The sequence below is a fragment of the Rhodoferax sp. RT4P68 genome, from assembly GCF_056521305.1.
Genome location: NZ_JBWMBB010000007.1, coordinates 115344 through 230686, shown reverse-complemented (window position 1 = coordinate 230686; position 115343 = coordinate 115344). Strand labels below are relative to the sequence as shown.

At 67.6% G+C, this 115343-nt stretch carries 85 protein-coding genes (2 of these 85 cut by a window edge); 40 read left to right on the top strand and 45 right to left on the bottom strand.

Annotation, left to right across the window (positions count from 1 at the left end; genetic code table 11):
* The 4 genes from AC099J_RS16990 to mnmC all read left to right on the top strand — a co-directional run.
* Window positions 1-48, top strand: the 3' portion of a protein-coding gene (locus AC099J_RS16990) for a DMT family transporter (protein WP_479616460.1). The gene continues 846 nt to the left of window position 1, outside the view; 48 of the gene's 894 nt are visible here — the last part of the coding sequence; its start codon lies beyond the left edge, outside the window; the stop codon is at window positions 46-48.
* A 187-nt stretch (window positions 49-235) separates the two neighbouring features.
* A complete protein-coding gene (locus AC099J_RS16985; RefSeq protein WP_479616459.1) occupies window positions 236-724 on the top strand; it encodes an EVE domain-containing protein in 489 nt (162 codons plus the stop codon).
* Between the two features lie 67 nt (window positions 725-791).
* Complete coding sequence (locus tag AC099J_RS16980) at window positions 792-1061, top strand: oxidative damage protection protein (protein ID WP_479616458.1); 270 nt, start codon at window positions 792-794, stop codon at window positions 1059-1061.
* Window positions 1062-1064: 3 nt separating this feature from the next.
* Window positions 1065-2897 carry a bifunctional tRNA (5-methylaminomethyl-2-thiouridine)(34)-methyltransferase MnmC2/FAD-dependent 5-carboxymethylaminomethyl-2-thiouridine(34) oxidoreductase MnmC1 gene (gene mnmC / locus AC099J_RS16975; RefSeq protein ID WP_479616457.1) on the top strand — a complete coding sequence of 611 codons (1833 nt, stop codon included), beginning with the start codon at window positions 1065-1067 and terminating at the stop codon, window positions 2895-2897.
* Window positions 2898-2945: 48 nt separating this feature from the next.
* Here mnmC and AC099J_RS16970 read toward each other — a convergent pair whose 3' ends face one another.
* The 4 genes from AC099J_RS16970 to AC099J_RS16955 form a co-directional block, all read right to left on the bottom strand.
* A complete protein-coding gene (locus tag AC099J_RS16970; protein ID WP_479616456.1) occupies window positions 2946-4154 on the bottom strand; it encodes a branched-chain amino acid ABC transporter substrate-binding protein in 1209 nt (402 codons plus the stop codon).
* A gap of 124 nt (window positions 4155-4278) precedes the next feature.
* The gene (locus AC099J_RS16965) at window positions 4279-4662 is read right to left on the bottom strand and encodes a hypothetical protein (RefSeq protein WP_479616455.1); all 384 of its coding nucleotides are present in this window, start codon (window positions 4660-4662) and stop codon (window positions 4279-4281) included.
* A gap of 5 nt (window positions 4663-4667) precedes the next feature.
* Complete coding sequence (locus AC099J_RS16960; RefSeq protein ID WP_479616454.1) at window positions 4668-5096, bottom strand: DNA polymerase III subunit chi; 429 nt, start codon at window positions 5094-5096, stop codon at window positions 4668-4670.
* A 22-nt stretch (window positions 5097-5118) separates the two neighbouring features.
* Window positions 5119-6690 carry a leucyl aminopeptidase gene (locus tag AC099J_RS16955; protein WP_479616453.1) on the bottom strand — a complete coding sequence of 524 codons (1572 nt, stop codon included), beginning with the start codon at window positions 6688-6690 and terminating at the stop codon, window positions 5119-5121.
* A 24-nt stretch (window positions 6691-6714) separates the two neighbouring features.
* On the opposite strand from AC099J_RS16955, the gene lptF reads away from it, so the two are divergent.
* The 5 genes from lptF to AC099J_RS16930 all read left to right on the top strand — a co-directional run bounded on the left by lptF (window position 6715) and on the right by AC099J_RS16930 (window position 11512).
* Window positions 6715-7836 (top strand): LPS export ABC transporter permease LptF, encoded by a 1122-nt coding sequence (gene lptF, locus AC099J_RS16950; RefSeq protein ID WP_479616452.1) that lies wholly within the window; start codon window positions 6715-6717, stop codon window positions 7834-7836.
* A complete protein-coding gene (lptG, locus tag AC099J_RS16945; protein WP_479616451.1) occupies window positions 7833-8933 on the top strand; it encodes an LPS export ABC transporter permease LptG in 1101 nt (366 codons plus the stop codon). The genes lptF and lptG overlap by 4 nt, the downstream gene beginning before the upstream one ends.
* 7 nt (window positions 8934-8940) lie before the next feature.
* Window positions 8941-9300, top strand: coding sequence for a sirohydrochlorin chelatase (locus AC099J_RS16940; protein ID WP_479616450.1), 360 nt, complete (start codon window positions 8941-8943; stop codon window positions 9298-9300).
* A gap of 63 nt (window positions 9301-9363) precedes the next feature.
* Complete coding sequence (locus AC099J_RS16935; RefSeq protein WP_479616449.1) at window positions 9364-10305, top strand: CysB family HTH-type transcriptional regulator; 942 nt, start codon at window positions 9364-9366, stop codon at window positions 10303-10305.
* Window positions 10306-10348: 43 nt separating this feature from the next.
* A complete protein-coding gene (locus AC099J_RS16930; RefSeq protein WP_479616448.1) occupies window positions 10349-11512 on the top strand; it encodes a pyridoxal phosphate-dependent aminotransferase in 1164 nt (387 codons plus the stop codon).
* Between the two features lies 1 nt (window position 11513).
* Here the strand turns inward: AC099J_RS16930 and AC099J_RS16925 are convergent, their stop codons facing one another.
* On the bottom strand, window positions 11514-12485 hold the full coding sequence (locus AC099J_RS16925; protein WP_479616447.1) for a Bug family tripartite tricarboxylate transporter substrate binding protein: 972 nt from the start codon (window positions 12483-12485) through the stop codon (window positions 11514-11516).
* Between the two features lie 165 nt (window positions 12486-12650).
* Between AC099J_RS16925 and AC099J_RS16920 the strand changes: the two genes are divergently transcribed.
* From AC099J_RS16920 to AC099J_RS16900, 5 genes are all read left to right on the top strand, one after another.
* The gene (locus AC099J_RS16920; RefSeq protein WP_479616446.1) at window positions 12651-12809 is read left to right on the top strand and encodes a DUF3309 family protein; all 159 of its coding nucleotides are present in this window, start codon (window positions 12651-12653) and stop codon (window positions 12807-12809) included.
* Between the two features lie 314 nt (window positions 12810-13123).
* Window positions 13124-13423 carry a hypothetical protein gene (locus tag AC099J_RS16915; RefSeq protein ID WP_479616445.1) on the top strand — a complete coding sequence of 100 codons (300 nt, stop codon included), beginning with the start codon at window positions 13124-13126 and terminating at the stop codon, window positions 13421-13423.
* Window positions 13420-13689: a translation initiation factor IF-1 gene (infA, locus tag AC099J_RS16910; protein WP_479616444.1), complete on the top strand. Its 270-nt coding sequence runs from the start codon at window positions 13420-13422 to the stop codon at window positions 13687-13689. Before AC099J_RS16915 ends, infA begins: the two co-directional genes overlap by 4 nt.
* 18 nt (window positions 13690-13707) lie before the next feature.
* Entirely contained in the window at window positions 13708-14031 is a 324-nt protein-coding gene (locus AC099J_RS16905; protein WP_479616443.1) for an RNA recognition motif domain-containing protein, read from the top strand.
* A 153-nt stretch (window positions 14032-14184) separates the two neighbouring features.
* Window positions 14185-14931, top strand: coding sequence for a tRNA-uridine aminocarboxypropyltransferase (locus AC099J_RS16900; protein ID WP_479616442.1), 747 nt, complete (start codon window positions 14185-14187; stop codon window positions 14929-14931).
* Window positions 14932-15013: 82 nt separating this feature from the next.
* Here AC099J_RS16900 and AC099J_RS16895 read toward each other — a convergent pair whose 3' ends face one another.
* Both AC099J_RS16895 and AC099J_RS16890 read right to left on the bottom strand, forming a co-directional pair.
* Complete coding sequence (locus AC099J_RS16895; RefSeq protein ID WP_479616441.1) at window positions 15014-15439, bottom strand: SDR family oxidoreductase; 426 nt, start codon at window positions 15437-15439, stop codon at window positions 15014-15016.
* Window positions 15436-16521, bottom strand: coding sequence for a phosphotransferase family protein (locus tag AC099J_RS16890; protein ID WP_479616440.1), 1086 nt, complete (start codon window positions 16519-16521; stop codon window positions 15436-15438). Before AC099J_RS16890 ends, AC099J_RS16895 begins: the two co-directional genes overlap by 4 nt.
* Between AC099J_RS16890 and AC099J_RS16885 the strand changes: the two genes are divergently transcribed.
* The 3 genes from AC099J_RS16885 to AC099J_RS16875 are packed head-to-tail and all read left to right on the top strand — an operon-like array spanning window position 16520 to window position 20171.
* Window positions 16520-17746: an NADPH:quinone reductase gene (locus AC099J_RS16885; RefSeq protein WP_479616439.1), complete on the top strand. Its 1227-nt coding sequence runs from the start codon at window positions 16520-16522 to the stop codon at window positions 17744-17746. The genes AC099J_RS16890 and AC099J_RS16885 overlap by 2 nt on opposite strands.
* 17 nt (window positions 17747-17763) lie before the next feature.
* A complete protein-coding gene (locus tag AC099J_RS16880) occupies window positions 17764-18972 on the top strand; it encodes a CaiB/BaiF CoA transferase family protein (RefSeq protein WP_479616438.1) in 1209 nt (402 codons plus the stop codon).
* Between the two features lie 26 nt (window positions 18973-18998).
* Window positions 18999-20171, top strand: a complete 1173-nt coding sequence (locus tag AC099J_RS16875) for an iron-containing alcohol dehydrogenase (RefSeq protein ID WP_479616437.1) — start codon at window positions 18999-19001, stop codon at window positions 20169-20171.
* 195 nt (window positions 20172-20366) lie between these two features.
* On the opposite strand, the gene AC099J_RS16870 is transcribed toward AC099J_RS16875, so the two are convergent.
* The 4 genes from AC099J_RS16870 to AC099J_RS16855 form a co-directional block, all read right to left on the bottom strand.
* Window positions 20367-21611, bottom strand: coding sequence for an acyl-CoA dehydrogenase family protein (locus tag AC099J_RS16870; RefSeq protein WP_479616436.1), 1245 nt, complete (start codon window positions 21609-21611; stop codon window positions 20367-20369).
* A gap of 108 nt (window positions 21612-21719) precedes the next feature.
* Window positions 21720-23090 carry a hypothetical protein gene (locus AC099J_RS16865; protein ID WP_479616435.1) on the bottom strand — a complete coding sequence of 457 codons (1371 nt, stop codon included), beginning with the start codon at window positions 23088-23090 and terminating at the stop codon, window positions 21720-21722.
* 38 nt (window positions 23091-23128) lie between these two features.
* Window positions 23129-24193: a Bug family tripartite tricarboxylate transporter substrate binding protein gene (locus AC099J_RS16860; RefSeq protein WP_479616434.1), complete on the bottom strand. Its 1065-nt coding sequence runs from the start codon at window positions 24191-24193 to the stop codon at window positions 23129-23131.
* Window positions 24168-24953, bottom strand: a complete 786-nt coding sequence (locus AC099J_RS16855) for an enoyl-CoA hydratase-related protein (protein WP_479616433.1) — start codon at window positions 24951-24953, stop codon at window positions 24168-24170. The genes AC099J_RS16860 and AC099J_RS16855 overlap by 26 nt, the downstream gene beginning before the upstream one ends.
* 178 nt (window positions 24954-25131) lie before the next feature.
* Here AC099J_RS16855 and AC099J_RS16850 point away from each other — a divergent pair, with 178 nt between their 5' ends.
* A complete protein-coding gene (locus AC099J_RS16850) occupies window positions 25132-25944 on the top strand; it encodes an IclR family transcriptional regulator (RefSeq protein WP_479616432.1) in 813 nt (270 codons plus the stop codon).
* 44 nt (window positions 25945-25988) lie between these two features.
* On the opposite strand, the gene AC099J_RS16845 is transcribed toward AC099J_RS16850, so the two are convergent.
* The 4 genes from AC099J_RS16845 to AC099J_RS16830 all read right to left on the bottom strand — a co-directional run bounded on the left by AC099J_RS16845 (window position 25989) and on the right by AC099J_RS16830 (window position 29873).
* A complete protein-coding gene (locus AC099J_RS16845; RefSeq protein WP_479616431.1) occupies window positions 25989-26819 on the bottom strand; it encodes an alpha/beta fold hydrolase in 831 nt (276 codons plus the stop codon).
* Entirely contained in the window at window positions 26803-28383 is a 1581-nt protein-coding gene (locus AC099J_RS16840; RefSeq protein ID WP_479616430.1) for a PHA/PHB synthase family protein, read from the bottom strand. The genes AC099J_RS16845 and AC099J_RS16840 overlap by 17 nt, the downstream gene beginning before the upstream one ends.
* The gene (locus AC099J_RS16835) at window positions 28380-28868 is read right to left on the bottom strand and encodes a MaoC family dehydratase (RefSeq protein WP_479616429.1); all 489 of its coding nucleotides are present in this window, start codon (window positions 28866-28868) and stop codon (window positions 28380-28382) included. The genes AC099J_RS16840 and AC099J_RS16835 overlap by 4 nt, the downstream gene beginning before the upstream one ends.
* Before the next feature lie 228 nt (window positions 28869-29096).
* On the bottom strand, window positions 29097-29873 hold the full coding sequence (locus tag AC099J_RS16830; RefSeq protein WP_479616428.1) for a hypothetical protein: 777 nt from the start codon (window positions 29871-29873) through the stop codon (window positions 29097-29099).
* 198 nt (window positions 29874-30071) lie between these two features.
* On the opposite strand from AC099J_RS16830, the gene AC099J_RS16825 reads away from it, so the two are divergent.
* From AC099J_RS16825 to AC099J_RS16785, 9 genes are all read left to right on the top strand, one after another.
* Window positions 30072-37676: a SpvB/TcaC N-terminal domain-containing protein gene (locus tag AC099J_RS16825; RefSeq protein ID WP_479616427.1), complete on the top strand. Its 7605-nt coding sequence runs from the start codon at window positions 30072-30074 to the stop codon at window positions 37674-37676.
* Between the two features lie 75 nt (window positions 37677-37751).
* On the top strand, window positions 37752-47084 hold the full coding sequence (locus AC099J_RS16820; protein ID WP_479616426.1) for a Tc toxin subunit A-related protein: 9333 nt from the start codon (window positions 37752-37754) through the stop codon (window positions 47082-47084).
* A gap of 310 nt (window positions 47085-47394) precedes the next feature.
* Window positions 47395-47535 carry a hypothetical protein gene (locus AC099J_RS16815; protein ID WP_479616425.1) on the top strand — a complete coding sequence of 47 codons (141 nt, stop codon included), beginning with the start codon at window positions 47395-47397 and terminating at the stop codon, window positions 47533-47535.
* A gap of 106 nt (window positions 47536-47641) precedes the next feature.
* The gene (locus AC099J_RS16810) at window positions 47642-54190 is read left to right on the top strand and encodes an NACHT domain-containing protein (RefSeq protein WP_479616424.1); all 6549 of its coding nucleotides are present in this window, start codon (window positions 47642-47644) and stop codon (window positions 54188-54190) included.
* A 1301-nt stretch (window positions 54191-55491) separates the two neighbouring features.
* Window positions 55492-56241, top strand: coding sequence for a peptide-methionine (S)-S-oxide reductase MsrA (gene msrA / locus AC099J_RS16805; protein ID WP_479616423.1), 750 nt, complete (start codon window positions 55492-55494; stop codon window positions 56239-56241).
* Window positions 56242-56258: 17 nt separating this feature from the next.
* Window positions 56259-56759 (top strand): peptide-methionine (R)-S-oxide reductase MsrB, encoded by a 501-nt coding sequence (gene msrB, locus AC099J_RS16800; protein ID WP_479616422.1) that lies wholly within the window; start codon window positions 56259-56261, stop codon window positions 56757-56759.
* 66 nt (window positions 56760-56825) lie between these two features.
* On the top strand, window positions 56826-59633 hold the full coding sequence (locus AC099J_RS16795) for a toll/interleukin-1 receptor domain-containing protein (RefSeq protein WP_479616421.1): 2808 nt from the start codon (window positions 56826-56828) through the stop codon (window positions 59631-59633).
* 183 nt (window positions 59634-59816) lie between these two features.
* The gene (locus AC099J_RS16790; RefSeq protein ID WP_479616420.1) at window positions 59817-60170 is read left to right on the top strand and encodes a DUF1428 domain-containing protein; all 354 of its coding nucleotides are present in this window, start codon (window positions 59817-59819) and stop codon (window positions 60168-60170) included.
* Between the two features lie 256 nt (window positions 60171-60426).
* Entirely contained in the window at window positions 60427-61644 is a 1218-nt protein-coding gene (locus AC099J_RS16785; protein ID WP_479616419.1) for an acyl-CoA dehydrogenase family protein, read from the top strand.
* Window positions 61645-61665: 21 nt separating this feature from the next.
* Here AC099J_RS16785 and AC099J_RS16780 read toward each other — a convergent pair whose 3' ends face one another.
* Entirely contained in the window at window positions 61666-61848 is a 183-nt protein-coding gene (locus AC099J_RS16780; RefSeq protein WP_479616418.1) for an antitoxin Xre-like helix-turn-helix domain-containing protein, read from the bottom strand.
* A gap of 360 nt (window positions 61849-62208) precedes the next feature.
* Here AC099J_RS16780 and AC099J_RS16775 point away from each other — a divergent pair, with 360 nt between their 5' ends.
* On the top strand, window positions 62209-63309 hold the full coding sequence (locus tag AC099J_RS16775; RefSeq protein ID WP_479616417.1) for an extracellular catalytic domain type 1 short-chain-length polyhydroxyalkanoate depolymerase: 1101 nt from the start codon (window positions 62209-62211) through the stop codon (window positions 63307-63309).
* A gap of 181 nt (window positions 63310-63490) precedes the next feature.
* Here AC099J_RS16775 and hrpA read toward each other — a convergent pair whose 3' ends face one another.
* Window positions 63491-67375, bottom strand: a complete 3885-nt coding sequence (hrpA, locus tag AC099J_RS16770) for an ATP-dependent RNA helicase HrpA (RefSeq protein ID WP_479616416.1) — start codon at window positions 67373-67375, stop codon at window positions 63491-63493.
* Between the two features lie 102 nt (window positions 67376-67477).
* Between hrpA and argA the strand changes: the two genes are divergently transcribed.
* Complete coding sequence (gene argA / locus AC099J_RS16765) at window positions 67478-68827, top strand: amino-acid N-acetyltransferase (RefSeq protein WP_479616415.1); 1350 nt, start codon at window positions 67478-67480, stop codon at window positions 68825-68827.
* 102 nt (window positions 68828-68929) lie between these two features.
* Here argA and AC099J_RS16760 read toward each other — a convergent pair whose 3' ends face one another.
* A complete protein-coding gene (locus AC099J_RS16760) occupies window positions 68930-70606 on the bottom strand; it encodes an HD domain-containing phosphohydrolase (RefSeq protein ID WP_479616414.1) in 1677 nt (558 codons plus the stop codon).
* 227 nt (window positions 70607-70833) lie between these two features.
* On the opposite strand from AC099J_RS16760, the gene aat reads away from it, so the two are divergent.
* From aat to AC099J_RS16745, 3 genes are read left to right on the top strand one after another with little or no spacing between them, the layout of a single operon-like run.
* Complete coding sequence (aat, locus tag AC099J_RS16755) at window positions 70834-71598, top strand: leucyl/phenylalanyl-tRNA--protein transferase (protein ID WP_479616413.1); 765 nt, start codon at window positions 70834-70836, stop codon at window positions 71596-71598.
* Complete coding sequence (locus tag AC099J_RS16750) at window positions 71595-72356, top strand: arginyltransferase (protein ID WP_479616412.1); 762 nt, start codon at window positions 71595-71597, stop codon at window positions 72354-72356. The genes aat and AC099J_RS16750 overlap by 4 nt, the downstream gene beginning before the upstream one ends.
* The gene (locus AC099J_RS16745; protein ID WP_479616411.1) at window positions 72353-73144 is read left to right on the top strand and encodes an IclR family transcriptional regulator; all 792 of its coding nucleotides are present in this window, start codon (window positions 72353-72355) and stop codon (window positions 73142-73144) included. Before AC099J_RS16750 ends, AC099J_RS16745 begins: the two co-directional genes overlap by 4 nt.
* Window positions 73145-73194: 50 nt before the next feature.
* Here AC099J_RS16745 and AC099J_RS16740 read toward each other — a convergent pair whose 3' ends face one another.
* The 8 genes from AC099J_RS16740 to AC099J_RS16705 form a co-directional block, all read right to left on the bottom strand.
* Window positions 73195-74325, bottom strand: a complete 1131-nt coding sequence (locus tag AC099J_RS16740; protein ID WP_479616410.1) for a serine hydrolase — start codon at window positions 74323-74325, stop codon at window positions 73195-73197.
* Window positions 74326-74506: 181 nt separating this feature from the next.
* On the bottom strand, window positions 74507-76843 hold the full coding sequence (gene clpA, locus AC099J_RS16735; RefSeq protein WP_479616409.1) for an ATP-dependent Clp protease ATP-binding subunit ClpA: 2337 nt from the start codon (window positions 76841-76843) through the stop codon (window positions 74507-74509).
* A 72-nt stretch (window positions 76844-76915) separates the two neighbouring features.
* The gene (gene clpS, locus AC099J_RS16730) at window positions 76916-77275 is read right to left on the bottom strand and encodes an ATP-dependent Clp protease adapter ClpS (RefSeq protein WP_479616408.1); all 360 of its coding nucleotides are present in this window, start codon (window positions 77273-77275) and stop codon (window positions 76916-76918) included.
* A 147-nt stretch (window positions 77276-77422) separates the two neighbouring features.
* A complete protein-coding gene (locus AC099J_RS16725; RefSeq protein ID WP_479616407.1) occupies window positions 77423-77884 on the bottom strand; it encodes a SixA phosphatase family protein in 462 nt (153 codons plus the stop codon).
* 25 nt (window positions 77885-77909) lie between these two features.
* Window positions 77910-79994, bottom strand: a complete 2085-nt coding sequence (gene ppk1 / locus AC099J_RS16720; RefSeq protein WP_479616406.1) for a polyphosphate kinase 1 — start codon at window positions 79992-79994, stop codon at window positions 77910-77912.
* A 137-nt stretch (window positions 79995-80131) separates the two neighbouring features.
* A complete protein-coding gene (gene dnaE / locus AC099J_RS16715) occupies window positions 80132-83689 on the bottom strand; it encodes a DNA polymerase III subunit alpha (protein ID WP_479616405.1) in 3558 nt (1185 codons plus the stop codon).
* Between the two features lie 38 nt (window positions 83690-83727).
* On the bottom strand, window positions 83728-83871 hold the full coding sequence (locus AC099J_RS16710; protein ID WP_479616404.1) for a hypothetical protein: 144 nt from the start codon (window positions 83869-83871) through the stop codon (window positions 83728-83730).
* A gap of 61 nt (window positions 83872-83932) precedes the next feature.
* Window positions 83933-84622 (bottom strand): DUF599 domain-containing protein, encoded by a 690-nt coding sequence (locus AC099J_RS16705; protein WP_479616403.1) that lies wholly within the window; start codon window positions 84620-84622, stop codon window positions 83933-83935.
* 24 nt (window positions 84623-84646) lie between these two features.
* Between AC099J_RS16705 and AC099J_RS16700 the strand changes: the two genes are divergently transcribed.
* Window positions 84647-85402: a sulfurtransferase gene (locus tag AC099J_RS16700; protein WP_479616402.1), complete on the top strand. Its 756-nt coding sequence runs from the start codon at window positions 84647-84649 to the stop codon at window positions 85400-85402.
* Window positions 85403-85423: 21 nt separating this feature from the next.
* On the opposite strand, the gene AC099J_RS16695 is transcribed toward AC099J_RS16700, so the two are convergent.
* From AC099J_RS16695 to AC099J_RS16685, 3 genes are all read right to left on the bottom strand, one after another.
* Window positions 85424-86302, bottom strand: coding sequence for a pirin family protein (locus tag AC099J_RS16695; RefSeq protein WP_479616401.1), 879 nt, complete (start codon window positions 86300-86302; stop codon window positions 85424-85426).
* 51 nt (window positions 86303-86353) lie between these two features.
* Window positions 86354-86776, bottom strand: coding sequence for a DoxX family protein (locus AC099J_RS16690; protein ID WP_479616400.1), 423 nt, complete (start codon window positions 86774-86776; stop codon window positions 86354-86356).
* 65 nt (window positions 86777-86841) lie between these two features.
* On the bottom strand, window positions 86842-87543 hold the full coding sequence (locus AC099J_RS16685) for a pirin family protein (protein WP_479616399.1): 702 nt from the start codon (window positions 87541-87543) through the stop codon (window positions 86842-86844).
* A gap of 116 nt (window positions 87544-87659) precedes the next feature.
* On the opposite strand from AC099J_RS16685, the gene AC099J_RS16680 reads away from it, so the two are divergent.
* From AC099J_RS16680 to AC099J_RS16660, 5 genes are all read left to right on the top strand, one after another.
* On the top strand, window positions 87660-88616 hold the full coding sequence (locus tag AC099J_RS16680) for a LysR family transcriptional regulator (RefSeq protein ID WP_479616398.1): 957 nt from the start codon (window positions 87660-87662) through the stop codon (window positions 88614-88616).
* Between the two features lie 50 nt (window positions 88617-88666).
* Complete coding sequence (locus tag AC099J_RS16675) at window positions 88667-89761, top strand: NAD(P)/FAD-dependent oxidoreductase (RefSeq protein WP_479616397.1); 1095 nt, start codon at window positions 88667-88669, stop codon at window positions 89759-89761.
* Between the two features lie 10 nt (window positions 89762-89771).
* The gene (gene gluQRS / locus AC099J_RS16670; RefSeq protein WP_479616396.1) at window positions 89772-90671 is read left to right on the top strand and encodes a tRNA glutamyl-Q(34) synthetase GluQRS; all 900 of its coding nucleotides are present in this window, start codon (window positions 89772-89774) and stop codon (window positions 90669-90671) included.
* An 86-nt stretch (window positions 90672-90757) separates the two neighbouring features.
* The gene (locus AC099J_RS16665; protein WP_479616395.1) at window positions 90758-91318 is read left to right on the top strand and encodes a nucleoside 2-deoxyribosyltransferase; all 561 of its coding nucleotides are present in this window, start codon (window positions 90758-90760) and stop codon (window positions 91316-91318) included.
* Window positions 91319-91525: 207 nt separating this feature from the next.
* On the top strand, window positions 91526-93958 hold the full coding sequence (locus tag AC099J_RS16660; RefSeq protein ID WP_479616394.1) for a catalase: 2433 nt from the start codon (window positions 91526-91528) through the stop codon (window positions 93956-93958).
* Window positions 93959-94173: 215 nt separating this feature from the next.
* On the opposite strand, the gene AC099J_RS16655 is transcribed toward AC099J_RS16660, so the two are convergent.
* From AC099J_RS16655 to AC099J_RS16590, 14 genes are all read right to left on the bottom strand, one after another.
* A complete protein-coding gene (locus AC099J_RS16655) occupies window positions 94174-94995 on the bottom strand; it encodes an amidohydrolase family protein (protein ID WP_479616393.1) in 822 nt (273 codons plus the stop codon).
* Window positions 94992-96017, bottom strand: a complete 1026-nt coding sequence (locus tag AC099J_RS16650) for a hydroxyacid dehydrogenase (protein ID WP_479616392.1) — start codon at window positions 96015-96017, stop codon at window positions 94992-94994. The genes AC099J_RS16655 and AC099J_RS16650 overlap by 4 nt, the downstream gene beginning before the upstream one ends.
* On the bottom strand, window positions 96014-97072 hold the full coding sequence (locus AC099J_RS16645) for a LacI family DNA-binding transcriptional regulator (protein ID WP_479616391.1): 1059 nt from the start codon (window positions 97070-97072) through the stop codon (window positions 96014-96016). Before AC099J_RS16645 ends, AC099J_RS16650 begins: the two co-directional genes overlap by 4 nt.
* A gap of 7 nt (window positions 97073-97079) precedes the next feature.
* A complete protein-coding gene (locus AC099J_RS16640) occupies window positions 97080-98369 on the bottom strand; it encodes a TRAP transporter large permease (RefSeq protein WP_479616390.1) in 1290 nt (429 codons plus the stop codon).
* Window positions 98366-98833: a TRAP transporter small permease gene (locus tag AC099J_RS16635; protein ID WP_479616389.1), complete on the bottom strand. Its 468-nt coding sequence runs from the start codon at window positions 98831-98833 to the stop codon at window positions 98366-98368. The genes AC099J_RS16640 and AC099J_RS16635 overlap by 4 nt, the downstream gene beginning before the upstream one ends.
* Window positions 98833-99819 (bottom strand): TRAP transporter substrate-binding protein, encoded by a 987-nt coding sequence (locus tag AC099J_RS16630; protein WP_479616388.1) that lies wholly within the window; start codon window positions 99817-99819, stop codon window positions 98833-98835. The genes AC099J_RS16635 and AC099J_RS16630 overlap by 1 nt, the downstream gene beginning before the upstream one ends.
* A 168-nt stretch (window positions 99820-99987) precedes the next feature.
* Window positions 99988-101139: a UDP-galactopyranose mutase gene (gene glf / locus AC099J_RS16625; protein WP_479616387.1), complete on the bottom strand. Its 1152-nt coding sequence runs from the start codon at window positions 101137-101139 to the stop codon at window positions 99988-99990.
* 32 nt (window positions 101140-101171) lie between these two features.
* Window positions 101172-103544, bottom strand: a complete 2373-nt coding sequence (locus tag AC099J_RS16620; protein ID WP_479616386.1) for a glycosyltransferase — start codon at window positions 103542-103544, stop codon at window positions 101172-101174.
* 408 nt (window positions 103545-103952) lie between these two features.
* Complete coding sequence (locus AC099J_RS16615) at window positions 103953-105572, bottom strand: ATP-binding response regulator (protein ID WP_479616385.1); 1620 nt, start codon at window positions 105570-105572, stop codon at window positions 103953-103955.
* Between the two features lie 9 nt (window positions 105573-105581).
* A complete protein-coding gene (locus AC099J_RS16610) occupies window positions 105582-106454 on the bottom strand; it encodes a sensor histidine kinase (protein ID WP_479616384.1) in 873 nt (290 codons plus the stop codon).
* Window positions 106444-107463, bottom strand: coding sequence for an ATP-binding protein (locus AC099J_RS16605; RefSeq protein ID WP_479616383.1), 1020 nt, complete (start codon window positions 107461-107463; stop codon window positions 106444-106446). The genes AC099J_RS16610 and AC099J_RS16605 overlap by 11 nt, the downstream gene beginning before the upstream one ends.
* Complete coding sequence (locus tag AC099J_RS16600; RefSeq protein ID WP_479616382.1) at window positions 107454-107861, bottom strand: anti-sigma regulatory factor; 408 nt, start codon at window positions 107859-107861, stop codon at window positions 107454-107456. The genes AC099J_RS16605 and AC099J_RS16600 overlap by 10 nt, the downstream gene beginning before the upstream one ends.
* On the bottom strand, window positions 107848-108225 hold the full coding sequence (locus AC099J_RS16595) for an STAS domain-containing protein (protein ID WP_479616381.1): 378 nt from the start codon (window positions 108223-108225) through the stop codon (window positions 107848-107850). The genes AC099J_RS16600 and AC099J_RS16595 overlap by 14 nt, the downstream gene beginning before the upstream one ends.
* 10 nt (window positions 108226-108235) lie before the next feature.
* A complete protein-coding gene (locus tag AC099J_RS16590; RefSeq protein ID WP_479616380.1) occupies window positions 108236-109072 on the bottom strand; it encodes an STAS domain-containing protein in 837 nt (278 codons plus the stop codon).
* Window positions 109073-109410: 338 nt separating this feature from the next.
* On the opposite strand from AC099J_RS16590, the gene AC099J_RS16585 reads away from it, so the two are divergent.
* Window positions 109411-110463 carry an endonuclease/exonuclease/phosphatase family protein gene (locus AC099J_RS16585; protein ID WP_479616379.1) on the top strand — a complete coding sequence of 351 codons (1053 nt, stop codon included), beginning with the start codon at window positions 109411-109413 and terminating at the stop codon, window positions 110461-110463.
* Window positions 110464-110527: 64 nt separating this feature from the next.
* On the opposite strand, the gene AC099J_RS16580 is transcribed toward AC099J_RS16585, so the two are convergent.
* Together AC099J_RS16580 and AC099J_RS16575 are read right to left on the bottom strand one after the other, a co-directional pair.
* Entirely contained in the window at window positions 110528-111502 is a 975-nt protein-coding gene (locus AC099J_RS16580; protein ID WP_479616378.1) for a hybrid sensor histidine kinase/response regulator, read from the bottom strand.
* Window positions 111503-111506: 4 nt separating this feature from the next.
* Complete coding sequence (locus AC099J_RS16575; protein ID WP_479616377.1) at window positions 111507-114932, bottom strand: chemotaxis protein CheB; 3426 nt, start codon at window positions 114930-114932, stop codon at window positions 111507-111509.
* 289 nt (window positions 114933-115221) lie between these two features.
* On the opposite strand from AC099J_RS16575, the gene AC099J_RS16570 reads away from it, so the two are divergent.
* A protein-coding gene (locus tag AC099J_RS16570) for a Bug family tripartite tricarboxylate transporter substrate binding protein (protein ID WP_479616376.1) crosses the window boundary here: on the top strand, window positions 115222-115343 show its start. It continues 856 nt past the right edge of the window; the window shows 122 of its 978 coding nt (coding positions 1-122); its start codon is at window positions 115222-115224; the stop codon falls past the right edge of the window.

Sequence of the window (115343 nt, the reverse complement as noted above, 5' to 3'; positions counted from 1 at the left end):
GAGCGCTGGCAGGGCCGCGTGGCGCGCGCTGCGGCGCAGCCACACTGACAGCAGCGCCCGCCAACACGCCCACGCGTGCAACCACCCGCCATGCGCTTGCCCGGACGGTCTGCTACAGAACGCGTGGGCCACCACGTAGCCGAAGTCTCAAGGCACATCGGGTACAGCGGCTGGCCTGCTGGCTGCTCGATCAACGGCTGTGGCATCCTGCAACCCCACGCATCAGCCCAACGACATGCCCCGCCCCACCCCCCACTACTGGCTGATGAAATCCGAGCCCGACGAGTGCTCGATCGACGATGCGCTGGCCGCACCCGGGCAGACCGTGCCGTGGGTCGGCGTGCGCAACTACCAGGCCCGCAATTTCATGCGCGATGCCATGGCCGTGGGCGATGGGGTCCTGTTCTACCACTCCAGTTGCCCGCAGCCGGGCATCTCCGGCATCGCGCGCGTGGCATCCGAGGTCAAGCCCGACCCGACGCAGTTCGATGCGTCATCGCCCTACCACGATGCCGCCGCCAAGGCCGATGCACCGCGATGGCTGCTGCGCGACGTACAGGCGCTGCGCAAGACGCGGCTGTTGGGACTGGCCGAACTGCGTGCGACCCCGGCACTGGCCGACATGGTGGTGTTGCGGCGCGGCAGCCGGCTGTCAATCACGCCGGTCAGCGCGGAACACTGGGAGCTGATCACCCACGAAATGCTGGGCGCCGACAACGGATAATCCCGCCCTCATTTGCGGGCCGCCGTCGGCCCGACTGCACGCAAGCAAGAACGCAAGGAACAACGACATGGCACGCATGGTGAACTGCATCAAACTCGGCCACGAAGCCGAAGGCCTGGACCTGCCGCCCTACCCCGGCCCGCTCGGCAAGCGCATCTGGGACAGCGTCAGCAAGGAAGCCTGGGCCGCCTGGCTGCGCCAGCAGACGATGCTGATCAACGAGAACAAGCTCAACATGGCCGACCAGCGTGCCCGCCAGTACCTGGCGCGGCAGATGGAGGCCCACTTCTTCGGCGGCGGCGCCGACACCGTGCAGGGCTACGTGCCCCCGACCTGATGCATGTCAGAAGTCGTGCAGTGGTTGGCCGACGGCACGCCCACCAGCCCACGCTTCGCTGACCGCTACCACTCCGAGGCCGGCCAGGGCGTGGCACAGGCCGAGGGCGTGTTCCTCCAAGGCTGCGGTCTGCCGGCCGCCTGGGGCCACCAGCCGTGCTGGACGGTGCTGGAGACCGGCTTCGGCCTGAGCCTCAATTTTCTGGTGACCTGGGCCGCCTGGCGTGCGGACCCGGCACGCTGCGCGCAACTGCATTTCGTCTCGGTCGAGGCCTGGCCGGTCACGGCCGACGACCTGCTGCGCAGCGCCGCCGCCCACCCCGCCCTGCTGCCCTTGGCGCAGGAACTGGTGGCGCAGTACTGGGGCCTGCGCCCCGGCGTGCACCGGTTGCGACTGGACAAAGGGCGCGTGCACCTGACCCTGGCCATCGGCGACGCCCGCACCATGCTGCGTGAGCTGGCGTGCTCGGCCGACGCCGTGTACCTGGACGGCTTCAGCCCGGCGCGCAACCCCGACATGTGGGACCTGACCACGCTCAAGGCCTTGCTGCGCTGCTGCCGCCGCGGCACACGGCTGGCAACGTGGACCATCGCCCGCGCCGTGCGCGACGCGCTGACCCAATGCGGCTTCCAGCTGCAGCGGGTGCCCGGGGTGCCGCCCAAGCGCGATCGGCTTGAGGCCGTCTACGACCCGCCGTGGACGCCGAAGCGGCGCGACGCGGCGCTGCAGGATGCAGGCCCGGCGCCCACGCCCAGCCACTGCGTCGTCGTCGGCGGCGGCCTGGCGGGCGCCAGCGTGGCCTGGCAGATGGCCCGGCGCGGCTGGCAGGTGCAGGTGCTGGATGCTGCTGCGCAGCCGGCGGCGGGCGCGTCTGGCCTGCCGGCGGGCCTGTTCGCGCCGCACGATTCGGTCGACGACACCGTGCTCTCGCAAATCCTGCGCAGCGGCGTGCGCTGCACATTGGCAGTGCTGCACGAACTGCTGGTGCCGGGCCAGGACTACGAAGCCTGCGGCGTGCTGGAGCGCCAGCTCGACCCACAGCGCGCGTACGCCGTTTCCGCCGGCGACATCTGGAGCAGCCCCGCCGACGCGGCGCGCCTGCAGGCGGCTGGCCTGCCCGCTGGCAGCCCGGCCCGCTGGCACGCCACCGGTGGCTGGGTAAGACCGGCACGGCTGGTCGCTGCGCTGCTGCACCACCCCCACATCACATGGTGCGGCCAGGCCGAAGTCGCCGAGCTGGTCGGCGTTGGCGAAGGCTGGGAACTGCGCGACGCGCAGGGCAAAGCGGTGGCCCACGCGCCCGTGGTGGTGGTGGCCGCCGGCATTCACAGCCAGCGCCTGCTGGGCGTAGACATGCGCCTGCAGGCGATCCGCGGCCAGTTGAGCTACGGCGCCCAGACCGATGCCACGCCCCGGCCACCCTGGCCCGTCAATGGCCACGGCCACTTCATCCCCAGGGCGCAGAGCGACGACGGCCCGATCTGGCTGGCCGGTGCCAGCTTCCACCGCGACGACACGGACGCCACGCTGCGGGCCGAAGAGCAGCGCTACAACCTCGCACGCCTGGCTGAGCTGCTGCCAGGTGCGGCGCACCGGCTGACTGATGCAGCCGTGCACGACTGGGCCGGCGTGCGCTGCGCCGCACGCGACCGGCTACCACTGGCCGGCCCCATCGACCCGGTGGCGCGCCCTGGGCTGTGGTTGCACACGGCGATGGGCGCGCGCGGCCTGAGTCTGGCGCTGCTGTCGGCCGAGCTGCTGGTGGCGCGCATGCACCACGAGCCGCTGGCCCTGCCCTGGCGACTGGTGGCCGCGCTCGACCCGCGCCGTACATGAAAAAAGGCCCCGAAGGGCCTTTTCGAAATGTGGCGCAAGGCCAGTGCCTCAGCGCACCACAGCCAGTTGCTCGCGCACACCGCCCTTGTACGTGTACAGGGTCAGCGCACCGTTCTTGATGTCGCCCTTTTCGTCGAAGGCGATGTTGCCGGTGATGCCCTTGTATTCGATCTTGGCCAGCTCAGGCAGGTACTTGGCGGGGTCTTCAGAGCCAGCCTTCTGCATGGCCGTGGCGACCAGCTTCACGGCGTCGTACACGTAGGGCGCGTACAGCTTCACGTCGACGTTGTTCTTGGTCTGAAAATCAGCCTTGAACTTGTCCAGACCGGGCTTCAGATCGCCGTCGACACCGCCAGCTTCAGCGCAGACGACCTGGTCGTCGCCCAACGCATCGCCGGCCAACTTGGCCAGCTCGTTGGTGCAGATGCCGTCGCCACCCATGAACTTGACGGTGATGCCCAGTTGCTTGGCCTGGCGCAGCATCGGGCCGGCCACAGCGTCCATGCCGCCGTAGAACAGCACGTCGGGCTTGGCGGCCTTGAGCTTGGTCAGGATGGCGTTGAAGTCGGTGGACTTGTCGGTCGTGAACTCGTGGCCGCCGATGGCGCCGCCTGCGGCCTTGACGGCCTTCTCGAATTCTTCGGCCACGCCCTGGCCATAGGCCGTGCGGTCGTCGATCACCACCACGGACTTGCCCTTGAGGTCGTTGATGGCGTACTTGCCCAGCGTGCTGCCCAGGTGCACGTCATCGGCCACCACGCGGAACGCGGTCTTGAAGCCCTGGCGGGTGTACTTGGGGTTGGTGGCGGAGGGCGAGATCTGCGGAATGCCGGCGTCGCTGTAGATCTTGGACGCGGGAATGGTGGTGCCCGAATTCAGGTGGCCGATGACGGCGTGGACTTTGCTGTCGACCAGCTTCTGGGCAACCGAGGTGCCCTGCTTCGGATCGGCGGCATCGTCTTCAGCCAGCAGTTCGAACTTGGCGGTCTTCTCGCCGATCTTGAAGCCGGCGGCATTGAGCTCATCGATGGCCATGCGGGCGCCGAGTTCGTTGTCCTTGCCCAGGTGGGCGATGGCGCCGCTGGTCGGGCCGACGTGACCGATGCGCACGGTGACCGTCTCGCCTGCAGGCGCCGCTGCCGGCGCGGCGGCAGCAGGCGCTGCTGCCGGCGCGGCTGCGGGGGCTGGCTCTTCCTTCTTGCCGCAAGCGGCGACCATCATGGCGGCCAGGGCGATCGCTGTCCATTTCAACTGCATAAATTCTCCAAACAGGAAAAAAAGGGTACCGGTTTATACCTTGTCACATGAGCAATTAGCGGGCCAAGTTGGGCGCCAGCGCGAAAAACTAGGGCGATCGACAGCATCGAAAACCCGCAGAGATTCAACCCGACTGGCGCGCCGCGAGCTCGGCCGCCACGGCTTGCGACACCGCCTGGCGCACCACGAACTCGATCTCCTCGCGCAGGCGCGGCACCAGGCTCTGCGTGTGCTGCAACACCATGGTGGCCACGGCATCGTGCAGCTGCTGCTCCAGCGACACGTCGACGCGCTGCATCACACGGTGGATCAACTGGTCTTCCAGACCTTCCAGCCTTTCATGCGGCACGGCCGCTGAGGCCGCTGGGGCCGCTGGGGCCGAAGGAGCAGCAGCTGCCCAGCCCGGCAGGCCACCCGTCTGCACCGCCGCCGGCGCCTCGTCCGCCGGCACGACCTCGGTCAGCACCGGCACGAAGCGCGGTGGAATGCGTGGCGAAAGCGGATCCATCGCGGCTACTCCTTGAGCTGCAGGTCGTGCCGAACGATGGCGTAGCCGCGCGAGGCGTAGTGGCGCCAGCGCAGGCGGGCCTGTGCGCGGTCGTCCGGATCATTGCTGACGACTTCGATCAGCCGCTCGAACCGCTCGAAGCCCTCGGGCACCCCGTCGCCCAGGTTCACCAGCACCTGATGGTGCGGCGCCTGCTGCGGGTCTGCCGCCAGCACCACAGGCGTGGCCTGCAAGACGGCGGCGGGGCTGGCGACCATGCAGTGGGGCACGAAGTCCAGCGCCGAGAAAGTCCACAGCTGCTGGTCCAGCGCGCGCAGCGTGTCTGGCGCTGCCGTCACCACCAGGCGGCGCCCGCCCTTCACGGCCTTGCGCGACAGCCGGCAGGCGTAGGCCGACTTGTCGGGCGCGTTGAAGTGAAAGGCGATCTCGGTCACGGCGTGCGCGTCGGTCGGCCGCTCACACCGCGCCTGCCTGGCGGCGCCTGCGGGTCGGCGCAGGCACCGGTACGGCAATCTTGGCCGACACTTTCGGTGCCACCTTGGCGGGGGCACGCCTGGCGCGCGGCGCCGGTGCAGCCTGGGCCGGCGCAGCGCCGGTGCCCTGCTGACCCAGCAGGTAGGCCAGCAGCAGGCCGACCGGGCGGCCCGTAGAGCCCTTCGCACCACCGCCCTTCCAGGCTGTGCCGGCGATGTCCAGATGCGCCCAGGGGTACTTGCCGGCGAAGCGCTGCAGAAACTTGGCGGCGGTGACGGCACCGCCGGCGCGGCCGGCCACGTTGGCCACGTCCGCGAAGTTGGTCTTCAGGCCCTCGGCGTATTCGTCGTCCAGCGGCAAGCGCCAGCACGGGTCCAGCGCAGCCTCGCCCGCCGCCAGCAGCGCAGTGGCCAGTGCGTCGTTGGTCGAAAACAGCCCGCTGCGCACGCCGCCCAGTGCCACCACGCAGGCGCCCGTCAGCGTGGCGATGTCGATCACGGCACTGGCCTTGAAACGCTCGGCATAGGTCAGCGCGTCGCACAGGATCAGCCGGCCCTCAGCGTCGGTGTTCAGGATCTCGATGGTCTGCCCGCTCATGCTCGTGACCACGTCACCGGGCTTGATGGCGCGGCTGCCCGGCATGTTCTCGCAGCTCGGGATCAGGCCCACGACGTTGATCTTGGGCTGGATCTCGGCCAGCGCACGAAACACGCCCAGCACGCTGGCGGCGCCGCACATGTCGAATTTCATTTCGTCCATCTCGCCGGCTGGCTTGATGGAGATGCCGCCAGTGTCGAACGTGATGCCCTTGCCCACCAGCACCGTCGGCGCCACGCTGCGGGCCGCACCTTCATAGCGAAGCACGATGAAGCGCAGCGGCTCTTGCGAGCCCTGGGCCACAGCAGCAAACGAGCCCATGCCCAGCTTGTCGACCTCCTTGGGGCCCAGCACTTCGCAGCGGATGCCCGTGTGCCGCGCCAAGGATCTGGCTGCACCGGCCAGCATGGTCGGCGTGGCATGGTTGCCGGGGCGGTTGCCCCATTCCTTGGCCATCTCGACGCCTGCCACCAGACCCACGGTCTGGTCGAACGCGGTGCGTGCGGCGCGCACATCGGCCACGGCCACAGTGACCTGGTCCAGCTTGCGGCCCTCGGGCTTGGACTTGGTGGCCGTATAGACGTAGGTCCCGTCGGCCACCGTCGCGATGGCGGCGCGCATGGCGGCCTCGGTCCACGGGCCAGCGCTGCACAGCAGCAGCCGCTTGGCGGTGCGCAGCGCGCCGATGCCGGCGCTGACGGCCTGGCGCACGTGGCGTGCCGAGCCATCGCCCACGCTGGCCAGCACCACGCGTGTGGCGCCCAGACCGGCGGGCCTGTAGCTGGTCAGGGTCTTGCCTGGCTTGGCGTCGAGGTCGCCGGCCTTGCGCGCCTGGGCGATCCAGGCCGACAGCACATCGCTGCCGGGCTTGAAGTCCTCGGGCACCAGCACCAGCAATGCGTCGACCTTGTAGGCGGCACATCCCGCAGCGTCCAGGGACTTGAGTTCAAAGTTCATAATTCGGCCTTTTTTGCGGCGGCGATGTTATTCCATTCCTCTATACGCAAGGAGTTGGCCAGGGGCTTCGGCGCCACCTTCGTCGCCTTGATCACCATCGTGCTGACGATGCTGCTGATCCAGACGCTGCGCCTGGCCTCGCGCGGCCGTGTCAATCCTTCGGACGTCATGCAGGTGCTGGGTTACACCATTTTGGGGCACCTGCCGACCATCCTGACGCTGAGTCTGTTCGTGGCTGCCGTCGCCACCCTGTCACGCATGTACCGCGAAAGCGAGATGGTGATCTGGTTCTCGGCCGGTCATGGCTTGATGCGGCTGATCTCGCCGCTGCTGCGCTTTTCCTGGCCAGTGCTGCTGGTGGTGGCCAGCATGGCGCTGCTGGTGTGGCCTTGGGCGAACCAGCAGATCCAGGAGCTGCGCACGCGCTTCGAGCAGCGCAGCGACATCGAACGCGTGACGCCCGGGCAGTTCCAGGAATCGGCCAACGGCAGCCGCGTGTTCTTCGTCGACAAGGATTCGCCGGACGACCAGATCGGCAGCAACGTGTTCGTCTCGGCCACGGACAAGGACCGCGAGTCCGTGACATCGGCCCGCACGGCGCGTGTCGAGATCCGCGGCGACGACCGCTTCCTGCTGCTCGGCAAGGGCCAGCGGCTGGAGCAATCGACCAATCGGCCGGGGCTGCGCATCAGCGAGTTCGAGGAATACGGCACCCGCATCGGCGACAGCCCGGCCGGTGCCGTCGACCGTGTGAACCCGCGCACCTTGTCCACCATGGCGTTGCTGGCCGCCCCCACGCCAGAGAACCAGGGCGAGCTGTCCTGGCGCATCGGCTTTGCCATCGCTGCGGTGAACTTCCTGCTGGTCGCGCTGGTACTGGCCGCCGGCAACGCGCGCTCGGCGCGTAGCACCAACCTGGTCATGGCCTTGTTCGCCTTCGTCATCTATTACAACTTGATCAACCTGGGCCAAAACTGGATTGCCAACGGCCGCGTCGGCTTGGGCGCCTATCTCGTGATGCTGCACGGCGGCGTGCTGGCGCTCACGCTGCTGGCGCTGCTGGCCAAGCACCACCGCTTCAGCCTGATCGGCTGGTGGCGGCGCAGCCGCCGTGCAAACGCCGCCCAACGGGAGCAAGCCGCATGAAAACCATCCGCCGCCTGATCTACAAGGAGCAGCTGAGTGCCGTGGGCTTCGTCACGTTGGGCTTTTTGGCGCTGTTCTTCTTCTTCGATTTCGTGGACGAGCTGTCGGACGTGGGGCGCTACGGTGCGGCCGGCTACCAGCTGACGCATGCGCTGCTGTACGTGACGCTGCTGATCCCCAACCACCTGTACGAGCTGCTGCCGATCACGCTCTTGATCGGCACCATCTTCGTGATGGCGCGCCTGGCGCAAAGCTCCGAATACACCATTTTGCGCACCAGCGGCCTGGGGCCGTGGCGGGCCCTGGGCACACTGCTGTCGCTGGGCGCGGTGTTCGTGGTGTTGACCTTTGCCGTCGGCGACTACGTGGCGCCGCTGACGGACCGCGCGGCCCAGCTGCTCAAGGCGCGCTACCAGGGCCGCATCACCATCGGCCAGACCGGCGCCTGGCTCAAGGAACGCCAGCAGGACCATTCCTACGCCGCCAACGTCGGCGCTCTTTCGCCCAACGGCGACATGCAGAAGGTCCGCATCTTCGAGTTCGATGCGCACAACGTGTTGCTGTCGACCATCCGCGCCGAAAACGCCCGGTTCGGCGCTGACGGCTGGGAGCTGGAGAACGTGCAGCGCACCCGTTACCTGCAAAGCGACACGCAGGCCAGCATCGACCGCCAGCAGCTGCCCACCCTGCGCTGGCCGACCGGCATCACCTACGAGATGGTGACCACCGCGCTGCTCAAACCCGACCGCATGCGCACCATCGACCTGTTCCAGTACATCCAGCACCTGAACGCCAACCAGCAGTCGGCGCAGCGCTTCGAGATCGAGTTCTGGCGCAAGGTGTTCTACCCGCTGAGTTGCGTGGTCATGGTGGTGCTGGCGCTGCCCTTCGCCTATCTGCATTTCCGGCAGACTGGCATCGCCGGCTATGTGTTCGGCGGTGTCATGGCGGGCATCAGCTTCTTCCTGCTGAACAACGTGTTCGGCTACATCGGCAACCTGCAGAACTGGCAGCCCTGGCTGACGGCGGCGGCGCCGGGCCTCATTTATTCCATGGCATCGCTGGCCGCGTTCGGCTGGCTGGTGCTGAGGAGGTAAGGCAAGCATGCAAGCGATCATCCTGTTCGGCCACGGCTCGCGCGATCCGCTCTGGCGCGCGCCGATCGAAGCCGTGGCCGCGCGCACCGCGCAGCGGTCGCCGCAGTGCCAGGTGCGCTGCGCCTACCTCGAACTGTGCGAACCCGATCTGCCCGCCACGGTGGACGCGCTGGTGGCCGAAGGTGCCACGCGCATCCGCGTCGTCCCCATGTTCCTGGGCGTGGGCCGCCATGCGCGCGAAGACCTACCCCTGCTGCTTGCGGAGCTGCGGGCGCGACACCCCGCCATCACGCTGGAATCTCAAGGGGCCATCGGCGAACATCCGCGCATGCTGGAACTGATGGCGGAGCTGGCCGGCGCGCCCTGAACCGGCGCCGCTTCTATAGATCGCCCAGTTCATAATGAAGTTCATCGTTAGTCGATATTCACTATGAACTTGCACCAGTTTCGTTTTGTCCAGGAAGCCGCGCGGCGCAACTTGAACCTGACGGAGGCCGCCAAGGCGCTGCACACTTCGCAGCCCGGTGTGTCCAAGGCCATCATCGAGTTGGAAGAAGAGCTGGGCATCGAGATCTTCGCCCGCCACGGCAAGCGCTTGAAGCGCATCACCGAGCCCGGCCAGCACGTGCTGCGCAGCATCGAGCTGATCATGCGCGAGGTCGGCAACTTGAAGCGCATCGGTGAGCAGTTCAGCGCCGAAGACAGCGGCACCCTGTCGATCGCCACCACCCATACACAGGCGCGCTACGTGTTGCCGGTACCGGTGGCCAAGCTGCGCGAGGCCTACCCCAAGGTCAACGTCAGCCTGCACCAGGGCGCGCCCGACCAGGTGGCGCGCATGCTGATCGACGAGGTGGCCGAGATCGGCATCGCCACCGAATCGCTGTCCAACTACACCGAGCTGCTGACGCTGCCCTGCTACGAATGGCAGCATGTGGTGGTGCTGCCGCAGGACCACAGGCTGGCGCAGAAAGAGCGGCTGACGCTCGAAGACATTGCGGCCGAGCCCATCATCACCTACCACCCGTCCTTCACCGGCCGCACGCGCATCGACCAGGCCTTCGCGCAGCGCCACCTCACGCCGCGCATCGCGCTGGAGGCGATCGACTCGGACGTCATCAAAACTTATGTGCGGCTGGGCCTGGGCATCGGCATCGTGGCCGAGATGGCGGTGCGCGACGACACCAACACCGACCTGGTGGTGCGGCCGGGCGGGCAATTGTTCGGCGTCAACATCGCGCGCGTGGCCTTCAAGCGCGGCGCCTACCTGCGCAACTTCGTCTACCGCTTCGCCGAGCTGCTGAGCGACCGGCTGGACCGCCACCTGGTGGCCAAGGCCATGGCTGGACACGGCAACGACTATGAGCTGTAAGCGCACCCACGCTGGCCCTTGAACCCGATTCCCGCTGAACACCATGACCATCGAACCGCGCACCCCCACCATCCAGAGCAAGCTGCCCAAGGTCGGCACCACCATCTTCACCGTGATGTCGGCGCTGGCGACCGAGAAAGGCGCCGTCAACCTCGGCCAGGGTTTCCCGGATTTTCCGTGCGACCCGCAACTGGTGGAGGCGGTGCACGTTGCCATGCAGCAGGGACTGAACCAATACCCGCCGATGGCCGGTGTGCTGTCGCTGCGCGAAGCGGTGGCTGGCAAGATCGATGCGCTGCACGGCAAGCGCTACAGCGCGCAGGACGAGATCACCATCACTGCCGGTGCGACGCAGGCGATCCTCACGGCCATCCTGGCGATCGTGCGGCCGGGTGACGAGGTCATCGTGCTGGAGCCCTGTTACGACAGCTACGTGCCCAACATCGAACTGGCCGGCGGCACCGTGGTGCGCGTGCCGCTGACGCCCGGCACGTTCCGCCCCGACTTCGACAAGATCGCCGCCGCGATGACGCCACGCACGCGCGCCATCCTGGTCAACTCGCCGCACAACCCCAGCGCCACCATCTGGTCGCAGGCGGACATGCTCAGGCTGCAGGACCTACTGGCGCCGACCGACATCTTCCTGATCAGCGACGAGGTCTACGAGCACATGGTGTTCGACGGCCGCCAGCACGAAAGCGCGGCGCGCTTTCCCGGCCTGGCCGCGCGCGCCTTCGTCATCTCCAGCTTCGGCAAGACCTACCACGTCACGGGCTGGAAGGTCGGCGTGGTGGCGGCCCCCGCTGCGCTCACGGCCGAGTTCCGCAAGGTGCACCAGTTCAACGTGTTCACCGTCAACACGCCGGTGCAGCACGGCTTGGCCCACTACATGGCCGAGCCGCAACGCTACCTGGAGCTGCCGGCCTTCTACCAGCGCAAGCGCGACCTGTTCCGCGAAGGGTTGGCGAAGACGCGCTTCAAGCTCATGCCCAGCGAAGGCAGCTTCTTCCAGTGCGTGGACATCTCGCAGGTCAGCGACTTGAGCGAAGCCGACTTCTGCCTGTGGCTGACGTCGGAGATCGGGGTGGCGGCGATCCCGCTGTCGGTGTTCTACGACAGCGGCTTCGACCAGCGCGTGGTGCGGTTCTGCTATGCTAAGCAGGATGCGACGCTGACCACCGCGCTGGAGCGGTTGTCCAAGCTGTAGTTCAGCTTTTCATCGCCATTCCCAGGCGCTCGATCGTCGATTTCTCCGCCGCGTAGCTGTCGCGCGCGAACCGCGTGTAGTCCTCGGTGTTCTTGTAGATGATCGTCTGGTCGAACTTGTCGAAGGTGGCCAACACGGCCGGGTCTTCCAAGGTCTTGCGGAAGGTGTCGTGCAGCGTACGCACGATGGCCGGGTCCATGCCCTTGGGCCCGCAGACACCGAAGGGCGAGTCCGACACCGTCTGGTAGCCGAGCTCATCCAGGGTCGGCACGTTCGGCCAGCGCTTGGTGCGCTTGCTGCCGTAGGTGGCCAGCAGACGCAGCTTGCCGGACTCCACATGCGGCCCCCAGCCGGTGGCGTCGCTGGCCGACATCACGTGGCCGCCCAGCACGGCTTGCATGTTGTCGGCGTTGCCCTTGAAGGGCACGTTCAGCAGCTTGATGCCGGCGCGCTGCGCGAACTCTTCCATCGCCAGGTGCGGGCTGGTGCCGGCACCGGTATGGCCGTAGCTCAACTTCTCGGGGTTGGCGCGGGCGTAGTCGACGTAGTCCTTGACGCTCTTGATCGGCGAACTCTCCGGCACCACCAGGCCGAACGTGTAGCCCGTGAGGCAGGCGATCCACGTGAAGTCCTTCTGCACGTCGAACGACACCTTCTGCATGTGCGGGATGCGGAACACACCGTGCGGCAGTTGGGACACGACATAGCCGTCGGGCCTGGCGTTGGCCAGTTCCACGGCGCCGAACGTGCCGCCGGCACCCGGCTTGTTCTCCACCACGAACGTGGCGCCGAGGATGCGGCCGGCGCTCTCTGCAAGGGAGCGGATCACAGCATCGGTCGACCCGCCTGCCGGCCACGGGCAGATGTAGCGGATGGGTCGGCTCGGATAGGCCTGGGCACGCAGCACAGCCGGCATGGCAGCGGCGACCAAAACGCCGGAGGAACGGACCAAGAATGATCGACGGTTACGCATGGGCAGTCTTCCTTCGCCAAGAGTGTGGGAGGCCGCAGCTTAGGGACAAAGACGGGGCGAACCCCGTAGGAAAACCCTCACCATGCGACGGGCACGAGGCCGGCTGACGGCCCGCCCACACACCCCCACCATCGGCCCATCACAACTACATCTCCGAGGCCCATCATGTCGCTATCCCTCATCTTGCTGATCGTGCTCGTCCTGCTGCTGATCGGCGCGTTGCCCTCCTGGAACCACAGCAGGTCCTGGGGCTATGTACCTAGTGGGGGCCTGGGTTTGGTACTGGTCGTCGTGATCATCCTGATGCTGATGGGACGCATCTGACCCGGAGCCCGCCGCACACCGCTTGGCAAATGTTCAGTAGCCAAAGATGGCGGGCGGGCTCCGACCGCTCCTTTGACCTTGTTTGTGCGCGGCAAAAGCAAGTGCCTGGGATTTAGTGCACGCAGTGCGCGTACAATCGCGCTTCTGCCAAGACGTGCTCTCCAACGCGGCAGCAGTCGTTCGACATGCCCAAGCCCCCATTGCGGGCCCATGCCAAGCCTCAATGACCGGCCCCGCCCGGCTCCTCCAGGCTGTCGACCTCCTCTCCAAGGCGAGCTTACCTTGTCGGCCTAATTGCCGACACCCTCCCCCCAATGCGCGCCAACTCGAGCAGAGTGCGCGGCTTCATGATTCATTCCAACAGTACCGTTTCGCTCGGCAAGTTTCTGATTTCTCCCCTCGTCCGCGTGACCGATGACGGCGCCTATGCCGCCTCCGTGTCCATTCGCAGCGGTCGTGGCAGCGGCACCCATGACAGGGTCGTGCGCTTGACTGGCAGATTCCCCTCGCACGAGAGCGCCCGTTGCCATGCGCTTGCGCAGGGCTACGACTTCATCCGGCCGCGCCTTGCTGCGTCGGCCATCCCTCCATCCCCGTTCCAGGCAGCTGAATGAGCAAAGAAGAACTGATCGAGATGCGCGGCAAGGTGGCCGAAGTGCTGCCGGACTCGCGCTTTCGCGTGACGCTGGACAACGGCCATTCGCTGGTCGCCTACACCGGCGGCAAGATGCGCAAGCACCGCATCCGCATTCTGGCGGGCGACAACGTTTCTCTGGAACTGTCGCCCTACGACCTCACCAAGGGACGGATCACCTTCCGGCACCTTGAAACCCGCTCCGCTTCGCCGGCGCGACCCTCCCGCCCTCCCTATCAACGTTAAACCCCCCAAAGGACACACATGAGCACCCGTATCTACGTAGGCAATCTGGCTTACAGCATCACCAACGACTCCCTGCGCGAGCAGTTCTCCGCTTTCGGCGACGTCGCTTCCGCACAAGTCATGATGGACCGCGACAGCGGCCGCTCCAAGGGCTTCGGCTTTGTGGAAATGGGCTCGGCCCAAGAAGCCGAAGCCGCCATCCGCGGTTTGAACGGCATGTCCGTCGACGGCCGCGCGCTGACCGTCAACGAAGCACGCCCCCGTGAAGAAGGCGGCCGTTCCGGCGGCGGTGGCGGCGGTGGTGGCGGTTCGCGCAACTACGGCGGTGGCCGCGGCTACTGATCCATCCCGACACGCCCTCGTCACCGAGGGCCTGCCGCGACCGAGCCCGCCTTGTGCGGGCTTTTTCATGCGCGCTGCGCACCTGTATGACCTTCGCACTGGGTCAAAGCGGCGCCCTACAAAAGACGCGAAGCGCACGACCACAATCACGACATGCCCCATGCCGTCTCACTGCTGCGTGCTGCGCGGCTCACGCGCAGCGCCAAGCCTTTCATGGCGCGCGGCGGTTTCAAGCACGAGCGCTGCGCGGGCTGCCGGCTGCTGCCCAGCCACTGCCTGTGCGCGCTGCGCCCCGCAGTCGCCACGCGTGCCGGCATGTGCCTGCTGATGGCCGACATCGAGCCGCTCAAGCCCAGCAACACGGGCTGGCTGGTGGCCGACGTGGTGGCCCACACGTTTGCCTTCGCCTGGGCGCGCACCGAATTCGACCCTGCCCTGCTGGCCCTGCTGCGCGATCCGCAATGGCAACCGTACGTCGTGTTCCCCGGCGAATACGCAGGGCCCGATCGCATCGTGCACACGGCCTTGCCACCGCCCCAGATTGCAGGGGCAGCCGGTGCGCGTCCGCTGTTCGTCCTGTTGGACGGCACCTGGGCCGAGGCCCGCAAGATGTTCAGCCGCAGCCCTTATCTGGCGAGCCTGCCGGTGCTGAGCCTGGAACCGGAGCGCGCCTCCGCCTACCAACTGCGCCGCTCGCGCCGGAACGACCACTTCTGCACCAGCGAAGTGGCCGCGCTGTGCCTGTCCCTGGCCGGCGAGCCCGAGGCTGCCAACACGCTGGAGGCCTGGCTGGACGTGTTCACACACCACTATCTGCAGGCCAAGAACCAGCGACCCGCCGACTTGGACAGCGCAGCCCATCGGCGGCTGCGTGAGCTTGTCGTGGGCAACCATTTCTGACACGCCGATGGTGGCGTAGTGAGTGCCCCGGTCAGAGTGCTCGGGCATTGGCCGAAGTGACCAGCCGTCTTCAAAGCCTGCGTCAGACGCTCAGTCCATCGTCCACCGCGAATGCAACGCCGTTGATGAAACGCGATGCCGGGCTGCACAGCAGGACAAGAGCGCCTGACAGATCGTCGACCTGCCCCAGGCGCTGCCGCGGCAAGCGCTGAACGAGCCTTTTGCCGCCGTCCCAGTGAGCGTCGTTGATGCCGGTGTGCACGTAGCCTGGAGACAAGGCGTTGGCGTTCAGGCCATGCCGCCCCCATTCGAGCGCCATCGATTTCGTCAGGTGGATCAGCGCGGCCTTGCTGGCTGCGTAAGGCCCGATCTGTGCCCATGGCCGCAGCCCGGCCGACGAGGCCACGTTGACGATCGCACCCCATGGCACTCGAGTCGCAGAACCTGCGCCGAGACCGCTGGGAGCACCGGTGACGAGTACGCGGATACCGGACAAATCGTGGTTCACACAGCGTTCCTTTCGAGCGTGGTGGCAGCACGCCGCGTCAGCGCGTCGATCCAGACTTCGATGGTCCGCAGGCGCGGATCGCTGTGGCTCCCGCTGTCGCCCTCTCGGCATCTGGCCTGCAGCTGCTGAAGCACCACGACGAGACGCACCAAGCCGAAAGCGACGTACCAAGGCAGGTACGGTGTTGTCGCGCCGATTGCCGCGCCGTAGCGCTTAGCCCACTCGACGCGTGTCGGAGCACCCGGAAGGTGACTCGGGCCGAGGCTGTGCGCGACCAGCGCCGGCTCGTCGTTCGCCTGTGTCCAGTAAGCCAGCGCGCTCCCCACATCGAGCCAGGAATCACCGATCGTGGCCATCTCCCAGTCGATGACCGCAAGCACCCGGTCGTCCTGCACCGAATCGAAGATGACGTTGTCGAGCCGGTAGTCGTTGTGGGTGACAGACAGCCTGGTCGTCTGGGGAAAATCGCGCAGCAGCGCGGCGAACACTTCGTCGAGCAGCGGTACCGGTCTGGATTGCGCGGCGCCGAAGCGCTGTATCGCTCCTACAAGCTGCCGGTGCGCGTAAAGGGGCTCGGACGCACGATCAGGCAAGCCTGCGGCACTGCGGTTAAGACCATGCAGTTCGACCAGCGTGTCGACGAAGGCTCCTGCCACACGGGGCAGAGCGGCGCGCTCGACGGTCACGCCCGCGCCGAACGTCCGCCCCTTCACGAAGGGCATCGCGACGAAGGAGCTGCCGAGCACCGATGCGTCCTCACACAGCGCGAGCGGACGCGGCACGCGCGGCCACTGTTCGGCCAGCGCGCGCATCACGCGGTACTCGCGCGCCACGTCGTAAGCCCCCTTCACTTGCACGCCAGGCGGGGCCTGCCGCACCACGAGCGGCATCGTCGTGCCGTCGACGCGCCAGGTGATGTTGGAGTAGCCGGCGGTCAGGCGCGTGACCTGCAGCGTGTCGGTGGCCGCCTTTGGATCAAGGAGTCCTTGGGCGGTCAGGAAGGCCGCGAGCGCGGTGCGCTGGTCTTGCGACATCGGTGTCGACACCGCTGCGCTGCTGGGTGTTGGGTTGTGCTGGTCCATGCCTGGAATCTTCTACGCCTCGACGCGCCAGCGGTCGCGGCGGCAAGGGTGGCGATTCCGTTGGCCGGAAATCGGCCGCAGACAGGCCCTGTTCGCGCAGACGCCCTTATTCCGCTCGGTGGAAATGCGTCACTGTCAACGGCTGGCGAGCCTGTGCATCGGCGGATACCTTCAGTACATCGTCAACACAAACGGTGACCGCCATGACCCACACTTCTCCCGACCACACGCATGGAGCCTCACGATGAGGGCCGCTTGGTACGAACGCAACGGACCGGCCGCCGAAGTGCTGGTCGTCGGCGAGATGCCCGAGCCACATGCTGCCCCGGGCGAGGTGCGCGTGCGCCTTGTCACCTCCGCCGTCAACCCTTCGGATGTCAAGACCCGCTCAGGCACTGCGCGCAAGCTCGAGTACCCGCGCCAGGTGCCGCACAGTGATGGCGCAGGCGTGATCGACGAGGTCGGCGACGGCGTCGATGCAAGTCGCCTCGGCCAGCGTGTCTGGACCTGGAACGCGGCTTTCGAGCGCGCTGGCGGCACGGCCGCGCGATGGTCCGTCGTGCCAGCGGCGCAGGCCGTGGCCCTGCCGCCCGAGGCGGACTACACCGTCGGCGCGTGCCTCGGCATCCCGGCCATTACCGCGCATCGCGCGGTGTTTGCGGACGGGCCGCCGACCGGGCAGACCGTGCTCGTCGCCGGCGGCGCCGGTGCCGTGGGCAACTTCGCAGTGCAACTCGCCAAGTGGGCAGGTGCACGCGTCTTCACGACCGTCGACTCGCCGGAGAAGGCCGAACGAGCGCGCGAGGCCGGCGCCGACGCGGTGTTCAACTACAAGCAAGAGGATGTGGCCGAACGCGTGCTCGCACTGACCGACGGGGCCGGGGTCGATCGCATCGTGGAGGTCGAGTTTGCGCACAACCTCGCACTGAACCTGCGCATCGCCAAGATGGGTGCAGTGATCGCCACCTACGCCACCGTGGTGCGCGAGCCGCAGATCCCATTCTTCGACCTGCTCAAGCGCAATCTCGTGCTGAGGCTCGTCCACATGTACGGACTGCCGCAGGCCGCCAAGGATGCCGCCACGTCCGACATCGGAGCGTGGATGTCCAGCGGCCGGGCGCGCTTCAGCATCGCGGCGCGATTTCCCCTCGAACGCATCGTCGACGCACACCTTGCCGTCGAATCCGGCAACAAGATCGGCCAGGTGCTGATCGACATCGAATGACTTCAGGAGTTCGCACCATGGAAAACGCTAGCGCCGCCCGCCTGCCCCTTGATGGCATCGTCGTGCTCGACCTCGGTCAGATCTACCAGGGCCCTTACTGCTCGCTGCTGCTGGCGATGGCCGGTGCCACCGTGGTGAAGATCGAGCCGCTGCGCGGCGAGCCCGCGCGCTTGCGGGCCGATGTGGACGTTGCCTCGCTGCCGCTGGCGATGCTCAACTCCAACAAGCTCGGCATCACGTTGAACCTCAAGGATCCGCAGGGCCGTGCGCTGTTTCTGCAGCTCGTCGACAAGGCGGATATCGTCCAGGAGAATTTTGCGCCCGGCGTCATGGACCGCCTGGGCCTGGGCGCCAAAGCACTGCGTGCACGCAACCCGCGGCTGATCTACGCGTCTGCATCAGGCTACGGTACCGAGGGCCCTTACCGCGACTTTCTGGCGATGGACCTGACGATCCAGGCGATGAGCGGCATCATGGAAGCGACCGGCTTCCCCGAGGGCCCACCGGTGAAGGCCGGGCCCGCGATCTCTGACTTCCTGGGTGGCATTCACCTGTATGGAGCCATCCTCACCGCCCTGTACGAACGCGAGCGCAGCGGCGTCGGCCGCACGGTCGAAGTGGCCATGCTCGATGCGGTGTACCCGGCACTGTGCTCCAACCTGGGCATGCACCACGCCACCGGCGGCGTGGGCCTGGCGCGCACCGGCAACCGGCACGGCGGCCTGTCGATGGCGCCATACAACGTCTATGCCACACGCGATGGCTACGCCGCGATCATTTGCGTGACCGACGAACACTGGCGCAGCCTGGCGCGTGCCATGGGGCGTGAAGACCTGGCCACGGACCCGCGATTCGCAACCCATGCGGACCGCGTCAAGATCATGGCCGAGGTCGACACTTTGGTCGGCGAGTGGACCGCCACGCTGAGCAAGGACGAAGTCTTCGCTGCCGCGCGCCGTGCACACCTGCCCGCGGCACCCGTGCGCGGGCTCCACGAGGTGGTGAACGATCCGCACCTGCACGAGCGCGGCATGCTGCAGCGCGTGGACCACCCCGATCTCGGCTCGGTGGTGCTGCCCACGACGCCGCTGCGCCTGGACGGCGCGCCACCGCCGAGGCTCCAGCCCAGTCCCCGCCTGGGCCAGCACAACGCCGACATCTACGGCGGATGGCTCGGGCTCGACGCTGCCGAGATCGAGGCGCTGCGCACAGCCAAGGTCATCTGAACCGGTCACACCACCAGGAGATTTGCATGTATTTCGGCATCTACAGCTTGCCGCGCATCGAGCGCATCGTGTTCGGCCGCCCCGCCGCAGAGGTGGTGGCGCAAGAGGCACAGCGCCTGGGCGCTGAGCGCGTGTTCGTGATGGCCCCGGCGATCGTGATCGAGAAGACCGACATCGTCGGCGCCATCGTGCGCGCACTGGGTACCCGGTACGCCGGCACCTGGGACCGGGTCGCGCCGCACACGCCGCGCGAGGACGTGATCAGCGCCGCCGCAGCGGCACGCGCAGCGCGCGCCGACCTGATCGTCACCGTCGGCGGTGGCTCGATCACCGACGCGGCCAAGCTGGTGCAGACCTGCCTGGCCAACGACTTGACCGACGTCGCGCAACTGGACGCATTTCGTCTGAAGCCGGGCGAGAAGATGACCACAGAACGCGCCGACATCCGCCCGCCGAGCGTGCGCATGATTGCGGTGCCCACCACGCTGGCCGGCGCCGAGTTCACGCCCTATGCCGGCATCACCAACACGCAACGCGGCGTGAAAGAGGTCTTCACGCATCCGCTGCAGGTGCCCCGCGTGATCGTGCTCGACCCACGCGTCGTGCTGTCAACGCCCGAGGCGCTGTGGCTCTCGACCGGCATCCGGGCCTTCGATCACGCGGTCGAGGACATCTGTTCGATCGACGCACAGCCGTATTCCGAAGGCACGGCGCTGCAGGCGATCAGGCTGCTCGCTCAGGCCTTGCCACGGACGAAGCGCGATCCTGAGGACCTCCAGGCACGGCTCGACGCCCAGATGGCGATGTGGCTGTCCACCGTGGGCTCTCAGGCCGGCGTCAACAAGGGCGCCAGCCACGCCATCGGCCACGCCCTCGGCGGCACCGGCGGGGTGCCGCACGGCTACACCTCCTGCGTGCTGATGCCACACGTCCTGCGCTTCAACCACAGCGCAGTTGCAGAACGGCACGCGTTGATCAGCCAGGCGATGGGGCAGCCGGATACCGACGCTGCGACGCTCGTCGCCCAACTCATCGAACGCCTGGGCTTGCCGAACACGCTGCGCCAGGTGGGCATCACCACCGATGCGCAGATCGACGCGGTGGCCGAAGCCGCGATGCACGACCCATGGATTCACACCAACCCGAGGCATATCGCAGGCCCGCACGTGGTGCGTGAGATCCTCGAATGCGCCCGCTGAGGTCCTGTGGCCGTCGTCGGGCCACCGAGACCAGGGCCCCGACAGCGCAAGCCGGCAGCCCGGCCGGTGGACATACGGACTGACGCAGATGGACTGACGGACTGACGGACTGTCGATCAGACTGTGGCCTTGCTGGCAGGCCCGCCCCCGGCGGCAACGCCCTGCCACCTCGCACCGCAGCCCTGCGCTGCGGCGCTATCGATAGCGGCCAAGCTCCAGCTTTGCGATCGCGTTGCGGTGCACCTCGTCGGGCCCGTCGGCGAAGCGCAGACTGCGCGCGCCCGCATAGGCGTACGCAAGCGGAAAGTCCTCGCTCATGCCGGCGCCGCCGTGCACCTGCATCGCCCAGTCGATGACCCTGCATGCCATGCTCGGCGCCACGACCTTGACCATCGCGATCTCTGCCTGCGCGCTCTTGTTGCCGGCCACGTCCATCATCCAGGCAGCCTTCAACGTCAGCAGTCTGGCCTGTTCGATCAGGCAGCGCGCCTCGGCGATGCGTTCACGTGTGACGCCTTGCTCGGCCAGCGGACGGCCGAACGCAGTGCGGCTGGTCGCACGCCGGCACATCAACTCGAGCGAGCGCTCCGCCAATCCGATCAGCCGCATGCAGTGGTGGATGCGGCCGGGCCCGAGCCGCCCCTGCGCGATCTCGAATCCACGGCCTTCGCCCAGCAGGATGTTGGCCGCGGGCACGCGCACATCGACGAAGTCGACCTCCATGTGGCCATGCGGCGCGTCGTCATAGCCGAACACGCTCAGTGGGCGCAGCACCGTGATGCCCTTTGTGCCCGCAGGCACCAGCACCATCGACTGTTGCGAGTGGCGCGGAGCATCGATGTCCGTCTTGCCCATCAGGATGTAGACCGCACAGCGCGGGTCGCCTGCTCCCGAGGTCCACCACTTGCGCGCGTTGATCAGGTATTCATCGTCACGGCGCTCGATCCGGGCCTCGATGTTGGTTGCGTCGGATGAAGCGACCGACGGCTCGGTCATGGCGAACGCACTGCGGATCTGGCCGTCGAGCAGCGGCTCCAGCCACTGCCGCTTCTGATCGGCCGACCCATAGCGCTCGATCGTCTCCATGTTCCCGGTATCGGGCGCGGAGCAGTTGAAGACCTCGGACGCCCACGGCACACAGCCCATGACTTCGGCGAGGGGCGCGTAGTCGAGATTGGAAAGTCCACCTTCGCGCGCTGGCGCCGTGGCTTCGCCGTGGCCCTGGGCACTCGGGGGCAAGAACAGGTTCCACAGGCCCTGCGCTCGCGCCTTGGGCTTGAGCTCCTCGATCAGCGAGAGCGGCGTCCATCGTCTGCCGGCACTGGTATTGGCGGCAATCTCCGCGCTATAGCGAGCTTCGTTTGGGTAGACATGCTCCTGCATGAAGCTCGACAGCCGGGCCTGCAGCTCCTGCGTTTTCGGCGAGTAGGCGAAATCCATGGTGGTCTCCTTCTGAATGGCGAGTCGATCGACCGGCATGACGCACCGGCCGTCCAGCGGTCTCTGCGCAGGCGGTCGGCTCATCCTGCAGCTAGCTGAAGTAGGCGGTTAGGGGGCCGCGGTGCGCGGTGGCCACACCACCCCGCCCATCAATCCGCCGAGCATCCCCGTCGCCGGCTTCACATCGGTGACGCGGTAGACGCCCAACTTCGCGTACGGGGACGCTTCGATCAACACTTTGGCCGCGTCGGCGTCCGCAGCGCGCACGAAGTACAACCGCTGCGCCGGTTGGCCGCCGGGCGCGTCGAGCACCTGCACACCCAATGCAATGCGATCGATCTGCTGCTCCAGATAGGTGGTGTACGCCAGTGCCGATTCGCGCCGCGCCATGTCGGTGCCGGGCACCGTCTGGGTCGTGACGAGAAAGAACTCGATGCGCGCCACCTGCCGCACTGCAGCGCCGTCCGTGATCGACTGGTAGCGCGGATAGCCCGGGACGCCGACGTCCAGGCGGACCAGCCGCACGGGGTGGTTCTGCTGCTCGTGCTGGATGCGTCCGTTGCCCACCACGTACAAGGACCGCTCGTCGCCGGGCCGCGTACCGAACACCGCCGCCGTGGCGCCGACGACACCTTGCGGGCCGGTCGCGATCGTCGAGCGCGAACCATCGGCACGCACGCGCACGACGGTGCTGAGCGGGTGCGTCGTGCCGTAGAGATTGCCGTCGACATCGAAGGCGAAGTCGTCGATGACGAGGTCGCGCGCCCAGATCGACGGTTCGCCCGCGCTCCCGTCGCTGCGCAGCGGCACCCGCACGATCAAGCCGCGGTCGGTGCTCGAGACATAGACCGCGTCCTTGAAGCGCTTGATACCGTTGGCGCCGGGGATGAAGGTGTTGGTCGGAAAGTCGTGCGTCGGGTCGCGGTGTCCGAACCACTCGTGCACCAGCCAGCGGCTCACGCTGCGCGTTGCAAGGTCCACCTTCCAGAGCGTCTTCGCGCCCGAGTCGGCCACCAGCAGCGTGTGGGGCGAAATGCGCGCGAGGCCGTTGAGGAACTTCGCCTGCGCAAGCTCGACGAGGACCTCCACCTTGCCTGCCGCGTCGATGCGGTAGACCGTCTCGGGCTTGCCCTTCTCCCGGCCGGTCACGTACAGGCCCCCGTCGTCTGCCAGTTCGACACCGGTCACGCCCTGCGGCAGCGCCGCGAAGGCGCTGCGCGTGCCGTCGGGCGCAAGACGCTCGATGCGCGCGCCCTCCTTGTTGACGATCCACAGCGTACCGTCGTGCGAGGCGGCGATGCTTTCGAGGAACGTCTGCTCAGGCCAGGTGGCCAGCGCCGTCGCCCGCACTGGTTGCGAGGCGCCAGGGTCATGTCGGGGCAGCATGGGCTGCTGCGCCGTGGCGGGCATCACGAGGCACGCGCCGAAAGCGAGGCAGGCGAGCGCGCCAGCGCCAAGCGACGAGGTGGGTTGATCCATGGTGGGTCTCCGAGGGCGATGCGGCTGGTCCCCATCCATCAATCGAACTTGCTGCCGCTCTTCTTCACGACGTCTTTCCACAGTTCCACCTCGGCTGCCATGCGGCGCGCAAACTGATCGGACGGCATCGCGAGCGCGTCGGTGGCGGAAGCCGCGAACTGCTGCTTCACCTCCGCGGACGCCAGCACCGCGCTCACTTCGGCGTTGAGCTTGGCCAGCACGTCTGCCGGAAGATGTGCGGGGGCCAGCAGGCCGTAGAACCCGATCACTTCTACCTTTGCGCCGGCCTCCGCGGTGGTCGGCACGTCGGGCAGCTGCGGCGAACGCTCCGGTGCAGTGGTGGCAAGCGCTCGCAGCTTCCCGGACTTGACGTGCGGCGTTGCCGATGCGGTGTCGGCAAAGATGAATTGCAGCTGACCTCCGATCAAGTCGACGATCGCCGCGGCCGTGCCCTTGTAGGGCACGTGCTGTGCAGTGAAGCCGGCCTGCTGCTTCAGCAGTTCGCCCAGCAGGTGGGTGATGCCGCCATTGCCAGCCGAGCCGAAGTTCAATGTGTCCGGCTTCGCCTTGCCCACGCGCACAACGTCGGCCAGCGACTTGAATTCCGAGGCGGAGTTGACGAGCAGCAGGTAAGGCGAAGTGCCCAGCGTCGTCACCGGTGTGAAGTCGCGCACCGGGTCGTAGCTGGTCTTGCTGATCGCCGGGTTGGTGACGAAGGTATTGGACACGATCATCAACGTGTGGCCATCGGCTGGCGCCCGGCGCACTGCGTCGGCGGCCACGCTGCCGCCGGCACCTGGCTTGTTGTCCACGACCACGGGCTGCCCCAGCCGCTGCTGCAGCTGCGTCGCGACCAATCGCGCGATCGTGTCGGCGCCGCCGCCGGCCACGAACGGCACCACCAGCGTCACTGGCTTGTTCGGGAACCGCTGCTGGGCTTGCGCTGGCAGCGGCACGGTGACTGCGGCGGTGACGCAGGTAGCGATGGTGAGGGCAACGCAGCGGCGACGGGTGTACATGGTGGAGTGTCCCTGTGGGAGTTGAGCGAGATGGTTGGAACTGGAAGCCGATGCCGGCTCAGGCCGGGCGGCGTTCGACCGCACGTTCGACCAGGCGGCGGTGGTCGTCGGTGAAGTGCGCGAGCGCCTGGAATGCCGCCGACATCTCGAGGAGCGTCGGAAGCGAGACGTGCCCTGCCTCGCGCATCAGGCGCTTGGTCATGCGCAAGGCCTCGCCGGGACTGCGTGCAATCCGCGCCGCGAGCGTGCGCGCCTCGTCCAGCAGGCCAGAGCGCGGCACCACACGCGAGACGAGGCCGATGCGCAGGGCGGCGGTAGCGTCAATGGTGTCCCCGGTGAACGCAAGTTCGGCCGCGGCGGCGTAGCCCACCACGCGCTGGAGCAGCCAGGCGCCCCCGTCGCCCGGAATCAGCCCGAGCTTGACGAAGCTCGATGCGAGCTGTGCGTCGTCGGCCGCGATGCGGATGTCGCACAAGCAGGCAAGGTCGAGGCCGACGCCGACCGCCGCCCCGTTGATGGCCGCAATCGTCGGCACTTCGAGCGCATGCATGGCGAGCGGCAGGCGCTGGATGCCTTCCCGGTAGCGGTGGCGTTCGTCGATGGGCTGGATGCTCGCGTCACGAGAGCGCTCGAGCATGCGGCGGATGTTGCCGCCGGCGCTGAACGCGCTGCCCTCTCCGGTGACGATCAGGGCGCGCGTGGCATGACGGGCGCCCACCTCGTCGAGCGCGGCGACGAACTCGTGCACCTCGGCTTCGGTCGTGAAGGCGTTGCGGTTGTCGGGTGACGTGAGCGTCAGCGTCGAAAAGCCGCGCTCGTCGTGATCAAGTCCTACGAAGGCCATACAAAGTCTCCTGAGCAGTGGTCCGGCTGCGAGACGCAGCGGTCGGATGAAAGAATGATCGTTGGCGCAGCACAGGGCGACAACGATGCGCAGGCCCAGCGTTTCCACTGAGCGGAATAGGCTGCGAGCGAGGGAACATGCCACCCTCGGCAGGACGAGCAACGACCAGGAGACCGCCATGCGCTTGCGCCATGCACCCGACCCCGAAGACGTCTCGTTCAACCGCACGATGAAGCGCGGCCTCGCGATCCTGCGTGCTTTCAGACCCGGCCTGAGCCGGCTGACGAATGGCGACCTGGCTGAGATCTGCGAGCTGCCGCGCAGCACCGTGAGCAGGTTCACCGGCGCGCTGGTCGAGTCGGGCTTGCTGCGCCAGATTCCCAATGCGGGCGGCTACTCGCCAACGGCCGCCTGCATCTCGCTGGGCTTTGCAGCGTTGCAGTCGTTGACCGAGGTGCGTCAACGTGTCCTGCCACGCATGCAGGAAGCGGCCGACGAGCAAGACGTCAGCGTCAGCCTGGCCATCCCGGACTTCGACGAGATGGTGTACGTCGATACCTTCCGCATGGCACGGCGCGAAAAGCTGCTGCACATCGAGCCAGGCGCGCGGCTGCCGATGGCGCTGACCGCGATGGGCCGCAGCGCGCTGGCCGTGATGTCGCCCGACGAACGCGAAGCGCGCATCGCGCAACTGCTGGCCCGGCAGGGGAGCGGCGCTGCGCGCCTGGACAGCGAAATCCGCCAGGCCCTGGCGCACTACGAAGCACACGGCTGGTGCCAGGCCTCCTGGGTGACCGGCACGGTGGGCGTGGGGCGCGCCATCGCGTTGCCGGGCTGGCCCGTGCTGGGCTTCAACTGCGCCGGATCGACCTCTCAGATGAGCCCTGGCAAGATCGAGCACAAGCTGATTCCGCTGCTGTTCGAGCTGACAGATCTCGTGGCGGGCAACCCCGCTGGAGCCAAAGCGGGCTCCGCGCCCGCGAAGCTTTGACCGGTCGACCGACGCAGCGTTCGAGCGTGGAGCGGGGGGTGGGCTTACGACGGATCGTCGAGGAAGGCCGCAATGCGCGGGCCGAGCTCAGCGGCACAGGTGTCCAGCAGCAGGTGGCCGTCCTCGACGAGCTGAAGCGATGAGCGTCGCATGAGCGCGTGCATCAAGCGGGCGTTCGCAGGCGGCACAAGTGGGTCGTCGCGGCCGGCGAGCAGCAGCGTGCGCTGCGGCAGGCAGGCGAGCCAGGGCAGGCTGGTCCATCCGCTCAACGCGAGCAGCTGGCAGCGATAACCTTCGGCGTGGGGCGCGACCAAGCGAGCGAGGTAGCGCCGCATGGCCGAGGAGTCGCGCCGCATGCGTCCGCCATAGGCCCGCGCCAATCCCTGAGCGCCCGGCCCGTCGGCCTGGGCGCGGCGCGCGTTGGCCAGATGCAGCAGCGCAGCAGGCCGGCCTGGAACGCTGAACATGCCGGTGGAGGTGGCCGCGAGCACGAGGCGCCGGCAGCGGGTGCCGGCCTGCAGCGCGAGCTGCTGCGCGAGCGCCCCGCCCCAGGAGACACCGAGCACGTCGACTTCGCGCACGCCCAGATCCGAGATCAACGACTGCACCTGCGTCGCCAGGGTCGACATCGTGTACGGGCGGGGCGGCGGCGACGAAGCGCCGACGCCCGGCACGTCGAACGCAATCAGCGGCCGATCGTCCAACTGCTCGATCAGCGGCCCGAAGGCCTGCCAGTTGACGCCGATGCCGTTGCACAGCAGCAGCGGCGGCCGGCGGTCGCTGGCGGGCAGTCGTGTCGCGATGCGCCAGCGTGTGCCGGCCACCATGGCATCTGCGGCCACCAGCCCCGCAACCACCTCAACGCCCGAAGACATAGGTGCCCGGCGCGGGCCCGAGGGAGGGTGGGTGCGCCGCGCGGCGCCGCGCCGCAGACGACTTTGTCCGGCCGGAGTGGATGGCTCCACGCGCGCCGGATCGCTGCGACAGCCAGTCACTCCAATGCGGCCACCACGACCCCTCGTGCAGGGTCGCGCCTTGCAGCCATTGCTGCGCATCGGCAGGCGGCTGGCCGTCGCGCAGCCAATAGCCGGCCTTGCGCGTGCCGGGCGGCGCGATGATGCTCTGGATATGGCCGCCGTTGCCCAACACGAAGGTGGCCTCGCCCCGCATGGCGTGCGCCGCCGCGTAGCAACTCGCCCAGGGCGCAATGTGGTCCGACTGGCCGCCGATGACGTAGGTCGGCACATCGATCGCGCGCAGGTCCAGCGGCTCGCCCTGCAGCAGTCGCGTGCCGGGCCGGGAGAGAAAGTTCTGCGTGCCCAGGTCCAGCAGGTCGGCATGCATGCGCGCCGGCAGGCGGGTCGTGTCCTTGTTCCAGGCCAGCATGTCGAACGAAGGCGGCTTCTCGCCCATCAGCACGTTGCGCACGTACTGGCTCCACACCATCTCGTTCGGGCGCAGCCAGGCGAACACCCCGGCCATCTCGCGCCCATCGACGAAGCCGCGGGCGGCAACAAGCTGCTTGGTCAGCGCCACCGACTCCGGCGTCGCGTTCAGGTTGAACGCGGTCGGTGCCGAGGTGTCGATCATCGTCACCATCAGCGTCAGCGAGTTCACACGGGTCGAGCCTCGAGCGCGCAGCACCGCGGCCGCGCAGGTGGCGGTGATGCCCCCAGTGCACGAGCCGGCCAGGTTGAGCGACTCGCTGCCGCTGAGCTGGCACACCACGTCGATGGCCTCGTGCACCGCGCTCACGTAGGCGTCCAGCCCCCAGTCTCGATGTTCGGGCCCCGGGTTGCGCCAGCTCATCACGAAGGGCCGAAAGCCCTGCTGCACAGCGTATTCCATGAAGCTGCGCCCCGGCGCCAGGTCGATCATGTAGAACCGGTTGATCTGCGGCGGCACGTACAGGAACGGCTGCTCGTGCACCGCATCGCCCGCTGTGTCGTAGCGGATCAGCTCGAACATCTCGTGGCGGTGCACCACCTGCCCCGGCGTGGCCGCAAGGTTGCGGCCGACTTCGAAGCCAGTCGCGTCCACCATCGAAGGCATGCCCTGGTTCTCGAGCAGATCCTGCACCGCATGCACCACGCCGGCTGCCAGGCTCGCGCCCCCGGTGTCGAAAGCCCGGCGCAATGCGGCGGGGTTGCCGGCCAGCGTGTTGGTCGGTGCAAGGGCGTCGATCAGCAGCCCGGCGGCGGCATGCCACTGCTCGGGCTGGCGGCCCTGCAGGGGCATCGCGTCGATCATCGCGTGCCATTGCTGCGCCCAGGCGAGATAGCCTTCGCCGAGAGCGCGGTACCCGGGATGCCCTTGCCAGGCCGGATCGTCGAAGCGCCGATCGGCCGAGAGTGACTCCGAGCGCGGCCGCTCGTAGAGCGACTCGACCAGCGCCGCGATCGAAGTCAGTGCCGCGTTCAGCGGTGGGTTCGGGTTCATGCGGCCTCCGCACGCGGCTCGGCCGCGAAGACGAGGTTCAAGGCGCTGGCCACCAGCGCCGGCTTGTCCGATCCCTCGATCTCGATCGTGTGCTGAACGTCGATCAACACCTGCCCCGGTGCCTTGCGTTGCACCGAACGAAGGAGAAGCACGTCGCGCACCCGGCTGCCGGCGGGCACCGGCGCGATAAAGCGGACCTTGTCGAAACCGTAGTTCAGCGCATGGCTGGCATCGGATGGCAGCAGGCCGGCTTCGTAGCTGAAGCGCGGCAGCAATGACAAGGTCAGCAGGCCGTGCGCGATCGTCGTGTGCTGCGGCGCATCGCGTCGCGCCCGCTCGATGTCGACGTGGATCCACTGCCGGTCATCCGTGCACTCGGCGAAGGCGTGAATACGTGGCTGGTCGATCGCGACCCAATCGGTCGTGCCGACGGTGGCGCCGACAAAGTGTTCGAGGGTCGAAAAGGCGTAGGTGGGGCGGTCCATGGGTGTCTCTGTGGTGGGGAGACCCACTGTGGAGCCGATGGGCCATCAACGCGCCATCGCCGGCCCACGTCGATTCCGCGACATGGAATTCACAACGGACGGACCAAGCGTCGGGGGTCACTCGAACGGACGCTGCCGCCGAGGCCCCCTACACAGGCGACGCCGTACGGCTGTTGGAGGCGGCAGTGCCAGGCGGAACCAGGCACTGACCCCTGGCGGCCGATGCCGTCAGGCTTGGTGCCGAAGCGGGAGCAGCGCCTTGGCTGCCTCGATGCGCAGGCGGAGCGGCACAGCGTCGTCGTGCATGACCTGTCGCAAAAACTTCTCGGCCTCCTGACCTGCGGCGGCGAGCGCAGGCTGCGCTGGTGCGGCAGGCGCGCCGACGCCAGCCGCAGTCGTCACAGCCTGCTGCAGCGGTGGCGCCCCGCGCACCAGCTCGGCCATCGCGTCCTCGAACGCGGCCACCGGCATCACATCGATGCCGCGCAGCAGGTTGGCTTGCCCCTCGTCGCCGGGTTCGATGTCCAGCCAGGGGGTCTCGTCGAACACAGGCGCCAAGTCCGGCGCCACGAAGGCCGACCAGTTGCCGGTGCTCGCCTGCAACGCCGGTACCAGCCGGGCATGGCGCTGCGCGTGCAGTGCCGGCGCCGCAGCGGTCGGCATCAGGCGCACACGGCGTGAATCGACGTCCGCGAGAAAGCGCCGCTGCAACGCCTGCAGAAACGCACGCGCCTGTGCCACCGCAATGGGCTCGGCAATCGAGAACCACAACTGCAAACCGTCCGTGCCGGAAACCGCGATCGCAGGCGCCGGCAGCTCCAGCTCGGCCTGGACCCCGCGCCAGACGCTGGACAGCTGCTCCCAGCCCGACGGGCGCGTCACCTCCAGCACCATGGCGCGCACCGTGTCGGCAGGGCTGATCAACGATGGCTCCACGTTGGAATCGCCGTGCGTCTGCGGTCGCGCAAAGTACAGGCGATTCAGTTCTGACTGCAGGCGGTTCATGGCGATGCGGTGGGTAGGTGGGCGGCAGGGCGCAAGGGCGCGACTCTACCCGCTGCGGCCAGGCAGACCATCGGCCGCCAGCGCTTGATATGCACGCTGTATCAACACGTAACTTGCATCCAACTCACATGAATCGGGTAGGCGCGTGCCTGACGCATCGCCGTACGATTTTCCTGCCCACCGCCCCTGCGACATGCCATGGCCCCCACCCCGACGCCCCAGCCCGCCACACGGCCGGCCGCTGCGCGCGAAGACGGCCCCGCGTTCACGGTCGCCGCGCCCAAGCTCGAGCTGCCCAAAGGCGGCGGCGCACTGCGCGGTATCGGCGAGAAATTCGCGGCCAACCCGGTCACCGGCACCGGCGGCCTGACGGTGCCGATCGCAGCCAGCCCGGGCCGGGGCGGCTTCGGCCCGCAGCTGGCGCTGGCCTACGACTCCGGCGCAGGCAACGGCCTGTTCGGCTTCGGCTGGTCAATGGCCCTGCCCCACATCACGCGCCGCACCGACAAGGGCCTGCCGCTCTACGACGACGCCGCCGGGTCCGACGTGTTCCTGCTCTCCGGAGTTGAAGACCTGGTGCCCGTGCTGCAGGCCGACGGCAGCCGCTTCGAAGACCGCAGCAGTGCGCCGCAATACGTGGTCCACCGCTACCGCCCGCGCTTGGAAGGCCTGTTCGCGCGCATCGAGCGCTGGACGCGCAATGTCGACGGCGACGTGCACTGGCGCTCGGTGTCGCGTGACAACGTGCTCAGCGTCTATGGCCTGGACGCCGCATCGCGCATTGCCGACCCGCAAGACCCTCGTCGCATCTTCAGTTGGTTGCTCTGCGAAACGCGTGACGACAAGGGCAACGCCATCGTCTACGGCTACCAGAGCGAAGACGGCGCAGGCGTGGACCTGACGCAGCCGCCCGAGCGCAACCGCGGCCCGCGCGACGGCCCGCAACGCCGGGTGCAGCGCCACATCAAGCGCATCCGCTATGGCAACCTCGCACCGCTGCTCGATGCCGGGGGCCTGCGCCGTGCGCTGGTCGACGCCGCCGCGCTGGCCAGCGCCACCTGGTTGTTCGAGCTGGTCTTCGACTACGGCGACCACGACCTGGCCGCACCCCGCGCCGCCGCCGATGTGCCCTGGGCGCTGCGGCCCGACCCGTTCTCCACCTGCCGCCCCGGCTTCGAGCTGCGCACCAGCCGGCGTTGCCGGCGCGTGCTGATGTTTCACCATTTCGCGCAGGAAGCCGATGTGGGCCGCGATTGCCTGGTGCGCTCGACCGACTTCGACTACGCCGATGAATGGAGCCCGCCGGACCCGCGAGCGCCCATCCACTCCTTCCTGCGCAGCGTCACGCAGGCCGGCTACACAGGCAATGGCAGCGGACTGCTGAAGCGCACCCTGCCGCCACTCGAATTCGAGTACAGCCTGCCCACCGTGCAAGGCACCGTGCAAGAGGTGGATGCCGCCAGCCTGGAGAACCTGCCTGCAGGCCTGGATGATGCAACCTGGCAATGGACCGATCTGCACGGCGAAGGCCTGCCAGGGCTGCTGACCGAGCAGGCCGGCGCCTGGCACTACAAGCGCAACCTCAGCCCGCTGGCCGAGGGCGCCGTTGCGTTCGCTCCCATCGAACGGGTGGCGGCCCGGCCCAGCGTCGGCCTGGCCAGCACCGCAGGAGCCCGCGCCACCCTCATGGACCTGGCCGGCGATGGCCGCCCTGACCTGGTGGTGCTGGACGGCGCCACGCCCGGCTTCCACGCCCACGATGCCGAGGAAGGCTGGGAGCCCTTCCACCCCTTCAGCGCACGCCTGCACCGCGATGTGCGCGACCCGAACCTGCGCTTCGTCGATCTGGATGGCGATGGCCTGCCCGATGTGCTGATCACCGAAGACGACGCCCTCGTCTGGCACGCCTCGCTGGCCGCCGAAGGTTTCGGCCCGGCCCGCCGCGTGCAGCGCGCGCTGGACGAAGAGGCCGGCCCGCGCCTGGTCTTCGCCGACGCCGCACAGTCCATCCACCTGGCCGACATGAACGGCGACGGCCTGAGCGATCTGGTGCGCGTGCGCCAGCGCGAGGTCTGCTACTGGCCCAACCTGGGCCATGGCCGCTTCGGCCCGAAGGTCACGATGGCCGGCGCGCCGCAGCTGGACCGACCGGACCGCTTCGATCAGGCCCGCGTGCGCCTGGCCGACATCGACGGCTCCGGCGCGGCCGACCTCATCTACCTGTCCGATGCCGGCGTCACGCTGTACTTCAACCAGTCCGGCAATGCCTTCAGCGCGGGGCAGCGGCTGGCCGCCTTTCCCGCCGTGGACAACCTGGCGGCCATCCAGTTGGCCGACCTGATGGGCAACGGCACGGCCTGCCTGGTGTGGTCGTCGCCGCTGCCTGGACAAGCACGGCGCGCCATGCGCTATGTCGACCTGATGGGCGGGCACAAGCCCCATCTTCTGGTGCGCTCGGCCAACAACCTGGGCGCCGAAACGCTGCTGCACTACGCGCCTTCCACCCGCTTCTACCTGGCCGACAGGCTGGCCGGCCGCCCCTGGATCAGCAAGCTGCCGTTCCCCGTGCACGTGGTCGAGCGCGTGGAAACCATCGACCGCATCAGCGGCAACCGCTTCGTCACGCGCTACGCCTACCACCACGGAGTTTTCGACGGCGCAGAGCGCGAGTTCCGCGGCTTCGGCATGGTCGAGCAGTGGGACACCGAGGAGATCGCCGCGCTGGGTACGACTGCGCAGGCAACGGACGGCAGCCATCTCGATGCCGCGTCCCACATGCCGCCGATGCTGACCCGCACCTGGTTCCATACCGGGCACGATCTGAGCGGCGAACCGTACGCCGACGCGTGGTACCGCGAACCGGGCCTGAGCGACGACGAGGCCCGCGGCCAGCGACTAAATGCCACCGCCGTGCCCGCCGGGCTGAGCCTGGAAGAAGCACGCGAGGCGCACCGCGCGTTGAAGGGCAGCATGCTGCGCAGCGAAACCTACGCGCTGGACGGCAGCCCACGCGCAACCCACCCCTATACGGTCACCGAGCAGAACTTCACGCTGCGCCTGGTGCAGCCACGGGCCGACAACCGCCACGCCGTCTTCCTCGCGCATGCGCGCGAAACGCTCACCTGGCACTACGAACGCAACCCGGCCGATCCGCGCCTCGCCCATGCGCTGACGCTGCAGGTCGATGACTTCGGCAACGTCCTGCGCGCTGCCGCCGTGGTCTACGGCCGGCGCCAGTCCGACCCGTCCCTGAGCGCCGACGAGCAAGCCCGGCAGACCGAGCGGCACGTCGTCATCGACGAGGCGGGCTTCACCAATGCGGTCGATCTGGCGCACGCCTGGCGCACGCCGCTGCCCTGCGAGCGCCGGGGCTATGAGCTGTCACCCCTGCCACTGGCGGCCGGCCAGGCGCGCTGGCATTTCGACGAACTGCAGGCAGCCTGCGCCGACGCCACCGCGATCGCCTACGAGGCCGCGTTCGACGGCGCCCTCCTGCAAAAGCGCTTGACCGCGCACGCCCGCACCACCTACCGCCCCGACGACCTGGGCGCCGCTGAGGGCGACGCGCTGGCCCTGCTGCCCCTGGGCACGCTGCAGTCCCTGGCCCTGCCCGGCGAGGGCACCCGGCTCGCGCTCACGGCCGGTCTGGTCAGCACCGTCTTCGGCGCGCGTGTCGATGTGGCGATGCTGGCGGTCGACGCCGCCTACGTGCACAGCCAGAGCGATGCCGACTGGTGGCAGCGCTCGGGCCGCGTGTTCCTGTCCGCCGGCACAGCCGACGGCCCGGCCACCGAACTCGCCGAGGCGCGCCTGCACTTCTACCTGCCCCGCCGCGTGCGCGACCCGTTCCACCGCGCAGGCTTCGCCACCGAGACCATCACCCGCTTCGACGCCTACGACATGGCTGTGGCAGAGGAGACGGACGCGCTGGGCAACAGCGTGTCGGCGCTGCAGGACTACCGCGTGCTGCAGCCGCGCCTGGTGACCGACGCCAATGGCAACCGGTCCGCCGTGGCCTTCGATGCGCTGGGCGCCGTCGTCGGCACTGCGGTCATGGGCAAGGTGACCGAGACCCTGGGCGACACGCTCGATGGTTTCGTCGCCGACCTGGACGAGGCCACCGTGCTGGCCCACTTGGCCGACCCGCTGGCCGCGCCCCACGCCCTGCTGCAGCGCGCCAGCACGCGCATCGTGGTCGACCCATTCGCCTACCTGCGCACGCGTGACCAGCTGCAACCCCAGCCCGCCGTCGCCTGCGTGCTGGCCCGAGAAACGCACGACGCCGACCTGCCCACCGACCAAGCCACGCGCATCCAGCACGCCTTCTCGTACTCCGACGGCTTTGGCCGCGAGATGCAGAAGAAGCTGCGGGCCGAGCCCGGCCCGCTCGCCCCCGGCGGCGCAGTGCACAGCCCGCGTTGGGTCGGCAGCGGCTGGACTGTCTTCAACAACAAGGGCCTGCCGGTGCGGCAGTACCAGCCCTTTTTCTCTTCCACGCACGGCTTCGAGTTCGCGCGCACGCAGGGCGCCAGCCCCGTGCTGTGCTACGACCCGGTCGGCCGCGTGGTGGCCACGCTGCACCCCGACCACAGCTGGCAGAAGGTGGTGTTCAACCCCTGGCGGCAAGAGGCATGGGATGCCAACGACACGGTGCTGATCGCCGACCCGCAGCAAGACGTCGACGTCGGCGACCATCTCGCGCGCCTGCCCGCAGCGGATGTGCTGCCGACCTGGCATGCGCAGCGCATCGACGGCAGCCTGGGGCCGCTGCCGCAGCAGGCCGCGCGCAAAGCGGCCGTGCACGCCGCCACGCCCGCCATCACGCACCTGGACGCGCTGGGCCGCGCCTTCCTCAGCATCGCGCACAACCGCTGGCAGTTCAGCAACGCGTCGGCGCAAGAAGACTTCCAGCGCACGCGCACGGTGTTCGACATCCTTGGCAACACGCTGGCCGTGGTCGACGCGCTGGGCCGCACCGTCATGCGCTTCGACCACGACCTGCTGGGCACGAGCCTGCACAGCGCCAGCATGGACGCTGGCGAGCGCTGGATGCTGGGCGACGCGGCTGGCAGGCCGCTCTATGGGTGGGACAGCCGCCAGCACCGCCAGCGCAGCACCTACGACCCGCTGGGCCGGCCCGCCACCACCCACCTGCAGACGGCCGACGCCGCCGAGCAGATGCTCGGCAGCACCGTCTACGGCGAAAGCCTGCCCGATGCCTTGGCGCTGAACCTGCGCGGCAAGCCCTGCCAGGTGTTCGACGGCGCCGGCGTGGCCACCACGACTGCTTACGACTTCAAGGGCAATGCCCTGATCGCCACGCGCCAGCTGGCGGTGGACTACCAGCGCACGCCGGACTGGTCCATCGAAGTCGCACTGCAGCCCGAGGTGTTCACGGCACACACCGCCTTCGACGCTCTGAACCGGCCCGTGACACAGACCACCCCGGACGGCAGCACCGTGCGCCGCAGCTACAGCGAGGCCGGCCTGCTGGAGACAGTCGAGGCACAGCTGCGCGCCGCCACCAACGCCGGCCAGCCGGTGTGGACGCCCATCGTCACCGGCATCGACCACGACGCGCAAGGCCGGCGCGCGCAGATCCGCTACGGCAACGGCGCCGTCACGACCCACACCTACGACCCGCTCAGCCAGCGCCTCACGCGCCTGCACACCACGGCGGCCGATGGCCTGGTGCAAGACCTCTCGTACCACTACGACGCCGTGGGCAACATCACCCACCTGGACGACGCGGCCCAGCAGACGGTCTACTTCCGCAATGCGCGTGTCGATTCCGGCAACGACTACCTCTACAACGCCAACTACGAACTGATCGAGGCCACCGGACGCGAGCACCTGGGCCAACTGGGGGGCACGCGCAGCCCGCCCACTGCACCGAACGCATTCAACGGCTTTCACACCGGCCTATTGCACCCGGGCGACGGCAATGCCATGGGCCGCTACCTGGAACGCTACGTCTACGACGCCGTGGGCAACTTCCAGCAGATGCAGCACGCGGGCAGCGACCCGGCCGACCCGGGGTGGACGCGCGCCTACACCTACGCCGAGCCCAGCCTGCTGGAGCCGGGCCAGGTCAACAACCGGCTGAGTGCGACGCAGGTGGGGGCCGGGCCCGTGGAGCCCGCCACCTACGACGCGCACGGCAGCATGACCGCCATGCCGCACCTGCCGCTGATGCAGTGGAACGAGCGCGACCAGCTGCAGGCTTCGGCGCGGCAGGTCCGCCATGACGGCACGCCGCAGACGACCTTCTACGTCTACGACGCAGCCGGGCAGCGCGTGCGCAAGGTGACGCAGGGCACATCGGGCCGCCGCCTGCACGAGCGGGTGTACCTGGGCAGCTTCGAGGTCTACCGCGAGTACGCGCCCGATGGCGAAGCCATCCGCCTGGAGCGCGAGACCCTGCACCTGATGGACGACCGGCAGCGCATCGCCATGGTCGACACCCGCACGCAGGGCGATGACGGCACCGTGGCGCAGTTGCTGCGCTACCAGATCGCCAACCATGTCGGCTCTTCCAGCGTGGAGCTAGACGAAGCCGGCGCGCTCGTCTCGTACGAGGTGTACTTTCCTTACGGCAGCACCTCCTACCAGGCCATGGATGCGGGCACCCGGGCGGCAGCCAAGCGTTATCGCCACACCGGCAAAGAGAGGGACGAAGAATCGGGATTCGCCTACCACGGCGCCCGGTATTACCTACCGTGGCTCGGCATATGGAGTAGCGTGGATCCGTTGGCCCTTCAAACACCCAATGTTTCTCCGTATGTCGCTTTCTTGAACAGTCCCTCAATATTCACCGATCCTGACGGAAAAAGCGCTTGGTCGGATTTCTCCGACGCCATGAAGCAGCGCATGAGCGGTATTGAAGCGGGAACTGTCGAGCGCGATGCGTTCACCCTGGGGCAGGACCTTGCGGTATACAAAATCATAGAAGGCATCGACGCCCTCGTCAGCATGACATCCGAGGATTGGGCCAAAAGCCTTATGAATATCAAGATGGACGACTTGAATCCCGGAAAATGGGCCGAATCGTCTTCGACTCAAGCTGTGGCGGCAGCCGCTCCCGCGTTTTTGAGCACAGACCCCTACACGCGAGACGTTGCGAGAGGGCAGTTGTTTCACAACATTCTCATCGCTGCATCGTCGGAAATAGCCGGCGGAGCGGGTAGCTTGGCAGTCACAAGGCCTATCGCGACCTCATTGGGAGGGAACGTGTTCGATCACTCGATGGGCACCGCCACGCGAGGCATGAGAACGATGGCGAGCAGCGCAGATGATTTTTCGTATAAGGGATCTTGGCTAGTTCAGTCCAATTGGAGTCCATTCGGTACGAACTCCGGCCCCACTCCAGAAATTCGCGGAACCAATTGCGTTTTCTGTACGGTCGCCGGTCAGCGTTCACCTCAAATTACATCGACTGAGGCCGCGGAGCTGTTGAATCTCGCAGAGGGGGAGGTCCGCAACTGGAGAATGCTCAGCTTCAAATTTCAACAGATTGAACTAAAGGGCACCCATGCTGGATTCGATTCCGTGTCAGCGGCGAAAGCCTACATGCGCAGTCATGAGGTGGGTGAGATGTTTGCAGTCGGTTACAAGCCTTTTGGTATTCCGAACGCCCATGTGGTGGGCGCCACCAACGGCCGCTTTGGCGTTTATTTCAGAGATTACCAGTCGCCGCTAGCCCTGCCGAAGCCATTCATATTCGCAGGCTACCCCCCGGATGGTTTATTTGGTCCAGTTCCCCGCATTTCTGTCTGGAACCTCACTCCGGTGAAAGGTCAATGATTTTTCTCCAACGCCAAGTACCACCCATTGAAGGCATCACCCATGAAACCCGTAGCATTTCCGCTCGAGCCAAGAATGAGCAGCCGAGAGGTGGCGGATCTGCAAGCCGCTCTCGAATTCCTCGGCCAAACGATCGGCCAGGCAGAAGGGGCGAGCCAACGCTACGGCGCGACGACGCGTGCGGCGGTGCTGCAGTTCCAGCAAGCCCAACAACTCCCCGCCACCGGCAGCGTCGACGAGGCCACGGCCGCTGCCATCAACGCCGCCCTGCCAGCCCCGGGCACGGTGGACCCCTCACCCGTCGTCGGCAACCCGCCCCCTTCCAACCCGCCTCCCGCCGAGCCCAAACTTTTCAGCGTCCACGGCGAAGTCGTCCGCCCCGACGGCACGCCGATCCAGAACCAGATCGTCATTGCTTACGACCGCGCGCTGTGCGAATGGCGTCGCCTGGGCAGTGTCGAGACGGTGGCGCTGACGAATGACCGTGGGCTGTACGTCATCACCTACGACCCCGCGCAGTTGAAGCAATGGGGCAAGGCCCGCGCGGACCTGCGGGTCGAGGTGCTCGACCCCGAGGGCAAGACGGTGCTGGCCGAATCGCCGCTCATCCTGCGCGCGCTGCCGCACGAGACCGTGAACTTCTCCATCGGCACCCAGCGCTACCGCGGCCCCGACGACTTCACGCGGTTGGAGCAGGCGCTGGCGCCGCAGCTGGCCGGCCACGACGCCGACCTCGTGTGTCTGTTGACGCCCGACGTGCTGATCCTGGCGCGCGAGGCCGGGGTCGCCGCGTCGCGGGCCGCGTGGTATGTCAAGGCGCGCCGCTGGTCGGTCACGTTCGGGCTGCCGGCGGCCTTGTTCTACGGCCTGCTGCGGGGCGGCGCGCCCACGCGCATCGACGCCCTGCTGGCGCGCCCGCTGGCCCGCCTCTGGTCCACCCTGCTGGAGGCCCGCGCGCGCAACCGCATCGGCCTGGCGCTGGTGCCCAAGCTGCGCGCACAGCTCGCCCAGGTCCAGCAAACCTACCTCGCCACGCCGACCCACCCCTACGCGCAACTGCTGGGCACCGCCAAGCTCAGCGCCGAGCAGCAGGCCACCTTCACCCGTCGGCTGACGACCGGCGACGATGCGGGCGATGCGCTCTGGCAGGCCCTGCAGGCCAAAGACGGCTTCAGCGCCGACGAGGTGGGCCGGCTGCAGCAGACCTTCGAGCTGCAAGCCGCCCTCGGCGACAACACCAGCCTCAGCGTGGCCCTGCGCGGCAAGCTCGCGGTGCAGGCCGCGCGTGAGGTCGCGGCCTTCAGCCCCGCGCATTGGCGCGACACGGTGCTGGCCATCGACACCGTGGAATTTCCCGACGACTTGCTGCCCGGTGCCCCCGCCGCCGAGCGCCGAGCCGCCTATGCACAGATGCTCTACCGCGAGGCCGAGCACCGCTACCCCACCGCGTCGCTGGCCGGCCAGATGGCGCGCGACGCGCAGTGGGCCAACCACCCGGTACAAGGCTTCTTGACGGCGCAACCCAGCTTCGAGTTTGCCGACCAGCGCGTGCTGAACTTTCTGCGTGCGCAGCCCGACGCGCTGCAGGGCCTGCCGCCCACTGCGCGCGACGAGTTGCTGCGCATCGAACAGCTGTTCCACCTCACGCCCGGCGAAGACAAGCTCACCGTGATCCAGCCGATGTGGGCCGCCGGGTTGCGCGCCGCGCCGCAGCTGGCGCGCCTGGGCCGTTCCGGCCTGGCGCGGCGCCTGGCCGGTGTCGACGTGGCCACCGTACAGCGCATGTACCGCAAGGCCGTGCATGTGACCGCATTGGCGCTCAGCGTGTACTTGCGCTTCAACCCCAACCTCAACCGCCTGTCGCCCGCCACACTGCGCCTGCCACAGGCCCCTGCGGCGCAAACAGGCGCACTGCAGGCCCTGGCGGAATCCAGCATCACGCTGCCCGAATGGCAGGCGCTGTTCGGCTCGCCCGATGCCTGCGAATGTTCGCACTGCGAATCGGCGCTGAGCCCGTCCGCCTACCTGGTGTCGATCATGGCGTTCGTGGAGCGCGCGGTGGACGCCGCCGGCCACAACGCGCTGGACGCGCTGCTCGCCCGCCGCCCCGATCTGGGCACGTTGCAGCTGACCTGCGAGAACACCGAAACGCTGGTGCCTCACATCGACCTGGCGATCGAGGTCCTCGAATCGATCGTTGCCAGCAGCGATGGTCAGACGCTGTCGGGTGCCGACATCGGCCCCACCACCTGGACGGCCGACCTGCTCGCCGCCCAGCCCGAACACCTGCGCACCGCCGCCTACGACATCGTGCGCACCTCGGCCTACCCCTTGCGCTCCCTGCCGTTCGACCTGTGGGCCGAGGAAGGCCGGCACTACCTCGCGCGCATGGGCATCGCGCGTGCAGAGCTGATGCAGGCCATGCCCGCGCTCCCGGGCGTCGGCGCGCTGGAGCGGGCCACCGAAGCGCTGGGCATGAGCCGCGTCGAGCGCGAGCTGATCGCCCAGTCCAAGACGGCGCCCGCAGCGCTGGCCCCCGCCTGGGGTTACGCCAGCGCGGCCGCGCTGGCGGCTGGCCACCTCGGCACCGTCGCCAACCTGCTGGCGCGTGCCGCCATCGACTACGACGCGCTGTTGCGCCTGCTGAACACGCGCTATCTGAACCCCGGCCGCGCGGTCAGCGTGCGCTTCGATGGCACGCGTTGCGCGGTGGATGGCGCCGTGTTGATCGACGCCGCAGGCGTTGAGCTGGCCGGCGCCCCGCTGCGCGCGCTGCTCGACCGCCTGCACCGCTTCCTGCGGCTGCAGGTGCGGTTGGACTGCGACGAGTACACGCTGGACACCCTGCTGCCGGCCCTGGACGCCGCCGACTTCGACGCACCCAAGTTCTTCGAGCAACTGGCCGCCGTGCAGGCGCTGCGGCGCGATATGCATACGGGCCTGGCCGACCTGGGCAGCTGGTGGGCGGCCACGCTCGACACCTTCGCTTACGAAGACGACCTTCCCTCCCAATACGAGCACATCGTCCTCGACCCGGCGCGCTTCCCCGACACGCACGCCGGCACCGGCGTGGACCTGCGCAATGCCGTCTTCGCGCTGCGGGCTGACCGCGCCGATCTGGCCATCACCACCACGACCGACGCCAGCCTGAGCCCCTGGCTGGCCGAGTCCGACGGCGCCACCGTGCCGGTCTACACCGTGCGCGCCGAGTACAGCGCCGCCCTGCAGGGCGCCACGCGGTTGACCAGCGACGATCTGCTGCTGTTCGCAGTCGCACTGCTGCCCAAAGACAGCGCCACCGGCCACGTGGCACTGAACCTGGCCAACGTGTCACAGCTGTACCGGCTGGCCACGTTCATGCGCGCAGCCAGGCTCAGCGCCCGCGACCTGGTCCGCCTGAGGGCCCTGGCCCGCCGCGCGCCGCTGCGCTCGCCCACCGTGGATGCCAACCCGCTGGACACGCAGGCCTTCACCGAGGTGCTGCGCGATGTGCAGGCCGCTGGCTTTTCCATCGAACGACTGGCCTGGCTGCACCTGCACGAGGCCGATGCCGTGGCCGCGCTGTCGCCCGGCGTAGAGGCCGCCGAGGCCTGGCGCGCATCGGTGCTCGACGGATTTCAGGGCATCGTGCGGCTGAACGATCCCGCTGTGACCGACGCCCTCAAGTCGTCGCTCACGCAATCGCTGGGCAGCACGATGGGCATGGACCCGGCCGCGCTGCATGCCCTGCTGTTCACGCACCGGCTGGCGCTGGGCGACGAGCTGCTCGCGCACGTGTTCGTGGCGGCCAACGCCGGCCACCCCAACCTGCCGGTGCCGGCCGGCGCTTTCGCGGATGTGTTCGAACGCCTCGCCAAGTTCGCTCTGGCGTGGAACGGCCTGCGGCTGGACCTGAGCTTCCTGCCCTTCGTGCTGGACACCGGCCCCGGGCTGGGCTGGGCCGACATCGCAGCGCTGCCCATCACACCACCGGCGCGCGTGGACTTCACGCCCTGGCAGCGCCTGGTCGCCGCCGCCGCGTTGCACAACACCACCTTCACGCTGGAGGCCTCGCTGTTCGCGCTGATCGAGCAGGCCACGGCGCAGACCGCGGACCCGGCCAGCTTCGTGCTCGCCGACTTCCTCGCGCAGATCAGCGCCTCAACGCTCTGGCCTCCCGCCGATGTCACGTATCTGACAGGACCAGCCGGCTTGAACCTGACGCTGCCCGACGCGATGCGCGACGAGCGCGCGCTGCTGGCCATGCAGGCAGTGTTCGATCTAATCCGCAGCTCGGGCGTGAGCGCGGCCCAGGCCCACGGCTGGACGCTGGAGGAACTGGGCTACACACAGACCCAGGCCATCAAACAAGCCCTGTCGCCGGCCTTCGAACCTGCACGCTGGCTCGACGTGCTGGGCAGCATCCAGGACACGCTGCGCACCCGCAAGCGCGACGCCCTGCTGGGCCACGCGCTCACCAACCTGGGCATGGAAGACGCCGACGCCTTCTACGCCCACTACCTGATCGACCCGGCCATGTCGCCGGCCGACCGCACCTCGCGCGTGGTGCTGGGCGCATCGGCCGTGCAGCTGTTCGTGCAGCGCATGCTGCTGAACCTGGAACCCTTCCACTTCGAGAAGGCCGACGCCACGGCCTGGCACTGGCAGCAAAACTACCGCGTGTGGGAGGCCGCGCGCCGTGTCTTCCTGACGCCGGAAAACTGGCTGGAGCCGGACTGGCGCGACGACAAATCCGCCTTCTTCCGCGAGCTGGAAGATGCGCTTGACCAGGAAGACGTGACCGCCGCATCGGCCGAGCGCATCTACCTGGACTACCTGCGCAAGGTCGACCAGGTCAGCCGGCTGGAGATCCTGGGCAGCTATGAGGAGGCGTGGACCGTGGGCGACGCCGACACCGTGCGCCTGCACGTGGTGGGCCGCACGCAGGAGGTGCCGGCCGCCTACTTCTACCGCCGGCAGGAGAACCGCGCGCACTGGACGCCATGGGAGCGCATCCAGCTCGACATGACCGGCGAGCACCTGGTGCCGGTGGCCTACAACGGCAAGCTCTACCTGTTCTGGCCGGAGTTCAAGGTCACCGAATCGGACGCGCCTTCGCCGGCCGCGTTGAAGCGTGAGGAGGTCGCCGCCGCGGCGCAGGACGTGGCCGACGTCCAGAACGCCATCGATGCGAAATACCGTGAGATCCAGCAGGCCGGACCGCTGCCATCGCCCACGCTGCTGGCCGAACTCGCGGAGCTGGGCGACGCCCTGAGCGAAGCCCAGGACGCGTACGACGAGCTGGTGGACGACGATGGCTCGGTGCAGGTCGACCCGAATGTGGAAGAGCCCCTGCGCTACGACGTGGAGCTGGGCATGTCGTGGTGCACCTACGGGCCGGCCGGCACGTCGCCCAAGCAAAGTACGCGCGAGCCCTTGTTCTACTCGACCAATGTCGAGCCCGAGTGGCACCACTTCAGCGGCTGGGTCAGTGGCGACCTGATGCGCATTGCGGTGCGCACCACGCACGACGCCGAGCCCGACATCGGCTATTTCTATCTCGACAACATCAACGGCGAGTTGCACGCCAGCAAGTTCCTGAGCGGCGCGCCTGTCGGCGAGGTGTCGGTCGCCGGGGCGATGCAGGCCTTCCAGACATTGGAGCTGGTGTATTTCACCGAGGGCACGCCGCGGCTGGAGCTGAACATCGAGGGCGACTATTGGGTGGGACGGTTGCTGACCGAGACCGCCGCCACCCCCCGCACGCTCGACCCCCACGTCGATCTGGAAGACATCCAGACCGCACCGCGCCTGCCGCAGGTGCGCACCTTGCTGAACACCTTGACCGACGGCTACGGCCGTGTGCACTACCTGCACCAATACGGACTGGGTGGCCGGGCAGAGTCGCCGTTCTTCTTCTCCACCAACCTGGGCTGCTGGTTCCTGCAGCTGGACGAGGTGCTGGTGCGGCCCATCTTCCAGACCACAGGCGCACGCGTGGCACCGCACGCAGCACATGCGGAACGCGCACCAGCCAAGGCGACAGCGACGTCTACGAAAGCCAGAGCCTCGGTGGGCGCCGTCGCGTTCCAGGCAGATCCGCACTACCAGGCCAACGGCACACAGATCATCGACCGCGGCCTGTCCGCGATGGACGCCACGCTGCACACCACCACCACGCTGGTGAACGGCATCCTCGTCAACGACACCGTGGCCGTCGAGCACGCCGCCACCGACCTGGCGCTGACGCAAACCAGGTACCGGTTCACGCGCTTCACGGACCCGAACACCAGCCTGTTCCTGCGCCAGGTCTCGCGCCACGGCGTGGCCGGCCTGCTGAGCCCCGACCCGCTGGACGACGCGGATTCGGAAACGCTCTACCGCCAGCTGCTGCCGCTGGACAGCTTCGATTTCGCCGCCACCTACGCCCCCAACCCCGTCTGGGTGGCCAGCCCCTATCCCGCGGGCGAGATCGATTTCGACGACGGCGCGCCCTGTGCCTGGTCGAACTGGGAGCTGTTCTTCCACATCCCTGTGATGATTGCCTCGCGGCTGATGCGCAACGAGCGCCACGCCGAGGCGCGGCAGTGGCTGCAGCACGTCTTCGACCCCACCGCGTCCGACGAAGACGGCCCGGCCGGCTACTGGAAGATCAAGCCTTTCTACGAAGAGCAGCAAGGCGGCGCGCTGCAGACGCTCGACACGCTGCTGACCGAAGGCAGCACCGCGTATGAGCAGCAGCTGCAGGCGTGGGAGGCCGACCCGTTCCTGCCCCACGCCATCGCCCGGTTGCGCACGCCGGCCTACATGCAGTCGGTGGTGATGCGCATGCTGACCTCACTCATCAGCGAGGCCGACGGGCTGTTTCGCCTCGACACGCGCGAGGCCATCGACCGGGCGCGCCAGCTGTATGTGCTGGCCGGCAGCATCCTGGGCGAGCGGCCGACGCTGCTGCCGCCCCAGCACGCCGCCACGCAAACGCCGAACCTGCTGTTGAACCGCTTTCGCCTGGAATGGAACGGCCTGCCCGGCGGCCACCCGCTCGATGCCCTGGCTGCGCTGCTGGCCGCCGGGCTGCCCGGCGCATCGACCGCGCCCTCGCGCAGCCGCGCCGTGGCCCCGGGCGCCATCACCGTGGACACCACGACATCCGGCAACGCACTGGCCGCAGCATTCGGCGGCACGGGCCCGGCCATCACACTGGGCAGCGCCAGCGGCGTCGACACCTTGCTCCTGATGTGCATCCCGCACAACGACGTGTTGTGGGCCTACTGGGACACTGTGGCCGACCGCTTGTTCAAGATTCGCCACAGCATGAATTTGAGCGGCCAGGTGCGGCAGCTGGCGCTGTTCTCGCCGCCCATCGACCCGGCGTTGTTGATCCGCGCGGCCGCTGCGGGGCTGGACATCGAGGCCGTGCTGAATGGCCTGTTCGCGCTGCGCCCGCACTACCGCTTCGCCTTCCTGTTGCAACAGGCGCTGGCGCTGTGCGGCGACGCGCGCAACCTGGGCCAGATGCTGCTGACCACGCTGGAAAAGCGCGACGCCGAACAGCTCAGCCTGCTGCGCAGCACGCACGAGGTCGGCCTGCTGACGCAGATCCGCGCGTTGAAAGCCAAGAACGTGGACGAGGCCGGTGCCCAGCTGGCCGCGTTGCAGCAGAGCCGCGAGGCGGCGCAGTTCCGGCAAGCGTTCTATGCCGGGCAGGAGCGCGTGAGTGCCGGGGAGCAGAAGAGCCTGGATGCGTTGGAGACGGGGCGCTACTTTCAGATCGCAGCCGAAGTCACAGAGACCGCAGCAAGCCTGCTCAACTTGATACCGACGACCTCCGTGACCGTTGTGCCTCCGTCGTCCTCGGTCTCGTTTGGCGGGTCCAATCTGGCTGGCGCAGCGCAGTCCATCGCCAGCTCTGCCCGTGCGTTGGCCAACGCCAAGACCTATGAAGCCTCCAAGGCCAGCACGGTCGCGTCCTACGGTCGCCGCATGGACGACTGGCGTTTGCAAGCCGATCTGGCCAAGCATGAGATCGCGCAGCTCGACCAGCAGATCGTGGCCGCCGAGATCCGCCAGCAGGTTGCCGACAAGGATCTGACGAACCACGATCAGCAGACCGAACAGGCCCGGCAGGTCGAAGACTTCATGAAGCTCAAGTTCAGCAGCCAGCAGCTGTTCGGCTGGATGGCGTCACGGCTGGCATCGGTGCATTTCCAGGCCTACCAGATGGCCTACCAGATGGCGCTGCAGGCGCAATCGGCCTTCCAGCAAGAGCTGGGGCCCGACGAGGCCGCAGCCACCTTCATCCGCCCCGACAACTGGGACAGCCTAAAGAAAGGCCTGCTGGCCGGCGAGCTGCTGCAGCTGCAACTGCGCCAGATGGAGACGGCGCACCTGGCCGCCAACCGACGCGAGCTGGAGATCACCAAGCACGTCTCGCTGTTCCAGCTCGACCCGCTAGCGCTGCTGCAGCTGCGGGCCACCGGCGCCTGCACCTTCCACGTGCCCGAGGTCTGGCTCGCGCTGGACTTTCCGGCGCACTACCTGCGGCGGATCAAGGCCGTCAGCGTGACGATCCCCTGTGTCATCGGCCCGTATGCGAACGTCAGCGCCACGCTGACCCTGCTGGACAGCTGGACGCGCCGCAGCGCCGACCCGGCCGACGCGACGCAGCCGCTGAACGACCTGCTCGAAGCCCCGCAGACGGCGATGGCCACCAGCACCGCGATGCGCGACGCCGGCATGTTCGAGCTGAGCTTCAACGACCCGCGCTACCTGCCCTTCGAAGGCGCCGGCGCCATCGCCACCTGGCGGCTGGAGCTGCCCCAGACGCTGCGGCCGTTCGACTACGGCACGGTCTCCGATGTGGTGATGCACCTGAGCTACACCGCGCGCGACGGCGGGCCGACGTTCAAGGCCGCTGTGGGGGGCGGCCTGGTCGACGCGCTGAACGCGCTGGCCGCGCCAGGCAGCAGCGCAGGCTTGCCGATGCGCCGGTTGATCAGCCTGCGGCACGACTTTCCGGATGCGTGGAACCAGCTGATGGCGACGGCCGCCGACGCGCCGCGCGCCTGCACGCTGGCGTTGACGCGGCAGCTGATGCCGTCACTGCTGGACCAGGTCTGGGCAGTCGCCGACGAAGACAGCGCCAGCGCCGCGCCACTGGCGTTGACCATCACGGGACTGATGGCGGTGCTCGGACCCACCGGGCCCTTGCCGTCGGACGCGCAGAACATCACGCTGAACGGCCACGCGCAAACCCCGCTGTTCGGCAGCCCGTCGTTCGACCTCGGCACGGACCGGGACGCGCTGCCCGGCACGGTGCTGGACACCGCGAGCCCGATCGATTGCGTATTGACGTTGGCGGGGCCGCTGCTGCTGGCAGAGGAGTGGCGGGATTTGTATTTGGTGGTGGAGTACGAGGTGTCGAGGTAAGGCCACTGCATCGTTGTCCGTGCATGGCCAAGACCGCTTCGGCGTCGAAGGCTCTGACCCAACCCGCGCGGGTGATGTGGCGCTGGTGGATGCGCGCCCGCTCGACTACATGCCAACGCTCTGAGCCAAGCATGCCAAATGAGCCTCGCCCGAGAACACGAGCGCCGGCCCGCACCGACTTGGCCCAAGCACACTGGTTGATGCGCCCCCCACATCCGAAGGCGCAGCGCTCGTCAAAGGCGCAGCGCTCGTGGTCGGCTTCGGTATGCCTGCTTCAGACTGGCTGCGGCCCTATGCCATGGAGAGACGAATGCGCGCCATCGGCCAACTGCAGTCGATCGCCGCCGAGCCGCGAATGACAGCTCGAGACTTGTTGCAGTCGTACGTTGCGGCGTGGCTGAAGGCTGCTGTTGGCCGAGACCGTGAGTTCAACCGCGTTCCGGGAACCTGACCCTTGATCATCGCAGCGGGCGCGATCCGGAAGACCCTCAAGTTGATGTGAGACCATCACGGGATACTTGGATCATGTCTCGGCGGAACGTGCAATGGCGATGGCGATGAAGAAGTCCACTGCGACGCGCAGAACGGTAACCCCGCGGAAGGCCGTGCCGAAGCCCAAGTCCAACAGGACGGTTAACACCCGAACGCGCCCAGCGGTAGACACCGTCCGCGCCTCCCGCGACGGCCACGAGTTCCACGAAGCCTGGGTCGCTCGAAAGTGCCTGGGCTTGCTCTTGCCCGGGGCCGAGTTGGTCGGCATTGCCGTAGAAGGTTTCGCCAACGATGACCAGCGCGGCGTCTCGAATGCAGGAAATGAGATCGCCGACGCGGTCCTCTACTTCGGAGGCCGGGCCAACCTGCAGCACGCCAAACGCGTGGTGGTGGTCCAGGTGAAGTACTCCAAGGCTGCCGAGCACAAGCCGTTTCGGGCGGCGGATGCGAAGAAGACGATCGACAAGTTTGCGCGCACGTATCGCGCCTGCAAGACGTCACTTGGAACCGAGAAGGCGCGGGCAAAGTTGCGGTTCGAGTTGATCACCAACCGGCCCATCTTGCCCGCGCTGCTCGAGGCCATCGGGGGTCTGGCGGCGCAAAGCCCGCTCAAGGGCGAGGCGAGAACGCAGGCGAAGCAGGTGGCGGACGCCTGCAAGCTGACGGGCAAGGACCTTGCCGAGTTTGCAGCGCGGCTGGACATGATTGGCCTGACCGGCGACCTGCGCGAGAACAAGCAGCAGCTCGCACTCACCCTGGTGGACTGGTCAGACGCTCGGGACCACATGGCCCGCCACCGTCTAGCGGATATCCGGGAGATGGCACGCGACAAGGCCGGTTTGATCAAGCAGCACCGCAACGTCATCATGCGTACAGACGTGCTGGCAGCATTGGGCCTGTCCGACGACAAGGACCTGCTTCCGGCGCCGGCGAGCTTTCCGCCGATCGGAAAGGTGGTTGATCGCGTGCAGTTGGATGACACCCTCCACCGCATCCCGCGGCTCACCCGGCCTTTGGTCGTGCATGCCGAAGGCGGGTTCGGAAAGACGGTCTTCATGAACTCGCTGGCGGCCCGCCTGGGTGACGAGCACGAGACGATCCTGTTCGACTGTTTCGGCATGGGGCAGTACCGTGCCACCGACGACAGCAGGCACCTGCCAAGCCGCGGTCTGGTGCACATCGCCAATGAGCTCGCCTGTCGAGGCTTGTGCGACCCCATGCTGCCCTCGACCAGCAACAGCGAAGACATTCTTCGCGCCTTCCGCGTGCGACTGGAGCAAGCCGTCGCGACCTTGCGCCGCGGCTCGGCGGACCGGCAACTGGTGCTGCTGCTCGACGCGATCGATAACGCCAGCGAAATCGCTCGCGATCGCCATCAGGATTCGTTCCCGCGCCTGTTGCTGCAGAGCTTGGAGCACGGCGCAGCAATCGCCGGTCTGCAGGTGGTCGTCAGTGCCCGAACGCACCGGCGGCTCGCCGCGACCGGCGAGATATCCGCCGAAGAGGTCGAATTGGCGCCGTTCGTAGAGCGGGAGACACGTGCGTTCCTGCGCGCACACGTGAGCAAGCTGACCGAGACGATGGTCCAGGTAGGTCAGGCACGGTCCAACGGCAATGCTCGTGTGCTGGAACACTTGGCCGCGGAACCCGGCCTGCTGGCGCCGAGCGAGATCGACAAGCCGATCGCGCTGGACGACCTGATCCAGCACCGCATTGACCAAGCTCTGGTGGAGGCACGGAGGCTGGGCAATGCCGATAGCAGCATCCGCGCGTTTCTGGCGGGGCTGGCCACCTTGCCGCCGCCCGTGCCGCTCAAGGAGTACGCGCAAGTCAACGGCATGGCCGAGGGTGCGGTCGTCAGCTTCGCGGCAGACCTGTCGCCGCTGCTGGAGCAGACCAAGCATGGGCTGATGTTCCGCGACGAGCCCACGGAAGACCTCATTCGGCGCCGCTACGCCGGCGACGCGGCGCCGCTGCGTGAGCTGGCGACGAATCTGTTCGCCATGCAGGGCGAGTCCGTCTATGCCGCCACAACGCTTCCTGACCTGCTGCTGCAGCTGGAGGATGGGGAAAAGCTCTTTCAGCTGGCCTTCGACGAGCGGCTGCCCGCGAGCATCTCCGGCACCGTGGGCCAGCAGACAATTCGTCATGCGCGACTTCGCGCCGCCGTGGCGCACGCCGTTCGCGTCAACGACCTCGATCACCTCGTGCCGTTGCTGGTCGAATTGTCGACCCTCGCCGCGATGGACCAGCGGGGAACGACATATCTGCTGGACTACCCCGATCTAGTGGTTGCCTCGGCCGATCCGGATTCGCTTAGGCGCATCTTCGAGGCACGAACCCCGTGGCCCGGCTCCCGCCACGCCCGCCTAGCGATTGCGCATGGGCTGATCGGCGATACCGCCGAGGCAATCTGGCACGCCAGGTGGGTCGCTGAATGGCTGCAGCACTACTTCGACCAGCAGAGCGACGCGCATGACCGCGCGCACCCCACGTTGCTGGACTTGGCGGCGCTCCCGTTCTGCCACCTGCTCAAGGGCGACGGCAAGGCGGCGGCTCGAGACCTATCGGGTTGGGTCAGCGCCGAGCACGGTTACGACACCTCCAAAGCGATGTTCCAGCTGGCGCACCGTCCCGAGGCGGCGTCCTTGCTTTCACACGAGGTGATCCGGGACTGTGTTGATGCGCTGGCGTCGATCGGGCCGATCGCCGCGGCGATTCGTTACGCTGCCGGCAGCCCGGAGCAGCAACGCGCTCAGCTCGAGTCACTCGCGGCGGCATGCATGGCGGACGGCTCGGTAAAGCTTCGAGATAACTACCGACCCGACGAACGCCCATTAGTACAGGGCATGGTGGAGGCCGCGGCGAAGGCGGTGCGGTTGGGGATGCCCGCCCAGGCTACTGCGATCCTCAAGGCACTGTCCTTGGTGCCGCCGAACCTACACGTGTTCATGGACTCGTCGTACTGGGTCGGTGAGGTCGCCACGTACATTGCCCGGCAGGTCATCGCCTGCTGTGCGTCCGGCACCCCGATTGGTCCCCGCGACCTGCTGCCGCGCGAACTGGCCGAGCTCGCTGCGACCTTGACTCCGAACCTGACGGAAGCGGAGTTCCTCACCGCGCTCAAGGAGGCACTGGATGCGGACTACGAGGAGAAGGCCAAGGCCGCCCGAGACGCGAAGAAAGATGCGCGCCACGAGTACAGCCACCACGCATCGGCCGTGCAATTCCTCAAGGAGCGAATGCCGCGCTGGCTCGATATCTCGCGTGACTTCGCACAGGCCGTTGTCGGTTCCGGTTCCGCGGTACCTAGCTTGGCGCCACTAACGGCCCGCTGGACCAAGCTGCGCAACACCGACGACTACGACTCTGGCGGCCGCTCGGCACAACGGCAGCACAACACGGTTGTCGAGCGCTTGCTGGCGTTGGCTCTTGCAGCGAACGACTCATTTCCTGCGGGCGAAGTCGCGGCACACATCGAAGCGGCGAGCGAACCGGACGCTACGCCCTTGTCGAGCCTGATCGGGCTCGTCGCATTGCTGGCGTCTCGTCCGGCGTTCCATGCCATGGCCGGCACGCTCGCGATTAAGTCGAGCGCGGCCATCGAGAAGGAGCACGATGTCACCGATCGTGCCGCACACTTCGCGCGACTCGGGCAGGCGATCGCGTTGGCCAGCCCTGCCGAAGCGGTCGCGTATTTCCGGAAAGGGCTCGAGCAGATGGACGCGATCGGCTCGGGCGACTATCACTTCGTCGAGGGGCTGATGCACTTCGCCGGCGCGCTGACCGGCGAAGGTCTAAGCCAGCGCGAAAGCCACACCCTGTCCAACATCTGCGAGCTCAACTTGGGCGAGGAACAGAAGTTCGGCTGGGGTTCCTACGGCGCCGCGATGAGCCGGGTATCCGGCGTGGCCGGACTTGCAAGGCTAGCGCGGTGGCAGGACCGCGGGCGAATCTCGTTGGACTTCACGCTGTTGCCGTATGTGCGGGCCTTGCTGGAAGACGACAAGCTCGATGCCGAGCTCGCCCTGACGCTCTTGCGACTGTCGAATCCAGCCGAGCTCTACGTGTGCGGGACCACGCAGCTGGTCGCCACTCTCGAATCCAAGCCGTCCGCACGCCTAGCAGCCGTGGCCACCGAGCTCGTCGAGCAATACCTGCAGAACAACCCTGGTTCACTGGGCTCGGAAACGCCCCGCGCGCTCGCGCGCTTCGCCGGCTCGGTGCTGGCCAAGGACGCATGGCAGCGGCAGTACCTTGAAGCGGCGGCGGATCGGATCGACGTCAAGCGCGATGACGACAACCGGCGCACCAACTGGCGCGCGTCCGGAGGCGACGCCGCGCCTCGAACATGGGAAGACGAGCAGAACAAGGCGAAGGCGCACGTTCTGCAGATCGCCGCGGGCACCGATCCGCTCGATGAGGTCGCGGTGGGGCGCGTCCTCGATGCGGCCCGCACGCAGCTCCCGAACATGCGCTTCTCGGACGATGTCCTCGGTGCGTTGCGAACGAAGATGGCGTTCAAGCAATGGCCTGACTATCTCGCGCTGATCGCGCGGCTCGAAGTGTTGGATCTGTACGAGAAAGAACGGGAGTTGCGCACCTGCAAGGAGCAATGGATCGGCTCCTCGCTTGCCGTAGCCGACGCGCTGAAGGCCTGCGCACCGGTCATCGCACGGGTGAATGCAGACGAATACATTTCCTTCGATTACCTTTCGGGCTCACACGTCCGCGCCCTCGAGGACATCTGTGGTCTGGCGCGCCGCGACGTGCTGATGCTCCTCATCCGCGAGTTCACCCGTCCCAAGATGCCGATACCGGCCTCGGTGTGGCTCAACTTCGCTGCGGAGTTCAACGGAAAGACGACGCCCGGCGTGGGCGAGGCGGCGCTGACACGCCTGCTGCAGAGCGGGCCGGCGAAGCTCGCATCCAACACGGAGGACGGGGCGTGGCTGGACGCGATGACCTTTACCGGGGATGCGGTCGAGGCCACCGCGGCGATTACCTGGTTCCAGCTCGGTTCGCCCGTTACCCGGCAGCGGTGGTTCGCCGCCCATAGTCTGCGCACGGCGGTTCGCCTCGGTCGTGCCGAGGTGCTGGATGGAGTCGTTGCGAAGTATCGGCGCCGCGACGCGGTCCCCTTCCAGGCGCCGGAGTTGCCGTTCTTCTACCAGCACGCCCAGCTTTGGTTGCTCATAGCAATGGCGCGCATCGCACTGGAGGCGCCTCTGGTCGTTGCTCGGCATGCCGATTTTCTCGAAGCGATCGCGTCGGACGCTGTCGAACGCCACGTGCTCCGGCGGCATTTCGCGGCGCAGGCACTGCTGGCCTGTGTGAATGCAGGTGAGTTGCGCCTGCCAAAGGCGCGGGTTCAGAAGCTTCAGCGCGTAAATCGATCGAGCTTCGCGGCCCGGAAGGAGAAGGACTACTACGGGAGCGATTTCTACGCCCCGCGTCCCAAGGGCATGGTCAAGCCCCATCCTGAACTGCATCTGGACTACGACTTCAGCAAGGACGAAGTTACCCGGCTGTCGAGCCTGTTCCGACGGCCGCAGTGGGAAACAGCGGATGCTCTCGTCGCCAAGGTGCGGGAACATGACGCCAATATCGAGTTCATGAGCGATCGCAAAGGGCGGTCGCGACCTGGTCGTGAGCACTACACGCGCGGCATAGACGCCGAGTACCAAAGCCACGGCGAGCAGCTGGCCTGGCACGCCTTGTTCTCGGTAGCGGGCGATCTACTTGCCGCGCACCCGGTGGTTTGGCGCGGCTACGATGAGGAAGACCCGTGGGAGGACTGGCTTTCGCGCGAGGTCGTGACGCATCCGGCGGGCCTGTGGCTCGCGGACGGAATGGACCGCCAACCCCTGGACACCTGGGTTTCCTTGATGGCCAGGGGCGAAACCGCGACGGACCTCACCGCGGATCCGGCCGCATTGAAGTCGTTGCTTGGGAAGGGCGACTCGGTGGGAGACTGGCTCACCGTCGATGGCAGTTGGCACTCCAACGAAAACGTCGAGATCCGGGTGATGTCGGCGCTGGCGCCGCGGGACCAGAGCGCCGCATTGGCCGAGGAGCTGGCCGCTCAGGGGCCCTTCCAAGCCTATGTGCCGCAGCTGCAGATGTACGAAGAGGACGGGATGGCCTCGAATCGCGATGCGCCCTACCTGCCCTGGATCGTGCGCAAGGAAGCCTCTGCGCATCTGGACGAGACCGACGCCCTGGGCGCCGTTGGCGCGGTGCGGCGCCCGCGCTTGAGCCAGGACGTCACCGCGTTCGCCAAGCTACGATCTGTCGATCCGTTCGACCGGACCTGGGTAAATGCCGCCGGCGAGACCGTCGTGCGGGCCGACGCGTGGATCGAATCCGGCCGACATGAGGAAGGTGCGAGCGAAGGCTCACGCATTTGGTGCCGCACTGACGTCGTGCGTGCGTACCTGGAGGCCAGCGACGCCGACCTGATGTGGCTGGTGCGCCTGCGCCGCCGCGACGGAGGTTACGGTAGAGAGCGCAGCCGCTACTGGCATACCACCGCTGTCATCCGGATGGGTGCCTCGCTCGAAGTGAGTTACTCCCCGGGCCGGTCGAACGAAATGGAAGAATCGAAGTTCTAGCGTGCTTCCGACGGGGTAGCGCGTGTCAGCGGATCGGACGGCCGCGTTCGTACCACAACTGCCGGACGCTGGCCCTCGCGCGGGAGCACGAGCAAAGTCATCATCGGATCCAAGTTGTGCGCGACGATCTTCATCTCGTGCAGCGACAGATCCGCGGGGGCATGTGCGAACTACAACCGCGTCGCGTCTTTTACGCCCGTTCGCTCGAACGTCACCACTGTATGGGCGGCGAGGGAAACGTTAGGGCACTGGGATGGCCACGCCTAGCTATCGATCAGATCGGGGTGTATGAATTGTGCGATGCACCGCAATGCCGAGCGACCGTGTGGTGCTGGCTGACTACACGTATGGCTGGGTATGGCCGGCTTCGCGGCTATTGACCACATTCGCTATCGGCTTTGGTGGACGTCGTGTTCGCGCCGTGAGGTAGCGATCACTGTGACCGGGGCCTGCCCCGCAAGGGCTTACGACCGGCGGCCCTCTTACAGCAGCCGTTTACTACCGTACCGCTCGTCGGGAGTCCGCTTGGTGCTGGTCAGCGTGAGTAGGCCCGAGACAACTGACAGGCCGAAACCGCTGCAGACCTGACGCTGGCGCTGGCATGGTGACCGACAGCACTGGGCGCAATGCCGCCACTGCGTGCGGTCACACCAATACCCGCTTGAGCTGCAAAGCAGCCAACTGATTTGCGCTGGAACCCCCACGCGCGCGCCTTAAACTTCTTCGACGCTCAGCCTCGGTGCTGCCGTATTGCGGCGGCCATCGACGCACCCGCCACCAAGGTGGGGAAGAGCGACAGAACTCTGATTGCATCCGCACGACCAATGTGCTCACGCTGGAGCGAGACCGGCTTGAAAGCCCCTCTTACCGGATACCGAAACATGAAACTTCGCGCATCTGCCGCCGAACCCATCATTGGAGCCCACACCGGCTGACTGAGCTCGCCGACGACGACGTCGACATCGGCCCGGAAAAGCTGCTCACCAAGAACGGTGCCACCGATGTGGGGCTGGTCGACGCCCGCCGCCTGAACAACTTCCAGCGCGCTCGAAGCCGAGCATGCGCATCTCGTGCTCGTGGAGGACGCGATCACCGGTCTGGAACAGGCGTTGGCGGAGCAGTTTGCTTCAGAGGACGAACTGGATCGGGCGCTGGACATCGCCAAGACCTGAACACCGCAGGGATCGAGCGACGCGCCATGAGCCTGCGCACCCCGCATGCCTCGCTGTAACCCATCGGACACCTGGAACGAACTTCAGTTCACATCCCCAGTCTGACCCCAGCGAACCACCGAGGCCACCATGCAACACTCTGCCCAACCAAGCCACCCCCGCCCGCTCACCCCCACGCGCCGCGGCACGATCACCGCCCTGGCGCTGCTGCTGGGCGGTGCCCTGGTCGCATGGAAGGCCGTGCCGACCCTGGCCGCAGGCAGCGCCGTCGCCATCCCGCCGCCGCAGGACGCTGGTACCGCGACAGCAGGCGCCACGAGCGAGACCGCCGTGCTGGCCGGCGGCTGCTTCTGGGGCGTGCAGGGCGTGTTCCAGCACGTCAAGGGCGTCACGCGCGCCGTGTCCGGCTACGCCGGCGGCGATGCAGCCACGGCGACCTACAAAGCCATCGGCTCCGGCCGCACCGGCCATGCCGAGGCGGTGCGCATCACCTACGACCCGCGCGAGATCAGCTTCGGTCAGATCCTGCAGATCTACTTCTCTGTGGTGCACGACCCGACCCAGCTGAACCGCCAGGGGCCGGATTTCGGCACGCAGTACCGCTCCACCGTGTTCGCGCAGAACGCCGAGCAGGCGCGCGTTGCCACGGCCTACATCGCCCAGCTGGACCAGGCCCGCGCCTTCCCCGCGCCCATCGCCACCACCATCGAGCTGGGCAAGCCGTTCTACGACGCCGAGGCCTATCACCAGGACTACATGACGCGCTTCCCGCTGCAGCCCTACATCGCCATGCACGACCTGCCCAAGCGCGACAACCTGAAGCGCGTGTTCCCCGATCGGTACCGCGACCAGCCCGTGCTGGTGGGCGCGAGCACGTGAACTGGAGGACCCTCACCATGCACCTGCGTCGACAACTCTTGCGCGTGCTGGGCGCCGGTGCGCTGCTGGCTGGCGCCGGTGCCGCGCTGCGGCCCACCGCGCGTGCGGCCAAGGCCTACCCCGTGGCCCACACCGAAGCCGAGTGGAAGGCCCTGCTCACGCCCCAGCAATACCGGGTGCTGCGCGGGGCAAGCACCGAGCTGCCCTACTCCAGCCCGCTCAACCAGGAGAAACGCGCCGGCACATACGCCTGCGCCGGCTGCAAGCTGCCGCTGTTCTCGTCGGCCACCAAGTTCGAGAGCGGCACCGGTTGGCCGAGCTTCTGGAAGCCGCTGCCCGATGCGGTGGCGACCGAGGTGGACCACAGCCTGTTGATGCGGCGCGAAGAGGTGCTCTGTGCGCGCTGCGGCGGGCACCTGGGCCACGTATTCGATGACGGGCCGAAGCCGACCGGGCTGCGCTATTGCATGAACGGCGTGGCGCTGGCGTTCACGGCAGGGGCCGCGCCAGCGGCGTAGTCATCGGTGATGAAGGACGGCAGCGCCGGCCGTTGACGCCCCGGTCCCTGCGCGGATGATGAGCCCATGGCCCACGATGACCCGCCAGGCTGGGATGCCTTCATCAGCTACTCGCGCCGCAACAAGGATTTCGTCTCCTTGCTGGCAGCGGCGCTGGGCGCGTACCGGCCGCCCAAGGCGTTGAGCGCGCCGGCCCGGCCGCTGCGCATCTTTCTCGACCAGCAGGACCTGGGCGCCGGCGACTATGGGCCGGAGATCGAGGCGCAGCTCGCACGCTCGCGCATGCTGATCGTCGTCTGCTCGCCCGACGCACGGGCCAGCACCTATGTCGACGACGAGGTACGGCGCTTCGTGCGCCTGCGCCCAGCCGAAGCGGTGGTGCCGGTGTTGCTGGCCGGGCTGGCCAACAACGAGGCGTCGGCGGCACAGGCGGGCGAGATGGCCTTTCCGCCCGCGCTGGCCGAGGCGATGCAGATGCCGCTGGCGGTCGACTACCGTGGCTTCGACGCCCGCCGCGACCGCGTGCAGCGCGGTGGCTTCGAGGGACCATGGCACCAGCTGTTGGCCAAGCTCTACGGCGTGGGCCGAGCGGAGATCGAGCAGCGTGAGAAGCGCCGCCAACGCGTGCGCTGGCGCTGGATCGGCGGCAGTGCCGCAGCGCTGGTCGCGCTGCTGGCGACCGCACTGGTGCTGACATTGCTGGCGCGCACCGAGGCCGAACGCCAGCGCGACCTGGCCGAGCAGCGGCGCCGTGATGCCCAGGCCCGCGCCTTGAACGTGCGCGCCGATGCCGCGCTGGCCGACGACGGCCAGGGCCTGCAGCGCGCGCTGCTGCTGACGGTGGAATCGCTGGCCAGTGCCTGGACGGCCGAGGCGCACGCGCTGATGCTGGCGCAGATCGACCGCATGGTGCCCCCACCGATCGCCACTGCGTCCGACCAGCGTGGCCCGATCCTGTCGCTCGTGCCGCTGCCAGACCTCGGCCTGGTGGCCAGCCAGGGCGTGGACCGGCTGGTGCTGCGATCGCTCACCGACCTGAAACCGGTGCGCGAGCTGGCCACCCCACGCGCGCCGGGCGCGCTGCGGCGGCTCGTGCTGAGCCCCGATGGGCGATGGCTGCTGGCGGGCTGCGCCGAGCAGGTGGCCTGTGTCTGGGACACCACCACCTGGACGGTGGCCTGGGCACCGAAGCCGCACGCCGCGCTGACCGCAGCTGCCTTCAGCCCCGACAGCGGGCGGCTGGCTTACGCCTTCGGCGGCCCGGCGCAGGTGCAGATCGTCCAGACCGGAACCTGGCAAGAGGAGGCACCGCTCACCATCGACGAGCGCAATTCCGAGCCGATCCAGGGGCTGGGGTTCGGCGGTGTGGGTGGCGCTGGAGACGACAGCGACACGCTGCTGGTGCGCACCCGTTCGGACCTGGAACTGCACGATCTGCGCACCCGCCAGAAGCTGCAGGAGGTCGACACCCGTGGCGGCACGGCGTTCGTCCAACTGCCCGCGTCGGGCACCGTGTACGTCGACGGTGGAACGCAGCGCTTGCGGGCGATGCGGCTGACGCGAGACGCAGCGGGCACACCGCATTTGTCCGAGCCGGGCGAACCGCTCGGGACCAAGCTGGACACCCGCGCGCAGTCCAGCGCCAGCAGCGACGGGCGCAGCATCGCCGCTCGCACCGCCGACCGCATGGTGCAAGTGCTCGCGCCGCAGGGGGGTCTGCCACCCCGCCATGCCGACGGTGGCAGCGCCATCGTGCTGGCCGGCACAGACCGGCTGGTGGTCGGCGCGCAAGAGGGCCGCATCGAGCTTTTCGACCTGCAGCGGGCGGCGAGTCGGCGCCTCGATGGTGTCGGCCCGAATGTGAAGCCGACGCAGGGAGCGCCATCCGCGCAGTCCTCCCCATCTTCTCTGTTGGCGCTGTCGCGCGACGGCCAACAGCTCGCCGTCACCGATGCCAACGGCGTGACCCGCGTGCTGGCCGTGGCCGACGGCCGCACCGTGGCGTCGCTGCCCGCGCTGGAAGGCGCGCGGCCGCATTTCAGTGCCGACGGGCGCTGGCTGCTGGTGGTGGCCTCCAGCACGCTGGCCGTGTTTGCGACCGCCGACTGGCAGCCGCGCTGGCAGACGGCCGGTGACGAGGTGCTGGGGGGCCTGTGGCTGACCCCCGACGGGCGCTGGCTGCTGCTGGAGCGCGCGAAGCGGCTGGAACGCATCGCGCTGGCCGACGGCAAGCCAGCGGCATCGACCGCGCTCACCGAGTACCTGCGCGAACTGCGCGTCGAACCCGGTGGCACACGTGTGGCGGCCAGTTCCTCCGCCGAGATCGCACGCGGCTTCGGCTTGCGCCAGCCGTCCATGCGCCGCGTCTGGCAGATCGCCGATGGCGCGCAACTGGGCTGGCGCTCGTTCGAACGCGACGACCTGGAGAGAGTGAAGGGCATCGGGTGGGGCCGCCGTGCCGACGACGCGCAGGGCGAGTGGACGCGGACCGAAGGCGGCGGCGATCTGGCGCTGGTGGACGCTGCCGCCGCGTGGCCGCTGGTGCCGGATCTGTTGGCGCCTGCGGGGCCACCCGCAGTGCGTTGGCTGGCGGAGCTGGACGCTGCCGGCACCGCCCTGCACGCGCATGCGCTGCAGCGGGCCGACCGCGCGCAAGGCCCGTCGACCACACCGCCGGCCTGGAGCGCCGACGGCGCATGGCTGACCACATTGGGCGAGGACGGCGCGGCGCGGCTGTGGCCGCTGGCGCCGGCTGCATTGGCATCGGAGGCCTGCTCCCGCTTGCGGCGCAACCTGGACGCCGACGAATGGCGCGTGGCCTTTGGCGACGAGGCTTATCGGCGCACCTGCACGGCCTTGCCCGAGGGGCGGTGAACGGCAGAGCGCCGCTTCTGACCGGATGCTCGACCCGGCATGATCATGCGCGGCGCACTGTGGACATGCCGCCTTCACCTTCGGCGCCCGTGCTGTCGATTCCCCACCGCGTTGCTCGTCGTGCAGCCAGGTGCCACCATGGCGCCGCTGTTCATGCCCCACTGTCCAACCAGGAGGTTCCCCATGCACTACGTCGATGGATTCGTCGCCGCCGTCCCCACCGCCAACCGCGAGGCTTACCTGCAGCATGCCGAGAAGGCCGCTGGCCTCTTCCGCGAGTTCGGCGCGCTGCAGGTCGTGGAGACCTGGGGCGACGATGTGCCGCCGGGCAAGCTGACGTCCTTCCCGCTGGCCGTGCAGTGCAAGGAGGACGAGACCGTCGTGTTCTCGTGGGTCACCTGGCCCTCGCGCGAGGCGCGTGACGCGGGCTGGGCCAAGGTGATGGCGGACCCGCGCATGTCACCGACCAGCAACCCGATGCCCTTCGACGGCAAGCGGCTGATCTATGGCGGGTTTCAGATGATCCTGTCGCGCTGAGGGGCGCGCCGCAAGTGCCCGCAGACATGCGCCAATCCACATAGCAGCCCTGCGGCCGCCCGCGTACTCGGCGCGCCGCCACTGCCTTGCTTCCCTCGCCCCTCGGGCGAGCGGCGCAGGCGACAGGTCATCCAGTGCGCCGCCATCCGCCTGGATGGACGGGCAACGACCTGCCAGCCGCGTGCCCCGCGCCGCCCCCTGCCGTGCTACCGTGACGCGCCGCGCGCCCAGCGTGGACCCACACCAGGAGACAACGATGTTCGCCGAACCATCCGCCAAGACGGCCGACCTGCTGCAACGCATGCGGGCCTTTTTCGACCGCCACATCTACCCCAACGAAGCGCGCCACCACGAAGAGATGGCGGCCTTTCGCAGCGCCGGCAACGCCTGGCAGGTCTCGCCGCTGATCGAAGAGCTGAAACCTCTGGCGCGCGAGGCCGGCCTGTGGAACATGTTCCTGCCGCACGAACACCGCGGCGTGCCCGGCATCTCCAATCTGGACTACGCGCCGCTGTGCGAACTGATGGGCCGCGTCTCGTGGTCGGGCCAGGTCTTCAACTGCTCTGCGCCAGACACCGGCAACATGGAGACCATCGAGCGCTACGGCACCGAAGCGCAGAAGGACGAGTGGCTGGAGCCGCTGTTGGCCGGCAAGATCCGCTCCGGCTTTCTGATGACCGAGCCAGCCGTGGCCTCGTCTGACGCGACCAACATCCAATGCTCCATCGTGCGAGATGGTGGCCACTACGTCATCAACGGCCGCAAGTGGTTCTCGTCCGGCGCCGGCAGCCCGGACTGCAAGATCTACATCGTGATGGGCAAGACCGACCCCGAAGCGCCGCGCCATGCGCAGCAGTCCATGGTGCTGGTGCCGCGCGATACGGCGGGCGTCACGGTGGTGCGCCACCTCTCGGTGTTCGGCTACGACGACGCGCCCCACGGCCACATGGAGGTGCTGCTGGAGAACGTGCGCGTGCCGGTGGCCAACATGCTGCTGGGCGAAGGCCGCGGTTTCGAGATCGCGCAGGGCCGCCTCGGCCCGGGGCGCATCCACCACTGCATGCGCTCCATCGGCGCGGCCGAGCGTGCGCTGGAGATGATGGTCGACCGGCTGCAGGCCCGCATCGCCTTCGGCAAACCGCTGGCCGCGCAGTCCGTCTGGCACGAACGCATCGCCGAGTCGCGCTGCATGATCGACCAGGCCCGGCTGCTGACGCTGAACGCCGCCTGGAAGATGGACACCGTGGGCAACAAGGAAGCGCGCGCCGAGATCGCGATGATCAAGGTGGTGGCGCCCAACATGTCGTGCAAGGTGGTGGACTGGGCGATCCAGGCGCACGGCGCGGCCGGTGTGAGCCAGGACTTCTGGCTGGCCGAGGCCTACGCCCACCAGCGCACGGTGCGCATCGTGGACGGGCCGGATGAAGTGCACCGCAACGCGATTGCGAAGCTGGAGTTGGCCAAGCGGCGGTGAGGCGCCACCGCGCCGGGTGCGTCAGACCGGCTTGTGACCCTGCAACCGACCGCTGTCGTCGCTGGAGAGCGACTGAGACAGTCTCGCCCTGCGGCTCACGGTGGCAGGCGCGATGCCCAGCATCGGCAACAAGCGCTCCTTGGGAACCTTCATGCGACGCGCGAGCTGGTCGAGGCAATCCGCGGGCAAGCCGGCCTTGATCATGCGCACGCGCGCCAATGGCTCAGCGCGGAACACATCGATGAACGAGTAGATCCCCGTGTCCCCGCGTGGCACTGCAGCAGCGTGCGTCTGCGGGCGTGTCTTGCCCGACGGCTTGGCGACGCACCGCAGGACCCACCTGCGCCCGGCGCCTTGTCCCACAGCGGGATGGCTTCACGGACGTGGCCGGTGTGGGCCCAGGGAATCTCACCATGGTGCACTGCAACATTCTTTGGACTGCACCCCATGACGCAACCCTATTTCCCCGAGTTCTTCGCTCGCACGCTCATGGGCATGAGCATGGGCGGGAGCTTCTGGGCACCCTCCCCTGCCACTTCGTCCCTGCACCCGGCTGATGTGCCTGTGCCGGCTGCCGAGCCCGCCGCCAAGCTCACCAAGACCGTCCCATCCGCGCGGCGATTGCCGGCCCCCCTCGAGGCGGTCTCCGAAGGGCACTTCCTGACGGAAGTGTTCGGCAATGCCAAGGGGTCGCGCGAATACCTGCTCTACGTGCCGAGCAACTACACCGGCAAGCCCATGCCGCTCATCGTCATGCTGCACGGGTGCCAGCAAGACCCCAAGGACTTCGCCGTCGGCACGCGCATGAACACGCTGGCAGAGCAGCACGGCTTCCTGGTGGCCTACCCCTGCCAGACCTACAAATCCAACGGCGCCAACTGCTGGAACTGGTATGAGCCCGACGAGCAGAAGCGCGATGGGCAGGAGCCGTCGCTGATCGTCGGCATCGTGGACGCGATCGGGCAGCGGTTCGCTGTCGACCAGGCCCGGGTCTTCGTCGCAGGGCTTTCGGCCGGCGCGTCGATGGCCGTGATTCTGGGACAGACCTACCCGGAAGTCTTCGCAGCCGTGGCGGCCCATTCCGGCATGCCGCGCGGTGCAGCCCAGGACGTGCAAAGCGCTTTCGCCGCCATGCAGGGAAAGCCAGGCGTCGACGCACGCTGCACGCTTGCGCATGCGGATTTGCCCATGCGTACGCTGGTGATCCATGGCGATGCCGACCAGACCGTCAGTCTGCTCAATGGCCAGGCCATCACCAGGCAGGCATTGGCGGCCTTCAAGAGAGCCAAGGTGATGGTCTCGCGGCGTCCGGCCGATGGCAAGCGGGTCGGTCGATCCACCGAAGGTGTGGTCGATTTCATCGGCGCGTCGGGCCATGTGATGGTGCGCGAGTGCATCGTGCCGGGCGGCTCGCACGCGTGGTTCGGCGGCAGCGTAGATGGCTCGTTCACCCAGCCAGGCGTCCCCTGCGCAAGTGTGGAGCTCGTGCGCTTCTTTCTCGGCAACCCGCGCGCGCCTGAGGCCACAGCACCACGCACGGTATTGCGCTGCATCGAATCCACCACAGGGTTGCGGCCCCTTGTCCGACGATCGGCGGACTGTGCCCGTGAAACGCTGACCCCAGCCGCATCGCCGATGCGGCAGGTGAAACGCATCAAGGAGTGATCATGGAAAATTCATGGACGACATGGGCTTTGCCAGCCTGGATTTTGGGCGCGCCTTTTGTGCTCATCCTCGTCGAGGCATTGCGGGCGATGGCAGACAGGCCTAAGTATTGAAGCTGGCTGCGCGCCACATGTAGCCGGGCCCGGGGCGGCGGCGCCGCTTGGCGGCGGCTTGCGATCTCTTACTGGTTCAGTTGTGCCCACGTCTTGTCCAGCCGCTTGACGCTGACCGGCTGCGGCGTCCGCAGTTCCTGCGCGAAGAAGCTCACACGCAGTTCTTCCAGTAGCCAGCGCAGCTCTTGCATGCGGCTGTCGACCTGGCCCTTGCGCTCGGCCACCAGCCGCCAGTAGCGCTGTTCCTGCGGTCTGAGTTCGACCATGCGTGTCGCATCGCGGGCCGGGTCGGCCCGCAGCTTGTCCAGCCGCAGCGTGATGGCTTTCAGGTAGCGCGCGAAGTGCTGCAGTTGCAGCCAGGGCGTGACGGCCAGAAAGTCCTTTGGCACCAGCCGCTGCAGCTGCTGCTGCACATCGGCCGAGACATCGGCCGGTGGCCGCGCGTCCTTCAGCTTGCGCACGGCGACTGCGTATTCGATCAGGATGGTGCCGGCCAGCCGCGCGACCTCGCCCGCGATCAGCGTGAGCCGACCCCGGCCTTCGTCGATGCGGCGCTTGAAGGCGAGCGCGTCGGTGGGCAGCGGCTCCAGCAGGAACGCGCGGTCCAGCGCCACGTCGATGATCTGGCCGCGCAGCATCTCCTGCGTGCCCAGGGGCATGTAGGCCACCGCCATCTTCTGCAGATCGGGGATGTTCTTCTCCAGAAACTTCAGCGCATCGCGGATCTGCAGCGCGAACAGGCGGCGCAGGCCGGCCTTGTGCTTGGCAGCCGCCACGTCGGGCTCGTCGAACACTTCGATGCGCACGGCGTCACCGTCGTCGATCAGCGCCGGAAAGCCGATGACGCTCTGGCCGCCCTTGCGGATCTCCAGCAGCTCGGGCAGCTCGCCGAAGTCCCACTGCGTGTGGCGCTGGTTGGCGGGCAGCTGCGGCGTGGCAGGGGCGGGCGCTGTGGCTTTCACCACTTTCACTTCGGCGGCGTCAGATGCGTCGGCCTTGGTCGGCACCGATGCCGGCGCCGCCGTCTTCAAAGCTGCCAGCGCCTGGAAGGCACCGCGCGCCTGTGCACCCAGCTCGGCCTTCAAGGCGCCCAGGTTGCGGCCCAGACCGCGCTGGCGGCCGTGCTCGTCCACCACCTGCAGGTTCATGAACAGGTGCGGGCTCAGCATGTCGAGCTTGAAATCGGCGCGTTTGACATCGATGCCGGTCTGGTCACGCACGGCCTTGAGCAGCACATCGACCAACCCGCCCTGCGCGAACGGCAGCTCGGCCGCCAGCCGCGTGGCCGACTCGGGCAAGGGCACGAAACGTGAGCGTGGCCGCTGTGGCAGGCTTTTGAGCAGCGCCTGGATCTTGTCCTTCAGCATGCCGGGCACCAGCCACTCGCAGCGGTCGTCTGCCACCTGGTTCAGCACGAACAGCGGCACGGTCACGGTGATGCCGTCGCGCGGGTTGCCGGGCTCGTGCAGGTAGCTGGCAGCGCAGTCCACGCCGCCCAGGCGCACGGTACGCGGAAAGGCATCGGTGGTGATGCCTGCGGCCTCGTGGCGCATCAGCTCTTCGCGCGTGAGCTGCAGCAACTTGGGGTTGGTGCGAGAGGCATCACGCCACCAGGCCTCAAAGGTGCGGCCGCTCAGCACGTCGGCCGGCAACTGCGCGTCGTAGAAGGCGTAGATCAGCTCGTCGTCGACCAGCACATCCTGCCGGCGCGACTTGTGTTCCAGCGCCTCCACCTGCGCGATGGTGCGCACGTTGGCGGCGGCGAACGGCAGCTTGGTTTCCCACTCGCCGGCCACCAGGCCCTGGCGGATGAAGATCTCGCGCGCGCCGTGCGCGTCGACCCGGCTGTAGGGCACGCGGCGGTTGTTGTAGACGACCAGGCCATACAGCGTGGCACGCTCCAGCGCGACGACCTCGGCGGCCTTCTTCTCCCAATGCGGGTCGAGCAGTTGCTTCTTCAGCAGATGCGCGCCGACCTCTTCCAGCCACTGCGGCTCGATGTTGGCGATGCCGCGCCCGAACAGGCGCGTGGTCTCCACCAACTCGGCCACGGCGATCCAGCGGCCCGGCTTCTTCTTCAGATGCGCACCCGGGTGGCGGTGGAAACGGATGCCGCGTGCGCCCAGGTAGGCGTCTTCGTCTTCGGGCTTCAAGCCGATATTGCCCAGCAGGCCCGAGAGCATGGCCTTGTGCAGCTGCTCGTAGCTGGCGGGCTGCTCGTTGAGCTTCCACCGGTGTTCGGTGACCACCGTCAGCAGCTGGCTGTGGATGTCGCGCCACTCGCGCACGCGGCGGATGTTGATGAAGTTCTGGCGCAGCAGTTGTTCGTGCTGGCGGTTGCTGAGCTTGTGCGTTGGCGCGCCGTCGGTGCCGGCATGGCCACCACGCGCCTGCGCCAGCCAGTCCCACAGGCGCAGGTAGCCGCTGAACTCGCTCTTCTCGTCGTCGAACTTGGCGTGCTGCTGGTCGGCCTGGGTCTGCGCGTCCATGGGCCGGTCGCGCACGTCCTGCACCGAGAGTGCCGACGCAATCACCAGCACTTCGCTCAACGCCTGGCGGTCGCGGCCTTCCAGGATGATGCGGCCCACGCGCGGGTCCAGCGGCAAGCGGGCCAATTCAGCGCCGGTGGCCGTCAACACGTTGTCGTCGTCCACCGCGCCCAGCTCATTGAGCAGCTGGTAGCCGTCGGTGATGGCGCGCTTCGACGGCGCCTCGACGAAGGGGAAGTCTTCCACCTCGCCCAGGTGCAGCGACTTCATGCGCAGGATGACGCCAGCCAGCGAGCTGCGCAGGATTTCCGGGTCGGTGAAGCGCGGCCGGCCGTTGAAGTCGTCCTCGCCATACAGGCGGATGCAGATGCCGTCGGCCACTCGCCCGCAGCGCCCGGCGCGCTGGTTGGCCGCAGCCTGGCTGATGGGCTCGACCAGCAACTGCTCGACCTTGCTGCGCAGGCTGTAGCGCTTGACGCGCGCGGTGCCGGCGTCGATCACGTAGCGGATGCCGGGCACCGTCAGCGAGGTCTCGGCCACGTTGGTGGCCAGCACGATGCGGCGTTTGCCCCGCAGCACGAAGATCTCGTCCTGCTCGGCCTGGCTCAAGCGGGCGAACAGCGGCAGCACCTGCGCATCGCGCAGCATCGGCTGGTGCTGCAGGTGGCCGCGCAGATGGTCGGCCGCCTCGCGGATCTCACGCTCGCCAGGCAGGAAGACGAGGATGTCGCCGCCCTGGCGCGGGTCGCGCCACAGTTCGTCGACGCCGTCGGCGATCGCCTCGTTCAGCCCGTAGTCACGCGATTCCTCATACGGCCGCCAGCGCTGCTCCACCGGGAACATGCGGCCCGAGACCATGATGACGGGCGCTGGCCCGGCGGCCGATTTGAAGTGCTGGGCGAAGCGGTCGGCATCGATGGTGGCCGAGGTGACGATCACCTTGAGGTCGGGCCGGCGCGGCAGGATCTGGCGCAGATAGCCCAGCAGGAAGTCGATGTTCAGGCTGCGCTCGTGGGCCTCGTCGATGATCAGCGTGTCGTAGGCCTTGAGCAGAGGGTCGGTCTGCGTCTCAGCCAGCAAAATCCCGTCGGTCATCAGCTTGACCGAGGCGTTGCGCGACAGCCTGTCCTGAAAGCGCACCTTGAAGCCGACCACGTCGCCCAGCGGCGATTTGAGTTCTTCGGCGATGCGTTTGGCGACCGAGCTGGCAGCGATGCGGCGCGGCTGCGTGTGGCCGATCAGCCGGCCCTGGCCCTGCGGCGCGTTGCAGCGGCCGCGGCCCAGGGCCAGCGCGATCTTGGGCAATTGCGTGGTCTTGCCCGAGCCCGTTTCGCCGCAGACGATGACGACCTGATGGGCCGCAATGGTCGCCATGATTTCGTCGCGCCGACCGGAGACGGGCAGCGATTCGGGAAAGTGCAGCGTGAACGCAGGCGCGATGCGCGCTGGCGGTGCGTCAGACATAGAAGTGGGGGGGCGCGTCCTGCGGGGGACATCGTGGAGAATCCGGGATTATCCCAGTGCACAACGTGCGCTGCCCAAGTCCAAAGCGCAGGCCCGCCGCCCATGTCCGCTGTCTTCAATTTCACCTTCGTGCCCTGGTTCCGCTCGGTCGCGCCTTACATCCACACGCACCGGGGCAAGACCTTCGTGGTCGGCATCGCCGGTGAGGCGATTGCGGCCGGCAAGCTGCCCAGCATCGCGCAGGACCTGGCGATGATCCAGGCCATGGGCGTGAAGATCGTGCTGGTGCACGGCTTTCGGCCGCAGGTCAACGAGCAGTTGCGCGCCAAAGGCCACGAGGCCAAGTTCTCGCACGGCATGCGCATCACCGACAGCGTGGCGCTCGATTGCGCGCAGGAAGCTGCAGGCCAGTTGCGCTACGAGATCGAGGCCGCGTTCAGCCAGGGCCTGCCCAACACCCCCATGGCGGGTGCCACGGTGCGCGTGATCTCGGGCAACTTCATCACGGCGCGGCCCATCGGCATCGTGGACGGGGTGGACTTCCAGCATTCGGGCTCGATCCGCAAGGTCGATGTCGGCGGGCTGCTGCGCACGCTGGACATGGGCGCGCTGGTGCTGCTGTCGCCATTCGGCTTCTCACCCACGGGCGAGGCGTTCAACCTGGCAATGGAAGAAGTGGCCACCAGCGTGGCCGTGGCGCTGCAGGCGGACAAGCTGGTGTTCCTGACCGAGGTGCCGGGCATCCGCGTGAAGCCGACTGAGCCCGAATCGGACGACAACCCCATCGACACCGAGTTGCCGCTGGCCGCCGCCGAACAGTTGCTGGCCGCGCTGCCCGCGCCGCTGCAGCCGACGGACTCCGGCTTCTATCTGCAGCACTGCGTGAAGGCCTGCAAGGCGGGCGTGGAGCGCAGCCACATCCTGCCATTCGCGCTGGACGGCGCGTTGCTGCTGGAGATCTACGTGCACGACGGCGTGGGCACCATGGTCATCGACGAGAAGCTGGAAAGCGTGCGCGAGGCCAGCGTGGACGACGTGGGCGGCATCCTGCAACTGATCGAACCGTTCGAGAAAGACGGCACGCTGGTCAAGCGCAACCGCACCGAGATCGAGCGCGACGTGCAGCTCTACACGGTGATCGAGCATGACGGCGTGATCTTCGCGTGCGCGGCGCTCTATCCTTACCCCGAAGCCAAGACGGCCGAGATGGCGGCGCTGACGGTGTCGCCGCAAAGCCAGGGCCAGGGCGATGGCGAGAAGGTGCTCAAACGCGTCGAGCACCGGGCGCGCGCAGCGGGCCTGACCAGCATCTTCGTGCTGACCACGCGCACCATGCACTGGTTCATCAAGCGGGGTTTTCAGGTGGTCGACCCGGAATGGCTGCCCGAAGCCCGCAAGCGCAAATACAACTGGGACCGGCGCAGCCAGGTGTTGGTGAAGAAGCTGGCCTGAGGGCTTGAGCGGCAATCGCCTGAGCTCACGCAAGACCCCGGCAAGCCCGGTCTCGTCGACCAACGGCGGTCGGCGGGGTCTTGCCCCGCGGGCCAGGCAGGTTCAGACCTGCTGCGCCTCGGCGACGGGCGCGGCCGCCACCAGGCCGCCGTCCTGCACCAGCGCATCGATCGCAACCACGTCGTACTGCTCCGCGCTCAGGAACTGCTGGGCGTAGCGCTTGTAAACGCCTTCGCGCATGAAGACGTCGAACAGGTCCGGGTCGATGTGGCCGTTCTTCTTGAAGCGCACCATGATCTCCAGCGCTTTCGAGACCTTCATGCCCGGCTTGTAGGGGCGGTCGGCAGCGGTCAGCGCCTCGAAGATGTCGGCAATGCCCAGCATGCGCGCCTGCAGCGACATCTGGTGCCGCGTCAGCCCCTTGGGGTAGCCACGGCCGTCCATGCGCTCATGGTGGCCGCCTGCGAACTCCGGCACGTTGCGCAGATGCTTGGGCCAGGGCACCTGCTCCAGCATGCGGTTGGTGGCGACGATGTGGTAGTTGATGATGTCGCGCTCTTTGGCGGTCAGCGTGCCGCGGCGGATCGACAGGTTCTCCAGCTCGTCATCGGTCAGGAACGGCTGGATCGAGCCGTCCGGCGCGCGCCAGGTGCGCGCATGGGCCATCGCCCGCAACTGCGCCAGCGAAGCGTCGGTCACGGTCTCAACGCCGACGTTGGTGCGGCGGATCAGCGCGCGTTCGTTGTCCAGCGTCAGGTGCTGATGCTCCAGCTGAGCGGCTTCCAGGGCTTCGGCCTGCGGGTCGACCGGTCCGCGCAATGCCAGCTGGCGCTTGAGCGAGGCAATCTCGGCGTCGCGCTTGAGCACTTCGAAACGCGTGTCCACCAGCACCACACGGTCGAACAGGGTCTGCAGCTTGGTGCTCTTGTCGACCACGTGCACCGGCGTGGAAATCTTGCCGCAGTCGTGCAACAGGCCGGCGATCTTCAGCTCGTAGCGGTCGCGCTCGCTCATCTTGAAGCTGGCAAGCGGGCCCTGCAGCGTGGTGTCCGCCGCCTCGGCCAGCATCATCGTCAGCTCGGGCACACGGTTGCAGTGGCCGCCGGTGTAGGGCGACTTGTCGTCGATCGCCATGTTGATCAAGCGGATGAAGGACTCGAACAGCTCCTCCAGCTGGTTCACCAGTTGCCGGTTGGACAGCGCGATGGCGGCCTGCGAGGCGAGCGATTCGACCAGCCGCTGGTCGGCTTCGGAAAATGTCACGACGCGGTCCAGGCCGGGCTCCTGGGCGTTGATCAGTTGCAGCACGCCGATGACTTCGCCGTCGTGGTTCTTCATCGGCACCGTCAGAAACGACTGCGAGCGGTAGCCGGTGCGCTGGTCGAACGCCCGCGTGCCGGTGAAGTCGAAGCCCTCCTCGGCGTAGGCATCTGCGATGTTGACAGTGCGGTCGTGGATGGCGGCGTAGGTGGCCACCATTACGTCGTTGAAGGCGCCATCGGCGTTGATGAGCTGCAGCGGGGGGAAGTCGATCGGCTGGCCCGTGGTGCCGCCCAGGAACAGGCTGAGCGAGTTGGTGCGCATGATCTCAAAGCGCAGCGACCCACCGTCTTCGGACATGCGGTACAGCGTGCCACCATCGGCGTGGGTGATGTTCTTGGCCGCGATCAGAATGCCTTCCAGCAGCGCATTGGTGTCACGCTCCTTCGACAGCGCGGCCCCGATCGCATTCAACTGGTCCAGCCGGGCGAGCAGATCACCCACGAGGTCCATCGCCATAGTCTTCCTTGTCGTCCGTCCCGCGTGGCAAACCAACAATTTGATTCGACCGGTATCGTAACGTGACTTTTTACCGTTTTGCGCCATGCAGGGCGACTGGCTGGGCCGAACCAGGACGGGCCGCTCCGGATGGCATGATGCCGCGAACCCTTCCAATGGCTTGAGCATGGTTTCGCCTTTCATCCGACCACCGATTCCGCCGGGCGCGGCGCCTGCCTGAGGTGTCCGTGGCCCAATCCCAACCCGCCCTGCCCTGGTTGTTCCCAGGCGATGCCCTGCCCCCCGTCTGGCAGGCCTGGGGAGCGGGCGATCCGGCTCCGGGCCTGCTGGCCGCTGGCGGCTCGCTCGATGTCGACAGCCTGCGCCAGGCCTACGGCCAGGGTGTGTTCCCGTGGTTCAGCGAAGGGCAGCCGATCCTGTGGTGGAGCCCCGATCCACGCATGGTGCTGCACGTGAGCGAGTTCAGGCTGCACCGCTCTCTGCGCAAGACGCTGCAGCACTTTGCCGCCACGCCGGGCTGCGAGGTGCGGATCGACACGGCGTTTGCCAAGGTGGTCCGGGCCTGCGCGTCGAGCCCGCGCGCCGGCCAGTCGGGCACCTGGATCGTGGACGACATGGTGGACGCATACGCCGCGCTGCACGCTGCCGGCAGCGCCCACAGCGTGGAAACCTGGGTGCAGGGCGAACTGGTCGGCGGGCTCTACTGCGTGGCCATCGGCCATGCGGTGTTCGGCGAATCGATGTTCGCGCGCGCGACGGATGCCTCCAAGATCGCGCTGGCGGCGCTGGTCGCGCTGTGCCGCAGCCATGGCGTCACGCGCATCGATTGCCAGCAGAACACGCGGCACCTGGCATCGCTCGGCGCCCGGGAAATCGAGCGCTCGGACTTCGTCGCACAGCTTGCGCGCGACGCCCGCCGGAGCCCCCTGCCGTGGAGATTCGAGCCCGTATACTGGCCCGCGTTGTTCTCCTCACCGCCCCAGACCGCGTGACCCACCTGAACGATCTCCCGCTGCAGGCGCTTCAGTTCTACGCCACGGCGCCCTACCCCTGCAGCTATCTGGACGACCGGCAGGCTCGCTCGCAGGTGGCCACGCCAGGGCACCTCATCCAGAGCGACACCTATTCCGGGCTGGTGCAAAACGGGTTTCGCCGCAGCGGCATGTTCACCTACCGGCCACACTGTGACGGCTGCCAGTCCTGCTTGCCGCTACGCGTTTTGGCCCACCAGTTCACACCCGACCGCAGCCAGCGCCGCGCCTGGAACCGGCACCAGAACCTGCAGGCCCGTGTGCTGAAGCTGTGCTTCGTGCCGGAGCACTACCAGCTGTACCTGCGCTACCAGAACGGGCGCCACGCCGGTGGTGGCATGGACCACGACAGCATCGACCAGTACACCCAGTTCCTGCTGCAAAGCCGGGTCAACTCGCGGCTGGTCGAATTCCATGCGCCAGCGCTGGGCGATCAGCCCGCGCAGTTGAAGATGGTCTCCATTCTGGACATCCTGGACGATGGCCTGTCTGCCGTCTACACCTTCTACGAGCCCGAGGAAAGTGCCAGCTATGGCACCTACAGCGTGCTCTGGCAGATTGGACAGGCACGCACGATGGGCCTGGACCATGTCTACCTCGGCTACTGGATACGGGAAAGCGCCAAGATGAACTACAAGGCCCGTTTCCATCCCCACGAGCTGCTCGTGGGCGGGCGCTGGCGCGATGACGCAACGTCGAACGCGTCCGCCACCGCATGAAGAAAGACCCCCTGGTACCAGCGGTGCCCACCGTGCAGGTCATCGAGCGCATGTTCGCGCTGATCGACGTGCTGGCATCGCGCGAAGAAGCCATGTCGCTGAAAGAAATCAGCGAGAAGACGGGCCTGCACCCGTCGACGACCCACCGCATCCTGAACGACCTGGCGACTGGGCGCTTCGTCGACCGGCCCGAGCCGGGCACCTACCGCCTGGGCATGCGCCTGCTGGAGCTGGGCAATCTGGTCAAGGGCCGGCTCAGCGTGCGCGACGCCGCCCTGGCGCCCATGCGCGAGCTGCACCGGCTGATCCAGCAACCCGTCAATTTGAGCCTGCGCCAGGGCGATGAGATCGTCTACATCGAGCGCGCGTTCAGCGAGCGCTCGGGCATGCAGGTGGTGCGGGCCATCGGCGGCCGCGCGCCGCTGCATCTGACGTCCGTCGGCAAGCTGTTCCTGGCGGCCGACGATCCCCAGCGCGTGCGCGCCTACGCCACGCGCACCGGGCTGTCCGGCCACACGCGCAACAGCCTCACGCAGCTGCCGCTGCTGGAGCGCGAACTGGCCAAGGCTCGGCAGTCCGGCGTCGCGCGGGACAATGAAGAGTTGGAGCTGGGCGTGCGCTGCATGGCCGCCGGCATCTACGACGACCAGAGCCGGCTGGTGGCGGGCCTGTCGATTTCGTCGCCCGCTGACCGGCTGGACGAAGCCTGGCTGCCCAAGCTGCAGCACACGGCCAATGAAATTTCAGCGTCGCTGGGCTACCACGAAGGCCACCACCCGCTTGCCTGACCAGCGCCCGGCCGGCGCGGCAGACACCCGGCGGCCGATGCGTGCCTCGTTCAGCGCGTGGAGATCGGCACCAGCTTCGCGCTGCCTGCGGTGCCCTGCATCAGGGCCGTGGCGGTCGTCGCCTCGACCCACTTGCGCACGCGCTCGGCGTCGCCCAGGCGGCTCAGCTTGCCGGCCGAGTCCAGAAACACCATGATGACCTTGCGGCCGGCAATGCTGGCCTGCATCACCAGGCACTGGCCGGCCTCGGATATGTAGCCGGTCTTCTGCAGGCCGATTTCCCAGTCCGGGTTCTTCACCAGCCGGTTGGTGGTGTTGTATTGCAGCGTGCGCTTGCCGACGTCGACCGAATGGCCGTGCGAGGTCGACAGTTCACGGATCACAGGATCGGCGTAAGCCGCGTGGGCCAGCAGCGCCAGATCATGCGCGCTCGATTGGTTGAGGCTGGACAGGCCCGTCGGCTCGACATAGCGCGTGTCCTGCATGCCCAGGCTGCGGGCCTTGGCATTCATGCGGCTGACGAAGGTGGCCATGCCACCGGGGAACGTGCGTCCCAGCGCGTGCGCCGCCCGGTTCTCGCTGGACATCAGCGCCAGGTGCAGCAACTCACCACGGCTGAGCGTGGTGCCGACGACCAGGCGCGAACGGCTGCCCTTCTCGGTGTCCACGTCGTCCTGGGTGATGGTCAGCATCTCGTCCATCGGCAAAGCGGCATCGTTGACGATGACGCTGGTCATGAGCTTGGTCAGCGAGGCGATCGGCAGCACCACGTTTTCGTTCTTGCGCAGCAGGACTTCGTCGGTCTCCTGATCGATGACCAGGGCGACGCTGGATTTCAGGTCCAGGGGATCGTCCACCGCATGCAGGCCCGCCAGTTGGCCGAACGAGGGCCGCACGGGAATGATCACCGCCTTGGGCGTCACGATGCGCTGGCGCCCAGCGATGCTGACCTTCACCCGGCCCTTGCCGACAGCAGTCACGCGGGTGTTGCGCACCACGGTTGGGCGCGCGCTGGTGCGCCGCTTGGTAGCAGCCGTCGCACTGGATTTCTTCTCGACCACCACCTGCTTCTTGCGGGGCGCCGCGTCAGCGGACGTCCAGCCCAGCGCGAACAGGCACGAGAACACCAGCACGCACTGCAACACACGGTGCAAGCTGCCAGATGCGGTTTGAAAAGACATGCATCCATCCTGAGAAGGTTTCGCGACGAACGAGAGTGTATCCAGACGCAAAACAGTCCGCAAGATCAATGACTTGCGCGCGCCACTTAAAGTATGTAAAGGTCATCGGGGCGCCCAAACGTCAAAAAGGCCGACACCTCTCGATGCCGGCCTTCCTGTGGGGCCTGGAAAAGGGTGCGAATCAGCCCGTGGTGGCTTCCTCGGCCTCGGGCTTGGGCTTGCCCTCTTTTTTGGGCAGGGGCTGGATGTCGAGCTGCACTTCCCCAGTCTCCACGCCCTTTTCGTCCTTGGTCAGCGCCATGTCGACCACCAGGCGCCCGCCGTCGATCAGGCGGCCGAACAGCAGTTCGTCGGCCAGCGCGCGGCGGATCGTGTCCTGGATCAGACGCTGCATCGGGCGTGCGCCCATCAGCGGATCGAACCCCTTGCGGCCCAGATACTTGCGCAGCGTGTCGGTAAAGGTCACCTCCACCTTCTTCTCGGCCAGTTGCGTTTCCAGCTGCAGCAGGAACTTGTCCACCACCCGCAGGATGATGGTCTCGTCAAGTGCCTTGAAGCTGACGGTGGCATCCAGCCGGTTGCGGAACTCGGGCGTGAACAGGCGCTTGATATCGGCCATCTCGTCACCCGCCTCGCGCGGGTTCGTGAAGCCGATGGTCGCCTTGTTCATGGTCTCGGCGCCCGCATTCGTCGTCATGATGATGATGACGTTGCGGAAGTCGGCCTTGCGCCCGTTGTTGTCCGTCAGGCTGCCATGGTCCATGACCTGCAGCAGCACGTTGAAGATGTCCGGGTGCGCCTTTTCGATTTCGTCGAGCAGGAGCACGCAATGCGGCTTCTTCGTCACGGCCTCGGTCAGCAGGCCGCCCTGGTCGAACCCTACGTAGCCGGGGGGCGCCCCGATCAGGCGGCTGACGGCGTGGCGTTCCATGTACTCGGACATGTCGAAGCGGATCAGCTCGATGCCCATGATGTAGGCCAGCTGCTTGGCCGCCTCGGTCTTGCCGACTCCCGTGGGGCCGCTGAACAGGAAAGAGCCAATCGGCTTGTCGCCCTTGCCCAGGCCCGAGCGCGCCATCTTGACGGCCGAGGCCAGCACGTCCAGCGCCTTGTCCTGGCCGAACACCACGCTCTTCAGGTCGCGCTCCAACGTCTTGAGCTTGCCGCGGTCGTCGTTGGACACGTTGGCCGGCGGAATGCGGGCGATCTTCGCGACGATCTCCTCGACCTCGCTCTTGCTGATGGTCTTCTTGCGCTTGCTGACCGGCAAGATGCGCTGGGCCGCACCGGCTTCGTCGATGACGTCGATGGCCTTGTCCGGCAGGTGCCGGTCGTTGATGTACTTGGCCGACAGCTCGGCCGCGGCCTGCAGCGCAGCGACAGCGTACTTGACGTTGTGGTGCTCTTCGAAGCGCGACTTCAGGCCCTTGAGGATCTCGACCGTCTGCTCGACCGTGGGCTCGACCACGTCGACCTTCTGGAAGCGCCGCGACAGGGCCGCGTCCTTCTCGAAGATGCCGCGGTATTCGGTGAAGGTCGTCGCGCCGATGCACTTGAGCGCGCCGGAACTCAACGCCGGCTTGAGCAGGTTGGAGGCATCCAGCGTGCCACCGGATGCAGCACCGGCGCCGATCAGCGTGTGGATCTCATCGATGAACAGCACAGCGTGCGGCTTGTCCTTCAGCGACTTGAGCACACCCTTCAGGCGCTGCTCGAAATCGCCGCGGTACTTGGTGCCCGCCAGCAGCGCGCCCATGTCCAGCGAATAGACCTGCGCCTCGGCCAGGATCTCGGGCACATCCTTCTGCGTGATGCGCCAGGCCAGGCCCTCAGCGATGGCGGTCTTGCCAACGCCGGCCTCGCCCACCAGCAGCGGGTTGTTCTTGCGGCGGCGGCACAGGATCTGGATCACGCGCTCGACCTCGTATTCGCGGCCGATCAGCGGGTCGATCTTGCCCTCTTTTGCCAGCTGGTTCAGGTTCTGCGTGAACTGCTCCAGCGGCGACGCCTTTTCGTTCTTTTCGGTACCCTCTTCGGCCTCGGCAGGCGACTCATTGGCCTTGGTGGGCTCGGGCGGGTCGGTCTTCTTGATGCCGTGGGCAATGAAGTTCACCACGTCCAGGCGCGTCACGCCCTGCTGGTGGAGGTAGTAGACGGCGTGCGAGTCTTTCTCGCCGAAGATCGCCACCAGCACGTTGGCGCCGGTGACCTCCTTCTTGCCACTGCCGGTGGATTGCACGTGCATGATGGCGCGCTGGATCACACGCTGGAAGCCCAGCGTGGGCTGCGTGTCCACGTCATCCGTGCCCGCCACCTGGGGCGTGTTGTCCTTGATGAAGTTCGCAAGCGACTTGCGCAAGTCATCGATGTTGGCCGAACAGGCGCGCAGCACCTCGGCAGCACTGGGGTTGTCCAGCAAGGCGAGCAGCAGGTGTTCGACGGTGATGAACTCGTGGCGTTGCTGACGCGCTTCCACGAAGGCCATGTGCAGACTGACTTCCAATTCCTGGGCGATCATGAAAATTCCTTTGCCACTTTGCTGATTACGTGCGTTCTACTACTTGGGTGTGGGAAACGGCTTTTCAACCGATCACGCCACAGGCTCGCTGACGCATTGCAGGGGGTGACCCGCCTGACGAGCCGCTTCCAGGACCTGGTCGACCTTGGTGGCCGCCACGTCTTTCGAATACACGCCGCATACAGCACGCCCGTCCAGATGGATCTTGAGCATGATCTGCGTCGCCGTTTCCCTGTCTTTGCTGAAAAACTCCTGGATCACCACCACCACGAACTCCATCGGGGTGTAGTCATCGTTGAGCATCAGCACCTGGTGCATCTGCGGCGGCTTGACCTTCTGGGTGCGCCGCTCGAGCACGACCGATCCGCCGTCGTCCGGCCGCGAAGGAGTGGCCTTCGGTTGCCCAGGCTTAGAGGGAATTTTGGTGGCCATGGAACCCATTCTATCGATGCGTTCCGCCGCCTGCAGTGGCGGGATTGGCCGCACTTCACCCTTGCGACACCGCCGGGCGGCCACGCCGTGCCGGAGTTCACGCGCGGGCCGTGCGCGTGCGGGCGCCCGCGCTGCAGTGGCGGCGATTCAGACGGTGTCGGGCGCCTGGACGGCGACGATCACGGTCTGGCGCTGGCCTTCGCGCTCGCGCGTGCGCAGCCACCAGACGGCGCCCTTGCGCAAGGCGGTCTCCGGCTCTGCCAAACCCAGCAACTGGGCCACGGTCTGGCCCAGCGTGGGCTGATGACCCACCACCAGCACAGCGCCTTTGGCATCGGGCCACTGGGCGAGCTGGAGCAGATCGACCGGTGATCCGTCAGGCGCCAGCTCAGCGCGCAGCTTGTACTTGCGGCCCAGCGCGTCTGCCGTCTGCACCGTGCGACGCGCGGGGCTGCAGATGACGCGCGTGCCGTCCGGCAGCTGGCGGTCCAGCCAGGCGGCGATGCGGCTGGCCTGCTTGTGGCCGCGCGGCGTCAGCTCGCGGTCCATGTCGGCCATGTCGCTGCTGGCCTCCTGCGCCTCGGCGTGGCGCCACAGAATCAGGTCCATCGTGGGTTCCTCCGACTGCTGATGTTCAAGTACTGCCGGCCGCCGGCAGGGCCTGCAGCGGCACCGGCGCATAGCGTTGCGCCAGGGCGCGATGGGCGCTGAGGTGCTCGGGCAGGTCCAGATCCAGGGTGCGCACGTAGCGACCGTCCGGCCCGAGGTTCCAGGCGTCGCAGCCATCGTGCAGATAGGGCACCAGGCACTCGTCGATGACCCGCTGGCGCAGCGCCGGATCGGTCACCGGCCAGGCCAGCTCGATGCGCCGCAGCATGTTGCGGCTCATCCAGTCGGCGCTGGACAGGTACAGCCACTCCTCTTCGCCTTCGCGGAAGTAGAAGACCCGCGTGTGCTCCAGAAAGCGCCCGACGATCGAGCGCACGCGGATGTTGTCTGACAGGCCCGGCACCTGCGCCGGCAGGATGCACGCGCCGCGCACGATGAGGTCGATGCTCGCACCTTGCTGGCCGGCGTGCAGCAGGGCCCGCACCAGCTGCTCGTCGGTCAGCGCATTGGTCTTCACGATGATGCGCGAGGGCACCCCGTTGGCCGCAGCGCGCCCTGCCGCATCGACCCTGGCCAACATCGACTTTTGCAGCTGGAAAGGCGCCACCAGCAGCACGTCCAGCGGTGGCAAGCGGCTTTGCCCTGCGATGTGGACGAACAGGTGCTCCATGTCGGCCGTCAGCTTGGCGTCTGCAGTGAAGTAGCTGAGGTCGGTGTACAGCCGCGCCGTGCGCGGGTTGTAGTTACCCGTCGACAGGTGCCCGTAGCGGCGCAGCTTGCCGCCCTCACGCCGCGTCACCAGCAGCATCTTGGCGTGCGTCTTGAGGCCCACCACACCGTAGACCACCTGCGCGCCGATGCCCTCCAGCATCTCGGCCCAGTTGATGTTAGCCTCTTCGTCGAAGCGCGCCTTCAGCTCCACCACGACCATCACTTCCTTGCCGCGGCGCACGGCCTCGCGCAAGAGGCCCATCAGCTCGGGGTCGCTGCCGGTGCGGTAGATGGTCTGGCGGATCGCCAGCACCTGCGGGTCCTGCACGGCTTCGCGCAGGAAAGTCAGCACCGCCTCGAAGCTTTCGAACGGCTGGTGGACCAGGACGTCGCCCACGCGCAGGCGCTCGAACATCGACTGGTCGGGCGCCAGCTGGGTGGGCCAGACCGGCTTGTGCTCCGGGAACACCAGCCGCGGCGCATCGGCCAGGTCGATCAGCTGCGTCAACCGGCCCAGGTTCACCGGGCCGTGCACGCGGTACAGGGCCTTGTCCGGCAGCTTGAACTGGCGCAGCAGGAAGTCCGACAGATGCGGATCGCAACTGGCCGACACCTCCAACCGCACGGCCTCACCGTAGTGGCGGTACTCCAGCCCCTGGCGCAGGGCGGTGCGCAGGTTGTTGACTTCTTCCTCGTCGATCGCCAGGTCGGAATGCCGCGTCACACGGAACTGCGAGAACTGGCCCACCTGCCGACCGGGAAACAGCTCGGCCAGGTGCGCCCGGATCACGCTGGACAGCAGCACCACCAGCGTCTTGCCGCCGGTGAGCTTGTCCGGCAGGCGGATGAGCCGGGGCAGCACGCGCGGCACCTTGACGATGGAGATGTCGTTCTCGCGGCCGAACGCATCGTGGCCCGACAGCCGGACGATGAAGTTCAGCGACTTGTTGGCCACCAGCGGAAACGGGTGCGCCGGATCCAGCCCCGTGGGCAGCAGCAGGGGCCGCACCTCGCGTTCGAAATAGCGGCGCACCCAGGCGCGCTGCTCAGGGTCGCGTTCAGAATGCGACACGAGCTTGATGCCCTCGCGCTCCAGCGCCGGCTGCAGTTCGTCGTTGAACAGCGCGTACTGGCGCGTCACCAGGTCGTGCGCGGCATCGGCCAGCGCGCGGAACGACTCCAGCGAATACGAGCCGTCCGAGATCCGGCCGTTGGCGGCGTCCAGGTGCGCGGCAGCACGCACCTCAAAGAACTCATCCAGATTGGAGGAGACGATGCACAGGAAGCGCAGGCGCTCCAGCAACGGCACCTCGGGCCGGCATGCCCAATCGAAGACGCGCTCGTTGAACGCCAGGATGCTGTGGTCGCGATCGAGCAGAACCAGCGGGGGAACCGCCATGTCGGCGGCAAGGGAAGTTTCGGACACTGGGGGTTTGACGTTCACGCCCACCGCCGCGGCAGGCAAATTCGCGGGGAGTGTCCGATCTGTTTGTGACATGTTCATGAATGCATGATGACGCGACACCGGTCAGGTCGCTATTCGTAGACGATACGCGCTTGCCCTTGGTGCGCCTGGGCGCAAAAGCCGGCCAGCGCTGCATCGGTGGGGAAGAACTTGCTTTCCTCCAGCCGCACCGCGTCCTCGGCCACGAATTCCGGGAACACCAGCGAGAAGCGCACCGCCAGCCCGCGCACCAGCTCGCCATGCTCGGACATCTCGCGCTGCGCCGGAAAGTCCTTGAGCAGCCGGTCGATCGACGGCGGCTTGTGGCCATGGCCGACATTCGTGCGGTCCACCTTGACCCGCAGGAACTTGCCGAAGCGACAGCGCGCAGCCGCCAGGTCCCAGATCTGCTGCACGGTGAGCTGCAGGCCACCACTGAAGCGATCGGGTTGCAGCTTGCCCATGACGATGACGAGCTCGTCGTCCTTCAGCGTGTTGCGGTGCTGGTGGATCAGCGCCTCGTCGGCCCGCGCCTCGATCACGCCCGCCTTGTCGTCCAGCTTGAACAGCGCCAGCTTGCCGCGCTGACCGTTGATGACGCGCAGGTCGGTGACGATGCCGGCGAACAGTTGCTGCTCGCGCGTGTCGATCACGTCGTCCAGCCCGCGCTTGACGAACTGGCGCACCTCGCGCGCCACCTCGTCGAACAGGTGGCCCGACAGGTAGAAGCCGACCGCCGTCTTCTCGTAGGTCAGCTGCTCCTTGATGCCCCAGGGCGTGGCATCGACCAGATCGGGTTCCTGGTGGCTCGCGGCATGCGAATCCACCATGTCGAACAACCCGGTCTGGTTGGCGTTGGCCACGCTGGCGGCGGCAAAGTCGAAGGCCCGGTCGACGGATGCGATCAGCGCCGCGCGGTTGCGCTGCAGCGCGTCGAAGGCGCCGGCCTTGATCAGCGCCTCCACCGTGCGCTTGTTCAGCCGTGCGCGGTCCACCCGCAGGCAGAAGTCGAACAGGCTCTTGAACGGCCCGCAGACCTCGCCGGACGGGCCGACACCGCGGCCCTCGCGCGCGGCCACGATGGCCTCGATCGCCTGCTGGCCCGTGCCCTTGACAGCGCCCAGGCCGTAGCGGATCTCTTTGTCGGTGACGGGCTCGAAACGGTAGCCGCCGCGGTTGACGTCCGGCGGCTCGAACGTGAGCCCCATCTTCAGCGCATCCTCATACAACACCTTGAGCTTGTCGGTGTCGTCCATTTCCACGGTCATGTTGGCGCAGAAGAACTCGGCCGTGTAGTGCACCTTCAGCCAACCCGTGTGGTAGGCCAGCAGCGAATAGGCGGCCGCGTGCGACTTGTTGAAGCCGTAGCCGGCGAACTTCTCCATCAGGTCGAAGACCTCGTCGGCCTTGTCTTCGGTGATGCCGTTCTTGGCCGCGCCGGTGCGGAAGATCTGCCGGTGCTCGGCCATCTCCTCGGCCTTCTTCTTGCCCATGGCCCGGCGCAGCATGTCGGCGCCGCCCAGCGAGTAGCCGCCCAGGATCTGCGCGGTCTGCATCACCTGCTCCTGGTAGACCATGATGCCGTAGGTCTCGGAGAGCATCTCGGCCACCAGCGGGTGCGGGTACTCCACCTCTTCGCGGCCGTGCTTGCGCGCCACAAAGCTGGGGATCAGGTCCATCGGGCCCGGCCGGTACAAGGCGTTCAGCGCGATCAGGTCTTCCAGCCGCGTCGGCTTGGCGTCGCGCAGCATCCCCTGCATGCCGCGCGATTCGAACTGGAACACGGCCTCGGTCTTGCCCTCCTGGAACAGCCGGTAGGTGGCCTTGTCGTCCAGCGCGATGTTCTCGTAGGCGAAAGCCTCCTGCCCCGGGTGGCGCTTGACGATGAACTCGCGCGCGATCTCCAGAATGGTCAGCGTGGCCAAGCCCAAGAAGTCGAACTTCACCAGGCCAATGGCCTCCACGTCGTCCTTGTCGTACTGGCTCACGGCCGAGTCGCTGCCCGGCTGCTGGTACAGCGGGCAGAAGTCCGTCAGCTTGCCCGGCGCGATCAGCACACCGCCGGCATGCATGCCGATGTTGCGCGTCATGCCCTCCAGCTTCTGCGCGTATTCGATGATGGTCTTGACGTCTTCTTCGTCGCGGATGCGCTGGGCCAGCACCGGTTCCATCTCGATCGCGTAGTTGTTCTTGTCGCCCTCCTTCTTCTTGGCAGGCGGGTACTGCAGCGTGACCGACATGCCCGGCTTGTTCGGGATCAGCTTGCTGATGCCATCGCAGAAGGTGTAGCTCATGTCCAGCACACGGCCGACATCGCGGATGGCCGCGCGCGCCGCCATGGTGCCGAAGGTGGCGATCTGGCTCACGGCCTCGCGCCCGTACTTCTGCTTCACGTAGTCGATCACGCGGTCGCGGTTGCCCTGGCAGAAGTCGATGTCGAAGTCGGGCATGGACACCCGCTCCGGATTCAGGAAGCGCTCGAACAGCAGCTTGTAGTGCAAGGGGTCCAGGTCGGTGATCTTCAGTGCATACGCCACCAGCGAGCCGGCGCCCGACCCCCGGCCCGGGCCCACCGGGCAGCCGTTCTTCTTGGCCCAGTTGATGAAGTCGCCCACGATCAGGAAGTAGCCCGGAAACCCCATGTTCAAGATGGTGTTGATCTCGAACTCGAGCCGCTCCACATAGCGCGGCCGCTCGGCATCGCGCTTGGCTGCGTCGGGGAACAGATGCGCCAGGCGCTCTTCCAGCCCCTCGTGCGAGACGTGGCGGAAGTATTCCTCCACCCCCATCACCCGGCCGTTCACCTCTGGAATCGGGAAGTTCGGCAGCTGCGGCTTGCCCAGCACCAGCGTCAGGTTGCAGCGCTTGGCGATCTCTACCGTGTTGGCGATGGCCGAGGGGATGTCGGCAAACAGCGCCTCCATCTGCGCAGCCGACTTGAAATACTGCTCGCGCGTGAAGCGCCGCACGCGCCGCTGGTTGCCCAAAATCTCGCCGTCCGAGATGCAGACGCGCGCCTCGTGCGATTCGTAGTCGTCCTCGGTGGTGAACTGCACCGGGTGCGTCGCCACCACCGGCAGCTTGAGCCGCGCGGCCAGGCCGACGGCCGCCACCACATGCGCTTCATCGTCCGTCCGGCCGGCGCGCTGCAGCTCCAGGTAGAAGCGGTGCGGGAACACGCCGGCCAGCTGCAGTGCCAGCGCGCTCGCACGCGATGCGTCGCGCTGCACCAGGGCCTGCCCCACCGCGCCCGACTGCGCGCCGGACAGGCACAGCAAGCCCTCCCCCAGCTCCTGCAGCCAGGCCAGTTTGACAATCGCCTGGGCGCGCGAGACGTTCTGCGTCCAGGCGCGCGCCAGCAGCTCGCACAGGTTCAGATAACCCTGCCTGTTTTGCACCAAAAGCAGCAGGCGCGAGGTATTGCCGGGCTCATGGCCCAGGCCTTCGATGACGATCTCGGCGCCGATCAAGGGCTTGACACCCTTGCCGCGCCCGGCTTTGTAGAACTTGATGGCCCCGAACAAGTTGTTCAGGTCGGTGATGGCCAGCGCCGGCTGGCGGTCGGCCGCCGCTACGGCGATCAGATCGTCGATTCGGTTGGTGCCGTCGACGACGGAGAACTCGGAATGGATGCGCAGGTGAACGAACATCGGGGGATTCTAGGCACCCCACTTCGCACGTCCGGCGATCAGCCGGGGTCGTCAAGATTCTCGTGGTGGGCGATGGCGCCGCGCTTGCAATCGCTGGCGGCGCGGATGGCGCGGCGCTCGTGCCCCTCCTCGTCCACCAGGATGCGCCGCGCCTGGGCCGCCACGCCGCCTCGGCCGCGCACCAGCCATGTGTGCAGACCAACCTGAGCGCGGGCAGGCCGCTCCGCAAGGAGCCGCCCAAGCTCAGTCGCGCAGCACGTTGAGCACTTCGGAGCGGAACTCGCGCGCATACAGGATCAGCACCACAGCCGCCGTTGCCAGCGCGAAGGCCACCGCCGAGAAGAACCAGGCCGTCGCCGCGAACGACATGTAGTAGGCCCGCACGCCGTCGTTGAAGGTCTCGGCTGCCATGCCCAGCATCTTGCCGGCGCGATCGGCGAAGTGCTTGCGGTCGAACTTGCCGGCGGCGAACTCTTCCGGGTCGGGCATGGAGCCGATCACCAGCGCGGCAAAGGTGTATTGGCGCATCGACCAGGTGAAGCGGAAGAACGCGAAGACGAAGATCCCCATGAGCAGCAGCACCTTGAGATCGAACACCAGCACCGAGGTACGCACGGCGAACGGGATCTCGCGCACGAACTCTGACGCCTTGTCGGTGGCGCCCAGCAACGCCAGCAGGCCGCCGATGATGATGATGGTGGTTGAGGCGAAGAACGAAGGGCTGCTCGACAGGCCCTGCACGATGATGCCGTCCAGCACGCGCGGGTCGCGCGCCGTGGCCTGCTCCATCCAGTGGCGGCGGTAGCGGTTGGTGGTCTGCAGCAGCGTCACCCGCTTGGTGTGCCGCGTGAACCAGGCATAGCCCAGCCACAGCGCAAAAAACCAGGCGATGGCCAGCCAGTCGTACCAGGGCAGAAACGTGAGTGCCTTCATAACGCGCAAGGATAATCGCGCGCTGTGCCTGCCATCCTCAACATCTCCGCCTACAAATTCGTCCCCCTGCCCGACGCTGCCGCCCTGCGCGAGCGCCTGCTGGCCAGTGCCATGGCGCTGCAGCTCAAGGGCACCGTGCTGCTGGCAGAAGAAGGCATCAACCTGTTCGTCGCCGGGGGCGAGGCCGAGGTGCGCGCCTTTGTGGAGGAGCTGCATGCCGATCTGCGGCTGGCCGATCTGACGCCTAAGGAGAGCTGGTCCGACGCGCAACCGTTTCGCAAGATGCTGGTCAAGGTGAAGCGCGAAATCATCCGCATGAACCAGCCGCAGATCCAGCCCGACTTCAGCGTGGACACAGGCCGCGCACCCGCCGTGCCGGCCGCCACCGTGCGGCGCTGGCTGGAGGCCGGCGTCGACGACGAGGGCCGCCCCGTCGTCACGCTGGACACGCGCAATGCCTTCGAGGTCGATGTCGGCGCATTCGATGGCGCCATCGACTGGCGCATCGGCAAGTTCAGCGACTTTCCCGCGGCACTGGCTGCGCACCAGGCGGAGCTGGAAGGCAAGACTGTCGTCAGCTACTGCACCGGCGGCATCCGCTGCGAGAAGGCGGCGATGCTGATGCGCAGCGCCGGGCTGTCACACGTCTACCAGCTCGAGGGCGGCATCCTCAAGTACTTCGAGGACACCGACGGCGCTCATTTCCACGGTGAGTGCTTTGTCTTCGACGAGCGCCGCTCGCTGGCCAGCGACTTGCACGTCGGCAGCGCCGGCGCCTGAGCGGCTAGGCGCCGGGGCCGGTCAGGCGATGAAGCGCCGCTCGGGCAGCGGGATGAACTCCGTCTCGCCGGGCACCGGGTCGAAGCGGCCCGCCTCCCAATCGGCGGCGGCCTGCACGATTCGCTCCTTGCGGCTGGAGACGAAGTTCCACCAGATGTGCCGGTGCGGCATCGGTTCGCCGCCGATCACGGCCAGGCGGGTCGGCTGCTCGCAGTGGATGACGGCCGGCGCATCGGGCGTGAGCAGCGCCATCTGCCGCGCCGCCACCGACTGGCCGTCGACCGTCACGTCGCCGTCCACGGCATAGACCGCGCATTCTTCGGCCAACGCCGGCAACACGAAAGCCACGCCGGCCTGCAGCGCCACATCCAGATACAGCGTGGGCGAGAAGGTGCTCACCGGCGATGTGGCGCCGAACGCCTGCCCGATCAGCACCCGCACGCGCACGCCATCCACGTCGATCTCTGGAATGGCGGCGGCCGGTGTGTGCTCGAAGGCCGGCGCTGCCTCTTCATGCGCCTCGGGCAGCGCCGCCCAGAGCTGCAGCCCGTGGTTCACATAGGCCTGCTGCGCCAGGCGGGCCGGCCGCCGCTCTGAATGCGCGATGCCACGGCCTGCCGTCATCCAGTTGACGGCGCCGGGGGTGATCTCCTGCTCCGAACCCAGGCTGTCGCGGTGAAAGATCGCGCCATCGAACAGATAGGTCACGGTCGCCAGGCCGATGTGCGGGTGTGGCCGTACATCGTGGTTGTCCTCAGGCCGCTGCGTGGCCGGGCCGAAGTGGTCGAAGAACAGGAACGGGCCGACCGCCTGGCGCTGCGCCGCGGGCAGCAGGCGCCGCACCACGAAGCCGCCCCCCAGGTCCTTGTCGTGTCCGGTCAAGAGCAGCGCGATGGCCATGGGGGTTCCTTGTTGGGGGGTAAGCGCGGCAGTTTAGGCCGCGCGGCTGTTTCAGCGCCGGTCGACGCTGAACCGCCCCGCGCCGAAGGCGACGAAGGCCAGCAGGCCGCCGGTGATGGCGACGTTCTTCATGAACATCAGCTGCTGCACCATGACCTTGTCGGCCGGCATGGCCCAGTAGTTGTGAAAGAAGAATGAGGCCGCCAGCGTGAACACCGCCAGCGCGAGCGCGGCAAAACGCGTCTTGAAGCCCGCCAGCAAGGCCAGGCCCAGGCCCAGCTCGACCACGATGGCCATGGCGGCGCCCACCTGCGGCAGCGGCAGGCCGACCGAGCCGATGTAGCCCACGGTGCCGGCAAAGCCCATCAGCTTGCCGAAGCCGGCCGGCACGAACAGCGCGGCCAGCAGGATGCGGCCCAGCAGGGCCAGCCCGTCTTGTGCGCCGCTGAAGGTGGATGAGGGAGAGGTGGTCATGTCGAAATCCAAGGAATCAAAAGAAAGAATACGCGCGGCGCCACGTGCGGTCGCCGCGCCAGGGATCAGGCGGCCAGGTCGAACACCAGCACTTCGGCGTCCCGGCCAGCAGCCAGCGTCAGCAGCGATTCGCCGGACAGCAACACGGCGTCGCCCGCCTGCAGGTGCTGACCGTTGACGTCCAGCGTGCCGCGCACCAGGTGCACATAGCCTTTGCGGGCCGGGTCCAGCGCGAGACTGGCCTCCTCGTTGCCATCGAACAGTCCGGCGTACAGCGCCGCGTCGGCATGGATCGTCACCGAGCCTTGCGCGCCGTCGGGCGAAGCCACCAGCCGCAGAGCGCCGCGCTTGCTCTCGCTCGCGAAGGTCTTCTGCTCATAGCTTGGGGCGATGCCGAACTGGTTGGGCTCGATCCAGATCTGCAGAAAGTGCGTGGTCTGGTCCTTGGCGTGGTTGAACTCGCTGTGCTGCACGCCGCGCCCTGCACTCATGCGCTGCACGTCGCCCGGCGGGATGCCCTTGACATTGCCCATCGTGTCCTTATGCGCCAGCTCGCCGGACAGCACGTAGCTGATGATTTCCATGTCGCGGTGACCGTGCGTGCCAAAGCCCGTGCCGGCGGCGATGCGGTCTTCGTTGATCACGCGCAGGTTGCCCCAGCCCATGTGCGCAGGGTCGTGGTAGCCAGCGAACGAGAAGCTGTGGTGCGACTTCAGCCAGCCATGGTCCGCGTGGCCACGGTCGGAAGATTTGCGCAGGGTCAGCATGGTGAACTCCTTCGGTTGATGTGCGCTACACAGCGCATGGACATGACTTTAGGGGCGGTGCATTCAAAGACAATGCACGCAAATTCGAGTCACCATTCAAAGCCACTGAATCAGACATGCCCAGTCACACGCCTCCCAGCCCTCGCGATGTGTTGACGCCCGAGGCCCTGGCGATGCTGGCCACGATCTTCGAGACCGGCAGTTTTGCGGCCGCGGCCCGCACCCTGGGCCTGGTGCCCAGTGCGCTGACCTACCGCGTGCGCCAAATCGAAGACGCGCTGGACGTGCTGCTGTTCGACCGCAGCTCGCGGCAGGCGCGGCTGACCGAGGCCGGCGCCGAGCTGATGCGCGAGGGCCAGCGGTTGCTGTTGGAGATCGACGCCATGGCCAACCGCGTGCGCCGCGTGGCCACCGGGTGGGAGCCGCAGCTGACGGTGGCTGTGGACAGCGTGATCTCACGCAACACCGTGCTCGATCTGTGCGAGGCGTTCTACGCCATCGCCCCGCCCACGCGGCTGAAGATCCGCGAAGAGGTGCTCTCCGGCACGCTGGAGGCGCTGGTCACGGGCCAGGCGGACCTGGCCATCGGCGTGGTCACGCAGGGCGGCTCGATCCGCGATCTGCAGGTCAAGCCGCTGGGGGCAATGCGTTTCGTCTACGCCATGGCGCCGCACCACCCGCTCGCGCAGGCCGAAGAGCCCCTGACCGACGCGCTGGTGCAGCAGCACCGCGCGGTGGCGGTGGCGGATTCCGCCAAGCGCGCCAACATCACGCTGGGCCTGCTGGGCGGGCAGGACGTGCTGACCGTGCCGACCATGCGTGCCAAGCTGGAGGCGCAACTGCGCGGCCTGGGCAGCGGCTTTCTGCCCGAGAACCTGGCGCGGCCCTATCTGGACACCGGGCGGCTGGTGGCGCGGCGCATGCAGCGGCCCGAGCGCGTGGTCGACATCGGCTACGCCTGGCATGCGCCATCCGGCGGGCTGGGCATGGGGCGTGCGCTGCAGTGGTGGCTGCAGCAGCTGGAGAGCGCGGCCACGCGCGCGGCGCTGCTCAACGCCCGGCAGCACGACTGAACGCCGTCCACGCCGCTGGGCGCCTGCGGCGCCGTGTAGAGTGCAGCCCCATGACCAAGCGCACACGGAACCAAGAATCCACAACACCCCCCGTGCCCCGCGCGCGGCGCATCGCCATCGTCGGTGCCGGCATGGCCGGCATCGCCTGCGCCCGCACGCTGGTGCAGGCCGGCCACACGGTGCAACTGTTCGAGCGCAATGCGCTGATCGGCGGGCGCATGGCGACGGCCGACACGGCGTTCGGCACCTTCGACCACGGCGCGCAGTACTTCACCGTGCGCGACGAGCGCTTCACGCAGGCGCTGGCAACCACGCCGCAGCTGTGCAAGCGCTGGAGCGCCAACACCGTGCGCGTGCTGGATGCCTACGGCCGTGTCGCAGCCGCCGCCCTGCCCGCCAGCGAGGCCCACTGGGTCGCCACGCCGGGCATGAGCGCGCTGCCGCAGCACTGGGCGGCACCGCTGGCGGCGGGGCAGGCCATCGAGACGGAAACCCAGGTCACCAGCATCGTGCGCGACGCGCTGCACCCCAAGCAGTGGCAGCTGGCCACCGTGGGCGCGGTCGGCGCAGCCGATGCGCAGCGCGTGTTCGGCGGCTTCGACGACGTCGTGCTGGCGGTGCCGCATGCCCAGGCCCTGCAGCTGCTGCGCGCCTCTTCGATGGCCGGGCCGTTGCAGAAGAAGCTGGACACGGTCAGCGTCGGCCCCTGCTGGACGCTGATGCTGGCCTTCCCGCAGGCGCAGCAGGCCAGCCTGTCGCACCTGGGGCCGCAGTGGAACGCGGCGCGCAGCACGCACCACCGCATCGCCTGGGTGGCGCGTGAATCGTCCAAGCCCGGCCGCGGCAGCGTGGAGCGCTGGACGGTGCAGGCCAGCACCGCTTGGTCGGCCGAGCACCTGCAGGACGACCAGGCCCGCGTGCTGGCCAAGCTCAGCAAGGCGTTCTCGGAGGTGACCGGCATCCGTGCCGAGCCGGCCTTCGCTGCCGTGCACAGCTGGCACCAGGCGCAGACGCTGGAGCCGCTGGGCCAGAGCCATGTCTGGGACGCCAAGCAGCGCATCGGCCTGTGCGGCGACTGGTGCCTGGGCCACCGGGTCGAGAACGCCTTCATCTCCGGGCTGGAACTGGCGCTCGCGATGGCATGAGGGGCATGCGGTGAGGCCGGCCGGGCGCCCCTACGTCGGCCGCTTCGCCCCCTCGCCCACCGGCCCGCTGCACGCCGGCTCGCTGGTGGCGGCCTTGGCCAGCTGGCTCGACGCCCGGGCCCATGGTGGCCGCTGGCTGGTGCGCATCGAAGACGTGGACACGCCCCGTTGCCCGCCCGGTACCACCGCGCTGATCCTGTCGCAGCTGGCCGCCTGCCAGCTGCACCCTGACGCCCCACCCGCTTTGCAATCGCAGCGCGGCGCGCTCTACCAGGCCGCACTTGACCGGCTGGTCAACGCCAGCCAGGCCTACCCCTGCGCCTGCTCGCGCAGCGAGATCCAGGCCGCACGCCAGGCCCAGGGCCTGGCGCCGCAGCGGCACGGCGAACTGGTCTACCCCGGCACCTGCAGAAGCGGCCTGCACGGCCGCCCCGCGCGCGCCTGGCGCCTGCGCCTGCCGGATGCGGCCGTGGTCGGCTGGCAGGACAGGCGCCTCGGCCCGCAGCAGCAGGATGTGGCAGCCGAGGTCGGCGACATCGTGCTGCGCCGCGCCGACGCCCTGTGGGCCTACCAGCTGGCCGTGGTGGTCGACGACGCCGACCAGGGCATCAGCGACGTGGTGCGCGGCGAAGACCTGACAGACAACACGCCGCGTCAGATCCTGCTGCAGCGCGCGCTGGGCCATGCACTGCCGCGCTACTTGCACACGCCTTTGGTGATGGGCGCCGATGGCCAAAAGCTGTCCAAGCAGAACGGCGCGCAGCCGCTCGACCTGGCGGACCCGCTGGCCGCGCTGCGGGCCGCCGCCCGGGTGCTGGGCCTGCCGCCGCCGCCCGCCGACGCGGGCCTGCCACAGGCGCTGGCCCATTGGACCGGTGCCTGGGCCGCACGGCACGCCCTGCCGCCCTGAGACAGCGGCGAACGCCCCGGCACGCGCGGCGCAATCCACAGGGTAGAAGCCAGGGACACCGGCATGCGAAGCGGGACAATATGCCGATGCTCCAGCCCTCCACTGCCGGCCCCACACGGCCCCGCATCTACCTCGCCGGCCCCGACGTGTTCTTCCGCGACAGCGCCACGGTCTTCAGCGCCCTGGCGGCCTGCTGCGAGCGCCTGGGGTTGCAGGCACTGCCCCCGTCGGACGGCGGGCTGGCCGCTGGATTCCAGGGCGACGACGCGACACTGGCGCAGCGCATCTACGAAGGCAACATCGCGCTGATCCGCCAGGCCGACGGCGTGATCGCCAACCTCATGAACTTTCGCGGCCAGGAGCCTGATTCCGGCACCGTGTTCGAGGTCGGCTTTGCCGTCGCGCTGGGCAAGCCGGTGGTGGTCTATGGCCTGCCGCCGGGTCGCTATGCCGAACGCATCGCCGCCACCGCGTCCTGCACGCGCGACGCAGCCGGCGTGCTGCGCGAGCAGGCCAGCGGCTGGATGGTGGAAGAGCTTGGTCAGCGGCTCAACCTCATGCTGACGCAGTCCACGCAGACCGACACCACGGCCGAGGCCGCGCTGCAGCGCTTGGCCGCGCAACTCCTGCCCCGGTTTGGGGCGTGAGCCTGCGGCTGCGGGCCATTGCCTGACGGGCTGTAGAGACATCGCCGCGCCGGCACGGCACGGGTGCGCACCGCAGCGCGACGTGAGAACCAGAAAGACGCCGCTCCCGCTTTGGCCCGCGTCCTACATCGGACGCACTGTGGTCTGCATAGGCTGACGGACCGACCGCTTCATTGCCTCGATCCACTCCACGAAAGTCCCCAGACCATGGCCAAACCACCCAAGACACCGTCGTCCAGCCAAGCGCCCGCACCTCAAGCCAAGGTCGCCGCCGCGGCGGCCCACCGCACCGATGCCGGCGCCAACACCATGCCTGCCGGTGCCGACACGCCAGCCGCCGCGCAGGCCCGTGACACCGATGCCCTCGTCGCCGGCATGCCGTTCAATGCCACCAAGCCATCCGAGCATGGCTTTCGCAACGGTACGGCGCCGCCCGCCGGTGCCACGGTGCAGCCGGCATCGCGCCTGCCTGCCGCCAGCACGCTGTCCGAAGCCAACAGTTCGACCAAGACCGGCACCGTCGCCCCCGAGGGTGTCAACGCCTCCATCGAATCGCTGGACCGCGTGCGCGTTGACTCGTCCGGCCAGGCCCTGACGACCAATCAGGGCGTGAAGGTCGGCGACAACCAGAACTCGCTGAAATACGGTGTGCGCGGCCCGGCGCTGCTGGAAGACTTCGTGCTGCGCGAGAAGCTCACGCACTTCGACCATGAGCGCATTCCCGAGCGCATCGTGCACGCCCGCGGATCCGGCGCGCACGGCTTTTTCGAGTGCTACGAGCCACAGACCCAATACACCAAGGCCGCGCCGTTCAAAGAGGCCGGCAAGATCACCCCGGTGTTCGTGCGCTTCTCCACCGTGGCCGGTGAGCGCGGCTCCAAGGACACGGCGCGCGACGTGCGCGGCTTTGCCGTCAAGTTCTACACGGACGAGGGCAACTGGGATTTGGTGGGCAACAACATCCCCGTGTTCTTCATCCAGGATGCGATGAAGTTCCCCGACCTGGTCCACGCCGTCAAGCCCGAGCCGCACCACGGCATGCCGCAGGCCGGCAGCGCGCACGACACGTTCTGGGACTTCGTCTCGCTCATGCCCGAGTCCACGCACATGCTGATGTGGGCCATGTCGGACCGCGCGATCCCGCGCAGCTACGCCACCATGCAGGGCTTCGGCGTGCACAGCTTCCGGCTGGTCAACGAGGCAGGTGAGTCGGTCTTCGTCAAGTTCCACTGGGAGCCGAAGTTCGGCACCCACTCCCTGGTCTGGGACGAGGCCGTGAAGATCTCCGGTGCCGACCCGGACTTCCACCGCCGCGACCTGTGGGAACGCATCGAATCGGGCTGCTACCCCGAGTGGGAACTGGGCTTTCAGATCTTCACCGAAGAGCAGGCCGAGGCTTTCAGCTTCGACATCCTCGACGCGACCAAGATCGTCCCCGAAGAGCTGGTGCCCGTCGTCAAGGTCGGCCGCATGGTGCTGAACCGCAACCCGGACAACTTCTTCGCCGAAACCGAGCAGGTCGCCTTCTGCACCGCGCACGTGGTGCCGGGCATCGACTTCTCGAACGACCCGCTGCTGGCCGGCCGCATCCATTCGTATGTGGACACGCAGATCTCGCGCCTCGGTGGCCCGAACTTCCATGAGCTGCCGATCAACGCCCCCGTTGCGCCGGTGCACAACAACCAGCGCGATGGCATGCACCGCCAGGCCATTCCGCGCGGTCGCGTCGCCTACGAGCCGAACTCGCTGGCCGGCGGTTGCCCGTTCCAGGCTGGTGCAGCGCAGGGCTTTGTCTCCGTGCCGGCGCGCATTGCTGCCAAGGAAGAACAGGGCAAGGTGCGCGCCAAGCCCGAGAAGTTCGCAGACCACTACACGCAGGCCACGCTGTTCTTCGACAGCCAGACGCCGGTGGAGCAGGCGCACATCGTCGCCGCGTTCCGCTTCGAGCTGTCCAAGCTGACGGTGCCGGCGATTCGCGTGCGCATGGTCGCCTCACTGCGCAACGTGTCCGAAGAGTTGGCGCGCCAGGTCGCGCAGGGGTTGGGTATGCGTGAGCTGCCCGAGCCGCTGCCGCGCGCACTGGACAAGCCAGCCAAGCCCGAGGTGCGCGTCTCGCCCTCGCTGTCGCTGATGGCGCGGCCGGGCGACGGCACCGTGCGCGGCCGGGTCATTGCCCTGATGGCAGCCGATGGCGTGGACGCGGCGGTGTTGCAGGCGCAAGCGGCGGCGCTGGCCGACGCTGGCGCGGTGCCCCGCATCGTGGGCCCGCACGTGGGCGCGCTGACCAGTGCAGATGGCGCGGGCCTGCAGGCTGATGCCTCGTTCGAGAACGAGCCGGGCTTTTTGTTCGACGCGGTCGTGTTGCCGCAGGGCAGCGCCTGCATCCAGAACCTGGCCGCCAACGGCCTGGCGGTGGAGTTTGTGCAGGCCCAGTACCGCCACGGCAAGACGCTGCTGGTGACGGCCGACGCGCAGGCGCTGCTGGACAAGGCCGGCGTGCCCGCACAGCTGCCCGATGGCAGTGGCGACCCGGGACTGATCGCCGGCGGCGGCGACATGGGCCAGGCGATGCAGGCCTTCACCAAGGCCGTGGCAGGCCCCCGGCACAGCGCGCGCGAGACCGACCCGCCGCGCGTTTGACGACGCAAGCAGCGTAGGGGACGGGCGGCCAATCTTCGGCCACCGCCCCTGACGGCCACGAGGCGATGCCCCGCATACATCTGCGGCGCATCGCCTCTTTTTTTTGGGGAACGGAAAACGGTGCAGCGCAGGCGAAGAACGCTGCGTTCGCAGAGAAGCCCCGCCCTTCAACCGCAATGCCAGCAGTTCGCCCTGCGCCTGGCAGGGGTCGGCCCTCAGAACCCGTACACCGCAGCGGGGTTGTCCACCAGAATCGCGCGGCGCACCTGCTCGTCGGGCGCCCATTCAGTCAGCAGCGCCAGCAACGCGGTATCCGACGGTGGCGGCACCCGATTCGGATGCGGCCAGTTGCTCGCCCAGAGGCAGCGGTCTGGATGCGCCCGCACCAGCGCCTTGGCAAGTGCAGACACGTCGTCATACCCCGGGGGCCCGACCTTCGACGTCTCATACGGCGCAGACAGCTTGATCCACCGGTGCTCGGCGGCGAGCACATCGAGCAGGGCCACGAAGGCCGGATGGTCCGGCGCCACGGGTTCGAGAAACTTGCCGTTGTGGTCGATCACCACCTTGCAGGGAAGCCGGTCGATCACGGCCTTGCGCTGCGGCAGGTCGCGGCCGTCGAGCTGCAGATTGATGTTCCAGCCCAGCGGCGCAATGCGGGCAGCCATGCGTTCGATGCTGTCCCAGGACACGATCCCCCCGGCGTTCGGAATGGTCATGTAGCGCACGCCTCGCACGCCTTGTGCGTGCAGGCGCTCCAGTTCGGCGTCGCTGATCTCAGGCGCCACCATGGCAATACCGCGCGCCCCACTGCCCAACTTGGCGACGGCCTCGAGCAGGCAGCGGTTGTCGAAACCGTAGGCGGTGGGCTGCACCAGGACCACGCGCTCCAGGCCCAGCGCGGCCTGCACTTCACGGTAAGCCGTCAGCGGACCATGGGGAGGATTGGAGACGGCGCTGGGCGCCACGGGAAAGGCGTCTTCGTAGACATGCACATGGCAGTCGCAGGCGCCGGCGGGAAGCGCAGTCGGGTTCATGGGGTGGTGCCCTTGTTGGTGGAGAAGCGGGCCTGCAAGCGCAGCGCATGCGCCGCATTCACAGCGCCGGCCGGGATGCGGCCCTGCAGGATGGCCGCGACCTGCGTTGCCGTTTCCAGCGACTGGTGCTCGATGGCCGGCGGCGTCAGCCCGCCGATATGCGGTGTGGCGCGCACGCGTGGATGGCGCGCCAATGCCGGGCTGGGCATCTGGTCCGGCGCACGGCCGACGTCGAGTGCGCAGCCGGCGATGCGGCCGTCGTTCAGCGCACGCAGCAACGCGGCCTCGTCGACCAGGTTGCCCCGCGCGGCATTGATGAAGTAGGCGGACGGTTGCATGGCCGCGAACGCCGCTTCGCCCATCAGGTTTTCGGTCTGCGGCGTCGCGGCGGCGAGGCACACCACGAAATCAGACCGCGAGAGCAACGCTGCCAGCGGCACCGGATCCACCTGCGCCGGCGCCGGCATCTGCGCAAACGGGTCCGCCACGCACACACGCATGCCGAAAGCGCGCGCCAGGTCGGCCAGGTAGCGGCCGATCTGGCCGAAGCCGATGATGCCCAGCGTCGCGCCGCGCAGTTCGCGGCCCATCAGCACCGTGGGCGGTATGCCCGCCTGGTACTGCGCAACGGCCGGGCTCAGGTGGCGGGCCAGGTCGATCATCATGCCGACGATCCATTCGGACACGGACGCCATGAAGCCCGCGCTGGCGTGCGTCACGAGGATGCCGTGCGTGCTGGCCGCGGCGACATCCACGTTGCGGATGTCCACAGCGCAGCGGCAGAACGCCACCAGGCGGGGCAGGCGCGCCAGCAGGTCGGCGCTGCCTTCGGCGCGCCGGTCGCTGACGATGATGTCGCAGTCCTGCGCGGCCGCAGCCAGGGTCTCGGCGGTGAAGGGCTCCTCCGTCGTGCTGCGGCGCACGGTGGCCACGGCTTCCAGCGCCGCCAGGGCCCGCGGCCCGTAGTAGTGGTGCAGCGCCGTCGGGCTGTGGGTCACGAAAACGGTCGGGGTTGCGGTCACGCGTGCTTCCTGTCAGGGCGGGCAGGCGCAGCCACGGACTCGCGCTCCACCAGGTCGGGGGAAAAGATGAACTCGCCCGGGGCGATGCGCGGATCGGCCATGCGTGCGATGACCCGGTCCACCAGGGTGCGCGCCATGTCGGGCACGGGCAGGCGCACCGTCGTGAGGCCCGGATTCATCAAGGAGGAAAGGAACAGCCCGTCGATGCCCACCACCGATACGTCGCCCGGCACCGACAAGCCGGCGTCGCGCAGGCCAGCCATCAGACCGAACGCCATGAGGTCGTTGACGCAGACCACGCCGGTGGGCCGCTGCGGGTCGGCCGCGATGCGCGCGGCCAACATGCGGCCCACATCTGCCATCTGCGAATCGCCATAGCCATCCTGCGTGCTGCCTTCGAGAACCTGGGCACTGCCTGCCAGCCCGGCGGCCTGTGCGGCGGCCAGGAACCCTTTGACCTTTTCGCGCCGGCTCATGGTCTGGCCGGAGGCGGTGGCGAACGCCAGCCTCTGGTGCCCGTAGGCGAGCAGGTGCGCCGTGGCGAGCTGCGCGGCCGCCACGTTGTCGACGGACACGTGATCGATGGTCGGTGCCGCACCCGGCGTGGCGCGCCGGTCGTAGCTGACGATCACCAACCCGCGCTGCACGGCCGGCTCGAAGTGCTGCTCGTCCAGTTGCGAGGAGATCATGATCACGCCGCGCACGCCATGCGAGAGCAAGTCGTCGAAGAAGCTGGTCTCCAGTTCCTTGCTGCGGTACGTGTTGCCCAGCATCACGCGGTGCCCGTGCTGTTGCTGGGCAGCGCTTTCGACCTCGCGTGCGATGTAGCCGTACATCGGGTTGGCAATGCTGGGCACGAGCAGGCCCAGCATCGGGTTGTGCCCCGTCTTGAGCTGCTGCGCCGCCCGGTTGGGGCGGTAGTTCAGCGCCGCGACGGCCGCTTGCACGCGCGCCAGCGTTTCAGGGCCCATGCGGTCCGTGCGGCCATTCAGCACATTGGAGATGGTGCTGATGGAAACGCCCGCATGCCGGGCAACATCCTGGATCGTGCTCAAGGCGTCGCTACCCCAGGAAAAAGTGAGGAATCCATGAGGACAGGCCCGGGATGAAGATGACCAGCAGCAGCACCAGCACCTCGGCCAGCATGAACCACCAGACATGGCGGTTCACTTCCGCGTACGTGGTCTCGGCGATGCTGGTGGTCACGAACAGCAGCGGCGCGGTGGGCGGCGACACGGCGCCGATCTGGTTGCACATCACCATCACCAGGCCCATCTGGAACGGATCGATGCCATACACCTTGCTGAGCTGGATGGCCACCGGTGCGAACACCAGCAGCACCGCCAGCGAGTCGACAAAGGTGCCCAGCACGATCATGACGACCGCCACCAGCAGCAGCACGACCGTCGGATCTTGCGAGAACGATGTGACGAACTTCACCGCGCCTTCGTTGAACTCCAGATACCCAAGCAGCCAGCCCGAAGCGCCGGCCACCGCGATCACGCCCGACACCATGGTCGTCATGACCGCGGCCTCCAGCAGGATGCGCGGCAGGTCGCGCCACTTGATCTTGCGGTAGAACACCATGCCCAGCAGCAGCGCATAGAGGCAGGCCACGGCGCCCGCCTCGGTGGCCGTGAACACGCCGCTGAGGATGCCCCCGACGATGATCACGGGCCCGAGCAGCGCCGGCCAGACCTCCAGGAAGGACTTGCGCAGCGCGCTCCACTGGAACTTGCCATGCGTGACCCGAAGCTCCGGGTAGTCCGGGTGGTAGGTGTAGATCTTGATGGTCGCCATCAGAAACATGCCGACGAGGATGCCGGGAATGATGCCCGCCAAGAATAGCCCGCCGATGGACACCTGTGCGATGGCACCGTACACCACCATCACCATGCTCGGCGGGATGATGGCGCCGATCGTGCCGGCGGTGGCAATCAGGGCGGCGGCAAAGCCTGGCTTGTAGCCTGACTTCTTCATGGTGGGAATCACGATGGCCGAGATCGCCGATGCATCGGCGGTGCTGGAACCCGAGATGCCGGCAAACACCATGCTGGCGACCACCGAGGCATGCGCCAGCCCGGCGCGCAGGTGGCCCACCAGCACACGCGAAAAATCGACCAGCTGCTGGCTCATGCCGCCGGCAGACATCAAACCGCCGGCCAGGATGAAATACGGCAGCGCGAGCAGCGTGAACGAGTCGAGCTGCGCGAACATCTTCTGCGCGAACAGCGCCAGCACCAGATCAGGCACCGCCGCCACGCCCACGTAGCCCACCAGCGCGATGGACAGCAGAATCGGCATGCCGGCCAACATGGTGCCCAGCATCAGCGCGAACAGAATCCAGATCATGCGGGCCTCCGGCGCAGGCCGAACAGGCGTCGCAGCGCCACCAGCAGCAGGTAGGCCCCGCCCAGCACCATGCCGGCATACGGCCAGCTCATCGGTACTTCCAGGCCGGGCGATTCCTGCAGGTGGGCCACTTCGGCGACCTTCCAGCCCAGCACCACCAGCGACAGGCCGAACGCGGCCCAGAGCAGCTCGACCATGAAGTCGAACACCAAGCGTGCGCGCGGCGGCAGCTTGTCGCAGAAGGTCTCGATGTACAGGTGCGCGCCGCGTTGCAGCGCGATGGGAATGCCGATGAACACGATCCAGATGTGGCCGAAGATCTGCGCCTCCTCACTCCAGCTGAGCGAGGAATTGAGCGCGAACCGGTTGACGACCTGGACCAGGGCGATGATGACGATGATGCCCAGCACCGCTGCGACCAGCCACTCGGCCGCGCGGTCGATGGCGTGGAACACGCGCTGCATCACTGCGCGCGGATCTGCTTGAGCAGCGACTCGGCGCCGAAGTCTTTGGCCAGTTCGTCCTGTGCCGCCAACGCGGCCTTCTGCAAGGGGGCCAGGTCGATGTCGTAGACCTTCATGCCCAGCTTCTTGACGGCGGCAAGCGACTCTGCTTCGCGCACGCTGGCCAGGGCGCGCACGGTGCGGCCGGCGTCTTCGGCGGCCTTGGCCACCACGGCCTGCTCGGCCGGGCTGAGCTTGCGCCATTCGGACATCGACAGCGCCAACAGGACCGGGTCCATCAGGTGGCGCGTCATCGCCATGCAGCACGACACCTCGTTCAGCTTGAACGACAGCGTGGTCGCCGCCGTGTGTTCGAAGCCGTCGAGCACGCCGCCCTGCAGCGAGGTGTAGATCTCGCCGAAGTTCATCGGCGTGGCGTTGGCGCCCATGGCGTTGATCGCAGAGACGAACACCTTGGTCGGAATGGTGCGGATTTTCAGACCCTTGAGATCGGACGCCTGCTTCACTTCCTTCTTGGCCGTCACCACGTTGCGGTAGCCCCAGCTCACGCCCCAGCTGAGCACCTTGAAGCCGCCCTTCTCCATGTCGGCGTTCAGGGCCGCGCCCACCGGGCCATCCAGCACCTTCAGCGCATGGTCATAGCTCTTCCACACGAAAGGCAGACCGAGCACCCCGACGCGCTTCACGAAGGAGGCGTATTCCGCCGCGCCACCGGTGGTGCCTGATGCGCCCGAGCCGAGCCGCATGGCCTCGATGACCTCGCGCGACTGGCCCAGCTGGCTGTTCGCAAACACCTTCACCTCCAGCGACGGCGACGCGGCGTTGACCAGATTGGCGAACTCCGTGGCCAGCATGGTGTTGTCCACACCCAGGTCGGCCGGGCCGGCGGTATGAATGCGCAATACGCGCTTGGCCGTCTGCGCAGCAGCGGGAATGGCGGCGAAGGAGAAGGCGACGAGCAGCGCAGCGGAAAGTAAGCGTTTCAAAGTTGTCTCCTGTGGCGTTGTAAATCGATTTACTAAAACGATACATCGACAGGAGACAAACACCCAGCGGGTTTATCCGCATCGTGAGGATGCGCCCTTAGGCGGGGGAGAGACTCGCCACGAGCCCGGCACTCCCGTTGAGCGCCTCAACCACGCAGCCGGGCCGGCTTACCCCAGTGGTTCCACAACAAAGGCGGGCATCGCTCCCTCGGCCCGCAGGCATTGCTGGTAGCGTTCCGCCACGTCCAGCGCCTCGGCGATCGTCACGTGCATGTCGATGTAGCGGTAGGTGCCCAGTCGGCCGAGGAAGGTCACATGGCTCTCCTTGCGGGCGCGTTGCACGTAGTGCGACAGCAAAGCCTTTTCCGCCACCAGGCGGATCGGGTAGTAGGGAGTGTCGGACTCCTCGCAGAACCGGCTGTACTCCTTGAACACCACCGTCCTGGCGTGTTGCTCCCAGGGCGCGAAATGCTTGTGCTCGGAAATCCTGGTCCAGGGTACCGACATGTCGCAGTAGTTGATGACGGCATTGCCCTGGTAGTCGCCCTCGTGGTCCTCGCGGGCGAAGTCCAGCGTGCGGTAGCCCAGACGGCCCTCGCTGTAGCCGAACCACGCGTCGATCGGACCGCTACAGAACACGTGGTCGTACTGCGAGGCAAACGAGCGGTCGAAGCGTGTGCCCAGGTGCAGGCGCACGTTGGGCCGATCCAGCAGGTTCTGCACGATCGCCGTGTAGCCATCGCGCGGAATGCCCTGGTAGTGACTTGCGTAGTAGTTGTCGTCGTAGTTGAAGCGCACCGGCAATCGCTTCAGGATGCTGGCAGGCAAGGCCGAGGGGGGCATGCCCCATTGCTTGGTCGTGTAGTCGCGGAAGAACGCTTCGTACAGGCCCCGCCCCATCAGGTGCAGCGCCTGCTGCTCGAAGTCGGCAGGCTCGGTCTCACCGCACTCGCCCACCTGCTCGAAGTACGCCTGTGCCTCGGCCGGCGAGAACGTGCTTCCGACGAACTGGTTGATGGTCAAGAGGTTCAGGGGCAAGCTGTACACGCGGCCGCCCGTGATGGCCTTCACGCGGTTGACGAAGGGCATGAACTCGCCGAACCGACGGATGTAGTCCCACACCCTCTGGTTGCTCGTATGAAAGATGTGCGGGCCATACGTGTGCAGCATGACGCCGCTGGCGTCGTCGCGCGCTGTATGGCAGTTGCCGGCAACATGCGGCCGGGCGTCGAACACGTCGATCTGGTGGCCGTCCTGGCCCAGCTCCTGGGCCAGCACAGCGCCGGAGAAACCGGCGCCTACGATTGCGATGCGGGGCATGGGACTTCTCCGATGAGCGAAGAATCGGAATGTCAGGCCGCCGAGACAGCTTCGCGGACCTTGGCAGGGCTTGCTGCCGGCTGCGTGGCCGGTTCAACTGCGAAGCGCTGCAGCAACGTGTCCATGGCCGCTGCCGTGCGGTCCCACGAGGTATTGGCCACCGTGTCGGCGGCCACTGCGCTGAACAGGTCGCGCTGTGCGGGCGACCACGCCAACAAGCGCTCGCACGCGCCAACGAACTCGGCAACCGTCGCGGCAATGGGCACCACCGCGCTGTATTGCTGCGCCACATCGCGCACGGGGGTGCTGACGACGGGCTTGCCAGCGGAGAGGTATTCCAGCGTCTTGGTCGGACTGATGAACCGTGTCGACGCGTTCATGGCAAAGGGCATCAGGCAAACGTCCCAGCCGGCGAGGAACGCGGGCAGCTCGTCATAGCGACGTTGTCCCATCCAGTGCAGATTGGGCCGCCGGGGCAGATCTGACGGGCTGACTTTGGCCACCGGGCCAACCATCACGACCTGCCATTCGGGATGGGCATCGGCAATGGCGGCGACCAGCGCCAGATCGAGACGCTCGTCGATCACACCGTAGTAGCCCAGCCGCGGCGAGGCCAGATGGGCCTGGTCCGGGTGGTCGGCCACGCCACGGCGACCGAAATGCGCATGGTCCACACTGCTCGGAAAGCAATGCACGTCCGGGTGCCGCTTGCGCTTGGATTCAAACAGGCTGCGCCCACCCGTGAACACCAGGTCCACTTCGCGGAACAAGGCGTTCTCGCGTGCGATCAGTTCGGGCGGGGCGAAGTCGAATGCGGCCAGCTCGTCCATGCAGTCGTAGACCATCGCCCGCGGCGCCAGGCTTTGCGCGAACGGCAACGCCATCGGCGTGTAGAACCACAACAGGTAGTCGTCAATGCGGTGCTCTTCCAGATACTGGTGCAGCAAGGCGCGCATCTCGCCGAATCGATCGTCGTGGAAGCCATTCCCCGCACCCGTGACATGCATCCGCAAGACCACGACCCCGGCGCACGGTTCGTACTGCTCCATCCAGGCGTGGGTCGCCCCACTCATGGGCTCCTCGACAAACAGCACGGGCTGTCGGTGCGCCAGCCGAGACAGCACGTGCTGAGGACGCTGGTAGACGAAGTCCCAACGGAGATGAGAGAAGGCGATGAGTGTGGTCATGGTGTGGCCCAGGAGTGAAGAGGGATCGTTGCTGTGACGGCCCGGCGCGCATCCTGGTGCGCGCGCTGGGACCAATGTCTGCGCGCCCGAGGCGCAGTGACTCGTTTCGAACATCTGCGCCCAATGGCGAAGGCGCTGGGCATAGGGTTCGCATAGATGGCGGGTGAAGTCGCCGGCGTCGGCACCGGGCACATCCCACAGCCCGCTGTGGTGCCAGTGGTCGAACGCCTGCCAATCGGGCCGGTCGATCAGCGGGTACAGGCACAGGCCCTCGATGGCGATGCCGTGCGATCTGCACAGGAGAACTTCAGCTGCGATTTCGTCCAGCCAGGTGCCCCGACCCTCGCCCACATGGCCGGTTTCCGAGACGCACATCGGCCTGCCGTAGCGCTGCCACAGCCCCGCCGCCAACGCGCCGAAGGGGCGCCGGCGCCTGTCGTTCAGATGCCATTGCAGCCGGGCGCCAGAGCCGTGTTCCCACTGGTTGTCGTGGTAATAGTTCAAACCCAGAACATCCAGGTAGTGCGGTGCGCCACCCAGCTGCGGCAACAGCCGGCCGCTCAGCATGTCCCAGGCTTCGAACTGGCTGTTGTGCTCCAGCTGCGCTTGCGCGCACGCTTGCGGACCCGCACCGAGCGCAGGCTCCACATGCACCACCGGGTCGGTATGCACGAACCTGGCCGCCGGCTCGACCGACCAGATGGCGTCCATCGCGCGCAGTGCAGCACGCACGAGTACCTGCTTGAACTGGAAGCCGCGCTCCGGATGCGACGGGAGATGCGGATGGATCAGACCTGTGCTGCTGGCCGCCCAGGCGAGAAACGAGATCTCATTGACGGGCTGGAAGACCGGGCGTGGCCCGTCGATCTGCTGCAGCAGCGTTGCAACGCCGTGGCAGTGCGTGGCGAATGCGTCGATGAACGCATCTGGCCGCTCGAACGGGTCGAGCCCGCGCGGCCAGCCGTAGTGCATCAAGGTCCAGACGACCTGCAGCCCGTTGTCGGCGGCCCGTTGTGCCTGCCGCTGAAGGGCTTGCGCGCCCGCCGGGCCGCGCTGCTCGAACAGCCGCCAGCCGATGCTCTCGCGCACGGTGCGAATGCCGAACGGCGCCAGCGCCGCGTAATCACTCTGCAGGCGCACGTCATGGCCGTTGCGGGCGTTCAGGTCCAACGCAAGCCCGAACCCGTTGACGTGGTCAGAGCCTTCGAAGCCCCCCATCCAGAAACTTTGGAACGGTGCCGCAGGAGCGCAGACAGAGCCCGGCTCTGCAACCTGCGTGCGCTGAAGCCAGGACGGGGGTGGCATGGCAGCGCGCCGCACGGACGGTCAGAGCGCGGGGGCCGGGCAGGCATTGGGCCGCCCGGACGCCCGACGGCTTCGGCCAAGGTCGCCTTCGCCGATGCAGGCCATGCATGGCGAACGACGCTTGTCTGAAGTCATGTGCGGGCGACGAAAGTTGGTGGAGGCCCGCCGTGCAGCCAGGTGACCATATGGCGGGTTGCACTGATCGTCGCCGTCGAAACGAGCGGCCGGTGTAGGCGCAAGTTGTGCGCGTTGCTAGGCCAATTGCTTGCCGAGCCCGCCGTGCACCAGCGGGCTGGGCGCTGCCACGCCCTGCCCGGCTGGTCAGTGCAACAAGCGGCGAATGGCGTCCAGCAGCACCTGGGGCTCGAACGGCTTGGCGATGTGCATGTCGAAGCCCGCCTCCAGTGCCATGGCGCGGTCGGCCGGCCGGCCGAACGCCGTCAGCGCGATGGCCACAAGTCTTGGCTGCCCGCGCTCGCCCTCCAGTGCGCGCCACCGGCGCATCAGCGCATAGCCGTCGTTGCCCGGCAGGCCGATGTCGCTGAGCAGGATGTCGGGCCGGCGGGCCTGCAGCGCGACAAGGCCGCTGTCGTAGTCGCCTGCAATGGCGATCTGGGCGCCGCGATCTTCGAGGATGTGGCCCAGCATCTGCGCCGCATCGTGATCGTCTTCCACCACCAGCACCTGCCGGCCACTCAAGCCGGCCAGGGCGGCGTCGTCGAGTGCCCCGGGCATCGAGTCGAAGGTTGCATCACTCTCTACCGCCGGCCCCTCCAGCGGCAGCCACACGCGCGCCGTGGTGCCGGCGCCCAGGCCCGGGCTGGCCAGCGCAACGCCGCCGCCGTGCAACTCCGCCAGGTGCTTGACGATGGACAGGCCAAGCCCCAGGCCCCCGCTCACACGCTTGCCGGGCGCCTCGCTTTGCGTGAACTTCTCGAACACGCGGTCGAGGAAGGCGGGCGCGATGCCCTTGCCGCTGTCGGTGACGGTGAGCTCCAGCAGGTCGGCGCTGCGCGCCAGTGCCACGCGCACGCTGCCGCCCGGGTCGGAGAACTTGATCGCGTTGTTGAAGATGTTCCAGAAAATCTGCTGAAAGCGTGCCGGGTCCAGCAGCACGGCCCCGATGGGCCGCACGTCCAGCACCAGCTGCAGGCGGCGTGTTTCGAGCTGCTGGCGCATGGCGTCGATGGACGACTGCACCAGGGCCGCCGGATCGGCCCGTTCGCGCAACAGCGTGAGCTTGCCCGAGTTGATGCGCGACACGTCCAGGATGTCCGAGATGATGCGCGCCTGCGTCTGCGCGTTGCGCCGGATCGCGTCCAGCCCCTTGGCGAACTCGGGCGGCAGGTCCTTGCGCAGCAGCACGTGCACGTTCATGAGAATGGCGTTGAGCGGATTGCGCAGCTCGTGCGAGAGCACAGCCACGAAATCGTCCTTGGTGCGGCTGTGGCGCTCGGCATTGGCGCGGGCCGCCTGCTCGCGCTCGAGCAGCAACTGCCGGTAGCGCTGCTCGGCCCTGCGCAATTCTTCCTCTGCGATCCGCGCACGGACCAGCGCCTGCAACGTCGCCACCAGGATAGCCGGCTCGACCGGGTGCTCCAGATAGGCATCGGCGCCGGAATTGAGCCCCGCCACCTTGTCCGACGTCTCGATGTAGGTGGCCGACAGGTGCAGCACGGGCAGCACCACCGTTTCCGGCAGCTCGCGCAGCATGCGGCACACGGTGAAGCCGTCCAGGTCCGGCAGGTGCACGTCCAGCACCACCGCCGAGATGCCGCCTTCTCGCGCGCGGTGCAGGCCTGCGGCGCCGGTGGCCGCCTCCACCGTCAGGAAACCGGCCGCATGCAGGATGCGGCAGGTGGAATAACGCGTCGCCGGGTTGTCGTCCACCACGAGCACATGGTGCTTGGACCGGTCGATGGTGGTGCTGACCTTGTGCATGCCAGTCTTTCAGGCGGCGCTGCCATCGCCCGGCGGCGCAGCGCGCAACGGAATGCGCACGTGGAAAGTCGAGCCTTTGTCGGGCTCGCTCTGCATGCCGACGCTGCCGCCCAGCAGTTCGGCCAGCCGCTTGGACAACGACAAGCCCAGGCCGGTGCCGCGCAGGCTCTTTTGCAGCGGTGAGTCGATCTGCGAGAAATCCTGAAACATCGCCGCATGGGCCTCTTTGGCAATGCCGATGCCGGTGTCGGCCACGGCGAAACGCACCCAGTCCTGGCCATCGGCCGTTTCGCGGCATGCCGACACACGCACCTCGCCCTGGGTGGTGAACTTCAGCGCGTTGCTGATGAAGTTGCGCAGGATCTGCGCCAGCTTGCGGTCATCGCTGAAGACCTGGGGCACGTCCACGGGGTCTTCGAAGATGAGCGAGACCTGCGGGTTGGTCAGCACAGGCTTGAACATGCCGCGCAGCGCCGCGAACATGGCCACCATGTCGAACCAACCGGGCGAGACGTCGATCCGGCCGGCCTCGACCTTGGCCAGATCCAGCAGGTCGTTGACGATCTCGGTGAATTCCAGCGCGTTCTGGTGGATGAACTGCACCTGGCGTGCCTGCTCCTGCGTCAGCGGTCCGTCCAGCCGGTCCAGCAGCAGCCGCGTCATGCTCTGGATGGCGCCAAGCGGCGTGCGGAACTCATGGCTCATGTAGGCCAGGAACCGGCTCTTCAGCTCGTTGGCGTGCCGCAGTTCGTCGGCCTGGGTGTCCAGCTCGGCATACAGGGCCAGCACGCCGCGGTTGGTTTCTTCCAGCTCTTCGGACAGCCTGGCCACCTGGTCCTGCGCGGCGGCCAGCTGCGCCGCCAGATCGTTCTCATCGACCATGGATCTTCCTTTGCAGCACCAGCACGGTGGCGTCGTCGCGGCCCCGCAGGTTGCTGCGCATCAGCCAGGCGGCCAGCAGCGAGGGGTCGCGTGCGACCAGTGGCGCCAGCGGCTCTGCAGGCCAGCGGCTCTGCAGGCCGTCACTGTGCAGCACCGCCACCGCGTGCGGCAGCCAGTCCACGTGCACCGGTTCGAAGCGGCGCACCTGCACGCCCAGCGTGCCGTTCTGTGCCGCCACGCTCTTGCTGTGCGTGCCCGAGACCAGCCGCGTGGCGATGTTTCCCGCACCGGCCAGCGAGAGGCCGCCCGGCTCCAGCATGACCAGCGAGGCGGCGGCGCCCCGCGTGATGCGCAGTGCCGCGTGCATGCGTTCGAGCTGACTGGACAGCGACGCGAAAGGCGACTGCGCGAACTGCGCGACCGCAGCCTGCGAGGCCTCGGCCGCATGTGGGCCATGCCCCAGGCCGTCGGCCATCAGCACGGCCGCGCGCGGGCCGTCCAGCGCCACGGCCCAGGCGTCGCCGCACACCAGTTCGCCCGGCGCGCAGAGCATCACAGCGCCCCAGCTGAAGTCTTCCTGCGGGCGGCGCAGGCCTTCGGGCCGCACGCGTGCCAGCATGACCGTGCCGACGCCGGGCTCGGAGTGCAGGTCGAAGTCGTTGGCCAGCCGGCGCACCGCGCCCAGACCGGTGCCCGGCGTGCCACCGGTCGAAAACCCATCGGCCAGCGCGCGCGCCGGGTCGGCGATGCCGGGGCCGTCGTCCAGCGCCAGCACTTCGACCTCGGGCTGGCCCTGCTGACGGGCGGCGATCAGCAGCCGGCCGGCCTGCGCATGGCGCACCAGGTTGTTGCCCAGTTCGGTCACGACCAGCGCCAGCCGGCCGGCCGTGGTCTGGTCCAGCGCCAGCCGCGCCGCCAACTGCGCAGCATGCCGGCGCGCCTCGCCCACCCGGCTGGCATCGCCCATGGGGAACTGGGCGTGGGGTGTCCCGGCCGTGATCACTTCCACCGCGTCACGCTCACGCAGGTGCCCGCGCCCACGCTGGACTGGATGTCGAAGTCGTGCACCAGCCGCCGACTGCCCGACAGGCCCAGGCCCATGCCCTTGCCGGAAGTCCAGCCGTCGGTCAGCGCCTGGGCGATGTCCGCAATGCCCGGGCCTTCGTCGCGAAAGCGCAGGCGCAGGCCCCGCCTGGTGCCCTGCTCGACGATGTCCCAGACCATCTCGCCGCCGCCGCCGTAGGTGACGGTGTTGCGTGAGAGTTCGCTGGCCGCCGTGATCAACTTGGTCTGGTCGACCAACGAGAAGCCCAGCTGCTGCGTGAGCTTGCGCACCAGCTGGCGACTGGCCACGATGTCGGGCTCGCTGCACAGGGGCAGCCGGCCGCTGTGCTCATTCGCGCTCAAGCGCACCCCCCTCGCCTGCGCGCTGCAAGAGCCGCATGCCGCGCTGCACGTTGAGCGCGGTCTTCACGTTGTCCAGCGACAGGCCCAGCTCGACCAACGTGATGGCCACGGCCGGCCGCATGCCGACCACGACCGTCGTGGCGTCCAGCACGCTCGCGATGCCCGAGATCGCGGCCAGCATCCGGCCGACGAAGGAGTCGACGATCTCCAGCGCGGAGATGTCGATCAGCACGCCATTGGCGCCGGTGGTCTCGATCCTGGACGCCAGGTCGTCCTGCAACGCCAGCGCCGTCTGGTCTTCCATGTCGATCTGAATGGTGACGAGCAAAGCGCTGCCCATCTGCAGGATCGGGATGCGGTACACGGCGGCGTCCTCAGGCGGCGCGCGTCACGACGTAGCCGCCGCGCTTGAGCGCCAGCGCCAACGCCGCAGCCAGGCTGGCCTTGGTGGTCACGCCCTGCAGGTCCACACCCAGGTGCACGATGGTCTGCGCAATCTGCGGGCGCACGCCGCTGATGATGCAGTCCGCGCCCATGAGGCGAATGGCCGCCACGGTCTTGAGCAGGTGCTGGGCCACCAGTGTGTCGACGGTCGGCACGCCCGTGATGTCGATGATGGCCAGCTCCGATTCGGTGTCGACGATCTTCTGCAGCAACGCCTCCATCACCATCTGCGTGCGGCTGGAATCGAGCGTCCCGATCATGGGGACCGCCAGCACGCCGTCCCACAGTTTGATGACGGGCGTGGACAGTTCCAGCAGTTCCTCCTGCTGGCGGTTGATGAGGGCCTCGCGCGTGCGCTGAAAGGCCGTGGCCGTCCACTGCGCCATGGCGTCGACCTTGGTGGTCACGCTGACCACCGCGTCGATCAGCGTCTGGCTGTCCTTGCCCAGGCGCTGCTGCAGCGCGGTGAAGATCGGCAACTTGAGGGCCAGCACGAAGGCGCTGGTGTCGTCCAGGGTCTGGCCCTGCGCTGCGCGCGAGGCCGACAGTTCTTCGAGCATCTGACGGGCGTTGGTCCAGCCATCGGCGCGCAGGTCGTCCGGTGCAGCGCTCTGCAGCGCCTCCTGCAGGGCGGTGAACAGCTCTTCGGCTTCCTCGCGTGTGGCGTGGCTGGCGCGTGTGCCATGCGTGGCGGTGGTCCATGCCTTGAGTAGCGCGGCGCGCTCATCCTGCAGCACGGCGATCAAAGTCTGTTCATGGGAAGCCATGTTTTCCTTACAGTTGTTGTATGCGGTAGTGCATTCCCCCCGGGGATTCTAGAAGTCGGCCTGCATGATCCGGCCGAAATGCGGGCAAAAAGCGACGTTGTCCTGCATCAAAACACGCAACACCCTGTCGCTTTCGAGCCACGCTCGGACGACAACAGGCACCGGCCCGGGCGGCGGCGCCACGCCCGCGGCGCGCAGTTCACGCCGGCTTCGAACCCGGCAATCACGGCGTGTCGCAGCAGGCCAGTACGGCGGCCCGCCCATCCAGGGGCGCGCATGCGCGATGGGACAATCGCACTGCGAACCATTTTTCGGCTCTGGCACTGAACAAGGAAACCGTGGAGACAAGCATCCTGATCGTGGGCCTGTTGCTGGCGCTGGCCACCGCCATGCCGCTGTGGCGCCGCCAGAGCTGGTGGGTGCGGGTGTTCGACTTTCCGCGGCTGCAGATCGCCGCCGGCCTGCTGGCGGTGCTGTTGGCGCATGTGGCGGTGGTGGGGGTCGCGGCGTCCGCACCGGCCATGGCGTTTCGTGCGCTGCTGGTGGTCTGCTTGGCGCTGCAGGTGCGCCGCATCCTGCCCTACACCCGGCTGGCCAAGGTGCAGGTGCTGCAAAGTACGTTGGCCCAGCCCCATGATCCCCTGCGGTTGTTGTTCGCGAACGTGCTGCAGCCGCAGCACCACAGCGAGGGGCTGCTGCAGTTGATCCGCGCAGCCGACCCGGACGTGGTGCTGGCGCTGGAAACAGACGACTGGTGGAACGGCCAGCTGGCACCGCTGGCCGAGCGCTACCCCCATCACGTCCTGCTGCCACAGGACAACACCTACGGCATGCTGCTGTATGCGCGTTGGCCGCTGCAGGACGTCGAGGTCTCCTACCTGATCGAGCCCGACGTGCCCTCCATCCACTGCACGCTCGTGCTGCCATCGGGCCTGCAGGTCCGGCTGCACTGCCTGCACCCGCGGCCGCCCGCCCCGGCCGAGCATCCCGACTCCGTCCCCCGGGACGCCGAGTTGCTGGTCGTCGGCAAGGCGATCAAGGGCGATCCACGGCCGACGGTGGTGATGGGCGACCTGAACGACGTGGCATGGTCCCACACCAGCAGTCTGTTTTGCCGCATCAGCGGGCTGCTCGATCCGCGTTGCGGTCGCGGCTTCTACAACACCTTCCATGCGCACTATTGGCAGCTACGGTTTCCGCTGGACCACTTCTTCCACTCCAACGACTTCAAGCTGGTGGAGTTCAAGCGGTTGCCGGCGTTCGGCTCCGATCACTTTCCGGTCTTCATCCACCTGAGCCACGAGCCGCAGGCGCAAGCGGTCCAACCCGAGGCGCGTGCGGACAGCACCGACGAACAGGAAGCGGCCGAGAAGATCAGCGAAGCGGTGTGAGCCACCGCCGCACGGCCAACAACCCGCTGACCAGCGGTGGCCGCACAGGCTGCCACCGCTTCGGTCAGGGCGCGGCCTGCGGCCCTCCATGGGGCAGACGCGGCGCTTGCGCAACCAGCGCCGTCACGACGTCCAGATCGATCGGCTTGACCAGGTGCCGGTCGAACCCGGCGGCCAGCGCCCGCTCCACATCCTCTGGCTGGCCGTACCCCGTCAATGCGATCAACATGACACTGGATGTGGCCGCCGCGCCGCGCAATGCACGCGCGACCTGGTAGCCATTCATGCCGGGCAAGCCGATGTCCAGCAGCACGACGTCGGGCTGCCACTGGCTCGCCTTTTGCAGCGCCTGGGGACCGTCGAAGGCAATGCAGACCTCGTGCCCTTCCATCTCCATCACGGCGGCCAGGCTCTCGGCACCATCGACGTTGTCGTCCACCACCAGCACACGGTGCGCCTGGCTGCCGGCCTGTTCACGCCGCGCGTGCTGCGGATCGGGCGTGCCGCTCCTGACCCGCAACACCGGCAAACGCACGGTGAAGGCGCTGCCTGCCCCCAGGCCGGCACTTTCTGCCCGCACCGTGCCGCCGTGGAGCTGCACCAGCTGCTGGACCAGCGTCAACCCCAGGCCCAGGCCCCCCTTGGCCCGGTCCAAGGTGGTGTCGGCTTGCGAGAACATGTCGAACACGCGCGGCAGCATCTCCTCGGAGATGCCCGCTCCGTTGTCCTCGATCCGAACGCTGACCTGCTCGCCATCCAGCCGCACGCGCACGGCAATGGACCCTTGCTTGTCCGTGTACTTGGACGCGTTGTTCAGCAGGTTCGCAAACACCTGCGTCAGGCGCAGCAAGTCGCCTTCGACCGTCACATCGTCGTCCATCTGCACCACCAGATCCTGCTGGCGTGCGGTGATCGAGGCCTGGCTGATCTCGACCGCCCGCTGGATCACGACCATCAGCTCGACGGGCCCCAGATCCAGCGTCATCTTGCCGCGCGAGATGCGCGCGACGTCCAGCAGGCCGTCCAGGAGCTTGGCCATCAACTCAGCCTGGCGGTCGATCATGCCAACGGCCCATTCGGCGCGAGCGTCCGGCAGACCTGAGCGGCTCAGGATCGTCACGGCGCTGCGGATCGGCAGCCAGCGGGTTGCGCAGTTCGTGCGCCAGCATGGCCAGGAACTCGTCCTTGCGGTGGTCGGCTTCGACCAGCTGCAGCTCGGCCTGCTTGCGGTCTTCCACATCCACCATCAGGGCGACATACCCTGCGAAGGCACCAAAGGCGTCAACGTGCGGCACGCTCATGGAACGCATCCACCGGTAAACGCCGTCATGGCGCAGCAGCCGCATGTCGCTGTCCAGCTGGCGGTGCTCGGCCTGGGCGACAGCGTATTCGTTCAGGTAGCGCGACCTGTCCTGCGGGTGCAGGAACTCCAGCCAACCTGTGCCCACAAGAATGTCGCCGGACCGGCCGATGAACTCGATGCACCCCCGGTTGACGAACTCCGTGCGTCCGTCCGCGTCTTCGACGCGCAACAGAGCGGGAATGTCATCGGCCAGGCGACGGAAGCGGATTTCGCTTTCGACGCGCAGCCGCTCCGAGATGTCTCGCTCGGTGAACAGCATCGCGTGCACCGCTCCCTGGTCATCGTGCAGTGCGGTGGCCGAGATCGACACCGTCGTCAGCTGGCCCTGCTTGGTGCGCCGCTCTGCGTCCACCGGGCCCAGCGAGCCGGGGTGGAATCCGTGCGCGACAGCACTGGCGCCTGCGGCCTTGGCGCGGTCAGCAGATGCCGACAGCGCGCCGACCGACATCTTCAGGGCCTCCTCCCGGCGGTAGCCGTAGATGCGCTCGGCGCCCTTGTTCCACGACAGGATGCGTCCGTCCAGGTCGCAGCTGTACACGGCATCGTTCGAGTCATCCAGGATGGCCGTCAGCTGCTCGACCTGGCGCGCCGCAGCGCGCAGCACGGTGACGTCCACGAAGGTCACGACCACGCCTTCGGTGAGGCCATGGTGCCCCACGTAGGGCAGGATTCTGCGCAACCACACCGTCGACTCCCGCCCCGCCACTTCGACCTCTGCGGGCATGCCCGTGTTCAGCACCATCTGGGCATCGGCAAACAGCGACGTGTCGTGCACGGTGGCCGCGATGTCGGAGAGCAGTCGCCCCTCGTCGCCCGCACGCAACCGGAAGAAATCGGCCGCCAACGGCGTGAAGCGGCGAAGGCGCAAGTCCGGGTCCAGCAGCAGGGTCGCGATGTGGGTGCTGTCCAGCAGATTGCGCAAATCGTCGGCGTTGTGCGTGGTCTCGACCACCTTGTCCTCGAGCTGGGCGTTGACCGTCGACAACTCCTCGTTCAAGGCCTGCAGTTCCTCTTTCGAGCTCTCCAGCTCCTCATTGGTCGACTGCACCTCTTCGTACAGCGCCGACGCCTCCTCGTTGGCGATGCGCAGCTGCTCGTTCGTGCGCTCGGCGTCCTCCAGGGCCAGGGCCAGCTCCTGGCGGTTCTCCTGCATTTCCATCTCGAGCGAATGCAGCGGCGGGTCGGCCTCGTGCGCGACTGCCGGCGCCATCTGGGCGACCGTGAAGGTCAACAGCACCATGCCAAGCGCATCCGGGCGCGCGATGCGTTCGGCCTGCAAGTCGACATGCTGGCGGATGGAAGGGTCGCGGCGGGTCGGCAACGGGACGCTGCGGCTGGCAATGCCCTCACGCTCGGCAGCCTGTCGCAGCACGATGCGGGTCGATGGCCGCAGCTCCTTGCGCAGCAGGCGCAGCAGTTCCAGCGTGGCATCGCCCTCGGGCTCCATGAACCGGGCCGTCTCGCCGAGGAAGTACAGCGCCCGCCCTTCCCGGTCCACCAGGACCGCCGCCGTCACTTTTCTGCTGCCGAGCTGTTCTCGCAACATCTCGGCACTCGAGGGGTGGCGCGGCGCAGCACCGCGCAGCCACATGGCATCGGTCGAAGAGGCCTTGTGGCTGAAGCCGCGTGGCAAATGCGAACGACCGCCGATGCGCTGAAACAGCCGCATGGGGCCGGACACCGGCGCAAACAGCGCGGAGGGGGCCGCCCCGAGCGACTCGGCCTTGCCCAGCCACAGCAGCCCATTGGGCTTCAGTGCGAAATGGAACAGTTGGAAGACGCGGTTCTGCAAGCCCGGCTCGAAATACATCAGCAGGTTGCGGCAGCAGATCAGATCGAGCTTGGAGAAAGGCGTGTCCTGAACCAGGTTCTGCGGCGCGAAGGTGACCGCGTCGCGCAGCCGCTTGCGGATGGCGAACATGCCCCGCCGGCGTTCGAAGAACTTGCCCAGTCGCTCGGCCGAGACGGTGGAGGTGATGCTCTCGTGGTAGAGGCCCTGGCGCGCCGCCGCGAGTGCGTCGCCATCGATGTCGGTGCCGAAGACCTGCACGAAACCGTCGACCTGGAACTTGTCGAACAACTCGAGCACCACCATGGCAATCGAAAAGCTTTCCTCGCCCGAGGAACACGCGGGCGTCCACACCCTGAACGTCGCGTCCTCGCGGGGCAGCAGCGCAATCAGCGGTGGAAGCACCGACCGCTCCAGCTCCAGCCACAACTCCGGGTCGCGAAAAAAGTCGGTGACACCGATCAGAAATTCCGAGCTCAGGGTGTTGGCCTCGAGCGGCGAGTCATTCAGCAGGGCCACGTAGTCGGCGACATGCGCACAGTGCGTCACCGACATGCGCCGCTTCAGCCGGCGCTGCAGCATTCCGGGCCGGTATTGCCGAAAGTCGTTGCCGGTGCGGGACAACACCAGGTCCAGGATCTCCCGCAGCACGGAGGGCCCGGCTTCGGAAGACACGGGCAGGGCCAGCTCACGCTCGGCGTTTTGAGCCCCCAGGAAATCGGACAACGCGGAGGGCACCGCCGCCGGGTTGAGCACCAGATCGGCCGCGCCGGCACCGATCGCGCTGTTGGGCATGCTCGGAAATTCTGCCGTGGTGGGGGTTTGCACGATCGTCAGCCCCCCGACGGCCCGAATGGCTTTCAACCCGATCGTGCCATCGTGGTCGCTGCCGCTGAGCACGACTCCCACGCAGCGGTCGCCCGCGTCTTCCGCCATCGAGGCCATGAAGAAATCGATGGGCTTGGGTGCTGGCCGCAGGCGGTGCGGCGGCCCGTCGAAAAACACCTTGCCCTCGCGCAATCCCATGTGCCTGCCGGGCGGCATCACGTACACGCGCCCACCTTCGAGCCGCTCGCCGTTGGCAGCATTGGACGCGGGCACCGACCCCGCGCGCGTGATCAAGTCCGCCAGATGGCTGACGTGGTCGACCGGCAGATGGGTGATGACGATGTAGGCCAGCTGGGCATCGGCTGCGGCGGCGGCGAACAGCTCTCGAAGGGCCTCCAGGCCGCCTGCCGAGGCCCCGACGGCCACGTAGGTGAGGGCCGGCGCGACCGGCACGGCTGACTCGCCAGATTCAACACTGGTGTTGGCCACAGATGCTCCTACTTTTGCAAACGATGAGCGTGGAAAGCCGGCAGGCCGAGATGCGCCGGTCACCGCAGAATGCAAGCAGCACAAAAACTCACAGATTCTAGGGGCGCCTCCTACACGTTCGCGCCCAGTAGCCTGTCGGGCTGGAGCCGCTGGCATCTGCGGTCCGCCATGGCTGCTGCCCAAGGTCGATGGCCTGGTGCAGCACCTGGCCATGCATCTGCGGATCCGGTGAGCGGATGGCCCGCTTCATGCTTGGTCGCGGGCACTCCACCCACCCGCAAGGACCGCCATGCGCAACACCCCCACCACACGGCGCAGCGCGCTGCAGTTGCTCGCCGCCAGCGCCGCTGCCACCGTTTTGCCTGCCTTCGCCCAGTGGCCGGACAAGGCCATCAAGATCGTCGTGACGTT

What these genes read in the sequence shown, in the direction of transcription:
- AC099J_RS16985 (WP_479616459.1), top strand. Translation starts at nt 236, where the DNA reads ATGCCCCGCCCCACCCCCCACTACTGGCTGATGAAATCCGAGCCCGAC.
- AC099J_RS16980 (WP_479616458.1), top strand. Translation starts at nt 792, where the DNA reads ATGGCACGCATGGTGAACTGCATCAAACTCGGCCACGAAGCCGAAGGC.
- mnmC (WP_479616457.1), top strand. Translation starts at nt 1,065, where the DNA reads ATGTCAGAAGTCGTGCAGTGGTTGGCCGACGGCACGCCCACCAGCCCA.
- AC099J_RS16970 (WP_479616456.1), bottom strand. Translation starts at nt 4,154, where the DNA reads ATGCAGTTGAAATGGACAGCGATCGCCCTGGCCGCCATGATGGTCGCC.
- AC099J_RS16965 (WP_479616455.1), bottom strand. Translation starts at nt 4,662, where the DNA reads ATGGATCCGCTTTCGCCACGCATTCCACCGCGCTTCGTGCCGGTGCTG.
- AC099J_RS16955 (WP_479616453.1), bottom strand. Translation starts at nt 6,690, where the DNA reads ATGAACTTTGAACTCAAGTCCCTGGACGCTGCGGGATGTGCCGCCTAC.
- lptF (WP_479616452.1), top strand. Translation starts at nt 6,715, where the DNA reads ATGTTATTCCATTCCTCTATACGCAAGGAGTTGGCCAGGGGCTTCGGC.
- lptG (WP_479616451.1), top strand. Translation starts at nt 7,833, where the DNA reads ATGAAAACCATCCGCCGCCTGATCTACAAGGAGCAGCTGAGTGCCGTG.
- AC099J_RS16940 (WP_479616450.1), top strand. Translation starts at nt 8,941, where the DNA reads ATGCAAGCGATCATCCTGTTCGGCCACGGCTCGCGCGATCCGCTCTGG.
- AC099J_RS16935 (WP_479616449.1), top strand. Translation starts at nt 9,364, where the DNA reads ATGAACTTGCACCAGTTTCGTTTTGTCCAGGAAGCCGCGCGGCGCAAC.
- AC099J_RS16930 (WP_479616448.1), top strand. Translation starts at nt 10,349, where the DNA reads ATGACCATCGAACCGCGCACCCCCACCATCCAGAGCAAGCTGCCCAAG.
- AC099J_RS16925 (WP_479616447.1), bottom strand. Translation starts at nt 12,485, where the DNA reads ATGCGTAACCGTCGATCATTCTTGGTCCGTTCCTCCGGCGTTTTGGTC.
- AC099J_RS16920 (WP_479616446.1), top strand. Translation starts at nt 12,651, where the DNA reads ATGTCGCTATCCCTCATCTTGCTGATCGTGCTCGTCCTGCTGCTGATC.
- AC099J_RS16915 (WP_479616445.1), top strand. Translation starts at nt 13,124, where the DNA reads ATGCGCGCCAACTCGAGCAGAGTGCGCGGCTTCATGATTCATTCCAAC.
- infA (WP_479616444.1), top strand. Translation starts at nt 13,420, where the DNA reads ATGAGCAAAGAAGAACTGATCGAGATGCGCGGCAAGGTGGCCGAAGTG.
- AC099J_RS16905 (WP_479616443.1), top strand. Translation starts at nt 13,708, where the DNA reads ATGAGCACCCGTATCTACGTAGGCAATCTGGCTTACAGCATCACCAAC.
- AC099J_RS16900 (WP_479616442.1), top strand. Translation starts at nt 14,185, where the DNA reads ATGCCCCATGCCGTCTCACTGCTGCGTGCTGCGCGGCTCACGCGCAGC.
- AC099J_RS16885 (WP_479616439.1), top strand. Translation starts at nt 16,520, where the DNA reads ATGCCTGGAATCTTCTACGCCTCGACGCGCCAGCGGTCGCGGCGGCAA.
- AC099J_RS16890 (WP_479616440.1), bottom strand. Translation starts at nt 16,521, where the DNA reads ATGGACCAGCACAACCCAACACCCAGCAGCGCAGCGGTGTCGACACCG.
- AC099J_RS16880 (WP_479616438.1), top strand. Translation starts at nt 17,764, where the DNA reads ATGGAAAACGCTAGCGCCGCCCGCCTGCCCCTTGATGGCATCGTCGTG.
- AC099J_RS16875 (WP_479616437.1), top strand. Translation starts at nt 18,999, where the DNA reads ATGTATTTCGGCATCTACAGCTTGCCGCGCATCGAGCGCATCGTGTTC.
- AC099J_RS16870 (WP_479616436.1), bottom strand. Translation starts at nt 21,611, where the DNA reads ATGGATTTCGCCTACTCGCCGAAAACGCAGGAGCTGCAGGCCCGGCTG.
- AC099J_RS16865 (WP_479616435.1), bottom strand. Translation starts at nt 23,090, where the DNA reads ATGGATCAACCCACCTCGTCGCTTGGCGCTGGCGCGCTCGCCTGCCTC.
- AC099J_RS16855 (WP_479616433.1), bottom strand. Translation starts at nt 24,953, where the DNA reads ATGGCCTTCGTAGGACTTGATCACGACGAGCGCGGCTTTTCGACGCTG.
- AC099J_RS16850 (WP_479616432.1), top strand. Translation starts at nt 25,132, where the DNA reads ATGCGCTTGCGCCATGCACCCGACCCCGAAGACGTCTCGTTCAACCGC.
- AC099J_RS16845 (WP_479616431.1), bottom strand. Translation starts at nt 26,819, where the DNA reads ATGTCTTCGGGCGTTGAGGTGGTTGCGGGGCTGGTGGCCGCAGATGCC.
- AC099J_RS16840 (WP_479616430.1), bottom strand. Translation starts at nt 28,383, where the DNA reads ATGAACCCGAACCCACCGCTGAACGCGGCACTGACTTCGATCGCGGCG.
- AC099J_RS16835 (WP_479616429.1), bottom strand. Translation starts at nt 28,868, where the DNA reads ATGGACCGCCCCACCTACGCCTTTTCGACCCTCGAACACTTTGTCGGC.
- AC099J_RS16830 (WP_479616428.1), bottom strand. Translation starts at nt 29,873, where the DNA reads ATGAACCGCCTGCAGTCAGAACTGAATCGCCTGTACTTTGCGCGACCG.
- AC099J_RS16825 (WP_479616427.1), top strand. Translation starts at nt 30,072, where the DNA reads ATGGCCCCCACCCCGACGCCCCAGCCCGCCACACGGCCGGCCGCTGCG.
- AC099J_RS16820 (WP_479616426.1), top strand. Translation starts at nt 37,752, where the DNA reads ATGAGCAGCCGAGAGGTGGCGGATCTGCAAGCCGCTCTCGAATTCCTC.
- AC099J_RS16815 (WP_479616425.1), top strand. Translation starts at nt 47,395, where the DNA reads ATGCGCGCCATCGGCCAACTGCAGTCGATCGCCGCCGAGCCGCGAATG.
- AC099J_RS16810 (WP_479616424.1), top strand. Translation starts at nt 47,642, where the DNA reads ATGAAGAAGTCCACTGCGACGCGCAGAACGGTAACCCCGCGGAAGGCC.
- msrA (WP_479616423.1), top strand. Translation starts at nt 55,492, where the DNA reads ATGCAACACTCTGCCCAACCAAGCCACCCCCGCCCGCTCACCCCCACG.
- msrB (WP_479616422.1), top strand. Translation starts at nt 56,259, where the DNA reads ATGCACCTGCGTCGACAACTCTTGCGCGTGCTGGGCGCCGGTGCGCTG.
- AC099J_RS16795 (WP_479616421.1), top strand. Translation starts at nt 56,826, where the DNA reads ATGGCCCACGATGACCCGCCAGGCTGGGATGCCTTCATCAGCTACTCG.
- AC099J_RS16790 (WP_479616420.1), top strand. Translation starts at nt 59,817, where the DNA reads ATGCACTACGTCGATGGATTCGTCGCCGCCGTCCCCACCGCCAACCGC.
- AC099J_RS16785 (WP_479616419.1), top strand. Translation starts at nt 60,427, where the DNA reads ATGTTCGCCGAACCATCCGCCAAGACGGCCGACCTGCTGCAACGCATG.
- AC099J_RS16780 (WP_479616418.1), bottom strand. Translation starts at nt 61,848, where the DNA reads ATGATCAAGGCCGGCTTGCCCGCGGATTGCCTCGACCAGCTCGCGCGT.
- hrpA (WP_479616416.1), bottom strand. Translation starts at nt 67,375, where the DNA reads ATGTCTGACGCACCGCCAGCGCGCATCGCGCCTGCGTTCACGCTGCAC.
- argA (WP_479616415.1), top strand. Translation starts at nt 67,478, where the DNA reads ATGTCCGCTGTCTTCAATTTCACCTTCGTGCCCTGGTTCCGCTCGGTC.
- AC099J_RS16760 (WP_479616414.1), bottom strand. Translation starts at nt 70,606, where the DNA reads ATGGCGATGGACCTCGTGGGTGATCTGCTCGCCCGGCTGGACCAGTTG.
- AC099J_RS16745 (WP_479616411.1), top strand. Translation starts at nt 72,353, where the DNA reads ATGAAGAAAGACCCCCTGGTACCAGCGGTGCCCACCGTGCAGGTCATC.
- AC099J_RS16740 (WP_479616410.1), bottom strand. Translation starts at nt 74,325, where the DNA reads ATGTCTTTTCAAACCGCATCTGGCAGCTTGCACCGTGTGTTGCAGTGC.
- clpA (WP_479616409.1), bottom strand. Translation starts at nt 76,843, where the DNA reads ATGATCGCCCAGGAATTGGAAGTCAGTCTGCACATGGCCTTCGTGGAA.
- clpS (WP_479616408.1), bottom strand. Translation starts at nt 77,275, where the DNA reads ATGGCCACCAAAATTCCCTCTAAGCCTGGGCAACCGAAGGCCACTCCT.
- AC099J_RS16725 (WP_479616407.1), bottom strand. Translation starts at nt 77,884, where the DNA reads ATGGACCTGATTCTGTGGCGCCACGCCGAGGCGCAGGAGGCCAGCAGC.
- ppk1 (WP_479616406.1), bottom strand. Translation starts at nt 79,994, where the DNA reads ATGGCGGTTCCCCCGCTGGTTCTGCTCGATCGCGACCACAGCATCCTG.
- dnaE (WP_479616405.1), bottom strand. Translation starts at nt 83,689, where the DNA reads ATGTTCGTTCACCTGCGCATCCATTCCGAGTTCTCCGTCGTCGACGGC.
- AC099J_RS16705 (WP_479616403.1), bottom strand. Translation starts at nt 84,622, where the DNA reads ATGAAGGCACTCACGTTTCTGCCCTGGTACGACTGGCTGGCCATCGCC.
- AC099J_RS16695 (WP_479616401.1), bottom strand. Translation starts at nt 86,302, where the DNA reads ATGGCCATCGCGCTGCTCTTGACCGGACACGACAAGGACCTGGGGGGC.
- AC099J_RS16690 (WP_479616400.1), bottom strand. Translation starts at nt 86,776, where the DNA reads ATGACCACCTCTCCCTCATCCACCTTCAGCGGCGCACAAGACGGGCTG.
- AC099J_RS16685 (WP_479616399.1), bottom strand. Translation starts at nt 87,543, where the DNA reads ATGCTGACCCTGCGCAAATCTTCCGACCGTGGCCACGCGGACCATGGC.
- AC099J_RS16680 (WP_479616398.1), top strand. Translation starts at nt 87,660, where the DNA reads ATGCCCAGTCACACGCCTCCCAGCCCTCGCGATGTGTTGACGCCCGAG.
- AC099J_RS16675 (WP_479616397.1), top strand. Translation starts at nt 88,667, where the DNA reads ATGACCAAGCGCACACGGAACCAAGAATCCACAACACCCCCCGTGCCC.
- AC099J_RS16665 (WP_479616395.1), top strand. Translation starts at nt 90,758, where the DNA reads ATGCTCCAGCCCTCCACTGCCGGCCCCACACGGCCCCGCATCTACCTC.
- AC099J_RS16660 (WP_479616394.1), top strand. Translation starts at nt 91,526, where the DNA reads ATGGCCAAACCACCCAAGACACCGTCGTCCAGCCAAGCGCCCGCACCT.
- AC099J_RS16655 (WP_479616393.1), bottom strand. Translation starts at nt 94,995, where the DNA reads ATGAACCCGACTGCGCTTCCCGCCGGCGCCTGCGACTGCCATGTGCAT.
- AC099J_RS16640 (WP_479616390.1), bottom strand. Translation starts at nt 98,369, where the DNA reads ATGATCTGGATTCTGTTCGCGCTGATGCTGGGCACCATGTTGGCCGGC.
- AC099J_RS16635 (WP_479616389.1), bottom strand. Translation starts at nt 98,833, where the DNA reads ATGCAGCGCGTGTTCCACGCCATCGACCGCGCGGCCGAGTGGCTGGTC.
- glf (WP_479616387.1), bottom strand. Translation starts at nt 101,139, where the DNA reads ATGCCCCGCATCGCAATCGTAGGCGCCGGTTTCTCCGGCGCTGTGCTG.
- AC099J_RS16620 (WP_479616386.1), bottom strand. Translation starts at nt 103,544, where the DNA reads ATGGGGGGCTTCGAAGGCTCTGACCACGTCAACGGGTTCGGGCTTGCG.
- AC099J_RS16615 (WP_479616385.1), bottom strand. Translation starts at nt 105,572, where the DNA reads ATGCACAAGGTCAGCACCACCATCGACCGGTCCAAGCACCATGTGCTC.
- AC099J_RS16610 (WP_479616384.1), bottom strand. Translation starts at nt 106,454, where the DNA reads ATGGTCGATGAGAACGATCTGGCGGCGCAGCTGGCCGCCGCGCAGGAC.
- AC099J_RS16590 (WP_479616380.1), bottom strand. Translation starts at nt 109,072, where the DNA reads ATGGCTTCCCATGAACAGACTTTGATCGCCGTGCTGCAGGATGAGCGC.
- AC099J_RS16580 (WP_479616378.1), bottom strand. Translation starts at nt 111,502, where the DNA reads ATGGCCAAGCTCCTGGACGGCCTGCTGGACGTCGCGCGCATCTCGCGC.